At 43.9% G+C, this 115,343-nt stretch carries 87 protein-coding genes, 2 pseudogenes and 1 riboswitch (2 of these 90 cut by a window edge); of the genes and pseudogenes, 32 read left to right on the forward strand and 57 right to left on the reverse strand.

The window, feature by feature from the left end; genetic code table 11:
- Positions 1 to 809, reverse strand: partial view of a M3 family oligoendopeptidase gene (locus tag NSU15_RS25690; protein ID WP_339288032.1) — the 5' end (the start) only. 991 nt of this gene lie to the left of the window's left edge; only the first 809 of its 1,800 coding nucleotides appear in the window; its start codon is at positions 807 to 809; its stop codon lies off the left edge, out of view.
- A gap of 118 nt (positions 810 to 927) precedes the next feature.
- Here NSU15_RS25690 and NSU15_RS25695 point away from each other — a divergent pair, with 118 nt between their 5' ends.
- Both NSU15_RS25695 and NSU15_RS25700 read left to right on the forward strand, forming a co-directional pair.
- On the forward strand, positions 928 to 1,119 hold the full coding sequence (locus NSU15_RS25695; protein WP_042130920.1) for a YycC family protein: 192 nt from the start codon (positions 928 to 930) through the stop codon (positions 1,117 to 1,119).
- The gene (locus NSU15_RS25700) at positions 1,116 to 1,346 is read left to right on the forward strand and encodes a hypothetical protein (protein WP_042130921.1); all 231 of its coding nucleotides are present in this window, start codon (positions 1,116 to 1,118) and stop codon (positions 1,344 to 1,346) included. Before NSU15_RS25695 ends, NSU15_RS25700 begins: the two co-directional genes overlap by 4 nt.
- A gap of 91 nt (positions 1,347 to 1,437) precedes the next feature.
- On the opposite strand, the gene NSU15_RS25705 is transcribed toward NSU15_RS25700, so the two are convergent.
- Both NSU15_RS25705 and NSU15_RS25710 read right to left on the reverse strand, forming a co-directional pair.
- Positions 1,438 to 2,148, reverse strand: a complete 711-nt coding sequence (locus NSU15_RS25705; protein WP_339288034.1) for a DUF2225 domain-containing protein — start codon at positions 2,146 to 2,148, stop codon at positions 1,438 to 1,440.
- Between the two features lie 36 nt (positions 2,149 to 2,184).
- Positions 2,185 to 2,568 (reverse strand): globin, encoded by a 384-nt coding sequence (locus NSU15_RS25710; protein ID WP_042130923.1) that lies wholly within the window; start codon positions 2,566 to 2,568, stop codon positions 2,185 to 2,187.
- A 412-nt stretch (positions 2,569 to 2,980) separates the two neighbouring features.
- Here NSU15_RS25710 and ylbJ point away from each other — a divergent pair, with 412 nt between their 5' ends.
- From ylbJ to NSU15_RS25730, 4 genes are all read left to right on the forward strand, one after another.
- Complete coding sequence (gene ylbJ / locus NSU15_RS25715; protein ID WP_339288036.1) at positions 2,981 to 4,243, forward strand: sporulation integral membrane protein YlbJ; 1,263 nt, start codon at positions 2,981 to 2,983, stop codon at positions 4,241 to 4,243.
- Between the two features lie 76 nt (positions 4,244 to 4,319).
- The gene (locus NSU15_RS25720) at positions 4,320 to 5,123 is read left to right on the forward strand and encodes an NAD kinase (protein WP_042130925.1); all 804 of its coding nucleotides are present in this window, start codon (positions 4,320 to 4,322) and stop codon (positions 5,121 to 5,123) included.
- A 147-nt stretch (positions 5,124 to 5,270) separates the two neighbouring features.
- Entirely contained in the window at positions 5,271 to 6,455 is a 1,185-nt protein-coding gene (locus NSU15_RS25725) for a copper amine oxidase N-terminal domain-containing protein (RefSeq protein ID WP_076119519.1), read from the forward strand.
- Positions 6,456 to 6,475: 20 nt separating this feature from the next.
- The gene (locus NSU15_RS25730; RefSeq protein ID WP_076119520.1) at positions 6,476 to 7,915 is read left to right on the forward strand and encodes a S41 family peptidase; all 1,440 of its coding nucleotides are present in this window, start codon (positions 6,476 to 6,478) and stop codon (positions 7,913 to 7,915) included.
- Positions 7,916 to 7,987: 72 nt separating this feature from the next.
- On the opposite strand, the pseudogene NSU15_RS25735 reads toward NSU15_RS25730, so the two are convergent.
- The 3 genes and pseudogenes from NSU15_RS25735 to lipA all read right to left on the reverse strand — a co-directional run bounded on the left by NSU15_RS25735 (position 7,988) and on the right by lipA (position 11,280).
- A pseudogene (locus NSU15_RS25735) lies at positions 7,988 to 9,135 on the reverse strand (IS3 family transposase).
- Positions 9,136 to 9,424: 289 nt separating this feature from the next.
- A complete protein-coding gene (locus tag NSU15_RS25740) occupies positions 9,425 to 10,075 on the reverse strand; it encodes a YutD family protein (RefSeq protein ID WP_081390044.1) in 651 nt (216 codons plus the stop codon).
- Between the two features lie 299 nt (positions 10,076 to 10,374).
- Positions 10,375 to 11,280, reverse strand: coding sequence for a lipoyl synthase (gene lipA, locus NSU15_RS25745; protein ID WP_076121202.1), 906 nt, complete (start codon positions 11,278 to 11,280; stop codon positions 10,375 to 10,377).
- 66 nt (positions 11,281 to 11,346) lie between these two features.
- Between lipA and NSU15_RS25750 the strand changes: the two genes are divergently transcribed.
- Positions 11,347 to 12,639, forward strand: a complete 1,293-nt coding sequence (locus NSU15_RS25750; RefSeq protein WP_249923647.1) for a M23 family metallopeptidase — start codon at positions 11,347 to 11,349, stop codon at positions 12,637 to 12,639.
- Between the two features lie 180 nt (positions 12,640 to 12,819).
- Here the strand turns inward: NSU15_RS25750 and NSU15_RS25755 are convergent, their stop codons facing one another.
- Complete coding sequence (locus tag NSU15_RS25755) at positions 12,820 to 14,520, reverse strand: alpha-glycosidase (protein WP_339288037.1); 1,701 nt, start codon at positions 14,518 to 14,520, stop codon at positions 12,820 to 12,822.
- Between the two features lie 121 nt (positions 14,521 to 14,641).
- Between NSU15_RS25755 and NSU15_RS25760 the strand changes: the two genes are divergently transcribed.
- Entirely contained in the window at positions 14,642 to 15,673 is a 1,032-nt protein-coding gene (locus NSU15_RS25760; protein WP_042130929.1) for a LacI family DNA-binding transcriptional regulator, read from the forward strand.
- Between the two features lie 377 nt (positions 15,674 to 16,050).
- Here NSU15_RS25760 and NSU15_RS25765 read toward each other — a convergent pair whose 3' ends face one another.
- The 4 genes from NSU15_RS25765 to NSU15_RS25780 all read right to left on the reverse strand — a co-directional run bounded on the left by NSU15_RS25765 (position 16,051) and on the right by NSU15_RS25780 (position 21,259).
- Complete coding sequence (locus tag NSU15_RS25765) at positions 16,051 to 19,044, reverse strand: alpha-amylase family glycosyl hydrolase (protein WP_339288038.1); 2,994 nt, start codon at positions 19,042 to 19,044, stop codon at positions 16,051 to 16,053.
- Positions 19,045 to 19,307: 263 nt separating this feature from the next.
- Entirely contained in the window at positions 19,308 to 19,973 is a 666-nt protein-coding gene (locus tag NSU15_RS25770) for an alpha/beta fold hydrolase (RefSeq protein WP_042130931.1), read from the reverse strand.
- 150 nt (positions 19,974 to 20,123) lie between these two features.
- The gene (locus NSU15_RS25775; RefSeq protein WP_042130932.1) at positions 20,124 to 20,705 is read right to left on the reverse strand and encodes a hypothetical protein; all 582 of its coding nucleotides are present in this window, start codon (positions 20,703 to 20,705) and stop codon (positions 20,124 to 20,126) included.
- A gap of 17 nt (positions 20,706 to 20,722) precedes the next feature.
- Positions 20,723 to 21,259 carry a hypothetical protein gene (locus NSU15_RS25780; protein ID WP_339288039.1) on the reverse strand — a complete coding sequence of 179 codons (537 nt, stop codon included), beginning with the start codon at positions 21,257 to 21,259 and terminating at the stop codon, positions 20,723 to 20,725.
- Between the two features lie 289 nt (positions 21,260 to 21,548).
- Here NSU15_RS25780 and NSU15_RS25785 point away from each other — a divergent pair, with 289 nt between their 5' ends.
- The 5 genes from NSU15_RS25785 to NSU15_RS25805 all read left to right on the forward strand — a co-directional run bounded on the left by NSU15_RS25785 (position 21,549) and on the right by NSU15_RS25805 (position 29,252).
- A complete protein-coding gene (locus tag NSU15_RS25785) occupies positions 21,549 to 21,704 on the forward strand; it encodes a hypothetical protein (RefSeq protein ID WP_339288041.1) in 156 nt (51 codons plus the stop codon).
- Between the two features lie 155 nt (positions 21,705 to 21,859).
- Positions 21,860 to 23,677, forward strand: coding sequence for a DUF6385 domain-containing protein (locus NSU15_RS25790; protein WP_339288043.1), 1,818 nt, complete (start codon positions 21,860 to 21,862; stop codon positions 23,675 to 23,677).
- Between the two features lie 150 nt (positions 23,678 to 23,827).
- Entirely contained in the window at positions 23,828 to 25,870 is a 2,043-nt protein-coding gene (locus NSU15_RS25795; protein ID WP_339288045.1) for a glycosyltransferase, read from the forward strand.
- Positions 25,867 to 27,288, forward strand: a complete 1,422-nt coding sequence (locus NSU15_RS25800) for a glycosyltransferase (protein ID WP_042130936.1) — start codon at positions 25,867 to 25,869, stop codon at positions 27,286 to 27,288. Before NSU15_RS25795 ends, NSU15_RS25800 begins: the two co-directional genes overlap by 4 nt.
- A gap of 14 nt (positions 27,289 to 27,302) precedes the next feature.
- Positions 27,303 to 29,252, forward strand: coding sequence for a glycosyltransferase (locus NSU15_RS25805; protein ID WP_076121207.1), 1,950 nt, complete (start codon positions 27,303 to 27,305; stop codon positions 29,250 to 29,252).
- 20 nt (positions 29,253 to 29,272) lie between these two features.
- Here the strand turns inward: NSU15_RS25805 and NSU15_RS25810 are convergent, their stop codons facing one another.
- The 8 genes from NSU15_RS25810 to NSU15_RS25845 form a co-directional block, all read right to left on the reverse strand.
- Positions 29,273 to 30,007, reverse strand: coding sequence for a glycosyltransferase (locus NSU15_RS25810; protein ID WP_042130937.1), 735 nt, complete (start codon positions 30,005 to 30,007; stop codon positions 29,273 to 29,275).
- On the reverse strand, positions 30,004 to 31,206 hold the full coding sequence (locus tag NSU15_RS25815; protein WP_339288046.1) for a hypothetical protein: 1,203 nt from the start codon (positions 31,204 to 31,206) through the stop codon (positions 30,004 to 30,006). The genes NSU15_RS25810 and NSU15_RS25815 overlap by 4 nt, the downstream gene beginning before the upstream one ends.
- Entirely contained in the window at positions 31,203 to 32,657 is a 1,455-nt protein-coding gene (locus NSU15_RS25820; protein ID WP_076121210.1) for a hypothetical protein, read from the reverse strand. The genes NSU15_RS25815 and NSU15_RS25820 overlap by 4 nt, the downstream gene beginning before the upstream one ends.
- A 69-nt stretch (positions 32,658 to 32,726) precedes the next feature.
- Positions 32,727 to 33,587 carry a sporulation protein YunB gene (yunB, locus tag NSU15_RS25825; RefSeq protein WP_076121212.1) on the reverse strand — a complete coding sequence of 287 codons (861 nt, stop codon included), beginning with the start codon at positions 33,585 to 33,587 and terminating at the stop codon, positions 32,727 to 32,729.
- 375 nt (positions 33,588 to 33,962) lie between these two features.
- Positions 33,963 to 34,574: a VTT domain-containing protein gene (locus NSU15_RS25830; protein ID WP_076121214.1), complete on the reverse strand. Its 612-nt coding sequence runs from the start codon at positions 34,572 to 34,574 to the stop codon at positions 33,963 to 33,965.
- Positions 34,575 to 34,829: 255 nt separating this feature from the next.
- Positions 34,830 to 35,699 (reverse strand): glycine betaine ABC transporter substrate-binding protein, encoded by an 870-nt coding sequence (locus tag NSU15_RS25835; protein ID WP_042130942.1) that lies wholly within the window; start codon positions 35,697 to 35,699, stop codon positions 34,830 to 34,832.
- A 15-nt stretch (positions 35,700 to 35,714) separates the two neighbouring features.
- Complete coding sequence (locus NSU15_RS25840) at positions 35,715 to 36,548, reverse strand: proline/glycine betaine ABC transporter permease (RefSeq protein WP_042130943.1); 834 nt, start codon at positions 36,546 to 36,548, stop codon at positions 35,715 to 35,717.
- On the reverse strand, positions 36,548 to 37,744 hold the full coding sequence (locus tag NSU15_RS25845) for a glycine betaine/L-proline ABC transporter ATP-binding protein (RefSeq protein WP_042130944.1): 1,197 nt from the start codon (positions 37,742 to 37,744) through the stop codon (positions 36,548 to 36,550). Before NSU15_RS25845 ends, NSU15_RS25840 begins: the two co-directional genes overlap by 1 nt.
- A 259-nt stretch (positions 37,745 to 38,003) precedes the next feature.
- Here NSU15_RS25845 and NSU15_RS25850 point away from each other — a divergent pair, with 259 nt between their 5' ends.
- Complete coding sequence (locus tag NSU15_RS25850; protein WP_042130945.1) at positions 38,004 to 38,564, forward strand: transcriptional regulator; 561 nt, start codon at positions 38,004 to 38,006, stop codon at positions 38,562 to 38,564.
- Positions 38,565 to 38,624: 60 nt separating this feature from the next.
- Here the strand turns inward: NSU15_RS25850 and NSU15_RS25855 are convergent, their stop codons facing one another.
- Positions 38,625 to 43,520: a carbohydrate binding domain-containing protein gene (locus NSU15_RS25855; RefSeq protein ID WP_339288048.1), complete on the reverse strand. Its 4,896-nt coding sequence runs from the start codon at positions 43,518 to 43,520 to the stop codon at positions 38,625 to 38,627.
- 306 nt (positions 43,521 to 43,826) lie between these two features.
- Between NSU15_RS25855 and NSU15_RS25860 the strand changes: the two genes are divergently transcribed.
- Complete coding sequence (locus NSU15_RS25860; RefSeq protein WP_339288049.1) at positions 43,827 to 44,843, forward strand: LacI family DNA-binding transcriptional regulator; 1,017 nt, start codon at positions 43,827 to 43,829, stop codon at positions 44,841 to 44,843.
- A 114-nt stretch (positions 44,844 to 44,957) separates the two neighbouring features.
- On the opposite strand, the gene NSU15_RS25865 is transcribed toward NSU15_RS25860, so the two are convergent.
- The 4 genes from NSU15_RS25865 to NSU15_RS25880 all read right to left on the reverse strand — a co-directional run bounded on the left by NSU15_RS25865 (position 44,958) and on the right by NSU15_RS25880 (position 49,223).
- Positions 44,958 to 45,572, reverse strand: a complete 615-nt coding sequence (locus NSU15_RS25865; protein WP_339288051.1) for an S-layer homology domain-containing protein — start codon at positions 45,570 to 45,572, stop codon at positions 44,958 to 44,960.
- 182 nt (positions 45,573 to 45,754) lie between these two features.
- Positions 45,755 to 46,765 (reverse strand): ketoacyl-ACP synthase III, encoded by a 1,011-nt coding sequence (locus NSU15_RS25870; protein WP_339288053.1) that lies wholly within the window; start codon positions 46,763 to 46,765, stop codon positions 45,755 to 45,757.
- Between the two features lie 132 nt (positions 46,766 to 46,897).
- On the reverse strand, positions 46,898 to 47,566 hold the full coding sequence (locus NSU15_RS25875) for a hypothetical protein (protein ID WP_231573929.1): 669 nt from the start codon (positions 47,564 to 47,566) through the stop codon (positions 46,898 to 46,900).
- Positions 47,567 to 47,825: 259 nt separating this feature from the next.
- Positions 47,826 to 49,223 (reverse strand): MATE family efflux transporter, encoded by a 1,398-nt coding sequence (locus NSU15_RS25880; RefSeq protein ID WP_339288055.1) that lies wholly within the window; start codon positions 49,221 to 49,223, stop codon positions 47,826 to 47,828.
- Between the two features lie 160 nt (positions 49,224 to 49,383).
- Between NSU15_RS25880 and NSU15_RS25885 the strand changes: the two genes are divergently transcribed.
- Positions 49,384 to 50,265: an AraC family transcriptional regulator gene (locus NSU15_RS25885; protein WP_076121228.1), complete on the forward strand. Its 882-nt coding sequence runs from the start codon at positions 49,384 to 49,386 to the stop codon at positions 50,263 to 50,265.
- Positions 50,266 to 50,337: 72 nt separating this feature from the next.
- On the opposite strand, the gene NSU15_RS25890 is transcribed toward NSU15_RS25885, so the two are convergent.
- The 3 genes from NSU15_RS25890 to NSU15_RS25900 form a co-directional block, all read right to left on the reverse strand.
- Positions 50,338 to 51,939: an extracellular solute-binding protein gene (locus NSU15_RS25890; protein WP_339288057.1), complete on the reverse strand. Its 1,602-nt coding sequence runs from the start codon at positions 51,937 to 51,939 to the stop codon at positions 50,338 to 50,340.
- A gap of 75 nt (positions 51,940 to 52,014) precedes the next feature.
- Positions 52,015 to 52,908 carry a carbohydrate ABC transporter permease gene (locus NSU15_RS25895; protein WP_076121232.1) on the reverse strand — a complete coding sequence of 298 codons (894 nt, stop codon included), beginning with the start codon at positions 52,906 to 52,908 and terminating at the stop codon, positions 52,015 to 52,017.
- 11 nt (positions 52,909 to 52,919) lie between these two features.
- A complete protein-coding gene (locus NSU15_RS25900) occupies positions 52,920 to 53,795 on the reverse strand; it encodes an ABC transporter permease subunit (RefSeq protein WP_139328631.1) in 876 nt (291 codons plus the stop codon).
- Between the two features lie 504 nt (positions 53,796 to 54,299).
- Between NSU15_RS25900 and NSU15_RS25905 the strand changes: the two genes are divergently transcribed.
- Entirely contained in the window at positions 54,300 to 56,534 is a 2,235-nt protein-coding gene (locus NSU15_RS25905; protein ID WP_339288059.1) for an AraC family transcriptional regulator, read from the forward strand.
- 217 nt (positions 56,535 to 56,751) lie between these two features.
- On the forward strand, positions 56,752 to 58,635 hold the full coding sequence (locus NSU15_RS25910) for an exosporium glycoprotein BclB-related protein (protein WP_339288060.1): 1,884 nt from the start codon (positions 56,752 to 56,754) through the stop codon (positions 58,633 to 58,635).
- A gap of 240 nt (positions 58,636 to 58,875) precedes the next feature.
- On the opposite strand, the gene NSU15_RS25915 is transcribed toward NSU15_RS25910, so the two are convergent.
- The 26 genes from NSU15_RS25915 to ascB all read right to left on the reverse strand — a co-directional run bounded on the left by NSU15_RS25915 (position 58,876) and on the right by ascB (position 94,518).
- Positions 58,876 to 59,988, reverse strand: a complete 1,113-nt coding sequence (locus tag NSU15_RS25915; protein WP_339288062.1) for a cysteine desulfurase family protein — start codon at positions 59,986 to 59,988, stop codon at positions 58,876 to 58,878.
- Positions 59,989 to 60,038: 50 nt separating this feature from the next.
- Positions 60,039 to 61,076, reverse strand: a complete 1,038-nt coding sequence (gene mnmH / locus NSU15_RS25920) for a tRNA 2-selenouridine(34) synthase MnmH (RefSeq protein WP_339288063.1) — start codon at positions 61,074 to 61,076, stop codon at positions 60,039 to 60,041.
- A 56-nt stretch (positions 61,077 to 61,132) separates the two neighbouring features.
- Positions 61,133 to 62,191, reverse strand: a complete 1,059-nt coding sequence (selD, locus tag NSU15_RS25925) for a selenide, water dikinase SelD (RefSeq protein ID WP_339291466.1) — start codon at positions 62,189 to 62,191, stop codon at positions 61,133 to 61,135.
- 372 nt (positions 62,192 to 62,563) lie between these two features.
- Entirely contained in the window at positions 62,564 to 63,373 is an 810-nt protein-coding gene (locus NSU15_RS25930; RefSeq protein WP_042130958.1) for an alpha/beta hydrolase, read from the reverse strand.
- Between the two features lie 106 nt (positions 63,374 to 63,479).
- A riboswitch (cyclic di-AMP (ydaO/yuaA leader) is annotated at positions 63,480 to 63,666 on the reverse strand.
- 221 nt (positions 63,667 to 63,887) lie between these two features.
- On the reverse strand, positions 63,888 to 64,061 hold the full coding sequence (locus NSU15_RS25935) for a hypothetical protein (RefSeq protein WP_170880375.1): 174 nt from the start codon (positions 64,059 to 64,061) through the stop codon (positions 63,888 to 63,890).
- Positions 64,062 to 64,145: 84 nt separating this feature from the next.
- A complete protein-coding gene (locus NSU15_RS25940) occupies positions 64,146 to 64,940 on the reverse strand; it encodes a Nif3-like dinuclear metal center hexameric protein (protein ID WP_339288065.1) in 795 nt (264 codons plus the stop codon).
- A gap of 107 nt (positions 64,941 to 65,047) precedes the next feature.
- A complete protein-coding gene (locus NSU15_RS25945; protein WP_042130959.1) occupies positions 65,048 to 66,067 on the reverse strand; it encodes an endo-1,4-beta-xylanase in 1,020 nt (339 codons plus the stop codon).
- 42 nt (positions 66,068 to 66,109) lie between these two features.
- Positions 66,110 to 67,645, reverse strand: coding sequence for a glycoside hydrolase family 43 protein (locus NSU15_RS25950; RefSeq protein ID WP_339288067.1), 1,536 nt, complete (start codon positions 67,643 to 67,645; stop codon positions 66,110 to 66,112).
- A gap of 47 nt (positions 67,646 to 67,692) precedes the next feature.
- Positions 67,693 to 68,595, reverse strand: a complete 903-nt coding sequence (locus NSU15_RS25955) for a carbohydrate ABC transporter permease (protein WP_042132472.1) — start codon at positions 68,593 to 68,595, stop codon at positions 67,693 to 67,695.
- Between the two features lie 59 nt (positions 68,596 to 68,654).
- Complete coding sequence (locus NSU15_RS25960) at positions 68,655 to 69,626, reverse strand: ABC transporter permease subunit (RefSeq protein WP_042130961.1); 972 nt, start codon at positions 69,624 to 69,626, stop codon at positions 68,655 to 68,657.
- Positions 69,627 to 69,710: 84 nt separating this feature from the next.
- Positions 69,711 to 71,414: a sugar ABC transporter substrate-binding protein gene (locus tag NSU15_RS25965; RefSeq protein WP_042130962.1), complete on the reverse strand. Its 1,704-nt coding sequence runs from the start codon at positions 71,412 to 71,414 to the stop codon at positions 69,711 to 69,713.
- Positions 71,415 to 71,529: 115 nt separating this feature from the next.
- Positions 71,530 to 73,068 (reverse strand): response regulator, encoded by a 1,539-nt coding sequence (locus NSU15_RS25970; protein ID WP_042130963.1) that lies wholly within the window; start codon positions 73,066 to 73,068, stop codon positions 71,530 to 71,532.
- A 15-nt stretch (positions 73,069 to 73,083) separates the two neighbouring features.
- Positions 73,084 to 74,889 (reverse strand): sensor histidine kinase, encoded by a 1,806-nt coding sequence (locus tag NSU15_RS25975; RefSeq protein ID WP_042132473.1) that lies wholly within the window; start codon positions 74,887 to 74,889, stop codon positions 73,084 to 73,086.
- Positions 74,890 to 74,914: 25 nt separating this feature from the next.
- Positions 74,915 to 76,447 carry a response regulator transcription factor gene (locus NSU15_RS25980; protein ID WP_339288068.1) on the reverse strand — a complete coding sequence of 511 codons (1,533 nt, stop codon included), beginning with the start codon at positions 76,445 to 76,447 and terminating at the stop codon, positions 74,915 to 74,917.
- 207 nt (positions 76,448 to 76,654) lie between these two features.
- The gene (locus NSU15_RS25985; RefSeq protein ID WP_339288070.1) at positions 76,655 to 77,707 is read right to left on the reverse strand and encodes a trifunctional transcriptional activator/DNA repair protein Ada/methylated-DNA--[protein]-cysteine S-methyltransferase; all 1,053 of its coding nucleotides are present in this window, start codon (positions 77,705 to 77,707) and stop codon (positions 76,655 to 76,657) included.
- Positions 77,708 to 77,714: 7 nt separating this feature from the next.
- Entirely contained in the window at positions 77,715 to 78,503 is a 789-nt protein-coding gene (locus tag NSU15_RS25990) for an isocitrate lyase/phosphoenolpyruvate mutase family protein (protein WP_339288071.1), read from the reverse strand.
- Positions 78,504 to 78,702: 199 nt separating this feature from the next.
- On the reverse strand, positions 78,703 to 79,629 hold the full coding sequence (locus NSU15_RS25995) for a DMT family transporter (protein ID WP_042132474.1): 927 nt from the start codon (positions 79,627 to 79,629) through the stop codon (positions 78,703 to 78,705).
- A 223-nt stretch (positions 79,630 to 79,852) separates the two neighbouring features.
- Positions 79,853 to 80,017 (reverse strand): hypothetical protein, encoded by a 165-nt coding sequence (locus NSU15_RS26000; RefSeq protein WP_339288072.1) that lies wholly within the window; start codon positions 80,015 to 80,017, stop codon positions 79,853 to 79,855.
- Positions 80,018 to 80,303: 286 nt separating this feature from the next.
- Positions 80,304 to 82,121, reverse strand: a complete 1,818-nt coding sequence (locus NSU15_RS26005; protein WP_339288074.1) for an FAD-dependent oxidoreductase — start codon at positions 82,119 to 82,121, stop codon at positions 80,304 to 80,306.
- A 145-nt stretch (positions 82,122 to 82,266) separates the two neighbouring features.
- Positions 82,267 to 83,541 (reverse strand): MerR family transcriptional regulator, encoded by a 1,275-nt coding sequence (locus NSU15_RS26010; protein WP_042130969.1) that lies wholly within the window; start codon positions 83,539 to 83,541, stop codon positions 82,267 to 82,269.
- A gap of 198 nt (positions 83,542 to 83,739) precedes the next feature.
- Positions 83,740 to 86,427: a copper amine oxidase N-terminal domain-containing protein gene (locus tag NSU15_RS26015; protein ID WP_339288075.1), complete on the reverse strand. Its 2,688-nt coding sequence runs from the start codon at positions 86,425 to 86,427 to the stop codon at positions 83,740 to 83,742.
- Between the two features lie 211 nt (positions 86,428 to 86,638).
- Positions 86,639 to 88,696 (reverse strand): iron ABC transporter permease, encoded by a 2,058-nt coding sequence (locus NSU15_RS26020; RefSeq protein ID WP_339288076.1) that lies wholly within the window; start codon positions 88,694 to 88,696, stop codon positions 86,639 to 86,641.
- A gap of 8 nt (positions 88,697 to 88,704) precedes the next feature.
- Positions 88,705 to 89,727, reverse strand: a complete 1,023-nt coding sequence (locus NSU15_RS26025; protein WP_042130970.1) for an iron-siderophore ABC transporter substrate-binding protein — start codon at positions 89,725 to 89,727, stop codon at positions 88,705 to 88,707.
- Between the two features lie 206 nt (positions 89,728 to 89,933).
- A complete protein-coding gene (locus NSU15_RS26030) occupies positions 89,934 to 90,773 on the reverse strand; it encodes a PRD domain-containing protein (RefSeq protein WP_339288078.1) in 840 nt (279 codons plus the stop codon).
- Between the two features lie 279 nt (positions 90,774 to 91,052).
- The gene (locus tag NSU15_RS26035; RefSeq protein WP_042130972.1) at positions 91,053 to 92,897 is read right to left on the reverse strand and encodes a beta-glucoside-specific PTS transporter subunit IIABC; all 1,845 of its coding nucleotides are present in this window, start codon (positions 92,895 to 92,897) and stop codon (positions 91,053 to 91,055) included.
- A gap of 208 nt (positions 92,898 to 93,105) precedes the next feature.
- Positions 93,106 to 94,518 carry a 6-phospho-beta-glucosidase gene (ascB, locus tag NSU15_RS26040; RefSeq protein WP_042130973.1) on the reverse strand — a complete coding sequence of 471 codons (1,413 nt, stop codon included), beginning with the start codon at positions 94,516 to 94,518 and terminating at the stop codon, positions 93,106 to 93,108.
- A 113-nt stretch (positions 94,519 to 94,631) separates the two neighbouring features.
- Here ascB and NSU15_RS26045 point away from each other — a divergent pair, with 113 nt between their 5' ends.
- The 10 genes and pseudogenes from NSU15_RS26045 to NSU15_RS26090 all read left to right on the forward strand — a co-directional run bounded on the left by NSU15_RS26045 (position 94,632) and on the right by NSU15_RS26090 (position 104,903).
- The gene (locus NSU15_RS26045; protein ID WP_076120945.1) at positions 94,632 to 95,600 is read left to right on the forward strand and encodes a LacI family DNA-binding transcriptional regulator; all 969 of its coding nucleotides are present in this window, start codon (positions 94,632 to 94,634) and stop codon (positions 95,598 to 95,600) included.
- Between the two features lie 330 nt (positions 95,601 to 95,930).
- On the forward strand, positions 95,931 to 96,428 hold the full coding sequence (locus NSU15_RS26050; RefSeq protein ID WP_339288080.1) for a DedA family protein: 498 nt from the start codon (positions 95,931 to 95,933) through the stop codon (positions 96,426 to 96,428).
- Between the two features lie 36 nt (positions 96,429 to 96,464).
- Entirely contained in the window at positions 96,465 to 97,040 is a 576-nt protein-coding gene (locus tag NSU15_RS26055; RefSeq protein ID WP_339288082.1) for a methyltransferase domain-containing protein, read from the forward strand.
- A gap of 19 nt (positions 97,041 to 97,059) precedes the next feature.
- A pseudogene (locus NSU15_RS26060) lies at positions 97,060 to 97,739 on the forward strand (response regulator transcription factor).
- Positions 97,732 to 98,826 (forward strand): HAMP domain-containing sensor histidine kinase, encoded by a 1,095-nt coding sequence (locus NSU15_RS26065; protein ID WP_042130978.1) that lies wholly within the window; start codon positions 97,732 to 97,734, stop codon positions 98,824 to 98,826. Before NSU15_RS26060 ends, NSU15_RS26065 begins: the two are co-directional and overlap by 8 nt.
- A gap of 161 nt (positions 98,827 to 98,987) precedes the next feature.
- Complete coding sequence (locus tag NSU15_RS26070) at positions 98,988 to 99,659, forward strand: response regulator transcription factor (RefSeq protein WP_076120943.1); 672 nt, start codon at positions 98,988 to 98,990, stop codon at positions 99,657 to 99,659.
- Positions 99,656 to 100,735 (forward strand): HAMP domain-containing sensor histidine kinase, encoded by a 1,080-nt coding sequence (locus NSU15_RS26075; protein WP_339288083.1) that lies wholly within the window; start codon positions 99,656 to 99,658, stop codon positions 100,733 to 100,735. Before NSU15_RS26070 ends, NSU15_RS26075 begins: the two co-directional genes overlap by 4 nt.
- On the forward strand, positions 100,732 to 101,217 hold the full coding sequence (locus NSU15_RS26080) for a GNAT family N-acetyltransferase (protein ID WP_339288085.1): 486 nt from the start codon (positions 100,732 to 100,734) through the stop codon (positions 101,215 to 101,217). The genes NSU15_RS26075 and NSU15_RS26080 overlap by 4 nt, the downstream gene beginning before the upstream one ends.
- A 168-nt stretch (positions 101,218 to 101,385) precedes the next feature.
- The gene (locus NSU15_RS26085; protein WP_339288087.1) at positions 101,386 to 103,143 is read left to right on the forward strand and encodes an ABC transporter ATP-binding protein; all 1,758 of its coding nucleotides are present in this window, start codon (positions 101,386 to 101,388) and stop codon (positions 103,141 to 103,143) included.
- Positions 103,143 to 104,903 (forward strand): ABC transporter ATP-binding protein, encoded by a 1,761-nt coding sequence (locus NSU15_RS26090; RefSeq protein ID WP_339288089.1) that lies wholly within the window; start codon positions 103,143 to 103,145, stop codon positions 104,901 to 104,903. The genes NSU15_RS26085 and NSU15_RS26090 overlap by 1 nt, the downstream gene beginning before the upstream one ends.
- Before the next feature lie 646 nt (positions 104,904 to 105,549).
- On the opposite strand, the gene NSU15_RS26095 is transcribed toward NSU15_RS26090, so the two are convergent.
- Together NSU15_RS26095 and NSU15_RS26100 are read right to left on the reverse strand one after the other, a co-directional pair.
- Positions 105,550 to 106,368, reverse strand: coding sequence for an RNA methyltransferase (locus tag NSU15_RS26095; protein ID WP_339288091.1), 819 nt, complete (start codon positions 106,366 to 106,368; stop codon positions 105,550 to 105,552).
- Between the two features lie 402 nt (positions 106,369 to 106,770).
- Positions 106,771 to 107,454: a TrkA family potassium uptake protein gene (locus NSU15_RS26100; protein WP_331281342.1), complete on the reverse strand. Its 684-nt coding sequence runs from the start codon at positions 107,452 to 107,454 to the stop codon at positions 106,771 to 106,773.
- 163 nt (positions 107,455 to 107,617) lie between these two features.
- Here NSU15_RS26100 and NSU15_RS26105 point away from each other — a divergent pair, with 163 nt between their 5' ends.
- Positions 107,618 to 107,854, forward strand: coding sequence for a small acid-soluble spore protein SspI (locus NSU15_RS26105; RefSeq protein WP_042130985.1), 237 nt, complete (start codon positions 107,618 to 107,620; stop codon positions 107,852 to 107,854).
- Between the two features lie 98 nt (positions 107,855 to 107,952).
- Here the strand turns inward: NSU15_RS26105 and NSU15_RS26110 are convergent, their stop codons facing one another.
- A complete protein-coding gene (locus NSU15_RS26110) occupies positions 107,953 to 109,551 on the reverse strand; it encodes a peptide chain release factor 3 (RefSeq protein WP_076120940.1) in 1,599 nt (532 codons plus the stop codon).
- Positions 109,552 to 110,724: 1,173 nt separating this feature from the next.
- Complete coding sequence (zwf, locus tag NSU15_RS26115; protein WP_339288093.1) at positions 110,725 to 112,275, reverse strand: glucose-6-phosphate dehydrogenase; 1,551 nt, start codon at positions 112,273 to 112,275, stop codon at positions 110,725 to 110,727.
- A 299-nt stretch (positions 112,276 to 112,574) separates the two neighbouring features.
- Here zwf and NSU15_RS26120 point away from each other — a divergent pair, with 299 nt between their 5' ends.
- The 3 genes in view from NSU15_RS26120 to NSU15_RS26130 are tightly spaced (at most 31 nt apart) and all read left to right on the forward strand, a layout consistent with a single transcriptional unit that may run on beyond the window.
- Complete coding sequence (locus NSU15_RS26120; RefSeq protein ID WP_076120938.1) at positions 112,575 to 114,002, forward strand: spore germination protein; 1,428 nt, start codon at positions 112,575 to 112,577, stop codon at positions 114,000 to 114,002.
- Positions 114,003 to 114,033: 31 nt separating this feature from the next.
- The gene (locus NSU15_RS26125; protein ID WP_042130989.1) at positions 114,034 to 115,128 is read left to right on the forward strand and encodes a GerAB/ArcD/ProY family transporter; all 1,095 of its coding nucleotides are present in this window, start codon (positions 114,034 to 114,036) and stop codon (positions 115,126 to 115,128) included.
- On the forward strand, positions 115,125 to 115,343 hold the beginning of the coding sequence (locus NSU15_RS26130) for a Ger(x)C family spore germination protein (protein ID WP_081390016.1). Its footprint extends 909 nt past the window's final position; only the first 219 of its 1,128 coding nucleotides appear in the window; its start codon is at positions 115,125 to 115,127; its stop codon lies beyond the right edge, outside the window. Before NSU15_RS26125 ends, NSU15_RS26130 begins: the two co-directional genes overlap by 4 nt.

A 115,343-nucleotide genomic window follows, 5' to 3' on the forward strand; every position in this document is an offset into this window, starting at 1 on the left:
ATCGCATTCAAAGTATCTTGTGACATACGATTGATGCTCAGCGGATCTTTCAGAATATCTTCCCAACCTCTTCCTTTATAAAGCTTCAGACGGAAGCCTGCTAAGTGATTCAAGGTATCCGCACAGTTATCTGCTGCTTCGGTCCATGCTTCTTCCCATTTGCGGAACATGGATTGACGTACTTTCGGATCTGGATCATCCAGCTTATTAAAAGCTTGACCTGCGGAGAGTAGCTTGGTTCCTTCTTCATCCTCAAACGGGATTTTAATCGAGCTTACAATCGTATCATAGTGTCCGCTCCATCCATGATATCCGTCAACAGCTAGTTCCAGCGCTAAGCTTTCCAGCTCTGGGCTCATCTTTTCACGGGCCAAATCACGGCTCTCGCTCAGCACGAACGTTAAAGGAGCAATCTCCGGACGAGCCATCCATTCTGCCCATACCTTGTCCGTAGTCTGACGAAGCACATTACTGAATTGTGAACTGATGCCTTCGAATCCAGCACGCATGCTTGTCACTCGGGCCGCCAGTCTTACTGCGCCCTTGTCCATTTGATTCTGAGCGCCCAGACAGTCTGCGAAGGAAGATACCTCCACTAGTCTTCCTGAACAGCTCTGAAGCAGTTCTATAACCTCGTCCAGCGCCTTGGTAGACTCAACATCCGTTGGAGCTACAGCATTCTTCACCAGACCCTGTAAAGCTGCAATATCTTGCTCAAGATTCTTTAAAAAGCTTTCTAACTCAGAAGACGACGATCCTCCAGGAAATATGGAATCAAGTTCCCAAGTCAGTGATAATGGTTGTTTCATCTGTACTCACCATTCCTTTGCTCTCATTTGGTTTTCTTTGTAATTGACTTAACACCATGGTAAAGTGAATAACGATACCGGAACATTCATAGCCGATAAACTTTAGGAGGGCATCCATATGAAGCCACTACAAATTTCACCGGAAACAGCCATTACGTTATCCAAGCAACTAGGCGTTCCACTGGAACACTTGATGCATATGCCCCAACATATTTTGCTACAAAAAATAGCTGAGCTATCCAAAAAGCAGAATTCACCGCAAGCTGAGGATGGAAATGAAGAGTCTCCTTCCGGGAAGGATTCACAATGATTCCCTTTAGTCATACCTGGCCTTATGACATTATTCTAGGCGATATGTATGTGCAGTACTGCCCTTTTTGCAACTCGGAGAATGTCCTTCTTCCTATGAAGCCAAAAGAATTGCAAATCGTTCGTGACGGCAAGAAAAAACTGCTTGTCTTCCCGTGTTGCAGCGCCAGTCCCACAGTTGTAGATAACGACGGAGATTACCTCCTATTCGATCGGGCAGTTCGATAAATAAAAGGTCATCTGAATCCCAATATTAACATTTTTATAAAGCGCAGACGAGAGCATTACTCTCTTCTGCGCTTTTTGTTGTTCGTAAACTTTAAGAACCTGAAGGCAATCCATCGGCATCAACATCTACGGCTTCACCGCGCATTTGTTCTCTTAGCACAACCCACTGCTCTCTGGCAGCCCGAATCATCGCAGCATCCATAATCTTCTGATCATTAATCAGACGGGAGAACCACATTACAGCCACAGAAAACTCTCCGATGCGCCGGTTAAGCTCACCGATCAGATACATGAGCCGGGCATCATTACCGCCTATTCCATCTTTTTCGTACACCTTCACATATTCATCTAATGAATAACGCAAAAAGCGTTGTTCTTGCTCTGTATTCCCTTGATATCGATACAACCAAGCAATGTGATGAAGTAGACTTGCAATAATCCGATCCTTATCGTTAATGCTTTGAGCGCATAGAAGTGCAAGTTTATAGGTCTCAAGCGCAGCTTCCCAGCTTCGTTTATCCCCAAAGTCACGGCTCTTCCAGCGTTTTCCTACCTGTTCATTAAATGCCTTTCGCTGCAACTCCGTCAGCTTGTCCGCTGAATTTTCTGTAGAGGCAAACCCGCAACTCGGGCAGACGCGTACAACATAATAATCCGGATTCTCGTTTTTGTAATATGCACAAAAATCAGCATCGCGGCGAATAGCCTTTTTCAGACTAGGACGTACGCGAGAGGTTGAGAATTCATGTTCACAATTGCAACATTTGACCTTAATAGAATATAGGGGTATTAAGTCTGGCAAGTACTCTCATTCCTTTCAGGATCAACCTGTCCCTTATTATTCCTGGGGCATGTTAACAAAATGATGTGCGGGACCCGCAAGGCGACTAAGCACGAAGGAACGCAGCGGCTCTTCTACACCAGTCTCCACAAGCGCCTCTTTCATGCACTGCAGCCATTCTTCAGCACGTTCTGGAGTAATGGGAATATGCATATGCCTTGCTCTCATCATGGGATGTCCATGTAATTCTGAATACAGTGGGCCACCGCCAAAAAACTGTGTTAGGAATTGATACTGCTTCTCCAGAACAGGAGAAATGTCTTCGGGAAATAACGGACCCAGCTGCGGATGAAGCTGTACTTTGGCGTAGAACACTTCCACCAAACGATGTAATGCCTCAGCTCCCCCTAAGTTCTCATATATACTCTCATTTGGATTCATCGAGGTTACCAGCTTTCTTCCATATTAATGAAACGTTTCTTAATTTATTATACCAAAAAAAAGCACTGCCCGGATATCCGTCGAAAGTGCCCCTAAACGGCAGAAAAAAGACGCTAAACTTTAGTTTAGCGTCTGGAGATTATTGTCAGTAGGTCCGAAATTCCTCATCACCTGCAGGGACGAGAGAGACCCGGATCACATATACAAAAGCACAAACGAGAACTCCGGCTACAACGCTCATCGCCATCACTCCATCCCATTTATTCTTGTAACAGAGGGTGCATTCCTTATTTACATAATATCATAACTCAAGCGAAAAAGCACAGATTTATGTAACCGCTTCCTTTATTTTTTTTGTGCTGTTTGTCCTTCTTTTCGCATACATCTTACCATAGATCAGGAGGCGTTAATTATGACTTTAAAAAAGATTGGCGGCCCACTGCTGGGATTAACATTGGCGGGCTGTATGCTGCTAATGCTGTTTCATCCGGAGGCGTCCCTTGGCGCAGCCTTACGTGGCTTGGCCATTTGGTGGGATGTGTTATTCCCCTCCCTATTTCCATTCTTCGTCATTTCCGAAATCATGCTGGGCTTAGGGATTGTTCATCTCTTTGGCGCTTTGCTTGATCCGTTGATGCGTCCTCTTTTTGGTATACCAGGTAGCGGTGGGTTTGTCGCTGCAATGGGATATGTATCAGGATATCCTGTTGGCGCTAAATTAACCGCTAAGCTGCGGGAACAGAATCTGATTAGCAGAGTGGAAGGGGAAAGATTAGTCGCTTTCACAACCTCATCCGATCCAATCTTTCTGTTGGGTGCAGTGTCCGTCGGATTTTTTCGAGATGCATCATTAGGGCTCATCCTAGCTCTCGCCCACTACGGGAGCGGTTTGATTGTTGGCTTGCTAATGTCGTTCCATGGACGCAAAGAACAGAGATCCCCATCTCAAGACCCATCCACAACTAGTTCTGCCGCCCCCTCTGCTCCATCAAAAAAAGGTTTTGGAAGAATCCATGCAGCACTACTTGCCATGGAGGAAGCTCGGCGCAAAGATGGGCGAAGCTTCGGGGAGCTATTAAGAGGTGCCATCCAGTCCTCACTAAAGCTTATTATTGTCGTAGGTGGTTTGGTTGTATTCTTCAATGTACTAATGGAACTGCTTGCCCGCGCAGGAATTCTATCCTCACTCTTTAGCTTGACCGGACATCTTATTTCCCTTGTGGGTGGTCCCCCCGAACTGGCCCAGGCTCTGATCAGCGGATTCTTCGAAGTTACTATCGGTGCCCGTTCTGCGGGTGAAGCTGCTTCTTCCATCCCGCTTCAGTTCAAGGTTGCCGCAGCTGCTTTCATCCTCTCTTGGGGCGGTTTATCTGTACATGCCCAGGTAGCCAGTATCCTGAATGGCACCGGAATTCGGTATCTGCCATTTATGACTGCACGTCTAATTCACGCCTTCCTCGCATCAGGACTCGTATTGCTGCTCTGGAACCCTGTGATGGACACAGGGCTGTCTACTGCATGGGTATCATTGCCTGCCTCTATTGCCTTTACACCGTCTGCCACGGGGATCACTGCAAGCCTCGCTCTGCTGAGCCTTTTATTAAGTGCTGCGATTTTAGTCTCCCTGCTTCTCCCTGCTTTCACTGCAATGATTCATTGGATACGGCGAAGTTGATTAACATATTGTGTTCCGGGTCAAGATTGATTATGATCGGTGTATGACTGAAATATACAAAAGGAGCCTGTACATCTTGAGATATTATGTTCTGGACCGCGGTGATGAACTATCAATCAAACTTGCCGAGCAGTTTCACAAGCTGGCGGCGGAGCGGGACCTGCAACTGGATGCTGAGTCTCCCGAAATCGTCATCTCTATTGGCGGAGACGGCACAATGCTGCACGCTTTTCATACTTTTATCGATCAAGTTCCCAATTTAGCCTTCGTAGGTGTCCACACAGGGCACTTAGGCTTCTATGCGGACTGGCAAGCGGAAGAGCTGCCCACCTTAATCGACTATATGTGCGGAACCGAGGATTCTGAGCCACAGAAACCCCGAATCGTAAAATATCCGTTACTTGAGCTGGAAATTCACAAGAAATCCGGTTCTTCGTCCCACATAGCCCTAAATGAATTTACCCTTAAAGGGGTGGATGGAACTATAATGATTCAAGTTGACATCAATGATGTCACCTTCGAAATGTTCCGAGGTGATGGTCTATGTATTTCAACTCCCTCTGGTAGCACGGCCTATAACAAAAGCCTTGGGGGAGCCATGGTTCACCCATCTATAGAGGCGCTGCAGATTGCCGAAATCGCCTCCATTAACAACCGTGTATTCCGAACAATGGGATCGCCATTGCTTCTGCCGAAGCATCATCATTGCGATATTCTTTCATGTAAAGATCAGCGTTTACTACTGACGATAGATCATAACAATATCCCGGTAGACGACCTGATTTCAGTACGCTGCCAAGTATCGGACAAGAAAGTCAGTTTCGCTAGGTACCGTCCTTTCCCATTCTGGAACCGTGTCCGTGAAGCCTTTTTGGTTTAAGAATTTATCATTTTTTTGTGGCTGGAGATATCCATATCTCCGGCTCTTTTGTGTGACAAAACTAACACCATTTGATAGACAGAGAGAGAAGTCAAATGGTATAATGAGGCTATTTTACAAAGAGTTACATAAAAGGAGAGAGTACTGTTGAAAAGATTATTATCCCTCTTTAGCATAAGTCTACTGGCCCTTATATTAGCGGTCCCGGCTTTTGCAGCTTCAAAACCGATTGACGTGTATATTAACGGGAGTAAGGTTTCCTTCACCGCTGGATCTCCATACTTAGCGAACAATTCTGTACTCGTACCATTCCGGGTCGTCTTTGAGAAGCTTGGACTTCAAGTTCTCTGGGATGCCAAGACTGGAACCGTAACAGGTAAAAGTTCAAATCTTGCAATTACCCTCAAGATTGGCAGCAACCGCGCAACTGTTAACGGAACCGTTAAAAAATTAACGACCGCACCAGTCTCATCAGCTGGCACTACATACATCCCTTTGCGTTTTATTGCTGAGGCAACAGGAGGCACAGCCGTCTGGAATTCCACCAGTAGAAGTGTACAGATTACTACTCCTGTCTCCAAAGATAAGGACGAAGCAGCCATTAAAGCATTAATCCGTTTATCTAATCAGTATTTCAATGAAGAAAAAGCGACTAGCTACTACTCCCTTATGGATTCGGATTCCTCTTACGCAGAATCAGTGGCAGAGCTCAATGAATCTTTTAAAGCTTTTGACATAAAGAATACTATTGATAGTTTGGAAATCCTCGATATTAAAGCTGACGAAGCCACTGTGTATACGCTTGAAAGTTCTCGCAGAACAGGCGGGGCTTATACTCCAGATACAGAGGATGAATACGTATATACCCTGGTCCGCAAGAATGGAAGCTGGAAGATATCATCCGTGGAATCCCAAAGCTCGACCATTCTCCTTACTCGTGAACAAGCCCTAAAAACAGCAGCCAACATCCCTCAAAATGATGCCGATGCTATTAAAGGAACTATTACCAAGTATTATCAAGCAATGAACGAAGAGAATCCTACAGCAGTTCTTTCCACAATGACTTCCTATGGTGAAGAATATGATTCTTCTCTCAAGGCAGATTTGGATGATTTCTTCACTTCGTACGATATTACCTATACTCCAGGCGTTTCAAATGTCTATTTTTACAGTGCCAAAGAAGCAGCGATATATGTAGAAAGCAAAGACAAGGAAGCTAGTGAAGAGGAGACTTATGAGCAGGGCCTTATCTACATTCTATCCAAGTCGGATACCGGTGTATGGACAATCGATAACACATATAACGTCTACAATAAACTTGTGAAATCCTAATAAAAAGGGTGTTTGATTCCATGAAATCGAAAAAAGTAATAAGCGCACTGTTAACCAGCTGTCTGGCTTTATCTATTACATTTGCTCCTGTAGCCTCTGCTGCAGATGCCGTTCAGGCTTCTACAGACAACAGTGATCTTATTAATGAAGTAATGAAGCTATTAGAGAACTATAACCTTTCAGATGTAGATAAGAATACTTTGATTCGCGGAGCCATTGACGGCATGGTGAACACACTGGACGATCCATACAGCCAATATTTCAATTCGGAGGAAGCGGCGCAATTTGAACATGCGGTTGATCTCGAATACGTTGGCATCGGGGTTAAATTACAATATACGCCGACAGAACTCTACATTGAAGAAATTTCTCCAGGTTCGCCTGCAGAAAAGGCAGGCTTGAAACGTGGAGATACGATTCTCAAAATTAACGGAATCCCCGTTGACGAAACGGATGATACCGAACTCAGTGGAGCCGCAGGCACCAAGGTCACCCTATTCATTCTTAGAAATGGCGTCTCTAAAAATTATGTTGTCACCCGAAATGAATTAAATTCGACTTCCGTTTTTGGAACCCTCATTGGACCGAAGATTGCTTATATTTCGCTCAGTGGTTTCACCCAGAACTCTGATGAAGAATTCGCTGCTATGCTGAAGAAGATGCGTGCAGCAGGAATGAAATCCATGGTGTTAGATTTACGTGATAACTTGGGTGGCTATATGGATTCGGCATACAACATTGCCTCTAGCTTTATGGATAAAGGCATTATGATGTATACCTCTGACCAAAGTGGCGCGTTAACTCCTGTAACGATTACTAGTGGCAGCAAAATCGGTGTACCCGTCGTAATTCTGACCAACGAATATACTGCAAGTGCATCTGAAGCTCTTACGGGGGCACTGCGTGACAACAAGCTGGCAACTGTCGTAGGCACTCGTTCTTACGGCAAAGCGCGTATTCAAAGCCTAATTAAGGTGTCTAATGGCGACATGCTGAAATTAACCACGCAGAAATATCTGACCCCTAAGAAAGAAGACTTTAATCATATCGGTCTTACACCGGATATTGAGGTTAAAGGCAAAACGGCACAGCTGATTACCGCCCTGCAGATTGCTGGAATGAAGACTTTAGAAGTCACCGGAGATCATCACATCTTAAATATCAATGGCGTTCCTTTTGCTGGTAATGTCGGTCTTGTGAAGCAGGGCGATAAAACTTATGCTTCTTCGCTTGTGCTGGCTGCACTTATCGAGGGTGAGGTCACATGGGATGCCAAGAATAAAAAGGTCATCGTAAAGAGCGGAGCAGGCAATTCCACTGGCTTTACGATTTCCTCCAAAGAGGCGCTATCCCAGAATGGTGAGACCTACATTGAATTAAATGCCTTTAAGAAGAAGTTCCCCGCACTCGTGTGGAGTTACAATGCTACACAGAAGCAATTGAAATTATCTGTAAAATAATCCATAACGATATGAAAAGGCAGCAATTCTCTGGTCATAGCCCCGTCAAGTAGACAGTAAAAAAGAAGCCTTCTAAGCGGCGATCTGGTTCCGGTACTCTTCCGGAGACAGGTCGCCGAGTTTTTTTTGGAAACGTTCCTTGTTGTAATAAAGAATGTATTCCCTAACCAAATGTTCAGCATTTTCTAAATTCTTGGGCTTCTCCAAATACAATTTCTCGGTCTTCAGGTGAGAAAAAAATGACTCTATACAAGCATTGTCATAACAGTTCCCCCGGCGAGAGTGGCTACCGACCAAACCCTTGTCCTCTAAAACCTGGGCATACGTCCGAGTCGTGTACTGAAAGCCCTGGTCAGAGTGTAGGAGAGCCTTTGAGTCTTGGAGAGATTTCACAGTATCTATCACAAGCTTTAAGTCATTACGGACAGAGATTCTCCAAGCCACAACCTCGTTATTGTATAGATCCATCACTACAGATAAGTAGACAAATTCGTGGCCTGTACGGATATAGGTAATATCCGTGACTAACTTTTGCTGAAGAGCGTGGGCTGTGAATTCCTGGTTGAGTACGTTTGGAAATAAGACAGAAGGCTTACGTCCGGCAAACGGGCGTTTCTTGCGAATCACCGATTGGATGCCTAGCTCTCTCATCAACCTGCGAACTTTCTTATGGTTTACGGGGAATCCCTCTTTGCGAAGCGCTGTACGCATTCGCTTATAGCCATAGGCAGGACGTAGCCGATGAATGGCTAAGATATGTTCCTTAAGGTTCGCATCCTTCTCTTGGCGTTCTTCCCGCAGGTCAGAGGTCTTTTTCCATTTGTAGTATGCAGCCCGGGACAATTCAGCCAGTTTGCACAGCCAAACAATCGGGTATCGCTTGCTCATTTCTTGAATGGATTGGCACCGGATATTTGTATCCAACTTCCCTCCCCATGTAGATTGGGATTGAGCTTTTTTAAGTATTCGACCTGTGCCTTCAAATACGCAATTTCTTCGTCTTTACTGTCAAAATGTTTCCTTCCACCTTTACCGCGTCGGTCCTCAAAGGACTCCCCACTTTTAAACTTACGTATCCATCTCACCAACTGAGCATCGCTCTTGATGTCGAGTTTTTCTAGAATCTGTGAATAGCTCATATGTTCCTCTAAGTGAAGACGAACCGCCTCTTTCTTCAACTCTTCTGAATACTTCGTAAACGTCTGCCCTTTTTTAGCCATGAAAAATCCCCTCCGGTCGACTGTGTTAAACACATGATACCATGTGCTCTTTTTTCACTGTCAACCATGAGGGGATAATACCACTCCAGAGATGGAGGGTTGCTGCCTTTATTTTTTTACAATATCCATTTCAAAAATGCAAAAAACGCCTTCGGCGTCCCAAAGGACGGTAGTCGTTTATGTGAGAAATAAAAGGATAATGTATAGTGGAAACTTGTAGATTATCCCTATATTTAGAAAAAAGCTGTCTCACTCGTAGAAGTTCTCTACTTATGGTCAGCTTTCATCTTTAAGATTCTGGATTCTCTACGTTTTGTGCATTTTGGTTATTTTGAGGCTTCTGTGTGTTTTGTGTATTTTGGGGCTTTTGGGATTGACCTTGTGGTGGTCTGCTTTGAAATTCCTTTTTGGACTTTTTCCCCTGCGAATCCTTACCCCGGTGATTTCGGCTTTGATGTTCTCTTAAAGGTCTTTCCTTAGCAGAAGTCATCTCTTTAAATGCAGCAGATGAATTCGAAGCTGGCTTAGATGACGTTTCTTTAGAGGAGAACTCTTTATCTATAGCCGCTCCATCATGATCCTCAGCTTCTAACTCCGAATCTTCTTCCTCACTCGGTTCTGGTATTTCTTTGATTAGAATATCCTTGAACATGCCTTCTTGTGGTACCTCTTTTAATTTATGCAACACAAAATATGCGCAGCCAAAATTGCAATATTCATTAATATAATCGACCATGCCAGAAATCGCTGTATCCCGATTCACCTTAGGGTGGTTATCTCGGTAAAAGCCTTTCAAGCGTAGCTGACTGTAACCCCAGTCACCAATAATATAGTCGTATCTTTCCAGCACTTCGCTATATCTTCCGCGAAACGCCTCCGGATTCCAACCATCCTTATGATCTAACATAAGTTCGTAGCCTTTTCCGCCTATAACGATCAAACCTTTTGCCGCCTGCCTTTCTTTGGGGGTCTTTACGTTGATTATGCCGTCATTTCTGAGAAATATTGGGCTTTCGGCCGCTGTTGTCCCCAGATTTCTGGATTATAACCGCTCATCGCGGTGGAAATCCCGGGACAAAGGCGGGCGCTAATGCTCCTACAGCTCCAACATTTCTCTCCATGACTCAAATCAACGGTTTTTATGTGTAACCTAAGGGTTGAGTGTTTCAGATCGCTATCGCTCCTTCAACCCTCTCCTTAACAATACCTGTTTGAGACAATGTCACTATTTCCGAAAAATTAGCTAGAAGAAACCGCGCGCTCCTCACGAGCTTGAGCAGCAGATTTCACCTGCTCATGTGCACGATAAGAGCTGCGAACAAGCGGGGCTGATTCCACATGGCTGAAGCCACGCTTTAGTCCCTCTTCCTTGAGCAGTGCGAATTCCTCCGGTGGATAATATTTCTCCACATTCAAATGCTTTGGAGAAGGCTGTAAGTATTGTCCTAAAGTCAATATATCACAATTTACGGCTCGTAAATCATCCATTGCTTGTAAAATTTCATCCCACTCTTCACCGACTCCAAGCATAATGCTTGATTTGGTAGGAATGTCCGGCTTCATCTCCTTGGCTCTACGCAGTAGCTCCAACGAACGGCGATACTTCGCTTTAGCCCGCACACGGTCTGACATCCGTTCCACCGTCTCAATATTATGGTTAAGAATGTCTGGATTACTGTTCATGACAATCTCTAGACTATTTCGTTCTCCCAGGAAATCTGGAATCAATACTTCAACACTACATAACGGAAGGCGTTTACGAATTGCCGCTACCGTTTCAGCAAAAATCTGGGCGCCACCATCCGCAAGATCATCACGGGCTACACTGGTCACCACGCAATGGCGAAGGTTCATTCCCTCTGCAGCTTCTGCTACACGTTCAGGCTCCTGAAGGTCCAGCTCTGTCGGCAGCCCTGTATTCACAGCGCAGAAACGGCATGCGCGAGTACATATATCACCAAGAATCATAAAGGTAGCCGTTCGATTGGCCCAGCATTCATAAATGTTCGGACATCTAGCTTCTTCACATACGGTATGTAAAGTTTTAGAACGCATCATGCTCTTGATTTCCTGATAGTTATCACCGGTAGTTAGCTTGATTCTAATCCAATCCGGCTTAGGCTGCTTTGCTGTTTTGTTCGTCAAAATAATAAACCCCGCTTCCTCCTGAATGTGATGCTGCAGATGAAAGATGCTGCCTCATATTATACCATGTGCGCTTTACAATTGCCTGTTTTTGTGAAATATGCAGGGCATGCCAACTTCGATTCCGGTAGAGAATTTACTGGTACCTTTAGACAAGAACGGATAAAAAATAGCTTTTTGCTTCAATCTATAATAAAAGCTTTATCCGAAGTGCCTACATTCAATTCTACGCCCGGACAAAAGGAGGCTGTTATCTTGCTGGCCCTATTTAAGAATACTAATAACCGGAGAACGATGTTGTGTCTGTCCGCGGCCGCTATCCTTTGGGGTGGTTTAGGCCTTCCCGTTCCGGCAGCTGCAGTACAGGCTACAGTCCAACCGGTGGAAAGCAGCGGCGATCCCGTTAATGCTAGCAAGGAATCCATATGGACTGCACGTAGAGGGATTTATGATCAAATGAGTGCAGCCACTGGAATCCCTTGGTTTAGATTCGCCGCCATTGATCAATATGAACGCACCATCGCCAAAAAAGGGTCCTCGGACAAGCCCGTCACTAACCGTCTTACAGGAATCATGATTCCAGCACCCGTATGGTCCGGCCCACTCAACCCGGATCAAGAGGATACTTCCCCGGAATCCATCACCTTCTTTAACGGCTTTGGCCGTGATGGCTCAGGAGACGGAATCGCTGATCCTAAGAATGATGCTGATGTTCTATATAGTATGGCTAAACACTTACAGAAATATGGTGATTCAGCTAATGATTTCAGTATCGGTATTTGGGAGTATTATCACAATGGCCGTGCCTCTCAGCGCATAGCTCAGTTCGCCAAGCTCTATGAACATTTTGGGCGGCTTGACCTGTCAGGTAATGCTTTTCCGCTTCCCCTAAGTAATTCCTATTCTTACCGCAGCACTTGGGGAACTGGCAGAAGCTGGGGGGGAGCACGTATCCACGAAGGGACTGACCTCTTTGCACCACAAGGCATGCCGGTACGCAGCACCTGCTTTGGCTTAGTGGAAACTAAAGGCTGGAACCGCTATGGTGGCTGGCGAATTGGAATTCGCGATATCGAAAATCGTTACCATTATTACGCTCACTTATCCGGATACAACAAATCCATTTCACGTGGAGATATTGTCTCACCGGGGGAAATCATTGGCTGGGTAGGCAGCTCAGGCTACGGTAATCCAGGAACACAAGGGAAATTCCCGCCACATCTACATTTTGGTATCTACCGTGACCGTGGGATTACTGAATGGGCTTTTGACCCTTTTCCGTTGTTAAAACAATGGGAAAATCAGGAGTATAGAGACCTAAAGAACAAAAATAAAAAAAGTGCCACACACAAGGAATAACGCCTTCAGCATCCCTAAAGGACGGTTGGCGTTTATGCGAGAAATATAAGGATAATGTATAGCGTGAAGCTTATACTTTCTTATATTTTTATATAGAAACGGCTTCGACATCCTTTTGAGGTGACATCCGTTTCTTAATGAACAATAAGGCCCCTTCTTTTGAAGAGGCCTTATACTATTTTAATACAACATTAAACAGCCAAACGGTTCAATACTCACTGTAAGCTTGTTAGTATTTTTAAAAGTAGCTCCAGACAATAGATCTGTTAACACATTTTTATCCGAACGATATGCACTAAGCTCAAGCTCAAACGCATTCGGAGAATTATTGATAATTAACCCTATTTTCTCTTGACCCACACCCCGGATATAACCGAGGACATTACGGACTTCATCTGTGAACCAAGGACGGAACGTGCCTCTTCTTAGAATATCACAGCTTTTTCTTAAAAAAATCAGTTCTTGATACCACTTCAGCAGCGCTGTATCCTGAGTTTGCTCTTGCCATACCATAGCTTTTCTACAGTGAGGGTCCGTAGCTCCTTCCATTCCAACCTCATCCCCATAATAGATCATCGGAATACCGATATAGGTCATCTGAAAAAAAACTGCCAACCTCATTCGTTGAATTGCGGTACCCACCCGATCCCAGCCACGTCCTCCTTCCTTACATGCTGTAAGAAAGCGAAGCGTATCATGACTGCCAAGCAACTGAAACATAGCTGAATTCGCCTGGTCATTATACAACGCCTCCTGATGGAGTAATTGCTCCATAAAGCGATCTGGCCCCGTTGTCTGCTCTGCAAAAAATTCAAGCACGGCATCCCGAAGAACATAATTCATGCCACCATCAAATTGATCTCCTCTAAGCCAAGGCCCAGAAGCATGCATGATCTCTCCGATGAGTAGGATTTCAGGATATTCAGACTTGAGCTCTTGCCGGAAGCGAGACCAAAAAGCCGGGTTGACCTCGTTCGCTACATCTAAACGCCAGCCGTCGATCTCTGTTTCACGAATCCAATACTTAGCAACATTAATCATATAATCAGCCGTCTCGGGATGATCCATATTCAGCTTTGGCATATGCGCTTCAGCTTTGGCGAATGTCTCATAATTCGGTGCGGGCGTCTGTACAACTGGATAGGAACGAATAAAGAACCAGTCTTTATACAGGGACTGCTCGCCTTTTTCCATTACATCCTTAAAAGCAAAAAATTGATCTCCCGAGTGATTAAACACAGCATCTAGAATGACCTTAATTCCATGACGATGCGCCTCACTGACCAGCGCCTTTAATCCGTCTGTATCCCCAAATGCAGGGTCGATTTTATAGTAGTCAGAGGTGTTATATTTATGCTCTGAAGGAGACTCAAATACAGGCGTCATGTAAATAGTATTTACACCAAGTTGCTGCAGATAGGGTATTTTGTCCGAAATGCCCTTTAGAGTTCCACCATTATAGCTATTAGGATAAATTTGATAGGTCACCGCATCCTTACTCCATGAAGGTAACTTCAAAGCCTCAGAACGGTGAAGGTATGCATATTGAAAAGAGCCTGCACGCTCCCGATTCTCCGACGCCCCCCTCTCTCCATACCAAACATACTGCCCTGCTGCATTCGCTATATGAAATAGATATCTGCATCTTCTAGTGCTAGTGTGAATTATTGCTTCATGAATATCATAAATACCAGCCGACCCAATCCGCTCCATCTGCAAAGGAACTTCTTGTCCCGGAGAATCATAACGATCCGAGTGGATTACGGTACAGGATAATTGCTGTCCAGCTTGCGTAAATAATCTGAGCTTAAGGGTCCCTGTACCTACAGGGTAGGCAAATGGATCTTCACTTGTATGATATATAAACCATGATTGAGGCATAACTTATAAACTCCTTCTATACTTTTATCGTTCTATCTATCGGTTCATTCATCATTAGAGAGACTGCTAAATTTGTGTTATTATGGTTACAAATACCGTTTTCAAGTTATGAGGGACGACGATGAAAGTAACAATCTCTGATATTGCCAAAGCAGCCAATGTGGCCAAATCGACTGTATCTAAAGTACTAAATGATTCCCCGAAAATATCACAGGAAACGAAACACAAGGTACGAGAGATTATGAAGCAAATGAACTACACACCTAGCAGTATCGCTACTGGATTAGCCAGACAAAGCAGCTATAATATTGGCCTACTGGTCGATATGTCTAAAGAAAGTGAGTTTCTAAACCAATTTTTTTACAACATTATTGGTGGAATCGAGAGCGTAATTGCACCTTTAAAATACGAGCTGACCATTTCCAACGTGCAACATAGCAGTCCAGAAGGCCATTTTCTAAATAGGCTTGTGTTTAGTAAACGTGTCGACGGAATTATTGCCAACAATTCTGTACTGACAGAAGCACTATCTGAAGAACTGAATCGACTGGAGTTTCCTTACATCTCCATTGGAGAGATTATAGCCCCCGGAAGCTGGGTTGATTTTGATAATGAAGCAGGCGGCAGCATGCTGACGGAGCATCTCGTAGAACAGGGTTATTCAAAAATAGCCTTCATAGGCGGACAGCAGCAGGAAAAAATTTATACCCATCGCCTAGGTGGATACTTAAGAGCGTTACAGCAGACAGACCTTACCGTTCACCAGAAATGGATCATCAACTGCAAGGCTGATGAACATGACAGCTATCATGCTGCGCTTGAGCTTCTGCAGCGTGAGGAACGGCCAGACTCTGTAGTGTGTATGAACAGCTATGTAGCCTTTGGGGTGCTTCAAGCCGCAAAAGCACTCGGAATTGATGTTCCATCAGAACTCGGCATCGCCGCTTTCGATGAATATCCGCTCTCCCGTTATACAACACCTCCTTTAACTTCCCTTAATATTGATACGTTCAAGCTGGGTGTATCTTCAGGCCAGCTGCTGATGGAGCGCATTCGGAGCAATGATATGCCCCACAAGCATTCGCTACTAGAGCCAGAACTAATCCCTCGTGAATCAACGATGAGAATCAAATTCTCTGGAGGTACTTCGTAATTATTCTGCTTAGAGAGAATGAATCGATGGATTGAACTCGTTCGAGACCGAATCACCGGAACTTAATGCAATTCAATTGAATTTAATGGGACTTGAATACGGTTGATTGCATTTGATGCAATAGAATTCGTTGTAAAACGGATCAGATTCAATTCTATTGCACTATGTGCAGTCAACTCTCAGTAAATCATCTAAAAACAGCGATCCACCTGAATTCTATTGCACATAGTGCAGTAGATTCATTCTTCCAGTTCTAATAGAGAGATTCTATTGCACTATTTGCAATGAAAGAGCTTCATCTGCTTACTAAGGAGCGGCTCCCGTGAGGGGCCGCTCCTTAGCTTGTGAAAGGTATTATGATTCAGCTGACTAGCAACTTATAGATCTTTCCAACGCTGCACGGTTAGATTCACTGTTTGTGCGCCGCCTGCAGGAGTAAGCGCTCGATTGGAAATGTCCGAGCCGTTCGAGTTCACCTCCACATTAGTCCAAGCGCCCCGCGTAAACTTATATTGCACCGCTGTTCCTGCTGGCAAGCTCAGCGTGATGGAGTATACCCCATCACTACCTTTGGTCAGTTGATAAGCTGGATCCGCCGCATTCCAGCTGTTGAAGGTACCGGTGAGATACACAGGTCCGCTCGCCGGAGTAGACGCTGGAACATTTACACGGAACGTCACACTGTCTGCTTGAGGTTCCCCTGCGCTGATACTTCCGTTCACCAGACTCCAGGTTCCAGCAGCAAAATGATAATTACTGCTGCCATTGTTATCCCATGTACCACTGCCATTATTAAAGGCTGCGGTCAGTCCCGCTGCAGTGCCTAGCTGAATTGTGATCGACTTGTATCCTGGGAAAGAAGAAGCTTGAAGCTGTTCACCAGGTGCCGTCGTCCAGACTGTCGCTCCATCTAGCTTGTAATGAATGTACGAGCTGCTATATGCCGTATTCTTATAATAGATCGTTGCGGTGTTACCAGTCGGTGTTGCCGTTGGCGTTGGAGTGACTGTCGGTGTCGGCGTTGGTGTCACTGTTGGTGTTGGTGTTACCGTTGGTGTTGGTGTTGGTGTTACCGTTGGTGTCGGTGTTGGTGTTGGTGTTGGTGTCGGTGTTACCGTTGGTGTTGGCGTTGGTGTTGGTGTCGGCGTTACTGGTCCACCCGACGTGATACTTCCAGTCGGCGTATAAGTCCATGTTCCTGTACCGAATAGATAGTTGCTGCCCCCGTTACTGTCCCATGTGCCACTGCCGTTGTTAAAGCATGCTTCAAGCTGGCTGGCGGAGCCGATATTAATCGTTATTTTGTTGTATCCGGCTACATCAGATACAGGTATAGCCACACCCGGAGATGTCGTCCATGTACCTCCTACTGGGCGATAATGAATATAAGGCGAGGTATAACCTTGCTTATAGTAAATCGTGACACTGTTCCCTGCCGGTGTTGTAATAGACGCAATCGCACTAAGAAGAGATAGATTGCCTGCGGCATCAAATGCTTTTACCGTGTAGTTATAGGTAGTGCTAGCGGATAAACCATTATCCGTATAGGAAGTAGTTGCCGTTGTGCCTACCTTGACACCGTTACGATAAACTTCATATCCAGTTACGCCCACATTATCGGTAGAAGCTGTCCAGCTGATCAAAGCGCTAGATGCATTCTGAACCGTTGCGGTTACGTTGGTTGGAGTAGTTGGAGGAACTGTTTCTGATGGTTGTTGTTGTTTCGCATAGATTTTGGCTGAATTCGCACCTACAGTTACAGTAATTTGCTTTCCAGTTACTCCGCCTGATTGTACAGTCACTGTATCTGCAGTATTCAATTGGTTATATAAAACTGTACCTACGGTTAATGAGCTCTCAGCGCGCAATGGAATAGTTACTGTTTGCGAACCGTTTGATTGATTACTGAATACGGAGATTGCTTCTTGGCCTTGATTCGTTCCAGTGTCGATGCGGCGTGAGAAGGCATATAAGTTCTGTGCAGCCCACATTTCACGTTGTGTACCTGTACGTAGTGCTGGGTTATTTTTACGAATCTCATTAAGTTTGGCTACGTGCTTGTAGGTGCTGGCATTTTCATTAAAATAGTTCTCAATCACGTTTCCGCTTGCATCCCGTTTCACCATAGACCAGCGGTTCCAAGTATCAGCAATACCACCCGTCATAATCTGACTGTTGCCATTGCCTTTGTTCTGCTCTGTTCCTTGGAAGACAACCGGTGTTCCACGAACTGTAAAAATAAAGGTTAAAGCGTTCTGCAGCTTATCAACGCTTCCACCGGCTTCCGTTAGAAAGCGATTGCGGTCATGATTGTCGATAAAGGTTACCATGTGATTGGCATTCCCGTTGTAGTAGGAATCCTGTGCCAAGGTGCTTTTGATATTGGACTCAAAAGACTGTCCATAAGCAAAGCTGTTAAGCACGGAGAAGAACATTGGGAAATCGAGCATGCCCCATTCCTTGTTGTTTCCGACCCAACGTGAGACAAATTCGGCATTTCCGTCGAAATTCTCGCCAAAGGTATTAACGCCCAGATAATTTTGTAGTTCACCAATATCTGTTGGCTTCATCAGCTTGGCAGCATCCACACGCGCACCGTCAGCGCCCGTATAATCAAACCAGCCTTTGATTGAATCGAATATCGCCTGCTTAGCCGCAGGAACATCGAAATCAATGTCATCTAACCCGCCCAAATCATGATTCTCTAAGTAATCCTGTGCCCACTGATCATATCTCCCATCCGCTAGAGACCAGTTAATATCTCCATTATGGTGGTACCATGCTGGATTATTGAACGGAGCCACTGGCTGCAATGATGGAATATCATAATAGGCTTGGGTACCAAGCATATAATCGCCTACGTGGTTTGGCACAACGTCAATTACCACTTTGATGCCAAGCGCATGTGCAGAATCCACAAGCTCCTTCAGCTTCTCCTTAGTACCGAAGTACGGATTGGCAGCGTTAGGGTTCTTAACGTTGTATCCGTGATAGGCTGTATTTTTACCGGTACCGTTGTTTTCCCGATTAGTCATCTGTGGCTCAGCCACTGGGGAAATCCAGATCGCGGTATAACCCATATTTTTAATATATGATAGCTTGTCGATAATCCCCTGCCAGTCTCCGCCTTTCATATAACGGAAATCTTCCTCAGAGTTTTCTCCATAGCGAATTGCCGCACCAGTAGCATTGTTGGATGTGTCTCCATCATTAAATCGGTCAACCATAATCTGATAAATCGTGTCATTCTCATTAATTGTGCCGATGCTGGCCGCTTCAGCCTTTTGCGGTGTTAAGACAAACAAGTTAATCACGGTAGAAAGAAGAATAGATGTAATTAGAACGGGTACATACCATAACCTACGTTTCATTGCGTGCATCTCCCTTTCTTATTAAAGCGTATTCATAACACTCTAAAACCTACAACCTTGATTAAAACCAAGCCCGCCCAGTGATGTCTCTAATGTTTTTAACGTCTTTAACACAAAAAACAAATAATTTTAGGGAAACCGGTTTCCCAACTAAAAATTACCATGATTGTGAATACGTTGTCAAGCTATAAAAATTTAAACTTCACAAGAAAAAGAGCCTCCTTAATCGGGGCTCTTTAGGATTAATTATTCAACTTTTATGCTCAGCTTCCCACACTTTGTATAAAATGTAGTACTTCATTCATGATTCGGTCTTTATCTTCACAATGGCAAACCATATGACCACTGTTATCCACCATCAGTACCTGTTTTTGAGTGGTAGGAATTGTATGCTGCAAATAGTCTGCGCTTCTAGTCTTCACCAGATGATCTCGTTTTCCCTGTACAATTAGAGTTGGAGTCTCAATATGCGGATAGATTGAAAAACTCTCTCGGACCAGTCGTTGAAACTCTCTCGTCGCCTTTGGGGGCGTTGAAGTGAATTTATTAATATACGTTTTTAGCATGGAAAAGCTCGCAAGAGTCTTAAGGATCTCCACGGGATTGAGTGGAAATACGGGAGTGGACAATAAAGTAAGAGATTTGATCCAGGGTTTATACCGTACAGAAAGATGAGAAGCAATAAGCGCACCGGTTGAAAATCCGATCAGATGAACACCCTCATCCGTCTTTAGCAGCTCTGTCAATTCATCTTCAGCACTCTGCTGCCAATCATGTCGATCTGAATGCAGAAGATCATTCCTGCTCCCTCCATGCCCTTTCAGGGTAAATGTTCTGGAACGGTAATTATGCTGCTCCATAAACTGGGACAAGGGAGAGATTTCATGCTCACCTCCGGTAAAGCCATGAATAAATAAACAACTTTCCATAATTGTCCCTCTTTTCACATTCCAATCTGACTTACAGTTTTATTGTATAATGCCAATCCCCTTAATTTTCTATACATTCCATACATTTATGTAAAACCTTAACCTAGTGATGTCAAGGTTCAGCTCTGTCAAAGGCTCAAAGCAAGAACTCTATTGTTCCCACCAAAGAAGACCCAGCACTGAGGTAATCGTTAAACCTACAGCGGAGCTGGATGAGGTTACGTTAGCACAAATAGCAGTCCCCGGTGGAACAATGATGCTACCAGTAAAGTTCTGTGTAAACGCCCCCGGTGCCAATTGATAATTGAAAAGCGTCGTCCCCCCGCTAATAGCTGCCGTGGAAGACTGAACGGTCATGGCACTCGTGGCTACGCTGCCCAAATTATTATTCGTTGGCGTCAAGGTTGTAGGGGAAGTTACCGTTCCTCCTTTTACAATTGTAAAGCTTCCCGACATTGCCGATAGCAGAGAAGAACCGCCGATACTGCCGCTTATACGTGAGATATAAACAGTTTTCCCACTGCCGACAGCATTACTAATCCGAATAGAGGTGATTGCGGAAATAAGACTAAGCACGACCAAGCTTGAAGCGGAGGCGTTGGTAGAATACAAGACGGCAGCCTGCGAAGCGCTTATTTCAGGCGGTGCGCTAATGTCTGGAGATTGGAAGGTATTCACCATATCCACAAAAAGAGGTTGATCGTTGTCATTAAATACAAATTGATTCGGCATAATTATCCCCTCCTGTTCTAATATTCCCACCAGCTGATAGATGTCGTCGCTGCTGAAGACCCCGATGCAATCGTTATGGATGTAGTGATGGAATTTCCGGGAGGAACAACAATTTGTCCTGTAAAATCAACAATGACCGGACCGACCGCGAGCAATAGAGATACTAGCGTGGCCGGACTTCCAGTAGGCGCAGCAGCTGAGGTTCTAGCAGTCATAACACTAGTTAACGCACTGCCAAAATTATAATTAATCGGCGTGACGGTAGTTCCGGTGACCGTAGCGTTCCGAAGTAGTGATAAAGTAACAGCCGCCGTCGCTGAGCTAGCAGTAACACGTGATACATACAATGTGCGTCCGCTTCCTCCCGGATTACTAATCTGAATAACTAACGGCGCCGCCGTTGTTACTGTAGAAGTAAATGGGATTCCAAACAATAACCTTGCTTTAGCTGCTCCACCCTCAGGAGCTGAATCTATACCAGGTGCGACATACGTGTTGACTTGTTCTGTAAAAAGCGGCTGGCTGCTCTGATTGAATACTGAGTCGTTCGGCATGAGATATCCTCCCCGTACTTAAGCTTACTCTCATTTTATGCCGCTCTCTGTAACAGGTTGTGGGAATGTGCGTTTTTTTGCTTTTCCAGCCCAATCACCCCCTATTTCCCACCATATATTAATATCACACCATTCGAATGGCTAAGGATTGTCCCTATCGGTTTGCGGCTTATTGGGCTGCGTTTTTTAGGCTCAAGGCTCAAACGACGGTTTGGGCCTTTTTATGGATAGAGTTCCAGGATACCCGTTGGAGGTGAAATGAAGTCCATAACAGCCCGGAGCTTAAAAAGTGCAGCAAAATAAAATAGAAAAAGACGGAACTAAAACGATGATCTCTTATGCAGTTAAGAATCAGGGAGATCACCCTGCTAGTGTCCGTCTGAAGAACCGCCCGAATCGTTTTAATTGTTTTATAGATTTAGAAGAGACTATGGCTTCAAAATAATTGAGAGCGCTAGTGCTGAATCGATTCTTAAAGTAATAACTCGAATCTCCGCCTCCACGCTAAATTCAAAGGGTATTGGCAAGCAATATTGTGTATACGTCCAAGCCCAGTCTTTAGGTATAACTTAATCATTTACAAGGAAGGGACGAGGAACTTTGCCTAACTATAGCTCTTTTCAAGCGAATCCTGATAATCTACGAACGCTTATATTCGGACGGGATGCTTCGCTGATTGATCATCCGCTCACTACAGATCCAAGCGGAAATCTAACAACGATTATCCTAGATGGTACGATTTCCAGCGTGCTTGGCGCTACGATCACCGCGGGTACTTTGTCCTCCGCAGGTACAGTTACCAACATTCTTAACGGTACAATTACTAGCGTGCTCGGAGCCACAATTACTGCAGGTACTTTGTCCTCCGCAGGTACAGTTACTAACATTCTTAACGGGACCATTACTAGCGTGCTTGGTGCTACGATCACTGCGGGTACTTTGTCCTCCGCAGGTACAGTTACTAACATTCTTAACGGGACCATTACTAGCGTGCTTGGTGCTACGATCACTGCGGGTACTTTGTCCTCCGCAGGTACAGTTACTAACATCCTTGAGGGCACTATTACTAACGTGCTTGGGGCTACAATTACTGCGGGTACAATCACTAGTGTGCTTGGGGCGACCATAACAGCAGGTACTTTATCCTCCGCAGGTACAGTTACCAACATCTTAAACGGCACCATCACCAGCGTGCTCGGTGCTACGATCACTGCTGGTACTTTGTCTTCCGCAGGTACAATTACTAACATTCTCGAAGGTACCATCACCAGCGTGCTCGGTGCTACAATTACTGCGGGTACAATCACTAGTGTGCTTGGGGCGACCATAACAGCAGGTACTTTATCCTCCGCAGGTACAGTTACTAACATCTTAAACGGCACCATCACCAGCGTGCTCGGCGCTACGATCACTGCCGGTACTTTGTCCTCAGCAGGTACAATTACTAACATTCTCGAAGGCACCATCACCAGTGTGCTCGGTGCTACAATTACTGCGGGTACAATCACTAGTGTGCTTGGGGCGACCATAACAGCAGGTACTTTATCCTCCGCAGGTACAGTTACCAACATCTTAAACGGCACCATCACCAGCGTGCTCGGCGCTACGATCACTGCCGGTACTTTGTCCTCAGCAGGTACAATTACTAACATTCTCGAAGGCACCATCACCAGTGTGCTCGGTGCTACAATTACTGCGGGTACAATCACTAGTGTGCTTGGGGCGACCATAACAGCAGGTACTTTATCCTCCGCAGGTACAGTTACCAACATCTTAAACGGCACCATCACCAGCGTGCTCGGTGCTACAATTACTGCGGGTACTTTATCCTCCGCAGGTACAGTTACCAACATCCTTAACGGCACCATCACCAGCGTACTCGGCGCTACGATTACTGCGGGTACTTTATCCTCCGCAGGTACAGTTACCAACATCCTTAACGGGACTATTACTAGCGTGCTCGGCGCTACGATCACTGCGGGTACTTTGTCCTCCGCAGGTACAGTTACCAACATCCTCAACGGTACCATCACCAGCGTGCTTGGCGCTACGATTACTGCCGGTACACTAAGTAGTGTCACCTCTATTTCACAACGCAGCTTTATTGAACAGTCGACTACAGGCATTACGACTGCTAATACCTATACGCCTTTGCCAGCTGTTACTACGAGTGTGCTAGGAACGTATTCCTTCTTCATCAATAATACTGGGGCAAATCCAGTCAACACACGTGTAGAAATCAGTGCGGATGGAACAAATTATTTCGTCGATACAACGGGAGATAATCCTTTAGCAGCAGGTTCTGTCGATGTCATAGTACCAGCCAGATTCCTGAAATATACCCGCCTATCCTACCAATCAGCGAATTCAGGCTCTGCATCCACGATCAATGTAAGTTTCAATGCTCAGGGCACGTAATCCAGATGACCATCATATGTTGTAACAAGAAAAAGTACATGGATATCCATGTGCTTTTTCTTTGACTATAAGGACGCCGAAAATCGTTTATATTACAGCAGATCTACATATGTGGAACAAACACATAATGCCTTCCAAGGAGGAACAACCGTGAATAATATTACGCTTGGCGTCCACCTCATCGTAAAAGATGAAGCTGATCTCCTGCCCCACTGTCTCGCAAGCGTAGCTGGTGTTGACGAAATTGTGATGATCGATACGGGTTCTACCGACGAATCCATAGCTATAGCCGAAGCACACTGGGCTAGAGTCTTCCAACGCGATTGGACAGATGATTTTGCTGCAGCTCGTAATGAAGGGCTCGTTCATGCCTCAACGAATTGGATTCTAGTCCTAGATGCCGATGAGTGCCTGCGAAACCCACTTACAGAACTTCGCAGCCTCCTGCAGAACACACAAGCTCAGGCTTTTATAGTAAACATTGATAATTGGGTAGGCGTACTACCCGAAGATAAGGTAAAGCACAGTGCTGTTCGCTTATTCCGAAATGGACAGGGTTATCGTTATAGTGGAAGAATTCATGAGGGCATTGATACTTCAATCCTAAGCAAACATAACCTCTCAGCGATTGAACACAGTCAGCTTGAAATTATTCATTTTGGATATTTGCCTGAAATCATGGCACGAAAAGATAAAATCAACCGAAATAGGCACCTGCTGCAATTAGCTTTATCCGAATATCCAGCAGACCCGTTCCACTCCTACAATTTGTCAGTAAACTACTGCCAGGACGGTCAACTTCAGGAAGCGGAGACCTTGCTTCGTCAAACGCTCCAGCATGTAGCACTTGAAGCCTCCTATCGACCTACGATGATTAGAGGTCTCTGTAAAATTTATCATGCTCAAGGAAAAACAAATGCGATTGATCCCTTACTCTTGGTGGAACTGGAGCGTTATGACGACTACCCTGATCTGCATTTTTTATTAGGTCAATCTTTGGAGAGCCAGGGACTTTTGGAGCGTGCGCTATTAGCCTATCAACGTGCAGAGTCCATTCCTGAACATGAGGGACTTAGCGGAAAATATGTATGTGAGCAAGGAATGAGCACCTTTCGTCCGCTATACCATATGGGTTTAATTTCACAGCGGCTTGGACTTCAGGAAGATGCTGCGAGGTTTTTTCATCGTGCACTTCAACACCATGCTTTATATACGCCCGCCTTGCAGGGGATAGCTGCTGCTTTTCAACACCTAGCTGTACCCGATGAGGAAATAGCCACATTACTGATCCAACTCGTCCCGCCAACAACTCCAGCCAGTAGATCCGCGATCATCGACAGTTTATATCAGATAAATGCTTATGAGACTATTAGCACCTTATCCCGAGATGTTTTTCCATTGGAATTGGATACTGCAAAAGGGATCATCTCTTCACTCATCATCACCGGTAAACTGGAAGAAGCATGTACGGCTATAAGACAGATGATCTCACTTGCTTCCCAAGGTAACCATAGTTCAGAGTATCAAAAGCAGTGGTATACCCTTTGGGCCATTTGCCAATGGGAGCAATTTGGGGAATTCAAAAACGACCTGCTCATTCATACATCAGGTGAACTTCGTTCTGGACTGGAATACATTGCACGATGCCAACGACAACAAGAGGCATGTCCAATAGAAATAGAGGTAGATCACTTATATGCCTCACTCCTTTCAGACCTCATCGGGCAATCCGTAAAGCTGCATCAGCTCACACTTAGTCATACTTTAGTAGACCTGTTCCCTGCTTATCGATCTGAATTTGCCACAGCATTATATAAAGAAGGGAATTGGCAGGCCGCAGGAGAGGAATTTATTGTACTTGTTCGTGATAAGACCGCCGATGCAAGCGTGCTTTTTTATATTGGTGAGATGATCTTTGACAAAGGGCATTATTCCAAAGCCAGTGAATGGTTTCAGCAAGCACTGGAACAAGAGCCTGAGCATGAATCCGCAAGGATCGGCTTATCCCTCTGTTACCTTCAGCAAGCGAAGCTGAGTATGGAGGATGCTCTACAAAGCTTAAACGATCCCCCTGTTCATGGCCCGTTGCAGGAAGATATCAGAGCTATTCGTAAATCCATTTCCTTGCTGAATCGTACACCTTGGCACACAAAGTGGAGCTTCCGTCAGTGCGAAGGGAGGTCATCCTTATGAACCGTTCAAGAAAAAAGCCGTTAATTTCCTTATGTATGATCGTTAAGAACGAAGGAGACCACTTGAGTCAATGTTTAAAAAGCGTACGCGGAGTCGTTGATGAGATCATTGTAGTCGATACCGGGTCCACCGACTCTACCGTTCAAATTGCTCTTAGCTTCGGTGCTAACGTCATACACCACCCTTGGAGCGGCGACTTTGCCGCTGCCCGCAACGCAGGTCTTCAGCAGGCCCATGGACAATGGATTCTCGTTCTAGACGGAGATGAGGAACTGAGTGAGGAGAGCAAAGGAGAACTGCTGCTTTGCGCTGAGCATATGGAGTACGAAGCGTTTTTTCTACGCATTCATAATCATAAAGGGCTAACCGCCGCTTCACAGACGATCACCGTCAACCCGATTATTCGGATGTTCCGTAATCGCCCTAAGTACCGTTTTAGCGGGATCATCCACGAACAGATTGCTGAGGCCATCATAACAGCTACCCCCCAGGCACCGATGCATTTGACCACCATAATCATCCATCATTATGGTTACGCAGAAGGGGTAGTGGTCAAAAAGGATAAAATCAAACGAAATGTCGAGCTGCTACAAGAACAGCTAAGGCTAAATCCTAAGGATCCTTTTCACCATTTTAATATGGCCGTGGAGTATATGCGTCTTGGAGAGTATCAACCTGCTCTAAAACATATCCAACAAGCACTAGAAGAGGCACCGCCTGATACAAGTTACATCCACCTGCTGCACAAATATGAAATTCGCTCGCTTGCAGAATTAAAAGATTACCCTGGGGCACTTGCAGCCTGTGATCGTGGAATTAACGCACATCCAGATTATCCAGACTTAGCTCATATCAAAGGGGCTCTACTCTTACAATTAGGTGCCTTTGCAGAAGCCAAAGTAGCGTTGCTACAAGCGCTGGTCATCGGAGCTGCTCCTCCCGGCTACCATACTGAGGCTGGATTCGGTTCATATTTAACCTATTATATGCTGGGTCAATTATGTGAAGAGATGGGTGATGAGACCGAAGCCATTGCTTGTTACACCAAAACCGCACAGCTTCATCCCGAACCGACTCCCGTCATTGCACGGCTGCTGAGAGCCATGAAGTGTGCAGGTCGCGACAGTGAGATCTATGGTTGGTTCCACGCTCATCTAACAGATTACACACTGACTAAGAACAGGATTCTCCTAGAATTGTTACAGAGTGAGGGATGTAACGAAGCAGCCGCACAGCTGATAAATACCATGGAGCAACCAATAGCTAAAGAAGCGGCCTTTACTCAAGCTTCTCAACAGGGACGTTCACAGATTTTGTCAGCGGATCGTCTGCTTGCTTCACTGTCCTCTTCAGCTATCTACTCTCCAGCGGTCAAAAGAGTACGCCTCGCTCTTCCGTTTCCCAAAGTTTCAGAATAGGAGGGATGTTTCCCATGACCACCCCCGATATTACACTTTGTATGATCGTTAAGAATGAGGCGAACTATCTGGAGAAATGCCTGTCCTCTGTGCAAGGGATCGTGTCCGAAATTATCATCGTGGATACCGGGTCTGAGGATAATAGCAAAGACATCGCGCTTAAGTTTGGTGCAAAGCTTATCGATATGCCTTGGGAGAATGATTTTTCGAAAGCACGAAATCTAAGTCTGAAGCATGCAACTTCCCCCTGGATTCTGGTACTTGATGCAGATGAGGCTGTAGGTCATTGGAACAAGGAGCAGCTCCAGCACCTGCTGGGCGCAGCGCATATTCACGGTTATTGGCTGCCCATTATCCACTATATCGGTGATGCCCCTGAAGCGGATTTTGTTACCGATCATGTCTGTCGCTTGTTCAGAAACGATAAAAGAATCATCTTTCGTGGAATCATTCATGAGGAAACAGCTAGCAGCATTTGGGAGCTTTCTGAGGGGGAGATAGCTTTTGCTGAATTGCATATTTATCACTATGGTTATTTAGAGGATGAATTACAGCGCAAAAAAAAATACCAGCGTAATTTAGCTCTCATCAACAGTGGTCTGCAGCTTCAACCGAACCATCTAATTCTTCGTTATGCACTAGGGGCAGAGTATTATCAACAGGAACAATATCATGCAGCGGCAGATGTACTTCTCCCATTGCTTGCTGATGTTCCGACCCAATCCGGGTATGCCTCCGATATTTATCTAAAGACTGCCTATGCGTTACAACGATGTAACAGGCAGCAGGAATCTGAAGAGATCTTTCATGCGGGGAGCTTATTGTTTCCCGACTTCACTGATTTATTAGAAGGCTATGCCGCTTTGTTACTCGAACAAAATCAGCTCGGTAAAGCTAGACACTTCCTGCAGCAAGCCCTGAAGAGCGGAGATACAGCATATCGATATCCTTCTTCTTCGGGAAGCGGAACATATCGAACAGAACTACTGGCAGGCAGAGTGTGCGAGAAGTTATTTCTATATTTAAACGCGCGGAAACACTACGAGGCCGCTATACAATTCAAACCAAATTATACGGATGCGTGGAAACAGCTTGTCCCGCTAAGTCTGCTCTCTGGAGAGCGGTTAAGTTTGATCGCATTGACCCGCTGTCATATTCATGCCCTATCACCGATTACCTTAGGTTACCTTGTGCCTGCAGCGCTCAATGCTCGTGACTTTGAATGGTTGAACACGCTCTCTATTGCTTCACAGCTACCGCTTGCCGTTCAAACCATTGTGCAAACTTACCTTGTATGTACACAACAGCAAGACGGCTATCACACACTCCCACCGCTGGAACAGCTGCTTCACGATCCATCTGTCCTATCCGAACGTTCATCTATACTCGGTTATCTCTGGGCCTTGTCTTGCCGTGCTGGAGATACTGAATCAGCCATGCAGTGGCTTGTCTCCATATTGCCATACAGACCGGAGATGTTATCGATTCATCATATTTTAACAGGTCTTTCTGGCATTAAGCCCTCTCTTCCTGAACTGAGCTATGCTATACAATTGCTGCTTCAGGTCGGCGCTTGGGATAGTGTATTAACGCTTTATCGACAATCAGGCAGTTTTTCCTTTCAATGGTGCAAGCTGCCGCAGCCCCTATATTATGGATTGCTTGAAGCTCCTATCCCCGTAAAGAAACAGTGGTGCTCCATCTACGTTAGTCAAAACCCTCAATATAATACCTCGACGGACTGCGCCGAATGGCTATTATACATGGCAATAGCTTGCTCCTGTGGGGAAACGCCAAAGATCGCCCTATTAGATGAAATGGCTTTGCGCAAGATCGGGGGAACTACCGCTGCAGTGGGTCTCTCCTACTACAAGCTCATACTCGCGGCAAAAGCTTATCCCCATGGAATAACTACAGGTCAAATCCCATGGGGGCTCCTTGTCAGATCTGCCAGTCAGATTTAATCAACTGGCAGATTCGGATTTCAGAGCTCTTCCTTCCATTCAACCAAATGGGGCTGCTCATCTAGAATGGACTGGTATTGCTCCAGACTCCCCCAACGCCCTTCTGGATCAAGCTCCAGATAACGCGAATATTTACGATGAAGCTCTTCCGGCGAAACAGCCCACCCATAATGCTTCACACGTAATTCGGCAAGAAAGCCCGGCAATACAGAGTAGGAAAGCGGGAGCCTAGGCACATGATGATCCATTTTAGGGAAAAAGTAATGAAAATTCGGCAAATATCGGACAAGTGTACGAGTATGCTTCGTATGGATATTCCAATGTTCATCTTCACGATAATGGGTGGTGCCCCCCCAGAAATCAAATAGCCGGAAAGATACCCAGTCATACACATCCTGATCAATCAGCCGTCTCATCTCCCGTTTGGCTGCCTCTTCATAGAATTCATCAGCGTCCACAGACAGGAGCCAATCCGGATTCGTAGATACTGCCAAATTCCATAACGTCTGCCTTAACTGCCACTCACGATTAAATAAGGAGGTCTCCAGTGTCACAAGCTTCGTAACCTTGGCAAAAGAACGACAAAGCTGTGCTGTATTATCTGTACTTCCATCATCTACAATCACAATATCATCCACGAACTCGCTTAGTTCTTCAAGCACCTGCTCCAGATATCTGCCTGCTTCATTTCGAACCTGCATCATAGCCGTCAAGCGGTTACCTGCTGTTTTGCGGAGAGGCCATCTATGACTCATCCCTCCACTCTCCTTTTCAATCGTCTTATAGCCTCTTCTAGATCCGCCATCTCTGATAACAGCGGCCATGCCTGATTGTCTTTCCCTGCCGCATTCAAGAAGCTGCGTATAGCCTCATGTCTTCTGCCATGTAGCAAGTGTATTGTGCCATCTATAACCCCATCAACACTTCCCTCTAATTCTTGCTGAAGCTCTAGTGCTTTTTCCCATTGGAAGGTCCGAATATAATTTCGAATCAATAACAGCTTTGCCTCTGAGGTAGGAAGCGAGCTTAAAATCCGTATTGCCGCAGCCTCATCCTCATTCAAGCGGAAGAGCTCTGCTCGAACAAGTTCGTACTGCCCAGAGTGAAGCCAGCCCAGCAGCCTTTCCGCCTCCAGCTTCTCCTCAGCAGTAAACGCAGTAATCGTGTACTGTTGAACGGCTGTTTCCAAATCCCCCGTCTTACCCTCTATAGCCGAAAAAAAACGGAAATGCGAATGAAGACAATCTAAATATTCATATAACACCATGAGCTCAAAGGACTGCGCCAGATAACGGTTAGCTGCGGCATCCCCCAACAAGTAGAGATAGGAAGCTGCCAAGTAATGTACAACAGGTTGACTGGGTAACTTAGCACACATGGAAATGTAATAGTCCGCCCGCAACTCAAGCTGCATAGTAATCCAATCAGCAGATGACATAGATGAATCCTGCCACAAGTTCACTATGGCCTTCCTCCACAGCACCTCATAATCCGTGAGAAAATACAGCCGATCTCCCTGAAAGGTAACTCCGTAGGATTCCTGTTGATCCCCGCCGAGATAGATTACACCTTCCCTGCGTAGGCTCTGCTCTAGATATATTCGCTCGGATCGGGTGGCTGCAAGGTCGGCCTTTGCGCCTAGCAAACCGCTGTATTTTTCCCATAACCACTTATTTTCTTCTTCCGGACAACGTTCTAGCAGGGCCACTACATAGGCTGCCTGCAAGGAGAGAACCTCTGAAAGCCAATAAGGAGAAGAGACAAGAATCGTGTAATGCTTCATGTTCAGAGAATAAATATTTACAGCTGCAACTGCCTGGATCTGGCTATTAGTCTGCTGCTCAAGAGTCATCCGTCCAACAAAGCAGACCTCTTCCCGGTCGGGAAGAAGCTCTAGCAATCTTTTATATTCGTAATCCTCCCAAGAACCTCCGCTTAGAATTAGATATTTCATGGGTGTGCCTCCTTGGAATCGGACAAATCCCCAATATAGCCTGTTACCAGAGAGGCATTAGGGTGAAGCAGCAATTGACGGGAAGTAAACTTCCTATTGCTAATCATCCCTGGCACAATCCCTCCTTTGTAAGCAACACGTTCAAGTGGTAGAGTGAGCGCCGAATCTCCCCCTGCAAGCAAATGAACCCCAGCTTCCTCCATTTCAGTCGATAAACTTACGATCAGATCAGCGGAGCCTTGGGTTATGGCCTTCACCACCCGCTCAATATAACGTTTCTCATAATGGATAGAAGTGGACAAATACAGAATGATCTCACTCTCATATAATGCAGCTGCGTTCTTTAATGCCCGTAGCCATGCGTCCTCACCGCGAACTGTAATCACTACATCATGTTCACTAGCCGGAAACTCAGGAGCAGCGTCCACCAAAGTGTCTCTGATCCAAATCCAGCGAATATGCTTGTAGCTCTGCTGCTCCCGTGCAGCTATCCATTGCTCCTTCAGCTCATCACAATCCCAAGCTTCATCACCATACACTATGGCCGTTACCAAAGGAGAAGCTAAGGGTAGCCTGCCCAATGGTATAACCGGCTGAGGAATTTTTAAGGATTCAGCAGGCGGTACTAAATGTCCTTCGTTCTCTCCCCCGCTTTCAAGTGCCCATTTCTTGTAGTATGTCTGCCAGCCATCCGTCTGTTTAGATTCGTCCTTATTTCTCAGGTATCTATCCAGTGACTGAATAGCATGAACATACACAGCTTCACTCAGAGCCAGTTTCGCTCCAATCTGCCGCGCTCTAAGACACCAGTCAGCTATCATGAGATGCCGCGCTTGAAGCGAAGTGTCAAAGCCGCCAATTCGCTGAATCAATTCCTTAGTGAATAGAAGACAAGATCCGGTTAGCACTTCCATCTCGCGCCATTCTCCTTGATACCGCCCAAGACTGTAGCTTACATGCTCGGCAAATTCATGATGAGTACCAAAGTGAAGCCGTTTCTTCCCTTCCCCCCTCTCGGTAGAAGAACGCGGAGCAATGACTCTAACAGAAGCATCATCAAAGTGAGTCCACAGTAACTCACTTAACCAGCCCGGAGATACCATTATCGAATCTTCAACCAGAACAGCAAAATCGGTCTCGATATGGGCCAGAGCTAGGTTAGGCATATACTCCTCCTTCTCATAGGGTAGGAAGATCACTGGCTCCTCCGGTGAGAACTGTCCTGCTAATACCTCCATGGGGAAATCGGGGGTCATTGAAACAGCAATAATACGCACATCGGCTCCTGAATGAAGCAGCAGCAAGGGCAAACAGACCGTGGCACATTCCATACGGCTAAGCTCAACTACAATAGAAATCCCGTCATGACTAGGCAAGGGGAGAAGTCCGGCACGTTCTAGGAAACCATATCTCCCCGCCAAGCGTTCCACATTCAGCGATTCATGTGACATCAGGACTCACACTCCATTTATTTAAAGCTACTCTACCTATAGTCTATGAGCCGTGAAGCACGATATCCCTTAATTTCCTGCGTTTACACCTTTGTCGCCTTCTTCTGTATGAGTTCCACCCGTATTCGAGGAATTGGATGAAGCTGGCGATGGATTGCTATTCTCTTTACTATTCCCAGTGGCATCCGTGCTCTGATCTGATACTCCATTTTTATCTCCGCTTACAGAGGGTGCGGGAATAGCAATTCCCGGGGCACTGCTGCCATTAGCTCCGACTGGCTGACCCTGATTATCGTAGTAATACATTGGCACGTCTCCGACGACCATCAGATAAGACACAGGAATTTCCGTATCCACCACTTGGGGTTCCATATCAAAAGGAATAACCACCGCGACCTCCGTAACAATATGGATATAGACCTCGACTAAAATCATATTGATTCCGGCATTTTGCTGGCGAGTGCTGAGTTCAACCTTCACAGCACCTTGCGGTTCAATCTTGATCGGGATATCAGGTCCATAAGAGGCGATGAGAGGACTACCTAGTGCCTGACCGAGCGGAATATATTCTGTCTGATTATGCAAATCCTGCAACGTGGTCTGGATTACCTCTGCCGCTTGCGAAGTAATACGCATATGCTCCGCATAGTTCAGCATAAAGCCTGATATTTTCCCGTTCTTATCGGTCTTCCAATCAATCAGTTCCTCCGCATTTCCTCCATTCGCTACTTGTGAAGTAATCGCCTTATTTATCGACTCTGTTGCGATTTGCTTCACACGAATTTGCGCTAAATGCAAGATAGGTGGCTTCATGTGCAGTTCCACGTATCGCAGTGCTTGTAGCACAAGCACAATCAATACCAAGGATGCAATCAACCAAAATTTGCGCCGGCTTCTTGGCTTACGCGTGTTTCCACCAGAAACGGTCATCTTTCTCTCTGACCTACTGGACGATCTCATATGACTTCTACTTCGTTTAGCTTCAAAGCGTGAACTCTGTGGTCTTGCCGCTGCCCTACTAGGTTTTGACTTGAACGCGGAGCTTCTTCCAGAGAACCTCGGCGCCCCGCCCCCATTTATTTTTGGCAGCCGAAGCTGACCTAGATCAGGTAATCTTAGCCCTCGGTTCCCCCATTTTCTTAATCTCCCCATTGCGATAGTCCCTCCCACCTTACGTAGAGGTCAAGCCACCTCCACTTAGTTTAAGGTATTCGGAAAGAAGACAAAAAAGAAGAACGTTCCCTCCGGCGGACAATGCCAAAGAAACGTTCTTCATTCATTTGAAGATAAATTGAACATATAAAATTAGTGCATTCTACTCCGCTTATCTTCCTGCAGATGATCCCAGTGCCGCCGTACAAAGATACCGATTAGAACAGCGATAAACACGGCATACCAAGTAAGATAACCGTTCCATTCTTCCCTAGGGACAATTAAGCTTGATCCAATCGTACCGAATAGCCAAATGTAAGACAGATTTCCAAGCACTGTTCCCCAAATAAAAGATGATGCTTTAATCGGTGAAACAGCCGACATAAAATTGATCACATTGTTCGGAATAATGGGAATCGTACGTAGAAGCACCAAAGTCCAGATTCCATAACGATCCAAGTACCGTTGCCATTTGTCATAACGTTTCAGCTTAGATCTCCATTTTCGATCAAACCAATTGTACAGGTAACGCCGAATAAGGAAGTACATCAGTATACCACCTAAGTTACAAGCCAGCCAACTGATTAACATGCCTCCAACAACGTTAAAGACAGACACATGGAGGACAATCAAAATCACAAATGGAAAGAATCCTAATATACTCTGCAAAAGCGCCAACGGAATCGTCACAAATAAAATAGAGGGTCCACTAAGGCCAAGTGTTTGCAACAGCCAATCTATCCAGGTATTTATGGTCTCTGTCATGAAGCAGTCTCCTCTCTTGACTCCTTGCAGCAGCTGCCTCCTGATTTACTTCGCTAAAGCATAAGTGTAAGCATTAAAATATAAGAAAAATATATATGTTACTTTCCTTATATTCTCAAGAAAAACACCCCTTCCGGGGTGTTTTATTGAATGAGTTTGCTTATGAAGTGCATTTGTAAAGAACAGTGGTTAGCGTACAAGTTACACTTTTGTAATCCATTGATTCTTCACATCATACCACAGAATTCTATCTACTTACAATTCCACACCTTGAATCCATGCATTCACTTTATCTGGGTTGTTCTCCACCCAAGTCTTAGCAGCTTCCTCTGGTGACTTTCCGCCTTGAACCTCAACCATTACCTTTGCCATATCTTCAGCAGTCCACTCGAATTGATCCAAGAACTTATAGACATTCGGCATGTCATCTTTCAGACCTTGGCGAACCATCGTATGAATTTGCTCATCCGCACCATATACGCCTTTTGGATCTTCCAGATATTTCAGATCCATATTGGCAAACATCCAGTGTGGTGTCCAACCCGTTACAACAATAGGCTCGTTATTGTCATAGGCTTTTTGTAGCTCCTGAGCCATCGCTGCAGATGAACTTTCTAGCAGCGTGTAATCACTAAGACCATATTCCGCAATGGCCTTTTCAGTTGTCGTCATAATACCCGCACCCGGCTCAATCCCAATAATTCGATTGTTCAGTTTACCTGCCAGCTCACTGTTCTTCAAGTCTTCAATAGAATTGATATCCATGTACGCCGGAACAGCCAAACCCACTTTAGTGCCGTTCAAATTAGCACCTAAATCTTCGATTTTCGAACCATACTTCTCTAAATATGCTGCATGTGTGCTTGGTAGCCAAGCAGCAACCATCGCATCCGCACTACCGTCAGCAACCCCTGCCCACATTGGGCCAGCATCCACCTGCAGCATTTCAACAGTAGCTCCAAGCTTAGTTTCAAGTACTTCCTTCACTACATAAGTACTTGCGATTTCTGAATCCCATGCCACATAAGCCAGTTTTACCTTTTCTTTACTAGTGGATGAACATCCAGCAATAACAGTGATCATCATGACCACTAACAGGAATATACCTATATTTTTTTTCTTCATATTTATTCAAAACCCCTATCTCTGTTTTGGTTTTAGTGCGTTTTGCGTTAAGCGGTCGAGTAGAATAGCTATAATAACGATAGCAATCCCCGCCTCGAACCCATCTCCTGTCTTAGCCTGCGATACCGCACGGTATACATAAGCACCTACACCTTGCGCACCAATCATAGATGAGATGACAACCATCGAGAGTGACAACATAATCGTCTGATTGACACCTGCCATAATCGTTGGCAGCGCGATCGGCAGCTGCAATTTAACCAGTTTCTGAGTAGGTGTTGAACCGAAAGCATCAGCTGCTTCTACTAGCTCCTCTGAAACCTGACGAATACCGAGATTGGTCAAACGAATTGTCGGTGGGATCGCAAAGATGATCGATGCAATTACACCTGGAACTACGCCAAGCGAGAAAAACGATACCGCTGGTAATAAATACACAAACGCCGGCATCGTCTGCATAAAGTCCAAAATTGGCGTAACTGTGTTTCTAACTGCATTCCGCTGCGCACATAAAATACCAATCGGTACGCCGATCAACACAGCCAATATCGAGGCGGTTAGAACAAGGGCTAAAGACTGCATCGAAGGTCCCCATAATCCGAGATTATCGATTAAGAGCAGTCCAATTACCGCAAATAAAGCCATGCGCCATTTCCCAATCCAATAAGACAACGCTGCAATAAGTACGATAAGCACTAATGCAGGCAGGAACGTGAGCGCACCTTCAATCGCAGAAACCATCCCGCCGATAATCGTAGCGATAAAATCGAACAAGGGACCGCAATACGTCGTTAGCCAGTTTTCCAACCACTCGAGTGCCTTTCCTAAAGGCAGTTTTGGAATGTCCATTATGATCCTTCTCCTTCCGGTACCGCGTTACCCGCGAGTGCGGAAAGAACGGCTCCCTTAATCACAATGCCTTTTAATCTATCCGCTTCATCTACGACGGCTACAGGCAAATGTGTCTCAGATATTAGCTCAAAGAAATCATTAAGCAGCGTTTCTGGATGTACACGAGGAATCTCCCGCCGCGTAACCTCTAAGATGGACTTATTATCTTTTAGTGCCTGTGCCGCATCCTCAGCTGTAATAACTCCCAGGAGCTTATTTTCTTTGTCTACCACATACAGGCTGAATATGCCGCTGTCTCGCATCAATTGAAGTGCTACACGAGGTCCGCGCTCAGGTCTAACCGTTTCCGGTTGCCGCATCACATGCGCTGCAGTCAACACCTTGGACAAGTCCACATCCTCCACGAAACGCTCTACATATTTATTGGCAGGTTGGATGAGAATCTCTTCCGGTGTACCAATCTGAACGATAACTCCGTCCTTCATCAGTGCAATCCGATCACCAATCCGCAAAGCTTCGTCTAGATCATGAGTGATGAACACAATCGTCTTCTTCACTCTGGACTGCAATTCCAGCAGCTCCTGCTGCATGTCTTTTCGAATAAGCGGATCCAGTGCACTAAATGCTTCATCCATGAGCAGGATATCAGGGTCATTAGCCAGTCCTCTAGCTAGTCCCACACGCTGCTGCATTCCTCCGCTAAGTTGATCCGGGCGATGATTCTCCCAGCCCTTCAGACCAACTAAATGCAATGCCTCCATGGCCCGTTCAGTTCTCTTCTTTTTATCTACGCCCTGAACCTCAAGTCCGTATTCCGCATTCTCCAGTACCGTCCGATGTGGAAACAATGCGAACTTCTGAAACACCATGCCGATGTTCTTGCGCCGAAATTGACGCAGCTCCTCCGGGTTCATTTTAACGACGTCTTTTCCTTTAAAAAGAACTTGTCCCCCTGTAGGCTCAATCAAACGGTTCAACAAACGAACCAACGTTGACTTACCGCTGCCGGACAACCCCATAATTACGAATATTTCTCCTTCTTCAATGCTGAATTCGGCTTTGTTGACTCCGACCGTCAACTTCAATTCCTGAGCGATCTTTTCCTTCGACCACCCTTGCTCTAATAATGGAATCGCCCGTCCCGCATCATGACCGAATACTTTGGTTAGCTTTTTCACCTCTATAATAGCCATGCTGTCCTCCTTCTCCCGAAGATATATCCGGGTTTAGTTCACTTATAGTAGTGTACCGGACTATTGAAAATTCATGCAAACACCATATTCGGATAAAATTTAGTGTACAGTTTTAACTTTACGTACTTTACGTATAGCATACTCTGTTTTACACCAAATTCCTTTCTTCATGATTTCTTTACTTATGGAGGGGGATTTGATTACAATACATTGTATAAGGTTGCAGCAGTCTATCGACCTATTCCTCAGGAGGGACATCATGAACGATTTAGAAGGGTTAACACCCGAACAAATAGAGAAGATTAGTAAGACACGTGAACGTGTGATAGACTCTATCGGTAAAAATATGGACCTATACGGCATAACTTTATCTATTGGGCATTTATACGGTTATATGTATTTTAATCAAGGTCCAGTGACACTAGATGAACTAAGCAAAACAATGGGAATGAGTAAGACGTCCATGAGTACGGGAGTCCGTACCCTCCTAGATCTGAAAATGATCGACAAAGTTTGGGGGAGAGGGACTCGCAAAGACCTGTTTACCACTGTGCCTGACTGGCATCAGAACTTCAGTGATTACTTCTCTATTAAATGGAGAAAAGCCGTTGAAGGAAATATGATCTCACTAGCGAAATCACTTGCAGAAATTAGCGATATGAAAAAAGAATATAGTGACGATAGTAAACTTATGCAGCTCTTAAATACAGATGAAGAGAAGATTACCGAATCCATTAATTACTACCGCTGGTTGCTAAAATTAATTGAATCCTTTGAGAATGGTAAGATCTTCGAATTTATCCCTAAAGAAGAATCTTAATTCCATGCAAAAAAACGACAGTGCTCCTGTAAAAAGGAAAACACTGCCGTTTTTTTTCGTTTAACCTTCGATTAAGCTTACATCATCCAAATAAATCGTGCTGCCCGCACTAATTTCACTATTCGTCTCCGTACTGTTCCCGTCAATAAGCCCAAGTAAAAATACCAGATGAGCCCCTGCGTCTGTCGCACCGTTCATGGTAAATGTATAGCTGAATTCTTTCATGTTCTGGGTCAGAGCTACAAGCTCCGCTTCCATATATTTGGTATAGTCCCCGCCTTTATGCTCCACAGCTACCTGAATATTGCGGTTTACACTAGAACGGGCCTTAAACTTCAAGGTGTACGTCTTTCCCTGAACAAGCTTCAGATTTTCGTAATCCACTTGTGCGCTATAGGCAGCTTGCCCTGTACCTGTCAGGTCTATCGCAAATTCCCCATCTTTTACAGTAGCAGTACCAGTTCCATCAAAATACTGGCTCCACCCTTTGGAATCCACATCAAAGTTTCCATTATCCAGCTTGCCGCTTGGCGGCGTCACCGGCGGACCACCTTGTACCTCCCGTACCACTATATCGTCAAAAGAAATCGTGTGGGGCGTACTGTTAGCCGAAGGATCAGCGCCCAGCGTTTTACCGATCAGATAATTCAGCTGCAACGGATTGCTGTTCGATACCGTGAATTGTGCTGTATAAGTGGCCCAATCGGCAGTAATATCAAACTTAGCCTGAGCGGAAGCTGCAGAAGTTTTGGAGTATTCTAGGATGATCTGCCGCGGAACCGTTGATTTCGCCTTAAAGCTCACCTCATACGTTTTTCCGCCTTCCAGCGGGATACCCTCTTGGTAAAATTGTGTATGCCACGCCTCCCATCCTGCCGACGTAATCGAGATTTCTGCCACGCCATCCTTCACATCAAACGCAGAAACACCGCCTTCTCCAGACCATGTAGACCAACCCGTTTTCCCACTGCCGAACGAGCCATTTATGACTAGATTGTTATCGTTAGCAAGTATTGTCTGAAGCACCAATCCATTTGCGTAATGGTCAGCTTCTACAGTGATTGCATAGCTGCCCTCGTCTGGAAATACTGCTGCAACGACGGTGATTTTCCCAGGCTCAATGGTGTATTGTTCAGGTTCAAGAGTTACACCATTAACCTTCACTGCAACAATTTTCTTTCTCCAATCCTCATGGTCTATGAAGGTTAGCTCAATCGGCTGCGACACTCTATTATTCGTACTGTCGCTACTTAATTCCTGAGGTTTGGCAGGTGCATTTTTAATTTCAAATTTAACATTATCGATGATAATATCATGGCTTTGGGCAATACTAACACCCTCCACTTTACCAAGCAGAAATTTTAGAGACAGGGTGTCCTTGCTGCCTTGACGGAATTCGAATCTGTAATGATTCGTTGCTGGTGTAAGATCTACAATTTTTGAAAACGAAGCCTGATAAGACGCATTCTCAACATTCACTTGGATTTTCCGGGCTACAGTTGAGCTGGCGTCAAACTCTAGCACATAATCTATTCCACTGGCAGCTTTCAAATTATTTTGAAATAACATCACGGAGTATGGCTGACTACCCGTATTCGTAATGCTAAATTTCGCTGTACCCTCTGCCGCGGTAGCATTGCTCTGTCCACCCTGTTCTGTCAATAGCCGGTCCCAGGCATTAAATCCGGCGCTGAATTCCCCATTCACCAGCGGGTAGTAGACAAGCGATGGATCATAATAAAAGCTCGTGCGCAGCAATTTGAAGTTATCCAAGATGACTGTATCCGTAGCACCATTCAGAAGTAATACGAATTGTCCCTCATGATCTGTTGTACCTGCAAGGTTAGTGAAGACAGCTTTAATTTCTTGTTCACCTTGAGCTAAGTTAACCGATTGCTGCGCATGTACGCTGCCGTCTTTTCCAAGTAGCTGAACTGTGGCTGTACGTTCGGAGGATACGCCAGCATTAAAAGTAATTTCATAATCTTGACCTTGTATGAGCTGGATTCCCTTCTGAAGCAATCGAACTTCACCACTTTCACTACCGCCAATCTGCAGTTTCAGCTTGCCTTTGTCATTTACATTAGCATTAGCCGTTGCACCATTGACTGTTTCTACGTGCCAATAGCTCATCCGATTTACCTCTCCAAGATCAAAAGTACCATTGTACAGATGATTACCGCTACCGAGCGGTGTCTTCACACCATCATGATCAAATGGAATACTATCTACTTCTTCCAGACGAACATTCCCTAACCAAACAGGTGAAGCGTTAGTACCCATGTTGAACTCTATTCGTGCTGCAATATCAGAGTTTTCCTTCATCTGAAACATTGTTTCGTAATGAGTCATTTCGGAAGTCAGCTCTGCCTTAAGCGCTGGAGAATAAGCGGCAAAGCCACGTGATTCTCCCCCCGTTAATTTAACGCTAATATTACGTGATACGTCAGTTTTCGCATCAAAGCTGAGCTTATAGAATCTGCCTTTAGCAACGGATACGATTGCTTGAGGTTGTACGGAGTAGGCATTTCCTCCAGCATTATTGATATTTACCTTTACGAAGTTTTGTCCCCCTATCGGTACCGTGGAGACTGTAGCATCAGCACCAGGTTCTTTAAACAAAACCCAGTGTGAAGTATTCGGTATGCCCATCCCATCATCTCCTGGAACCTGCTCCGTGAAGTTGTTGTTATAGACAAGATTGCCGTCAGGAAGTGCTAGCTTTGAGCCTTCCAAGTAAGGTTCCTTGTCCAGTGTTATTGGCACCGGCTCACGATACTCACGGCCTGTCAGTTCATAGACTCTGACATAATCAACCTGCATTGATTTTGGAAACACGGTTTCTGGTGTTGGATCACCATCAAAGTTGCCGCCAACAGCCAGATTTAACAGCAGGTGGAACTCCTGATTGAACGGTGCTGGATAAGCATTATTCGCAGGCTGGCCATTGCTGATGCTGTACCAGTCATTTTTAGTCAAGAACAGCTCACCATCTACATACCAGCGAATTTCTCCCGGTTCCCACTCAATGGAGTACGTATGGAATTGTTCTATCGTGGAGCCTTCCGGGAATACATACTCTTTACCAGAGTACACATTGTTAGGCCATTCGCCGCCGTAATGAATAGTGCCCGCTACCGTATTAGGACGGCTGCCCCAACCCTCCATAATATCAAGCTCTCCAGAGGAAGCCCAAGTCCCGTATTCGTAGTTCTCCGGCAGCATCCAAATCGCCGGCCAGTATCCTTTTCCGGTAGGTGCTTTTGCCCGAATCTCAAATTTACCATATTTCTTGCTGAACAAACCTTTCGTTTTAAGTCGCGAAGAAGTGTACTCCTTGCCACTTACTGCTTCTTTACGCGCGGTAATCACTAGATTACCATCCTGTACCTTTGCGTTCTTCTCATCACTTGTATACCATTGCTTCTCGTTGTTGCCCCAACCTGGATTGTTAAATTGTGAGCCGTCTCCAAGGTCATAGGTCCATTTCGTAGGATCAATGGTCCCATCATTGAATTCATCTCCCCAAACCAGCGTCCATGGATCGTTAGTTGGTGTTGGACCTCCATTACCAGAACTGCTTGAGGCTGAAGTTGCTACTGGCAGCGTCGTTTTACCAGTGTTTCCTTTTTTCACTGGCGAACCGCCAATCGTTACTCCATCGGCCTTGTTATCTATTGAGGTTACGCTTCCGCTGCCTTGAATCGCAGTGCCTCCAGCACTCGCAGTCAGGATTAACGCGGCCACCTGTGCATTGTTCTCCAGAGTCAATTGCGTTGAACTGCCCACCGTAAGACTGGCAACAGTTCCTGAGATTCTTAGCAAAGAACCGCTGACTGCTGAGTCTCCCGAGCTAACCGTGGCAAATCCCCCGCGAAGTACGATATTGTGAGGGACAGCGTTTATTACAATATCTCCAAAGCCTGCCCCCGTAAGATCGCTGCTCTCTTCCAAGATAGCTCCGGATTGCAGCTGCACAGTACCCACAGTTGTTGACCCGCTGGCATAAATTCGCAACTTGCCATTAGGCTTGGCTACTTGGAGCGGTCCAAGAGAAGCATTGTTTAAGCCAATACTCTGCTCGCCGCCACCTCGTACAAACGTAGCTCCTGTTACCTTTACACCTTCAAGCTTCGCATTCCCTTCGGCAATCCCCTCGGTTAAATACAGATTGCCTTGAATAACAGTATCTTTAAGAATCACATCGGCATGATTAATGACTACATTGCCCTTTACTGTTCCAAGCGAAGTCTCTCCAGATTTTAAGATGAGTCCCGAAACCATTCGATCAGCAAGCTGAGCAAGCTCTGCACGTGTAATTCCGCCCTCAGGCTTAAACAAACCTCCAGGATAACCTTTAATAAAGCCAGCACTAGATAGCGCTGCTATAGCTTTTGCAGTTTCATCACTCACTCCGTTCAGATCAGTGAATACCGCTGTACTGCTTTTGTCCGTATTGAAACGAAATACTTTCTCTAAGGATAGCGCCGCTTCAGCGCGCGAAAGCGCACGTGAAGGATAGATCTTGTTATTCTGATCACTGCTTAAATATCCAGCAGCAATCCCTTTGGCAATATCACTTTTATACCAGTCTGTAGCCGAGACATCCACTGGGAGCTTATCCGTTTGCTCTTGATAATTAAATATACGATTCATAATAACCGCGAATTCTGCCTTCGTGACTTCCTTGCCCGGTCGAAACGACCCATCATCATATCCACTTATAATCCCATTTTCGCTCCATCGCTGTAATGGACCTGCAGCCCAATGACTTGGAGATACATCCGTAAACGCTTTCAACACATCGATTGCTGTACTTCCCACTTTCGTTACCGCTGAATCAGGTGAGTTTACCTTTAATGCCTCTGCCGCTGAAGCAGTCATGCTCCCAACCGGTGATAGCAGCCCGGTGACAAGGAGCATAGCAGCTACTGCTGCTGTGAAATTCCTCTTCATCCTAAACATCACTCCTCGAATTTCGTAATATTCGTAATTCAAGCGAAGAATCGAAATCGGTTTCGACAATGCTATTGTTGCTTAGATTTCCATATTTGTAAAGATATAATTTTGAATTTTTTTACATTATTCTTTCGGAATATATCTTAGTGTTAAAATATCCGTTTGACTTGTTTCGGCAATAAGAATAGACTTAAAATAACTGTTTTACACTTCACTCCATTCAAAAAAACTCATAAATAACCGCTCTACTACAGTCTTTCCCCCATATTTCAACTATTAAGCGGAGGGTGGCTTATATTACATATGAATATCAAAATGATTGCCGAAATGGCGGGCGTTTCTGTCTCGACCGTTTCGAAAATTATGAATAATTACAGCGATGTTTCGGAAAAGACCAAACAACGAGTCCTAGAGATCATCGAGCAAACAGGATATTCACCATCCAACTCCGCCAAAACACTTGCAACCAAGAAATCGAATCTGATCGGTGTGATTTTCGCTGGTGAGCTTAATGTAGAATTTACGCATCCTTTTTTCGTTGAGGTATTAAATTCCTTCAAGAAACAAATGGGTGTACTAGGATACGATCTCATCTTCTTTTCGAACGAAAAATTTATTAGCAGCGGAGATTACTTCGCGCGTGCTGTTCATTTTAATGTGGATGGCTGTGTCATTATATCCGGACAGAAGATGGAGCCGACGATCCACGATCTGGATATGAGCAGTATTCCTTGTATCGGGGTAGATCTCGAACTAAAAGGGAAGAAATCAGGCTTTGTTATGTCAGATAACTTCCAAATATCCTCTAAGGTCGTGGAGCATTTTTACCTTCTGGGTTATAGGGAGCTTGGTTTTATAGGAAGTGCTGCGGATTCAGAAATTTCCAATCTACGGGAAGCAGGATATACCAAAGCTATCGAAAGTTTCGGTCTCCCCTTGAACCGGCGTTGGTTTGTACATGGCGAAGATTTCTTTGAGCCTAGCGGTTATGATGCTATGCAACAATTAATACAAAGTGGCAGTTTACCAAAGGCCATTTTTGCTGCCTCTGATTTGCTGGCTTTAGGAGCCATCCGTGCATTAAAAGAACATGACCTCCGTGTCCCAGAGGACATTGCCATCATCGGCTGTGATGACATCGAAGCCTGCAAATATACTACACCAAGACTGTCTACCATCCGTCAGAACAAACAACGACTTGGTATCCTCGCTGCCCATATGCTCTATGACTTGATTAACAATCAGTCAGGTGGTGGTTCATTTGTTGTGGAGCCAGTACTTGTTGTGCGCGAGTCCTGCGGAAGCCAATTGAAATCTTAGGATATAACACGAATAAATCCCCTCAAAGTTTACAGTACCTTTGACCTCGATAAGAAGTCTAAGGCATTGTCTAACTTGAGGGGATTTTTCATGCGGAAAGCTTTAAATCCTGTTCTAGAATTTCGCTAGTAGATTTGAAATACTCTGAGCTGCCTCGGCACGGGTTGTCATCGCCTGTGGAAGGAAGTTACCATCCTGATGACCCGACAGAAGCTTAGCTTCTAGCGCATCTTGTACATAGGTTACTGCCCAAGAACTAACTTTAGAGCTGTCATTAGTCGCATGGAATGTGCTTGCTTCCGGCTTAACGCCCGTACGATATGCATAGGCTCTTACCAGCATAGTCGCCATTTCCTCGCGGGTAATCTGTTGATTCGGGTCAAAACGATCCTCGGATACGCCTTGAATAATACCTGCTTCAAAGGTTGCATTGACCGCCTCTTCATACCACGATCCAGCGACTACATCTTTGAATGAAGTCGGACGACTCGCAGTTAAGAAAAGCGCTCTGCTGAGGAGAGCTGCATATTCTGCTCTTGTGATGGAACCCGATGGGTTAAACATAGCTTCAGATTGTCCCTTCACGATTTGTTTAGTAGATAATTCTTGAATAGTCTTGTATGCCCAGTGACTCTCAGGTACATCACGATAGCTGCTTTGGAACGAAAGAACAACATATTGGCTAAAATGATTCAAATCTACGGTAAGACTGGTTTTGGACGGATTCATCGCCCCCCCCTAGATAAGTAAAGCTACCATTTTCCTCAATACGATAAAACCGGCTAACGCTGGACTGGTTCCATTAAGAATCGGTAGTGTTATCTTCACGGGTACAGTTTACTCCCGGAAAAGCACCGGGAAACGGTCGTAGCGTTAACAAATCTCATCTTATTTATATTTACTTAAACAACTTACAATAAAGTCGGCTCCCCTACCCGTTCATCCAGGTTTAGTTCTACCAGTTGGCCGGCCTGTGTCAGCCCCGCACCAAAGCCATACATTAAAATCTTTTGCCCGTTCTTTACTTTACCTTCACGTATACCCAAATCAAGAGCTAAGGGAATCGTTGCGGCAGAAGTATTGCCAAAATTCACAAGACTGTGCAGCACCTGCTCCATCGGATAGTTCAATCGTTCGCAAATCGGCTCAATCATTCGCATATTGGCGCTGTGCGGAATAAACCAATCAACTTGCTCCAGAGCCACTTCTGCTTTTTCAAGCAACTGCTGTACACCGAGAGGAACGGTTCTGACCGCCCAGCGAAATACCTCGCGCCCGTTCTGTACCAGCATCTGTGTATCTACCAGTTCAATATGGTTCACCGTATGGGCTAGACCCGTGCGATACACATGATGTGCACCACCGCCATCACTGGCTAGCTGAAAGCCCAAAAAGCCCGTTGATTGCTTATCACTCTCCACAAGTACTGCACCAGCCCCATCTCCAAAAAGGATACATGTACTGCGATCAGTATAATCTGTAATCTTGGAGATTGTATCCGCACCAATCACTAGAACCTTACGGTGCATCCCAGAAGCAACATAGCTATGAGCCGTATGAAGTGCATATACAAAACCCGCACACGCTGCGCTCAAATCCATTGCTCCAGCAGTCTGCGGAATATTTAAGCGGTCTTGAATCAAAGAAGCTACTGAGGGAAAGGAAAAATCAGGTGTACTAGTAGCTACAAGGACCATATCCACATCCTCAACGTTTTTTCCATAACGTTTCATTAAATCCTGTACTGCAGCTACACATAAATCGCTTGTGTATTCATCCTGCCGACTAATTCTGCGTTCACGGATTCCAGTCCGTCCCACAATCCACTCATTATTAGTATCCACCATCTGCTCAATATCAGCATTCGTCAGTCTTTTTGCCGGGACATAAGTTCCGATAGCTGTAATTTTTGCACCTGTCATTCCAATCACCTCTTCATTTAGTATCTGATATTAGTACTTGGTACTAATTATAACTCTACACCTGCTCTAAAGTAAAGAAAGCCGGTAAAGCAGCATGGCTTCCCGGCACTTTCAATACATATCTCGAACCACTTAAGCACGATTTACTTTACGGTGTTTTCTTTTTCTGACGAAAAATAGAATCGCAGCAATGATCACCACCACTAGGATGATTAACATGATCACTATATTCCATACATTTGGCACATAAAGCTGCATTTTGATCGGCTCCGTATCCCCCAGCGTAACATTCCAGGTAAGTGTTCTGCCTTCATCAACAGTTGCATTATTATCACCAACTAGATCTATTGGCAACGTTAATTTAAAATCAAATGCCAAGTTCTTCAGCACCGCCCGAATAATCGGCTTCGATAAACTCAATGTCCCCATATTATCCATGATGGTATCCATATAGCTATTAAATTGAGGCTGTGCCTCAACATCATACGTGGTATATAACAAATTCTTTTTAGTAACGAGCTGTAGATCCACAATATCCAGCCCCATAGAGGTTGAACCTATGTCCTCAAATGAAGGGTAATTTTTCTGAATTTCATAGACTGTAGACTTACCTTCTTGTCGTTTTTCTAACTGAATCCCTTCCTCCTTCAATTTATCTGTCAGACTCTTCTCCATTTTATCGCTGATCAACGCTTCTGTACGGGAATCCAATTTCACGTTCATTGCTAAATCTACGCTTTGATTCTTATTCACCGTAACGTGAACGGTACCATTAGAGCATCCCGATATTAGTATCATCATTAAGAGCAGTGCTAGGATCGTCAAGCCTCTCCATTTTAACGGCATTTTCCTCAAACCCTTCAGTAGTATGTATTTATAAAACAGCTACCCATGCTCTAAAGGCTAACTCATTTATCCGTTCGAATCAAACTTAATATGAATGAACATCTATTTATTCGCGAAAAAAAGAGGTGATCTCAAAGTAATAAGCTCTACTCATGGAATCACCTCTTTCTCCAAAAAAGCACGGACAAATCGCTGCCTGTATTCTATTTACTCCTTAAATGCTAAGAAAGGCTCTTCTTTTACTTCCGCTGTGAATAGAGGCATTCTCTTCGCTTTTTAAAATATCCGCCTGACGGAGAACCTTTCTCCCTTTCCAGCGCATAAGAACAAGCATCCCCCGTACAAATTCATCAGCAATCATACAGCAGTAGATCCCTGTGAGCCCCCAGCCTAAGCTAATGCCAAACCAGTAGGAACACCCCACTCCAATAATGGACATAGAAACGATAGAAGTATACATCGTATATCGGGTATCACCGATGGCGTTCAATGCATTACCCATGGCCATATTCAACATTTTGCAAGGCTGCAGTAAGAGATTTAGAGCCAGCAGGGAAATCCCAATAGCAATAATCCGCGGGTCGGAAGTGAAATAACCTAGCAGATTCCTTCCGAAAAGAAATAGCAATAACATGTTCGCTGTTACAATGGCTAACCCGATATACAGTGTGCGATACGCACTACGGTAAGCCTCTTTCAATTTGCCTGCCCCGAACAAATGCGCGATCTGTATCTGTCCGGCTAGCGCGATTGCATATCCTAACGTGAAGCAAAAGGACTCTAAGGTGTTAAGATAAGTCCGTGCTGCTAACGCTTCAGCTCCAAGTGCGGCTAGAAAGGAATATACAATTAGCTGAGAGAACACCCAACAGGAAGAATTAATTCCAAGTGGCCAAGCAATCTTTATAATTTCCTTGAATAGCTTGCCGTTGAATATACGGAAATCTCTAAGTCTTATCTTAATCTGGAAGGAACCTCTAAACATGGTATACAGCATGATCACTCCGACCAGTCTACTGATAATACTTGAGATCGCAATTCCCGCAAGCCCTAGCTGTGGCAGACCGAACATCCCGAATATAAAGATATAGTTCAGAATAATATGGATGACATTTATGATGATCCCTGTGTACATTGGCCCTCTAGTATTTCCTGTATTTCGAATCGCTGTACCAAGGGATGCAATCATCCCCACCAAAAACAGTCCGCCGCCAACATACGCGATATAGACATTAGACAGTGATAATAGCTCAGGCGATATATTTAGAATCCCTGCTATTGGACCCGCATAGAAGAACAAGATGATGCTCACGACAATACCAAGGATGAGACTAACCGATACGCCCATAATTGCGATTGTACGCGCTTCGCTGAAACGTTTTGAACCCATTCTTTGCGCGATCAGGATACCCGCCCCGCCCGCAAAGGTGGTAAAAAGTGTGGTCAACGCACCGAACAATTGATTGGAAATGCCGACTACGGCGACTGCATCATCAGAAATACGGCTGACCATTAGCGTATCCACCGTACCTAGCAGGGTCTGAAGAAACACCTCTATAAATATAGGCCAAGCCAATACCCATAGTCCAAAGCCCTGTCTTTCTTTTTTCACTAAACAAACCTCCCCTTAAACCAAACATGCATACTGGACCTGAGAAACAGCATATTTTTTCTTTAGGTCAGACTAAATTATAGATGATATACTTTTGGTGATGGTACAGATTTCAAACCAATAATTACATTATTCCAACCTCATAAAAGGAGATCTCTCCATGAACATTTTTAATTTTACCGTCCCGCCAATGCTCTACTATATCGTAAGTGGATTGCACACCTTCTCACCAGGGCATTACCACATGAGCCGCCACAATATCAATGTATTTGACTTGCTTGTAGTCAAACAGGGCTGCCTATATATGAATGAAGGAGGCCTCACCTTTCAGGTACGCGCAGGTCAGGCACTGCTTCTTCGTCCAGATAGCCATCATTTCAGTACGGACAGCTGTAAGGAGTACACCTCTTATTATTGGCTTCATTTTCAGACCGTCGGCGATTGGAATATTTCCGAGGCTACAGCTGCAACTCAAGACACAGAACACACCAGAGTGGAGCATCCTCTTCATTCTGACGAATTTAATATACGCACTTTCACCTTACAGCTGCCTCAATATACCACGCTGCTGCAACCATCCAAGATGGAAGAGCTGCTCTCGCAGCTGAATCAATTAGCGCCTAATTCCCATTTGAGCGATACTCCATTTCAGCAGCAGTTGCTGTTCCAAGAGGTTCTCCAGCAATTATCCGCCTCTCTGAGCCATGAGCGCCCCTCTCCCTCCAAACTGTGTGCAGAGCAAGCTGCCTCCTATCTGCGAAGTCATTTCCGTGAACACATCACTGCACAGCAGTTAGGAGAAAGCTTAAACTTTCATCCGGTATATATCGCTCGCTGCATGAAAAAGGAGTATGGCTGTGCACCGATGGATTATCTGCTGCACTACCGGATTCAGCAGAGTAAGCTACTGCTGATGCAGACCAGTTATACGATTGCCCGGATCGCTGAGGAAGTCGGCTTCAATCAAGCCCCTTATTTCAGCTCCAGCTTCGTCCGCATTGAGGGAACCACTCCGCGGGAGTTCCGCCAGCGCTTCTCGTAGTCTCCTAGAACACAAAAAAAAGGATGTTCCCCTCGCCTCCATGGCTTAAGGAACATCCTTTACTCTTCTGTTTTACAAACCCTTCTCCTGTGCGTAAGCACCCCATTGCTTGATATATTCTGCCTGGATCTTCTCAAGACCAGCCTGCTTAGCCTTCTCCATGAAGGTAGCTAGACCCGCATCAACATCCTCTACCAATCCGGCTTGCAGCGGATACAAGTATTGCTTTTCTACCTGCTCCAATGCCGCTTTTTCAGCCTGATAAGAGGTGTAATCTTCTGCAAAGCCTGTGAAGATATCCGGTTTCTGAATCTTGTCGAGATCAGCAAAGATTTCCTTCACACCATCATAGGATTTGTCGAATATCATAAATTCCGGGTTCCGCCATGCCCAGCCATTCATCCCTTCACGAGTGAAACCGTTCGTAGAGGCGTCTCCAATAAGCTCATAATAACCGTTTGCATCAACCTTATAGTTTTTCCCCTCAACACCGTATTGTGTCAGCTGATTGTAACGTTTATCCAAAACCATCTTCTCATAGAAGGCTAATGCGCGTTCCGGGTTCTTGCTGCCCTTCGGAATCGCGAACCCATTATGAATAGGATGCACTGGTGTTGCGTAACCAATAGTTTTACCGTAAGGGTAGTAACCCAGCTCCCAATCTGGATGGGCCGCTTTAACTTTCATCAGCGTATCGTTGAAGCGGGTCGGGTTATCTCCGAAAATACTTGCTGCTTTTCCAGCAATAATCGGAGCCTGAATAGTATCCTTCACGTTCAATACATTTTTGGAAATTAATCCTTTTTCCTGCCAGCGTCTCATGGTCAGCAGTTCTTCTTTATGTTCCTCCGAGCCCCAGTAAAGATAAGCCTTCGCAGGATCGCTGTACTTGATTCCAATACCGTAAGGCAGCGGGCTTCCAACCATCGCGTTAAGTGTGGTGTAGACATCATGCAGATTCCCCCTCACATCACTGTTGAAGGATGCCGGCGACATCTTCGGTTCATTCTTCTTAATACCTTCCATATATGCTTCGTAACTGGCCAAGTCTGTCGGCTGAGGCAGGTTGTATTTCTTGCGCAAATCCTCACGCCATACGAAACCATTCGTTACATACTCCTTATAAGTTGCAGGTACAGTGTAGATCTTCCCATCAATCTTAACGGCTTCCCACATGTCCTGCGGTACAAATTGCTGGAGGGCTGGAGCAGCCTTCGGCAGCAGATCATCTATAGCCAAAAAGGCCCCTTTTTTAGCGTAAGCTTGATACTGTGTCCAGTCTGCAGTGAATATCAAATCAATCGATTGACCAGAAGATAGCAGCAATTTGTACTTCTGATCCCAGTCTGTCCAAGTTGTGTAATTGAATTTAACGGTCGCATTCAGATCTTCTTCAGCCATCTTGTTAATTTGTGACTCAATACTTGAAAGATCCTTCGGAGCATCACCCAGCATATAAAATTGCAGTTCAACCTTCTTAGATGTATCCAGCCCCGTTTTCTCCTCTGTCCCGGCGTTGGTACTCTGAGCTGTATTTCCCCCGTTGTTGCTCTCTTTTACTGCTGCATTTTCCTTGTTCGCGGAATTAGAGTTTCCCCCACAGCCCGCCAGTAGAGCTAAGCTCAGTACTGACGTCAGCAGAATAGAGCTGCTTTTGCCCCGTAGTTTGTTCATCTGAATCCTCCCTTTTCACTATGATTCTATGTTAGCCGACTATCCCCTAATCCTCATAGGGACCAAGTTGCGGTTCTAACCTTTTACAGCTCCGATGGTCAACCCCTTGACGAAGTAACGCTGAACGAATGGATACAGAAATAGAATCGGCCCAGTCACAACAATCGCCATAGCCATTTTGGTAGATTCCGCAGGGACTTCCGTAGCCAGTGACACCCCGGTTCCAGCACCCATCTGCGCAATAAACTGTGCCGAATTGATAACATTGTACAGATAGAACTGTAGCTGATATTTATGGGTATCGTTGATAAACAGGGAAGAGGTGAACCAGTCATTCCAATAATACAAAGCAAGGAACAAGCCGACTGTAGCAATCCCCGGCATGGATAGCTTCAGCACGATCTGCCAGTAAATCCGGAAATCACCGGCCCCGTCCATTTTCCCGGAATCAAACAACTCCTCGGGGACTGCTGATTTCACGAAGTTTTTCATTAAAATAATTAAGAACGGTGTCATCAGGCCTGGTAGCACCAATACAGCATAGGAATCCAATAGACCGAGGTATTTAGTAATCATGATGTACCACGGAACAAGTCCTCCACCAAACAAGGTTGTAAAATAAATATAAAAGGAGAATGTATTACGGTATTTAAAATCCTTGCGAGCCAGCACGTAACCCGACATCGTCATGAAGAAGAGTCCTAATGCCGTTCCCACTACAGTGGTGACAATGGTGACCGTGTAAGCACGCAGCACTTCATCCGGGAATATGAAGACCGTCTTGTAGCCTTCAAGAGAGAATTGCCCCGGAATCAGATGATAGCCGTCCCGGATAATGGATTCATTGCTGGTTAATGATGCAGATATAATCAGCAGAAAAGGCAGCAGGCACGCAACCGACAGCCCAAGGATGACCACATAGGCGATGGCATGAAGCATCCGAGTATATTTGTCCTTTTGAATTTGCATTTCTTGTCCTCCTAGAACAGGGCGTAGTCATCGTTTATTTTGCGGATAATATAGTTAACCGTCATGATGAGGACAAAGCCGAACAAGGATTGATAGACTCCGGCAGCTGTCGCCATGCCCACATCGAAGGTTACTTTAAGCGAACGGTATACGTAAGTATCAAGAATATCTGTCGTATTGTAGAGCAGCCCGTTATTACCTATTAATTGATAGAACAGATCAAACTGCCCCTTCATGATACTTCCGAGCGCAAAGAGCAGCAGCACCACAAAGGTTGATTTCAGCATCGGCACTGTAATATACCAAATCCGCTGAAAAATATTAGCGCCGTCAATCTTAGCCGCTTCATAATATTCATCACTGATGCCCGTAATCGCTGCTAGATAGATGACCATGCTATAGCCGAGATTCTTCCATAGATAGAAGATAATAATTAGAAAGATCCAAGCCCAGGGTTTACTGTAGACATCCACCGGATCGAGTCCAAACTGCGTAAGCATTGTATTCAAGAAACCGCTGTCATAATTGAACAGGTTGTAGACAATAACACTTAGAATGACGAAGGATACAAAGTATGGCAGAAACATTATCGATTGACTAATCTTTTTAAACCATTTCCCATTCAGTTCACTTAAGAGGATCGCACAAGCAATCGCCAACACATTACCAAGTACAATAAAAGCAATGTTATAACCTATCGTGTTCATTGTCAGCTTCACCAGCGTACCGGATCGCCAGAGAAACTCGAAATTCTGCAACCCGACAAACTTGGAATTGAACATACTGCTGTTGAAGTCAAATTGAGTGAACGCATAATAAATACCTACCATTGGAAAATAGGAGTTCACCAAGAAAAAGATCAAGGTGGGCAGCAGCATCAGAAACATTACCCGATTGTGCAGCAATTCATAAATAAATCCCTTCTTCTTCCTTGTCGTTCGTAAGCGTGCTCTTCCATCGGCCTGGATGCCAAGTTCGACGGTTGAGATTCCTTTGGATGAGGTTTGGCTCAAGGTCTCTCACTCCCTTTAATGTAGAAGCTTCATAATTCCACTATAGGGCGATTCTTGCGAACACAGAAGTGAAGCTTCATAGCTTTCCTGCACAAACTGGAGAAGCTACAATTGAACAATTGGAATGTTTATGGAGAAGCGATGAATCGAGGGATTGCCAGTGTACATAGGGGGACACAGCAGAATATCCCGAAAAAAATGATGATATGTGCACAAATACTTATTTTATTCACACCAATTATAGTGGTAATTTACAGGATTTTAAGGTTACTCCACTGTTCTGTTCACTCTAGGGGAATTATAATAAGAGGACTTCCTATCTAAAGTTCATCCAGAGCCTTGTCTAATAAACCGCAGGAATTTCAGGGGAGGGTGACTATGAAGAATAATGATATACGGAGAAAAAGACTGCTGTATGGCAAGCTGCTAACAACGATAACACTGTGTATTTCGTTAACGCTTCTGGTCTCTACATTTGTATACTATACATACTACATCGGGGTCGAGAAAACACAGACCTTCCGCTCGGATCTAAGAGATCTGACTCAGACCGGCAAGAAGGTAGTCAACATGGCTGAAGTGGCGCAAACGCTTTCATTTCAGCTATATCGAACTAGCACGATTTCCCACCTGTTGTTCTATAACAAACCCTCCATTTATGAGGTTACGGCTGCGATGTCAGATCTCGGTAACTATCTGAATTCTATGCCGTACATTGAATCCATCTATGTATATAACCCGAATAACGACACGGTATATATCTCCGCTGCGCAAGGGCAGAACGGTGTATACACCACACGAGAATTAGAGGACACTGAAATCATACAGATGTTAAATCATTATCAGGATTACAAAACATTCACTCCCATCCCGCGTACCTACTCCATCGGTGAACCCAAATCAGAAGCTATCTCCGTCTATACTTATCTCTGCTATGATGCAATCAATTGGGACCGCACCATCAACTCTGCTGTTATTGTTAATATATCAGCAGCTTGGATAAATAAGGAGCTAGCTAACAGTAATACAACCAGTAGTGGCAATACCTACCTCCTAGATGACCAAGATCGTTTTCTTTCGGGAAACAAGCTAACATTGGAAAAACTCTCGGCAGATGAGCGCATCTGGATAGAGCATCAAGTGAAAGACCGCTCTGCAGGCTATTTCACCGCTCCATATAAAAATCAGAAATCACTAGTATCCTATACTTCACCTGATTCTCTTGGCTGGCAGTATGTTCGCATTACTCCTTATGATGTAATCACAGAACAAACCAACCAAATCCGTAATACAACATTATTAATTTCTTTGATTATTCTAATATTCGGACTTATCATCTCTAGAACACTTTCCAAACGCCTCTACCTTCCTATTGATTCCATCGTAAGCCGAATGAATAGTCTGGAAGCTGACAAGCGCAACAGCATGTTTACGATTAGACAGAATTCTTTACGTAATCTTGTTCTCGGTATTAAATCCCCTCATAACAGTCGACCAAGTGATATGGAGCAGCTAAGTATTGCTTTCAGCTTAAACGGGAGTTACCGGCTGGTACTACTCCGTATTGACGAATATACCACCTTGCGACAAGAGAGGGGTTCTTATCTACTTCCGTACAAATTCGCCATCATGAATATTGCCTCGGAAATATGCGGTCAGACTTACCAAGTAGAGAGCGTCGATATGAACGACGATAGTGTAGTTATGCTACTAAGCAGTATGACGTCCGCTGAACCTCTGGATACAGAGTTGATCGAAGTACTGCTGCGACAAATCCGTGTGGCTTGCTGCGATTATCTGAGAATCGGACTGTCGCTCGTGTACAGTCCCGTTAGTGATAATCCGGAGCTACTAAACCGAATCTACAGTCAAGCTAAAGAAGCTTCCAAACATAGACTGTTTTATGGGCATGGATGCCTGATCAACGCCGAGAAGATCAACGAATTGCAGTATAACCTATACTCTTATCCGGCAGATAGCGAGAAGAAGCTAGTCGATGCGCTTACCAGTGGTAGGACGGATGAGGCACGCAGCCATTTCTCCGGCATCTTGTGCGAAATGGAGCAATATCCCTATCATGTCCTAGAACTGACACTCTCTAGGGTGACTCTAACTATTAAGAGAATCTTTGATAATATCAAAAAGCTCAGCGCTACTACAGTGGATGACATGCTCAAGATGCCTTCACTTGAAAATTACGAAACGATGGAGGAGCTTGAAGAAGCTTTTTATAACCTCTTCGATAATATTCAGGAATTACAAGCCGATAAGCGTAGCTCTAAGCAAAGTGATCTGATCCGGCAGATTAATCAAAAAATCAATCAATCTTACATGGATCCCGGCCTGAGCTTGAACCAGATTGCTGATGAGCTTAACCTGTCACCTATATATGTCAGCCGCCTTTATAAGCAACAAACAATGACAGCCATTGTGGATGTCATCATGGATGTACGGATGCAGGAAGTCTGCCGCCTTCTGACAGACAGCGATCTATCCGTTTCGGATATTGCTGAAATGACTGGCTTCACCAGCAGTTCTTATCTTCATCGAATGTTCAAGCGCAATTTCAGCATCACGCCAATAGAATACCGTCGCTCTAATACCCGTTTATAGAACTAAATGCTGATTTACAACACTACTTTAGATATAACTCTTATGAAGGGTGATACTACTTCTACTTAACTACTCTATCAATAAGGCAGGCCACCGGTAATACTGACTTTCAACGCGACGATTGTAACAACTTCCGCTTCTCAGAATATGCTGATTGGGCAGGTTCCCAATTTTTAAAGGAATGAAGAGGAGAAGCTCAAGGAGGAGATACAGAAATATGTCGGATCATAGTCATAGACCATTCAAAGGTGACGCTATCCTTAACAAACAAGGAAGAATAAGCAGTCCTGTGAGAAAAAGGGAGTGTACTGCTCTATTAAAAATAGTCACTGAGCTCGCTACAGTGGTACCGCCCGCACTTACGAATCCCACAATACTTCATATTACTAATCTTCAAAGAGTGTTAAGAGAACTCATGGAATTCTTGCATGAAGCTAAGATATGCAGCCCTTTTAGAACGGAGCTTCTTTCTGTAGTAGAAATAACCATTGTATCTACAGAGGTCAGTCCCTTCTCCGTCGTAAGCGTGGGTACCAATCTTCAACAACTATTAGCTGAGTTATTGTCTTTTGTTCTTGCCACAAAGATTGACCCTCATTGCAAAGATCAGTTGGTTATTCAGCTCAGGCATATTCAGGCTTCTATTTCACAAGCACTTGGCCTCCCCGTTAAAGGTACCACTGGGCCACAGGGTCCGCAGGGTCCGCAGGGGCCTCAAGGACCTCAGGGACCTCAAGGACCTAAGGGATCCACTGGTGCAGGGCTGCAAGGTATTGTAGTCTTTAATCCCGCGCAAAGCCCGTTATATCCAGCGGGTCAAGTTGTAACCTTTAATGGCAGCACCTATATAGCTACTGTTGCTGGACCCAAAGGAATCCCCGGTAGTTCATCAGATTATTTACTGATTGCTGGTGGAGCGACAGGCGCTACTGGAGCGCAAGGACCTCAAGGGCCTCAGGGACCTCAAGGACCTCAAGGAGCGCAAGGAGCGCAGGGACCTCAAGGGCCTCAAGGGGAATATGGTGTTGGTGGGACAGGCGCGACTGGTGCGACTGGTGCGCAAGGTATACAGGGACCTCCAGGTCCTGGAGCAGGGGCAACTGGGCCGACAGGCGCTACGGGTACCGCCGGACTTGCTGGACCGACAGGCGCTACGGGTACTGCCGGGCTTGCTGGGCCGACAGGTGCTACGGGTACCGCCGGGCTTGCTGGGCCGACAGGTGCTACGGGTACCGCCGGGCTTGCTGGGCCGACAGGCGCTACGGGTACCGCCGGACTTGCTGGGCCGACAGGTGCTACAGGTACTGCCGGACTTGCTGGGCCGACAGGCGCTACGGGTACCGCCGGGCTTGCTGGGCCGACAGGCGCTACGGGTACCGCCGGGCTTGCTGGGCCGACAGGCGCTACGGGTACCGCCGGACTTGCTGGGCCGACAGGCGCTACGGGTACTGCCGGACTTGCTGGGCCGACAGGCGCTACGGGTACTGCCGGACTTGCTGGGCCGACAGGTGCTACAGGTACCGCCGGGCTTGCTGGAGCTACGGGTGTTACCGGGGTTACAGGCGTTACTGGTGCAACCGGTGGGGGTGCAATCATTCCGCTGGCATCCGGTGGGCCTATTATTATGACCACGATTTTAGGCGGTTTAGTTGGAACAACAAGCCTTATAGGCTTCGGGAGTTCAGCCACAGGTATTTCTCTTGTTGGTGGAAATATTGATCTGACAGGTACAGTTCTTGGACCTCTTATCAACTTTGCAATGTCAGTTCCTCGTTCGGGAGTCATAACATCTGTTGCCGCTTACTTTAGTAATACCGTAGCTTTATCACTTATTGGTAGTACGGTAACTGTGACAGCACAATTATTCCAGTCTACCTTACCAAATAACACATTTACTCCTATTCCAGGGGCTATAGTACCACTGCCATCTATCACAGGCACAGTTAATCTAGGAACTTTTGTCAGTGGAGCAACATTCGGTGTTGATTTCCCTGTAACAGCGCAAACTCGCCTTCTTATGGTCTTTTCAGCCACCGCTTCAGGACTCAGCCTTGTAAATACAGTCACTGGTTATGCAAGTGCAGGCTTCACTATTGTATAATCACTAATACTAATACAAACAAAAGCATCTGCCCTCCCTGCTAAAGGAGTGACAGATGCTTTTGTTTGTAATATGCGATTGCAATTTCTTAATCTTTCGGACCGGAGAGACGCTATTGAGCAAAACAGGAGGTCAACTTCGTCTTTTTTGTGCAAATAAGAACTCCTGAGTCCTATAACAAGTCTATTCCCCGGGAATCATACTAGGCCGCCATCAGCTACTCCATCTCTGACAATCTACTCACAGCAAATACTCTTTCAACTTACCGATAACCTCATCGATCTCTGCCATAGTTGTATACCGTCCCACACTAAAACGAACTGCTCCCTGCCCAATACTTGCTGAGACATTCATTGCCTTTAGAACAGGCGAGATCAATGTTTCTCCAGAATGACAAGCTGAGCCTGTTGAGGCAGCCACATCTTCTAGCGAAGCAATCACTTCATGACCCACCGCTCCAAGAAAACTAACGTTAAGCGTGTTAGGCAATCGCTTATCCCTATGACCGTTCAGGTGAATCTTATCGCCAAAAGTCTCCTGTAATCTGTCGTAGAAATAATCTGCAACTTCTTTTACACGCGCTCTGGAGGTGGAGTCTGAAGCAAGCTCACAGGCTTTTCCTAATCCAATAATATATGGTGTGTTCTCGGTACCTGCTCGTCTACCACTTTCATGCCCCGCTCCGTGAATTAAAGGTTCGATGTGAATGCCCTCTCGGATGTACAATGCTCCAATCCCTTTTGGCGCATACAATTTATGACCTGCCAGCGTTAGAAAATCCACCCCTAGCTCAGCCACATCGAGCGCTACTTTTCCAGCGGACTGCGAAGCATCGGTATGTACAAGAACACCCCGTTCGTGGCAGACCTCGGCTATTTCTTTGATCGGCTGGATGGTGCCCGTTTCATTGTTAGCGTGCATAATGGAGACTAGTATGGTTTGGTCGGTAAGCTGCTTTTTCACATCGTCTACTTGTACCATTCCATACGAGTCAACAGGTACATAAGTAATCGTATAGCCCAACTGCTCCAGATACTGACACGGTTTAATGACAGCAGGATGCTCCACAGCAGACACAATCATATGATTGCCTTTATGTCGATACGTTTGAGCGACGCCCTTGATGACGGTATTATTCGATTCGCTGCCCCCGCTTGTAAAAAGCACCTCACCCGGCACGCAATTCAGGAAATTAGCCACCTGCGTTCTTGCTTGCTCGATTCCAAGTTTAGCTTCTTGCCCCAAAGAATGACTGCTTGAAGGATTGCCAAAATGACCATAAAGATACGGAATCATAGCCTCTGCGACTTCCTTATCTACAGGTGTTGTAGCATTATAGTCTAAATAGATCATTTGTTACGCTGTGCCTCCTCTAGCCCCTCATACCTTACGATTACTAAATTTTATACTTCCTGATTTTTTAAAAAAGAGCGCACCGCTGTCTCAGCTTCATCCAAATTATTCACCTTAAACGTAACTCTCTCAACGCCTTCATACTGAGTGGACGTATAATCGTATCTAGGATCATAATAGTATTCTAGCAAAAGCGCGACAGCCTCTCCGAACAAATCAGCTTGTAAGCATCGCTCGATTTCTGCCGCAACGGGAATATGAATTCGGGATTTAATACTCCGAAAAGCTGAAATACACTGCTCCTTGTATGCTTCTGGTCGGTAGTCCTCAAGGATTTGCTGCACCCTAGCTTGCAATGGCATCTCAATCCAAATCTGATTTCCGATCTCTTTCTGCTCCGCCATAAATGGGGGCATGACGATTTTCCCGATTTTTTTACTCTCCGCTTCAAACAGTACATAAGAAGAATCCCCAAGCTTAATTAATTCTTCCAAAAGAAGACTATCGAACGTTTTCTGATTATTTGCACGAAGTCCGATCTCTCCAAAGATAGAACCCCGGTGACCCGCCATCCCTTCCAAATCCAGAACAGGATAACCTTGTGCTTTCAGGCGGTGCAGTAGGTTTGTTTTGCCTGTACCCGTATTTCCGTGAATTACATAAGGCTTTGCCTTGAATTCATAAGTCTCCAGTTCGTCGAGTACCCATTTACGGTAAGCTTTATAGCCGCCAATCAGCCGGTAAGCATGAATATCCATTAAAGAAAGTACGGTGGCCGTAGTACGGCTGCGCATACCTCCTCTCCAGCAGAATACAGCTTTGTCCCCTTGAATCGCAGCGAATTCTTTGACAAAGGTAGGCAGCTTCGCAGCAGCAATCTCCAAACCGCGTTCTTTCGCCGCCTGCACACTAGTCTGTTTATACAAAGTGCCTACTTCAGCCCGTTCCTCATCATCAAAAAAAGGAATGTTCAGACTATCCGATAATGTCGAATCTTTATATTCAGAAGGAGATCGAACGTCGATCACAGTGATCTGCTTCTTATTTTTTAGCATTCTTAGTTCTTCCAGTGTAATATCCTGAAACAATGCACTCTCTCCTCTGGTGGCTAACTTCTTAGGTTGCCTCTAAGCTGACTTCATCATTATTGCGCAGCTATTACCGTAATTTGACCCGGATGTTCTTCTGTTACTTCTCCGATCAATGCCGCTTCTACACCTGCAGCTACCAGCTCTTGTAGCAAGACTTCACTTTGTTCAGGAGCAACAGAAATCAACAGTCCGCCAGAAGTCACAGCATCACACAGAATATAACGGCTTAATTGGTCCATCTCTTCCGGATAAAGAATGCTGCCCTCCAAATGGGCAAAGTTATTCTTAGTTCCGCCTGGAACAAATCCCTGCTCCGCCAGCTCTCTTACTCTTGGCAGCATCGGTACATCGCCTTGACGAATAATCAGTCCGTGGTTACTTCCTTTAGCCATTTCCGAGGCATGTCCCAACAGCCCAAATCCAGTAACATCCGTACAAGCGTGCACATCATACGGCTCCATGATTTCAGCCGCTTTTTTATTCAATGTAGACATCACTGTGGTGAGGCGTGTGGTTTCTTCTGGTGATAGTTGATCCTTTTTAATAGAAGTTGTTAAGATGCCCACACCGATAGGTTTTGTTAGTATCAGCTTATCCCCCACCTGCGCGCCTGCATTCGTTCTTACTTTGTCCGGGTGCACCAGCCCCGTAACAGCCAATCCGAATTTAGGCTCTTTATCGTCGATAGAATGTCCACCTACAAGCGTCGCTCCTGCTTCCTGCACCTTGTCCGCTGCACCGCGCAAAATGTCACCGAGAATGCTTTTATCCAGAACAGAGATAGGAAATGCAACAATATTAAGCACTGTAAGCGGCTTACCACCCATAGCATAAATGTCACTTAACGCATTGGCTGCTGCAATTTGCCCAAAGGAATAAGGGTCGTCCACGATCGGTGTGAAAAAATCAACAGTTTGCACTAACGCGAGTTCATCGCTTAAACGATACACGCCTGCATCATCACTAGTATCCAAACCTACAAGTAGATCCGGGTTAGGAACGGTTGGTGGCAGACTGCGAATAACCTGCATGAGATCGGCGGGACCGATTTTGCAGCCGCAGCCTCCTTTTGAAGATAATGAAGTCAATTTTATAGTTTCGGCTTGAGACATCATGACTCAGCTCCTTTAGATAGTTAATATCGAATACCTTTAATCTTACATCAGTAGACAGCAATGTACAAAATGCAAAGCTACCGATTGGATTTCATTATTCTGTTCTTTGAGAAGGTGCTACGGGTGGTATTCTTTCGATTAATAGTATGCTAAAGGCTGGCTCATTCGTAGATTTCGCTACTTTGAGCCAGCCTTTAGTTCGATACTCTGTACTTTAGGGAGGTTTTCCCTATAATACTATACAAAAGAACGTCCCACAGCCAGTTCATACTCCCAGCTATGGAACGCCCTCATTTCTTGCTTAAACGTTAGCCGATCATTAAAACTCTGAAGAGGTTTTTGCAATCTAAGGTGCTTTCTCTACTAGGATTAACTGATCTGCTGAGCATCCTGATGTTTCTCCAAAAAACGCTGAAGAATAGCATTAAATTTCTCCGGCTGACACAGATTACTAGGATCTAATGCGTTAGGAATGATCGCTAACTGAGCATGCGGCAGCTGAGACACCATATCCTTCATACAGTTGACACCAAATTCACTAAAGTCACCGACTATACATAACGCGGGACGTTTAAAAGACTTTAAGCATCTAGTGTAATCTACATGACTCGTAGCCAGCCTTTGACGATACAATTCCCGTGGACGTTTGTCGAGAAGTCCTCTTCTAATCTCGTTATAGGCCAGGTTCCAGCGTTCGCGATACATCATACGAATCGAAGGCAGTACAAGCTCGCTAGGAGCGTAATACATTAACCAACTACAATATGCAGCCATAAGCTGAATTTTACCTACTATTGTTGATGCATGACTTCTACAAAAGCTATCCGCGACAACAATCGCCTTTACCCGTTCCGGGTATTGTTTCGCAATATGTTGAACGACGAGCCCCCCATAGGCGCTCCCGACAAAAACCGCCTCACGAATGCCCAAATCATTCAATAGCATAATTATATCTAGGCATTGCGTTTCAATAATCTCGTTTGGAGCCTGCAGCAATTCACCTGATTTGCCATTCCCCCGTAAATCGCACAGAATCACTTTATATTTATCAGAAAAATACTCTAATTGTGGTTTAAACATGCTATGTGTTAATCCATGTCCATGGATAAACACAACCGGAGTCCCTGTTCCAATGATTTCGTAATAGAGCGAAGTTCCATTCAGTTTAGCAATAGGCAAAATTAACACCTCTTTCACAGGTAAGTTCTATATCTATATGTGCTTATAAACGCAGCAAAAAACCACAGAGGGATTCTCTGTGGCTATTCATCATCAAATACGCCATTCATCCTCTCTCCATACGCTTACGAGGTTAGCTGTCGGATTCGGGCAGTGAGAGTTGCCCTACCTGTATGGATGCACTATTAAGCATCTGTAACAGGATTCACCCCATAACTAGTACCGACTGTCATATCGATTTCCAGTTGTTGGTTCCCCCGCTTTCCTTAACGGAAATTAAGCGGACTTCTTATGTAATTGTCAGTTATGTGATGAATCATACTCCGTGTAAGGTTTCTTGTAAAGTTGAGCCCTGGGCAAAATAATGATGAAAGCCATGCTTTTCATTTCATATTGAGCATACTCTTCGTTTTCTCTTTCTATTGCTCTTGTTTACTCGGTTTATTAAGAAAAAGTCGAGCGGTCATCAGAGATCAATCCCTGAACCACTCGGCTTCTTTATACAATCATTCGGCTACAACAGATCGGCGTTTTTCAATGCATGCTCCCAGCTCGGAAAAAAGAACAGCGCACTTCTCATAAGATCAGGATCGCTTTGCTTCACTTGTTTTTTGCTGATCGAGCTTCCGTCAGTTTGAAGCTTTTTGATACGACTTAACACTTCATCAGCCTCCAAAGGAATTTCCATTGAAACACTCCTTTCTCAGTGACCTGGTTTCCAATCATTTTCTCCATAATATGCAAATTTATTCTTCATTTCGATTTATAAGGATTAAAGCAGCTGATAGATCGGTTGTTCTGCAATAAAATAAGTAGGAATCATTGGATATTTTTCTGCCAAAACTTCAGCTAAATATTTCATTCCCGGGGCTTCACTCTCCGCATGACCTAACATAATCAGCGCATTCGATCTACCTTGATGTACTGCATCCCTCACATATTCCGGAGTTTCCCATTCTGGCCCTTCGCCAGCAATCAGTAAATCAAGATTGTGCTGATTAAAAAGAGGGATAGCCATTGTCCCGCCTCCTCTGTAACCCACTGATATCCCCACATGTCTGCATACCTGGGATAGGTCACCGGCAACACGTACATAGGGGATTCCTAGTTTTCTTTTTATGTACTGAGCCGCTTCACTTACTGTCATCGCAGGAATCGTTAGGATTGTAGTAGCGGGTTGCTGCTCATCCACATAAGCTGACCACTCAAGCTCTCGCAGCAAGCCCACCATGATCCCATCCGGTTTATAACGATGCCAATAATCATGATAACGAAAAATAGCCATTTCAGAACGTTTGATCAAACTCAGTTTCGTGCGATAAACAGCGTCATCCTCTAACCACTCACTCGTCTCATGGTGACTGTAATACACACCTTCATGTGTGATCAGCAAATTGGCGTTCAGAGCCATTGCTCGTTCCACAACATATTGCGTAGCGCAAAATGCTGTAACTATCCCTGTAACCACCGTTTTTGGATTTCCTGGCCTAAGTGTATCTACAGTCCCATCTATCTGTTCCTCAGTTCCCCTTAAATCTTCCAGTATTGTTCTTATCGTAATATTCACCGTAACCCTCCCTTTGAGTTTCATTCTTCTGATCTACAAGCAAATAAAAAACCCGCCCTTATTCAATATAAGGACGGGTTATTTACTACTTGAGCAGCTTACCCGCTCTATAATTTTGGGGCAGAGCCGATAATACGGTGAAAGGCTGGCTTCGGATGATGCTCTTCATCGAATAAGAAGGGCCAGTTCTTCCGGCCACGAACAGGGAAATCATCTAGCCAGGTATAGTCATCCGCTGCTCCCCAGAACGTGACTGAACTAATCACGTCGCGGTATTCTCTCAGCAGTGCGAACATCGCTTCATATCGATCTGCTTGAAGTTCGAGCAGATCAGCAGGTACTGTCTTTAAGTCCATTCGTTTGTCTTCAAAACGGAACATGGATACATCCAGCTCAGTCAATTGAAGCTGCAGTCCTAACGAGGCATATTTCTCAATCGCAGCACGAATATCATCAAGATTCGGATCGTATAGATTCCAGTGTGCCTGCAATCCGACGCCATGGATCGGCACCTCTTGATCCAATAGCGACTTCACCAGTTCATAGATTTTGTCACGCTTTAAGGGATGGGATTCATTATAGTCATTGTAGAATAATAATGCCTTAGGATCAGCTTCATGGGCGAATTCAAACGCTTTAGCTATAAAATCCGGGCCAACAATGTCGAGCCACTTCGAATGGCGAAGAAGCTCTTCTCCTTCATCGGCAATAACTTCATTCACAACATCCCAAGCATAAATATCTTCCTTATAACGTCCTACAACGGTTTGAATATGTGATTTGACTCGTGCAAGCAAAATCTCTCTGCTTACAGGTCCTCCGTTCTTATCCTCAAACAACCAATCCGTAGTCTGATTGTGCCAGACCAAGGTATGTCCGCGCATCGCCATCTTATGTTTTCGGGCGAAGGCAACTAGCTGGTCTGCTGCCCTAAAGTTATAAATATCCTCAAGTGGATGTAGACTTTCAAATTTCATCTCATTCTCAGCAGTTATACTGTTGAAATGATAAGCAAGCAAGTGCTCCTGTGATTGTATCGTAAATGGGTTGACCGCTGCGCCAATTTTGAAATCCTCCGAGAACACTGTCTTTAGTGCAGGCTCTGAGTAATCGCTAGCTTGTCTCATCAATTTCCCTCCCTACAAAAGCGTACATATTTAGCATTCTACTCATGATGATCGATAGTCGAACCAATCAAAGTAAGCAGGAACCCCCGCCACTTTGCCATGTCCTGTCGCATATAAGCCAACAAGAACACCGGTAAATCCGTTTCCTTTGACAGCTTGAGGGGATAATGGATAGGCTAGAGCCCTAGATAGCTCGATCCATTCCTGACCATCCAAAGAATAAAGTAAAGTGTATTCCGTTAGCTCCGCCCGAATTTTCAGATATAAACACCCAGCAATGGTTGGAATCTCTGCAGCCACATGTGTTGTTCCATCAACAGTTAAATAAGCTGTAATCACTCTATGTCCATTTCTTTGCGATAGTGCAATTTCATAATGTGCATTCTCGTCCAATCTAGCACAGAGTCCAGCCTCTTCACCGTCCACGGTAGGGTTAAAATCCAGTAATGTACTCCATTCAGCTGAAGTATGCTGCTGTCTTCTGCCTATAAAGGCTACCTGACCCACTTCATTAAGGTCTTTCGATTGCCCTCGAAGAGCTAGAAAACCCGGACGTTGGCTTAGTGACCAGCTTCCCTCTGCCGGATTCCGCAGAAAGGATAATCCCAATGGCAATACAGGGTCATCAAAATCATATCTTCCGCTAGTCTCAGGTTTTGGCGAATGACCCGGTACACGCGGAACCTTCATCTCCAGCCCGACAGTGTCTTCATTATTATCGATCATAGGCCAGCCGTCTTCATCCCAGCTTACAGGAGCAAGGAAAGTCTCTCTCCCTAGGACAGTATATTTTGAATCTACTAGTCTGACACCTAGGAATACAGCCCACCAATCCCCATTACGATCCTCAATCAAATCGGCATGACCCAAATACTGAATGGGACTATCAGTCCCGCGATGGGTCAATATCGGTTGCTCTAATCTTTCAAAAGGACCGTAAGGGGAGGAAGAACGACCGATAATTTCTCGGTGTTCCTTTGCCGTGCCGCCTGAAGCAGACATGATATAATACATTCCGTTAATTTTGTACAAATGTGGTCCTTCCGTCCAAGGTCCACCATCCCCAGTCCAGATGACAACTGGTTCTGTTAAAGCTGCGCCCGTAGCAATATCAATCTCATATTGAATGGCGTGGGAGTCATAATCTTCCCCCTGCTGGGTGGTTACATATACCTTTCCATCCTCATCAAACATTAGAGAAGGGTCAATTCCTCCATAAGGAATACTAATCGGGTCTGACCACGGACCCGCTGGGTCCGTAGCCGTAACATAGAAATTCCCCTTCCCGTGTATTTCGGTCGTTATCATGTAAAACGTTCCTTCATGATACCGGATCGTTGGTGCAAATATACCTCCAGAGCTTTTGCTCTTACGTGTATCTAGCTGACTTTCACGATTGAGCACATGACCAATTTGTGTCCAATGAATTAAGTCCTGGCTGTGAAAGATAGGTACCCCAGGAAAATATTCGAAGGAGCTACAAACCAAATAGAAGTCGTCTCCAGCCCGTGTAATACTCGGATCTGGATAAAAGCCTGGAAGTATTGGATTTGTGTATGTGATTAGGGATTGGTTCATAGTTTAACAAACAACCTTCCTATTCCTTAATAGTGATTGTAAGCTGCTTATTCCTTCACGCTTCCCACGTTCATTCCAACTACAAAATGCTTCTGCATGAATGGATACACTAGCAAAATTGGAACGGAGGCAACGATAGTAACTGCTGCACGAATGGACTTTGGAGTAACCATTGATCCTGCTGACTCCGCAGTCACCCCTTGACCGTTAGCTACACTTGCGTTACTGTTCGCATTCATACTAGATTGTATTAGTTTCATTAATTCATACTGCAATGTGCTGAGGTGCTGGCGGGAAGAGGTGTAGATAAAAGCATCAAACCATGCGTTCCATGCACCTACTGCAACAAAGAGGGCGATGGTAGCAAGAACAGGTTTACATAAAGGGAAGACTACTTTCATAAAGATTTTGAACTCCCCGGCACCGTCAATTCTCGCGGATTCCATAAGGCTTTCATGCAAGCTACCAATATAAGTACGAATAACGATCATATTAAATGCACTTAGCATGGACGGTATTATATATACCCAAAACGAGTTGAGCAGATGAAGCTCCTTAATAAGGAAATAGTTTGGTATCAGACCCGCATTAAAATACATGGTAAGGACGAAAATAATGGTAATCGGTTTGCGGAAAACATATTCTTTCCGGCTTAAAGCATAAGCAAGCATTGTGGTTAGGAATAGATTCAGGACCGTAGATAACACTGTTCGTGCTACCGAAATCCAAAAAGCAGGAATAATGGTACCTGAGGCAAAAACAGCTTTATAGTTTTGTATGGTCCACTCTCTAGGCAACAGATAAATGCCGCCACGGATCGTATCGTTCCCCGCATTCAATGAAACTGCTATAGTATTTAAAAAAGGATATAAGGTAACTATAACTATACACACCATAAATACAGTATTAAAGGTACCGAACAATACTGGTTCAAGACCTATATTTCTCATGCGTCTTCCGACATTACTTTTTGGAGATTTCTGAGGTATTAATTGAGTTTTCTCCATGATTATAACAGCCTCTCTTCCCCTAGCCGCGTCGAGGTCCAGTTAGCTAATAGCAGCAACGTTACACTTACGACTGTTTTAAATATACCACCTGCAGTGGCTAAGGAATAATTCCCTTGCCCAATTCCGTATTTCAATACAAATATATCTATCGTATCCGACCAGTCTGCAGTAAGACCGTTCCCTAACAAGAACGGAACCTCAAATCCGACATCCAGTACATGTCCTATGGACATGATCATCAGGATTACAATGGTTGGTTTAATTCCAGGTAATGTTACATTGAACATTTTTCTGTACCGGTTTGCCCCATCGATCTCAGCAGCCTCATATAAAGCTGGATCTATAGAAGCAATAGCAGCCAAGTAGATGATTGTACCCCATCCCACCTCTTTCCAGACGGTTGAAGCACCCACAATACCCCAGAAATATTTTCCTTCACTGAGCCAAAGGATTGGTGAGTCAATAAGATTTAATTTCATGAGTAAGATGTTGATAATCCCGTCGTTACCAACCGAAAGGGAGACACCTACAATCCCTGTTACAATGATCCAAGAGAGAAAGTGCGGCAAGTAGGATATAGTCTGCACGGTTCTTTTCCAAAATACATTTTTGATTTCATTAAGAAGTAAGGCTAATCCTATCGCAGTAATAAATCCTAGAATGAAATTAATTAAACCCATTGCCAATGTATTTCTAAATACCCTTAGAAAGGTATCGTCCGTAAATATTGCCTTGAAGTGCTTCAAGCCAACCCACGTTTGTTCGCCAAATGCCTTAGCTGGTTTATAATCCTGAAAAGCCATGGTCCATCCCCAAACAGGTACGTACGCAAATAGTACAATATAAAGTAGCAATGGAACGGACATCCAAATTAGTTGATTCTGATTCTTAATCAAAGACCAAGTAATAGGTTGCTTCTTTTTTCTTTTAGGATGCCGCTTTACTGTTTTTCCCGTTAAGGTCTCATCCATATAGTCTTCTCCCCACATCATCCATATATTTCAGAAAGTGGTTGGCTAATAAGCCACCACTTTCTGATTTTAAGCAAACTTAAATTATTTTACACTCCAAGTATCAAATCTCCATTTAAGCTGTTCGTTGATTCTATCTTCGTAGGCTTTGATATCCGCTTTATGAAGTTCTCCAACAAATTCAGTCCAAACTTTATCGAAATCGGAAGGGCTAGCCAAGATTGCTTTTGGCAGGTACTTGGTTTTAACTTCTCCCATCTTCGTATCAGCAATTTTTGCTGGAGAATTTTCAACTAGATCTATCGACCAAGCTGGGTAAGCCACTGGGTTCGGTCCAGGCTTACTGAAGAAATCTACATAACTGTCGAATCCATATGCGTCAAGGACTTCCTTGTCATACGCTTCCAACCCTGCTTTATATTCTTCCGGTTGGGCTGCCGCATCCGTTGAGTTACCGTCTGCAAAGTATCCTTGCATTTTAGGAGCAGTAGCATACCAAGCTTCTGCTTTGTTACTTAGCTTCCATGTTGCATCAACTGCGTTGTCCCGTTGTTCTTGGGTTCTTATAAAGCGACCGTCTTCCACTTGATAATCTTCGCCTTCAATCCCCCAAGTGAGGGTTTTTTGCCAATCTTCTTGAATTAATGTGTCCATAAGTTTAAGGATTCTCACTGGATCCTTAGCATTGACAGTGATCCCGAATCCATTATTCAAGTTAAGAGCAGGGCGATCCAGATAATAATCTTTGGTGTTAGTATCATATACAAGAGGCAAACCTACATAAGTGCTCATATCTTTCCCTTGTGTTTTGAGTGAATCTTCTGCTTTCTGGAAGTTCCAGTGCTGATCAAACATTCCCAGTACGGCTCCGCTAGACAATTTAGCTAAATATTGGTCATAATCCATTACAAATGCTTCTTTGTCAATAATACCCAACGCATTCATATCATTAAGCTTTTTATAGTACTGCTTAGCATAGTCTTTATCCGCAAAGATTTCTGCTACGTTATCCTTAACTACTACTCCGCCATCATTAGGATGCCCGATCAGATGCTGAGGAGCGTTGAACAATCCCCAGTTTCTCCAGTCTTTGTTATGAATCTCAAACCCAATTGTTGGTTGACCATCAATGGTTGGATTTTTCTCTTTATATTTCACGATAAGATCGAAATACTCGTCCAAAGTTTTAACGGTTGGATAACCGGCATCTTTAAGTACGGCTTTCTGAATCCAGAAAGCTGGGCCCGAGTAATAAGTTGTATTCATCTCACCGTTATACGCACCATAGTTTGGAAGTGTATAAATGTGTCCATCATTTGGATCCTTCATCATGTTCCAGTAAGCTGCGTAATGCGCTTTCAAATTCGGAGCGTGTTCTTCAATCAAGTCCTCAAGAGGAATAAATGCGCCTGCTGCCGTCAGTTGGGTATTGGAACTCATCAGATCCGGATAATCCGAACCGGCAATCATAACACCAAGCTTCTGTTTAAGATCTCCTGCCAAGAATTCGAAACTGAATGATGCACCTGTTTTTTCTTTGATCATCTTGTAAATTTTGTTATCTGGTGTTGGTTGTTGACCAGCTTCTCCAAGAAAGATACTAACTTCAAAAGGCTCTACCTTCTTGTCATCGGTTCCAGCTGCAGTTGCAGCTGTTGTTTCTGCCGGTTTGTTTTCCCCCTTAGCAGTATTACCGCTGTTATTTCCACCGCACCCTGCTAGAGCAAAACTTAGGGATAACACAGCAATAAGACTAAGTTTGAACTTTGATATTGACTTGCCCCCCATAAAGCACCTCCATATTTTGTTGGTGAAACCATATTGTAAGCCCTTACAAGTTAAATTATAGAGGTGATGATGCCATTGATAATACGCCAGAACTAAAGGTATACCCCCAAAAAGTTTAGGTATTCGCATGTTTAAATTCATTAGGGCTCATCTTCATCTTTTTTTCAAATTGTTTGAGAAACTGACTGTAATTGGAATATCCTACTTTCTCGGCGATCTCACTGTTTTTGAGCTTATTGTGTTGAAGTAAACGTGCAGATTCCTTAATTCGGAGGTCATGCAACTGCTCATTAAAATGAATGCCATTCTTCTTGATCAATAATTGTCCCAGATACACTGGATGCAGGAAGAATACCTCCGACAGCTTTTTAATTGTAAGATTTTCGTGATAATGCGCTTCAATATAGTTGTTGATTTCCTGTACAATCCCCTGTGATTTTTGGCTTTGTTCTTTTAGAAGAATATCAATACTCGCCTCACCACATGATAAAAGATTACGCATTAAATCGTTCAACTTCATCATCGAGTCCCGCATTTCGGGGATTGTTATTTGGGTTAACAGGGAGGATACTTGAACTTCACTAGCTTTCGAAGTAAACTCAACGATCTTATACATAATATGAATAACGATCTTCTTCACAACCTCAGGAGCAATGCGCATCTCACGAAAACTGCGAGAGGCTAAGCCCACAGCTTGTTTAAAGCCTTTTATGTCCAGTGTGTTAATGGGTCTCATTAAGTCATCCATCAGTTGAATTTGATCATAGTGATAGCTGAACTGACTATCTTTGGTTCCTTGATAGGTCAAGAATCCTGAATGATCCGAATTATAAAAATAATACATTAGCGCTTCTTTCGCCGTTCGGTAGCTATTCGCTATTTGAAGCAAAGAGCCCACGCTATCCCCTACTGCAATATACATGGCTTGCTTAGGGTGTTCATTCAGCAAGGGAGCTACTGCATGATATATTGCAGCACCCTCATCAGACTCCGAAGGATAGCCGTATACGATTCCAAAGCAATAAGCCTCCAGATCGATCAGAAACATCGATTCCGTATTCGTTAGGAGAGCTACTGCTTTCTCTCTGATTTCCGTATACATCGTTGGGTCTGTCTGTAGTAAACAAATATTCCAAAGGCTTTTGTCTTCCGATAGACGTGTAAGTACTGTAAAGTCTGACTTATCTTCTGCCTTCTCATTCAATATGCTCTTAAGAAGAGAGACAACCTCCTCTGAGTTTGCCATTTGATTTAAGCTTCGCTTCTGAGTTTCCTGTTCTAATTCCCGATATATCTCCTTCAATTCTTCTGACGCCTCTTCTTCGAATAGCGGCTTCATCAGATAATGGTTAATGCCATAACGTATAGCTGTCTTAGCATATTCAAACTCACTATAACCGCTTAGTATGGCAAACTTAATCGGTTTAGTCTCCTCTTGCTGCCAGGCGGAAACCATTTCCAGACCATTCATTAGCGGCATATTTACATCGGTAATGACAAGATCCGGCAGTAGCTGCTTTATTAACTGTAAGCCCTCTTTGCCATTACTGGAGGTTCCACATACTTCAAAGCCAAGCGCCTGCCAGTCTATCCATAGCTGCATCCCTTCAAGAGCACTAGGCTCATCATCGATCAACAATACTTTGTATTTCATAGGCTCCCTCACCTTCTAGCTATTTTTTCGTTCCAGGAGCTTTAGCGGAATGCCAAACGCGACAACAGTTCCTTCATTTGGGACACTGCTAATTTCAAAGCGAACCTGATCTTCATAATATAGCTCCAGTCTGCGATACACGTTGCGGATTCCGATATTCGTTCCTGAGGACGCTTCTTCATTTTGAACATTAAATAAAATCTCTTTAAGCTGGCTTGGTTCGATCCCTTTACCGTTATCTGAAATCGTAACTTGCAAACGACTATCCTCGATTTCCGTCTTTACTTTAATGATACCGAGTCCTTCTATGGCCTGCAGGCCATGCTTACAGGAATTTTCTACTAAAGGCTGCATGCTTAGCTTTGGAATTTTATATTGCAGCGACTGCTCATCGATCTCAAATTGATAATCAAATTTATCTCTGAACCGGAATTTTTCTATTTTCAGATACATCTCAATGAACGTCATTTCTTCTTCCAATGTAACGAGATCTTCTTTCCAGCTAAGTAGTCTTCTGAGCAACTTGGATAAACTCTTAATGATGTCTGTAACGTCCGAATAATTATTTTTGGTACAGACCACTAAAATGGCATTTAAAGTATTGAAGAGAAAATGGGGATTCATCTGACTTTGCAAAAAATTCAGTTCAGCCCTTACTCTTTCCATCTCCAGGTTATTCTTTTGAATCTCTAGTTTGTATACGTCGTTAATTAGAGAATTAATTTTAGTGGTCATTCTATTAAAGTTGTGAATCAAGTCACCAATCTCATCTTGTCCTTCATCGATTTGAATAAGATCGAATTTCTCATTCGTTACTTTCTGCATATGCCTAGACAACCGTTTCACCCGATAATTGTAGGATCTTAACATCACATATAAAAAGGCGGTTGTGAGCAAGGTGACAATGGACGCCAAAATACCCGCATAAATTCGAATCTCCAGAATCGCCTGAGCAATACGCTCCCCCTGCGTAACCCCTATAATTCGCCAGCTTTTTATATAACTAGCTCCGCCAACGGGTACAATATGTATGTCTTCCTTGCGCTCATCATCCTGAAGCTCGAATACAGGATAAGGATCCTTCGCACCTCTCTGATAACCGCTCTGAGCAGACATAATGATTTCATCCTGCCCGTTAACCAGGTAAAGACTCAAATAATCCTTTTCTCTAATTATAATGTCATATATTTTACTGAGATCCAGGTCAATTCTAAGCAGCTTCTCATAGGTATTTAGTGAGCTGTATACATCCATTCGTTCAATTACACTTAAATAGGGGGCATTAGAAGCCACATTAGGCGCTGCGCTCATTTGATAAGCAGCAAGAAACATATGTTTATTCGCAGTACTGAACTGCTTATACCACTCACTTTCCCTTACCTTGTCCGTGATGACCTGATAGTTACTACCAGAAAAAATGGAGTCATTATTCGTAAATACAGTAATTCGTTCAAGCTGATTGTTAACTGGCATATAACTGTTCATCCGATCTCGAAGCTGTTCGTCGAAGGTGTCATAAAATTCGATCAAGCTCCCATACCTCCGCTCTAGCAATTCATACAGATTCTTATCGGAGGACAGCGTATAGCTAACTGCTACTCCACCCTCAATGAAATCCTGAATATCCTTTCTGGCCCTCTCTAAAGAGATTTCTAAGTTTTGCTGTTCTCTGGATTTGATCAAATCGGAAATCCGATCCAAAAAAACAAGGTTGATAATAATGATAGGGAGAAGCACACCTATAATATAAATGAGGGAAAATTTATAGTTCAGTGGAATGTCATTGACTACTTTTCTAAATCTGAATTTTTTTCTCTCCATACGAAACACCTTGCTTCCCTTAGAGCTATTGGTTTTTATTTTCATTTTTATAGACGGATGGGACTACCCCTACAATCAGCTTGAACTTGTCTATAAAATAGTCTGTATTTGAAAATCCCACCTGCACCGCAATATCCGATATTTTCAGCTGCGTTCGCTTAAGCAGACTTTTGGCTTCCTCAATCCTTTTGGCATTTAAATATTCACTAAAGCCCTGACCCGTTTGTTTCCTGAAAAGCTGTCCCAAATAGGTAGAATTGATATGAAATTGCCGTGCTAAATCCTGAAGCTTCAATTTATTCCGAAATTCACGATCCACATACTGAATCACCTTGTAAATCGTATTTTGTTCATTCTGCTGCTCTAATTCAGATAAATAGACCGTCGCCAGCATAGAAAGACTTTGAACATAGCGGCTTAATGCAAAATAATCATTTAACTCCCCTAAATTTCCATATTCTTGCTGAATCTTTATCATCATCGTATCTGGAGTACCATTCATTTGGGCTATAAGTGTACAAATTGTAAGCTCCAAATGAGCCACTTGGGCTTGCACGATTTCAATCGTCAATAGATTCTCTACGAAAACAGCAAACGTTTCTTTTACACATGGCTGTATCTGTTCTATATCGTTTGCCAGGACCTTATCCAGCAGCAGTTTGAAGTGATCCTCATGGTGTTCATTCTTCTTTAGAGCCCTAAGCTCACAATAATAAAAAACCCCCTTCTTCTGCTGATGTGTCTTGCGTTTCCATACATCAAGCGCCTGCATATAAATTTCTCGAATCGAACACACGCCTACCCCCCTAGTGCTAATCGCCAGGAGTACCGGCTCATGTGATTGTTCAGCAAAATCCGAACGAATCTGGTTGACGATAGCATCCAGACTCTCATTCCCAATAGAAGCAGACTCAAGAATAATCCCTGTTCTTCCCGATCGATCTTGAAAGAAATGTATACTTTCCTGAGGAAAGTAGTCGACAGTTCGTGGAAGAAATGGATTCAAAGATGTGGCTGGTTCGATAAGAATACACATTAATTCTGCATTCGCTTGAAGCTTCAACGTGCTCTGGGTTAGAAGCTCTAAATTTTCGTTGCACTCACCTTGAATTAGACGGTTGATAATATTGTTTACGATAAAAAATTGCTTCTTATCAAGCTCTTCATTGGAAGCGATTTCATTTCGAATCATAGGCGTAATCCTGCTTAATAATGACTCTATTTCTTCATCATCAATAGGCTTTAATAAATAGTCGTTCACTCGTTGTTGCAATGCCGTGTGTGCATATTTAAAATCATTATATCCGGTCAATACCACAAATTTTGGAGGCTTAGGCATCAATTCATTCAGCTTTGTGATAAGCTCGAGACCATTAATAACCGGCATATTAATGTCCGTTAAGACCAATTCCGGTTTATATTCTTGAATAAGTCTCATCGCTTCTGAACCATTACGGGCTTCCCCGCACACTTCAAAGCCGTATTTTTCCCAATCAATCATCGTTCTCAGCCCTTCAAGTACCCAGGGCTCATCATCCACGATCATAACCTTCAGCATGATGTTCGCTCCAATCTCCTTAAGATAAGGCTGCGCTTTCTTATGAAAATATATATTATGCTATCACAATTGGATATTGTTGTGATAGCATAAAATTTCCTTCTTTTGCTTGAACTAGTGCTTTTCTCACTTAAAAAAACAATAAAAAACGATGTATCCAGACTTTCAGACACATCGTATTCAATACATTTTCAGTTGATTTACGCCCTACATACTAATGGTTTTCTCATGATTGATTAACCATTCTTTTCTTGCAATACCGCCGCCATAGCCTCCTAATTCACCGTTACTATTGATCACTCGATGACATGGAACCAAGATCGATAATTGATTCGCTCCATTAGCCCTTGCTACAGCGCGGCAAGCCGAAGGGTGATTTATATTCTCTGCAAGCTCCTTGTACGAAACCGTTTGACCTATAGGAATTCTTCGTAGTTGATTCCATACATTTTGCTGAAAATCAGATCCAAGATAACGAATCGGCGTTCTGAATTCTATAAGTTTTCCTTCGAAATAAAGATTTAATTCCTCTTCAATTTGCTCTAGCACAGCAACCTTTTCAGGCAAAATCGTTGCATTTAAGCGTGTGCGTAATTTCTTGATTTCATTCTCAAGTCCCTTTCGGTCTACAAACTCCAGCAGTAAAAGGTACTCTTCTTCTGCGATCGCAAGCATAGACCCTAATATCGTTTCTATCCAGGTACAGTGCAGCACTTTAATCTGCTTGGAGTGATTCGGGACGGTGCCCATCGTTCGTGAAAAGGCATCCCTAAATCCATTACTCGAATCGTACCCGCTATCCAGTTGTGCGTTAATGATAGAATCCCCATTCCTGATATGTTTGAATGCCAGTCCTAAACGTCTAGAACGTGCATATTCAATAAAGGTCATTCCGAATTGCTTCTTAAATTGTCTGCGTGCAGTATTTGCACTAATTGACAGCTCATCAAAATCTTTATCTGTCCATTTCCTTTCCGGGTTACGCTCTATAGCTTCAACAAGAAGCTTTACTTCTGAGGACATTTTCGTGGGATTGGACAAAGGCTGGCATCTTTTACACGGTCTATATGAAGCTAACAAGGCTTCTTTGGCTGTTGCGAAAAACTCACAATTTTCTTTATAAGGCTTTTTAGCCGGACAAGTTGGCCTGCACATGATGCCTGTTGTTTTTACGCCGACAAAAAATACACCTTCATAATTGGAGTTTTTTTCGACTAACATCTCATAATATTTATCGATTTGCTGTTTATTCGTGATCATAGTGTCGTTAGCTCATTTCTAAATAATGTGCGGGTGGCTGCAGAATGGACCGGGCATCGTCTTGAAGATGATGCAGTGCTTGAAAGTAACTATATGGACCATAGCTAATTCTTTTTACGCCAAGCTCCTGCAATTCAGCATTAGAAATCATACCATCCATCACCATAACATTTACAGGCAGTGGCGACTTTTGCACAAATTGTTCTATCAAACTTTGCTCAGTCAACCCCGGAATAAAAATCGCGTCTGCCCCAGCCTCAGCATAAGCATAGGTACGTTCTATAGCTTCATTTACTAGACCCAGCGAATGCTTCGTTTTTTTGAAAAAGAGATCGGTTCTGGCGTTAATAAATACGTTCTTCTGAAGCTTGGCTGCTACTTGCTGTATCGTTTGAATTCGCTGACTCTGCTCCTTGATTGCCCATAATTCATCGTCCGGATGATTCACCTTTTGATCCTCGAAATTGATCCCGCAGATGCCTAATTGGAATAATTGTTCCATGTTATTGGCTAAGGACTCTTCATCTACAGCATACCCACCCTCAATATCTACCGTCAATGGTACAGATACATGTTCTGCTATTCTAGAAACAGACCACAGTAGCTGCTCAAATGAGAGCTGTTCGCCATCCGAATACCCCCATGCATCCGCCATTGCGAAGCTGCTTGTGGCTATAGCCTTTGAACCTGCTTTTGCTATCGCTTTGGCCGAAGCTACATCCCAACAGTTATATAGCATTAGCGGTTTCTGTTGATTGTGCAGAGATTTAAAATAGTCATAGTCAATTCTGTTCATCAGTGGTCATCTCCATTAAATAGAATAGCACCACTATATAATAGGCATTGATCCGTCATACCAGAAAAATTAACACCAATCTTTTTTTGTACAAGCATAAACGCTTTCGGTGATATACACACTTATATTTTAAAAAAAAGCACCGAGGAATGATCTCATCCTGTAAGGACATGATTCATATCTCGATGCCAGTTTGCACTTAAAGCTCTATTTTACGTAGTGGTTGTTTAGGGGATGGTTTGGGTGACTTTTTCCCTGTTCGCATCGGGATGATTTGTGGTGCCGCAATTCCAATTAGAACGACGAAAATTCCAACCCAGCGAAGCAAAGATACATCTTCTTGCAAAACTAATACGGAGGCGACTACAGCTGCCGGCAACTCCGCCGCACCAAGAATCGTTCCCAGGCCTGAACCCAGTTTCGGAACACCAATAGAAAAGAAGAGTACAGGAATAACTATACCAAGCAGCCCTAAAGGAAGACCATACTTCCAAAGACCATCTGTAAGTGCTCCGTCATAAATAAAGGAAGGCGAAAAAACAACCATAATAATAATCATTGCACTTGTAGTCATATACAAGCTTTTATTCACTGCAGGTACCTGCGTAGCCACTCTACCACTAACAAAAATATAGAAAGCAAAAGACACCGCAGACATCAGACCGAAAACAATACCACTCGTAGTCATTTCGCCTACACTAGGTTCTAGAATCCCCCCAGCTAGTATGGTTCCTATCAGAAGGATAACCATCGAAATTATTTTCTCTCGACTAGGCCATTTTCTATCTACAATCGCCTCCAGAATCACACCAATCCAAGTAAATTGGAATAAGAGCACGATCGCAATCGAAGCAGGTAATTGTTCAACGGCAAACCCATAGAAAATACCCGTCATACTAATGGTAATCCCCGCGCCTAATAACGAAGCACCTACCTTTAACCCGAGTTTTTTTCGGGAAAATAACACAACTAACAAGAGCAGCATGCACCATCCAAAAAAGTATTGCGACCCAACCAGTTGCTGCATTCTAAAGCCATCATTCATTCCAAGCTTAACGATCGTGGAGAGCGATCCATAACTACATGCACCTACAAATACTAGTAAAGCATATTTGAGTAACTTCATATTCATCGTAATCTTCTTTCCTTTCTGTTGAACCTTCCTATTGGACCGTCCAAATCACATAATAAAGCCCCTTGTCATCGAAATGACAAGGGGCGACTGAAACCAAAGAATACATCTTTGACAAAATTCCGCCACTCCATCCACTGGATAGAGTTTGGTTTATTTACTTATAACAACACGAATTATAATATGATAAATCACACAGGGTGTCAACTTGAAATGTTTACAAAGCATTCATTTCAAAAGGGTTGGCTGAAAAATGAACTTCTTCGTTTATAACAATGAGATGAGAGATTGAACCATATTTATCATCCTCAGGATAGGTAACTGCAATAATTGGTCTACTGCCTGCAAACAAATGAACAGCTTCCCAAGATGACCATACCATACACAAAAAAAAGTGAACACACTTATCTTGTTTCTGCAATTTTTACGTTTGCACCTATATTCCCGTCTAATGAGAGAGCCTCTTCAACTTCTGTTTTATTTTATCAAATGGAACGATCCCATGCCATGTACGTGTGATCATTTAAATTCTCCTCATAGGCTCATTCTACGTTATCTTCTGACAACTCATCTTATCAAAGCTTCAATTGATCATAAAGTTTTACAACGTAAATAGCCTGTGATCCTCTTGCTCCTTGCAGAGCAGTGGATCACAGGCTTTGTTATTTTCATTTTCCATCGACAACTGCTTTGGCAGCATGTTCTCCGCTCAGTCGACCGCTAGTTAGGGCATATTGCACAGCACTACCGGTCATGTACACTTGATTGTACAAATAACGATTGGCTGCTTCTCCGCCTGCGTAAAGATTGTTAATGATAGATCCATCTTCTTTTACAACCCTATAGTTCTCGTCAATTTTCAAGCCGCCAAAAGTCCCCATCGTTCTAGGGTAATTCTTAATCGCATAGAAAGGTCCTTTGTTCACTGCAACAAGCGTTGCCGATTCTTTTCCAAAAGCATCTTTGCCTGAAGTGACGCCTGCATTGAAAGTATCCATCGTTGTTACTAGTGCATCTCCAGGTAGCTGCATGGCAGAAGATAATTCTGCAATAGTATTTCCAGTAGCAATCTCATCACTTGGAAGCTTAGCTTCCAGTGTTTTAATCACTTCCGCATTAGCAACACTAGAATCGAGAACCACCCACACTTGTTCATTCTTAGCAGCCTTATTTGTTACAAGGGCGTAATGGCTATTTTCATTCATGTAACGCTCGCCCTTTTCATTCACATATACCTTCGTTGTATCCCACTCTAGGGCACTCAAGCCAGGAATACGAGCAGTCATCCCTAAACCGATGATCCATGGGTCTTCATAAAGAGCAGCTCCTAATTTCTCTGCCATAAGAATTCCATCCCCTGTACTACCTGCACCTGCTGCACTGATATCCATGTTCTTAACAAATTCTGGCAAGAACTCCTTCATTAATTCCTCACTCTTAGCAAAACCACCCGAAGCAATGATCACCTTTTTAGCATGAACGATCAGCTTGCCTTCAGCATTCTCAGCCGTAACTCCGATCACATCGCCTTTATCATTCGTGATTAGCTCGGTAGCTTTGGTCTCCGTAAGGATGTCGATTCCTTTATCCCTAAGTGTCTTTTCCATATTTGCGATTAAGCTTGCTCCACCTGCTTCAGGAAAATGCAGGCGAGCTACAGGATCAACGCCATAACCTTGTACACTTGCATATTTATGATTCATGGTATCTACTAACCATTCTGTCGTATCTACAGCAGCATCCATAAAAGTACGCACCCGATCGTAATCTGGATACTTACTCTCCGGATTACTTGTGCTTTGACGTTCCTTCCACAGCTCTAACCATGACTCTGGTGAGTCTTCAATGCCTTGCTCTTTTTGAAAACGAGTGCCCGTTGCCCCGATTGCTCCACCAGACAAAGCTGTTGAACCACCTAGCGTTGCTAATTTTTCTAATACGATAACTTTGGCACCATTCTCAAAAGCGGATCCAGCCGCAGCAAGCCCTGTACCGCCTCCACCAATAATGACAACATCAGTGGTTAACTCCGTTGCCTTTTGCTCCTTAGCATCCGTTACAGCTACCACCTTAAGCGCCTCTACATCTCCACCCGCTTGTTTGACGCAATCCTCCACTGCAGTAAGAATTGCCTTCGAGGAGTTCGTTGCACCAGATACAGCATCAACAGCCAATGTCTGTCTCTCAACAATTTGCTGCGGAATACGTTCGAACGGCGTATCACTAAGACCTTTGGTTTCACTTTGCTCCTTCACTACAACTGAGACGATCGATTGCTCGTCGAACACTACTTCAACCGTCACATCGCCATTGTTACCAGCGGCTGTCGCCGTATATGTCCCTGCTTTATACATAGCAGAAGCTGAGGCAGTATCTGACTTGGCACTAGTGGCAGTCTCTGAAGCAGATGGTGAACACGCCGCTAAACTTAACAGCAATACAAGACCTAATAACAACAAACTTACCCTTTTCAAATTCCTTTTCATTCTTGTTCCCCCTTGATCTATAAGCACGTAATGATTACTACCCTGAGTGTAAATTCTGGGGTCATCACCACGTCAAGGGAACTTTGTGAAAAAAAGCACATTAAAAAGCGCGAAAAAAAGAAAAGTGTGGGGTTAACCCAATATTTTAGGAAATCAAATTTTGTCTTCTTTTCCGCTCAAATTCGTTCGCAGGTGAAATGTTATCGATCTGACTTTTTTTCCTGCCCGCATACAGCATCAGATATTGTTCTTTATCATTCATATCAATATAGGGGTTGTTCTCAAGAACCGGACCGATTTCTGCAACCTCTAGCTGTGAAAAATACAAAGCATCCAATCTTTCCAATATTCTATTTTTATTAAAGTAATCTCTTAATTCAAGCGGAATGTTTATGAAGTCCTTGCTTTTCGTTCCGATATGAGGATAGGCACCCGTGAGAAGACCCTCTTCTTTTAAAAACGGCGATACAATATCTAATAGGGATTTATTCGTTGATTTAGCGTATATTCTGCTCATCCAATGATCGATGATGATATCCATAGAGGATTCTGCAATCGGTAATTGATCCATGGCACAGCAGAAAAAGATGAAGTTACTATGCTCATGCTGTTGCACTAAATTATCCTTCACACTCGTTATTCTGTCCTTGTCATGACAAATAAGCACATAAGTGCAGCCTTTAGGCAGGTAATCAATATACTGCATTAGAAATCTACCCACACAATTATCTAACTCCATGATATATTTAGGGCTATTTCCGTGGTTTAAAATATAGTCGATGATCGTATGAGTTCCGTTATACATAAAATTCACAAACTTCGGCGAAGTCACCTCGAGGAATTTTTTCTTCGAAGGGATCTCAATCTTTTTCCTTACCGCCTTCTTATCGATGTAGATTCCATCTTCTATCACAGCAATGTAACCGCATTCACAATGAACAGTAGCTTCGATCAGCATACTTTTTTCTACAATCCCGTCACTGATCTCCAAAGCTTGCTTGCAACAAGGGCAATATAATAATCCTGTAGAGGACAGAGGAAATCCCAGTCTTTTCTTTTCACTGATTCCATACCTTTTCAACTCATTGATTCGATCTTTCAGGAGGAAGTCAATCTCCTTACATCTTTGCTGTTCTTTCAGATTCTGCTCTTTTTTTCGCTCCAGTAAGGATAAATAGAAATCTCTGAACTCATCTGTCTTTTCACCGCCAATGCGATTGAAGCATAAAATCTCCTGAATTTCAGTCAGCGAAAAATCCAACTGCTTCAGCATCGTAATTTTTTCGATATCACAGCTATCTTCTTCACTAAATTTATACTGCCAGCCCTGTTTTTCAGCAACTAGAAGGCCCATATCTATATAATGGCGAATGGTATCTTGCGTCACGTTATTCTTTTTGGAGAATTCACCAATTTTCATTTTTCTTTGCTCCTTTTTAGTCATATGAGGTACAAGATTTCAGGATCGTAACATAATTAATTGTGAAAAATAGCACAAACTTCTCGGTCACTACTATATCATGAAACTCAAGGAAATTATGTACATAAAACAAAAGCCTGACCATTAGTGGCCAGGCTAAAAGAGCTAAAAGTCTCATTCCAATTCCATATCGTACGTTTAATCTCTTCCGTCACGCCCTGAGCTTAATTCAAACTCCTCCGTTGAATTTGAAAGACCGCCATTCTGCATACCGCTATTATTGGCTACAGCAAGAACATACACCTTATACTTAATACCTTTAACAATTGAATTGCCGTTAACATCCCTTATCGCAGTGAATGTTGAAGGATTCGTCCCGTTAGGGGTTACCGACGAATAATAAGAGGAATTCACCGCAAGTGCATCCGCCGTACCAAACCCTTGTTTAGACGGAACCACCAATACTCGGTATTCTGAGATGTTGGATTCATTGGCTGATTTGTCGAAACTGATCAGGATTCTACCATTGTCTTCTCTATACGTTACATTTGTTACAGAGATCACCGGACTTTTATTCGCAGATAACGTAATGGCTGATGATTCCCCGGAAATTGCATTTGGACCCGCATAATTTCCGTTGCCGGCAGATAATACATACACTTTATAACTAATTCCAGCCTTTATTAAATTACCACGTACGTCTCTGGCGGAAGAATCTAATACTTGACTGGTACTGCTGCCCGATGTGCTTACCGAGGTGTAATTAGCACTGGATACATTATTTGCATCAGACAGGCTAAAGCTGCTGTAATCAGACGTAGGTACCACCATAATCCGGTATTGGTTGATGTAAGTTTCATCTGTGGCGTGGTTAAACGATACCTGCAAATCCCGGCCGTCGCCGTAGTCATTAACATCGCTAACATTCAAGTTTGTAACAGCCTTTAGGCTGGAATTATTAAACAATGTAACTATCGGTGAAGCGGAAGAGAGCTCATTAGAATCCGAATAACCTCCGCTTCCAACAGATAACACATACACTCTATAGCTACTCCCACTCTTAATCAGATCACCGAGAACATCTCTAGTTGACGAATACAAGACCTGATTTGTAGAAGACCCACTTGTACTAACAGTTGTATAGTTGCCACTTACTACATTATTAGCTGCGTATAAATCAAAACTGCCATAATATGACGTTGGAACTACCATAATTCGGTACTGACTGATATAGGTTTCGTCCGTTGCATGAGTAAATGACACTCTCAAATCTCGGCCATCTCCATAATCATAAACATCGCTGACACTCAAGTTAAAGACTGTGCTCACACTGGAATCATAAATTAATGTAATTACTGATGAAGCATTCGAAAGAACATTCCCTCCTGAATTACTTCCGCTTCCAATAGATAAGATATATACTTTGTAGCTGACTCCATTCTTTATCAAAGCTCCACGTACATCTCTGGCTGACGAGCTCAATGTTAGGCTGGTTGAAGTACCATTTGTACTAGCCGCTGTATAGTTGGCATTTGTTACATTATTGGCTTCGGCTAAACTAAAGCTGCTGTAATATGACGTTGGAACCACCATGATCCGGTACTGGCTAATATAGGTTTCGTCCGTCGCATGAGTAAATGACACCCTTAAATCTCGGCCATCATTATAGTTGCTAACGTCGCTGACAGTTAAGTTAGAGACACCTATGTTGGTCAGTGTTATTGCAGAGGAAACAGAAGACAATACATTATTAGCTGCATTGCTGTTATCCATCGCCATAACAAACACTCTATAGCTTACGCCTGTTTTAAGAAGTGCTCCGTCTGTATCTCTGGATGCTGAAGATAAAATTTGAGTGATATTATTCCCTGTCTTACTGACTAGCGTGCTGTTCGCACTAGATACATTATTGGCTGTGGTTAAATTAAAATTCGAATAATTATTACCTTTAACAACGAATATCCGATAAGAACTTATCTTCGACTCATCTGACAGCTTATTGAAGCTGACCGATAAATCTCTTCCATCCCCATAATCACTTATATCATTTACTTGTACATTATTTATTGCTGTTACAGTCTTATTCACTAGTGTTATAGAGGAGGACCCAATAGAAAGTGCACTGGTATTACTTCCTTTGCCAACCGTCAAGACATACGCCACATACGCTTGATTATTCTTAATTGAATCACCATCAACAGTCCTCGAAATGGATGTTAATTTAATCGAAGGATTTGTGCCTGTCGGTAATACCGTAGAATAATTGTAAGAGGCTACCGCTTGTGCGGATGACAGGTTGAGAATATTCCCTGACTTCACAATCAGAACACGGTAATGATCTACTAGAGATTCATTAACTGCTCGTGTGAAGCTAACCTGAAGATCCCGACCGTCACCATAATCACTCACATCCTGCGCTACTATGTTAGATACTGGTCCAGCGTTTCCAACATTCGAGGCAGAAGTCGTTATAGTTACAACTTGCGTCTTAGGGTTCCATCCCACTTCATGGCCCAGCGCTTCACTGACGAACCTTGTTGGGACCATCGTTCTCCCCTTCAGATTTAAACCAGGCACGTCTAGCGTTACAGCCTTATTGTTAATGGTGGCTGTCTTTGAGCCAATCTTTAACATAATCGTTGTATTATCTTTAGTCGCAGTTACAGTTTGTGCCTTTTGATCCCACTTGATGGAGGCATTAAAGGCCTCAAAAATAGCCCGCAGCGGTACCATCGTCCGCCCGTTCACCATTACCGGTGCTTGATCTGTAGACAATCGAACACCGTCAATAATAATACTGATCGGAGTAGCAGCCTTCACTGAAGATTGAAACATCATCGGAAAGGCTACTAAAACCACTAAAATTGAAATCCATAACTTTTTCACAAATCCACCCTCCTGGAATGACGAATACATTTTTTACCTACTTATTTGACGCCTCTAAGTATATAAAAGTTTCATGATTTATAGGTTACAAAAAAATAATCTTCCCCATCAGTCCATGATGGAAGACGGGTTATGCACTCAGAGAAAAAGAGAGCGCGGTATTACCACGCTCTCTCCTTCCAGTACTCAAATTATTCAGCTTCGCGAAGATTTACACTTTTCTAACCTGTGATCTATACATTAGAAATAGGAAATACGGAGCTCCGATCAACATAATAATAAGGCCTGATGGGATTTCTTTCGGTGCCATTATGGTTCTTCCCAGCGTATCCGCAATCACGAGCATCAATCCGCCAAGTAATCCTGACAGAACAATAGATCGTCTAGTGTGATGCCCAATCATCATCCGTACCGCATGCGGCGCCATAAGTCCGAGGAACCCAATGGTTCCTACACTTGCAACGGCTCCCGCTGCAAGCATCACACCGATAATCATAGCCCAAAGTCGAGTTCCGCGAACGGACAGACCCAAACCTGTTGAACTCTCATCGCCAAATGCTAATAAATCGAATCTACGTCCTAAATAATAAGCCAATGGAACAAGTACAATCAAAAAGATAAACAAGCTATTAAATTGATTCCAGCTTCGTCCGTAAGTCGAACCCGTTAACCAAATTAAGGAGCTGCTGCTCCATAAACTCCCCTTGACGATCATAACCTGTATTCCCGCAGAGGCAATGGCTGATACAGCGATTCCAAGCAGAATAAGGACAGATGGATTCAAGGCTCTACGCCATGCCAAAACAAACACAAAGGCTGCAGCTAGAGCACCACCCGCAATTGCTGCAATGGGGACCGCTATTACCGTCAGTGCCGGAAAAGCGATCATCACAGTTAGCGCCCCCAATCCAGCACCCGAGGTCACACCAATAATGGAGGCATCAGCCAGCGGATTTCGGACAGCGCTTTGAATCAAGACACCGCTAACGGCAAGAGCTATACCGCCGCCAGCGGCAACGAGTGTACGCGGAAGTCGTAAATTCAACAGGACGGAATACGATCCATCTCCGCTGTGGACAAGACTGCTCAACAGATCCCTGATTGGTATTCTCGTTCCCCCAAGTGACAAACTCACAAGGATAACAACAATGAGCAGGACGGTCATACATATGACCGTCGGAACAAAGCGCATCCGAAGCGCTGTTCCGCCTATATTCATAGATGACTGACCAGAGCCTGAACCTGAGATATTTTTCATCTTGGTGAGGACTAGCCAAATGAGCCAAGGCGCTCCAATGATCGCCATAACTGCCCCAACTGGCATCTCCCCTACACTGCTACGAACCACGCGCGCAAGCGTATCCGCTGCCGTAATGAGCAGGGCTCCCCACAACGCACTTGCAGGAATGAGCAGGTGGTGCTTTCGAATACCACTAAGCCGAACCAGATGAGGAGCCACTAGACCAACAAATCCGATCGGACCGACCACGCTGACCACGACCGCAGCCAATAATACAGATAAACCTAGACCTAAACCCCGTGCCAATCCAACACGTTGCCCAAGCGAGCGGGCAGTGGATTCATCAAGCTCCAGCGCATCAAATTGTCTACCTGCGAGCATAGCTGCTATAAGCAATGGAATTACAAACGGCCAGGCATACTTAACACCGTCCCAATCTAGCTGTATCAATGAGCCTGAGCCCCATAAGAATAGGTTTTGTGTTTCGTTCTTGTTAAAAATATGTAGGGCCGATGTAAAAGCTCCGAGAACCATAGACACAATCATACCTGATAATGCCAATCGGACAGGCGTAGCCCCTTTACCACCGCTCAACAAATAAGCGGCTAATGCGGCAAGCAGTCCCCCTGCTACTGCAAGCAAGAATGGGAACTGATGCTGCAAAGCTGGAAAAGTAACCATTCCAAGGACAACCATAAAATAAGCTCCGGCATTAATCCCTAATGTATCTGAGGAAGCCAGCGGATTCTTCGTTATCGTTTGCAGTAATGCTCCAGCCGCAGCCAGGGCGGCCCCAGCCAGTAGGCCTATCACCGTACGCGGCATCCGGATATCCCAGAGCAGATTATGTTCCATCACATCCTGGCGATTCAGCAATCCCTCCAACACCGTAGCTGCAGGGATTTTGGCTTCACCGAAGCCTAGGCTTAGAATGGACAGAACAAAGAGGGCGGCAAGGCCGCCCCCAAATATTACAATGATACGCCAGATCATTCCACTCGAGGCTTCTTTTCTGCTCTTCCCGTTCATAAAAGCACTCATTTCGTTAATGTATTTATAACTTCATCCACGATAACTTTGGAGGAGATCGGACCGCCGAAAACCCAAGTAGTACTGCTCAAACCGAAAGTACGATTCTCTTTCACAAAGTTAAGGCCGTTCCACACGGAATTATCCTTCAGCTCTTTCGTGAAAATATTATCATCCTTCTGGACGATATACATCAGGTTAGTATCCTGAACAGCCGGCAATGCTTCAACCGTTGATGTAGTGAAGCCGTAAGCTTCGAATTTTTCGGGTTTCCAGTCGTTCTTCAAACCAATCCGCTCCAATGTTTGTACAGCAAGTGAGTTATCTGTAAAAAGACGCAATGTTGCTGCATTCTGGTAGCTGTAAGCTTGCGTCAGCACGTAATTCAAGCCTTCTTTACCTGCTTCAGCCAGCTTTGCCTTCGCTTCCGCATAATGTGCATCCAGGTCAGCAAGAACCTTGTCGCCTTCCGCGGTTTTACCTACAGCCGCTGCAATCGTTTTGAAAGTATCTTCCATCAACGTATACTGATTGCCTTGTCCTTCTTCCGGATACAGACCGAAAATCAGTGTTGGAGCGATGCCTTTTAATTGATCATAAATTCCTTCGTGTCCACCCGTATTCGCAATAATCAAATCTGGTTTTAATGAAGCAATGGTCTCTAGATCCGGCTCGTCGCGTGAACCAACATCCGTTACGCTTGCATCGAGTGGTACTTCAGAAGTTACATATAACTTGTAGTTTTCGTTATCGGCGTTCCCCACCGGCTGCATTCCGAGCGCAATAATATCTTCTGTAAATGTCCATTCCAGAACTACAACCTTTTGCGCAGGTTTATCCAACTTAACCTCGCCTTTAGAATCTTTTAATACGATCGGACCGCTTGTAGATTCACTACTTGCATTTTCAGAAGCTGGTTTGTCATTTGCTCCCGCGTTCGATGTTGAATTATTCTTTTGGCTAGTACCACAGCCAGATACTACCAATATGATAGCGATAACCATAAATAAACTAATTAACCTTTTGTGCATTCTCTTTATCCCCCTGTATGTACCGCTCGAAGTTTTATTCTATGATAATTGTTATCATCCTATTGATAATGATTATCATAGAGAACATAATAGATATCTTATACGTGATTCCGCTGAAAGTCAAAGTTAAAATTTTATATAGAAGGACCTTCCCATACAAAAAATCCTAATAAATCAAGGGTTTCCTTGATCATTAGGACGTCCTATTACTCCATTTTTTGGTTGGTAATTCTTTCGATGTGTATGGTGAGATACAACATTTCATCATTTGTTAATTCACGATTGTATGTTTTATCAATATAGATTTTTATTTTCTCAACACTGGCAAAAGCTTCTTTGTATTGCTCCTTCACTAAATTAAATAAGCCATTCTCATTATCCGGCGGCGGTGTACCGTTGATGAGACGTTGTGCAAAAAATTTCAAGTGAGTGATAAACCGGTAATAAGAGAGTGACTCCTCATCGTATTCTAGTCTGAAATGATGCTTCACAATATTTAATATATCATTCATTATCTTCGTAATATTCACCATATTGGGCATCTCTTCATTTAATTCAGCATTCACCAGATGGAGAGCAATATGTCCTGCCTCATCCTCGGGAAGCATAATGCCGAACTTTGAGTGAATAATTTGAAGTGCAGCTTTCCCAACCTCGTATTCTTCCTTATAGAACTTTTTAATTTCCCAAAGCATAGCGTTTTTAATCTTCATTCCTTTTGAGAATCGCTCCAATGCAAAGCTGATATGATCGGTCAGACTAACATAGATGCTATCGTCCAACATTTTACCGAGTTGCAGTTTGGCAAAGTTGATAATCTCTTCTGAAAGCTCCATATGCTCTATTGGAATCTCGGAAAGAAGCGTTTTTAGCTTATCTGATAGTTTTTGATTGTTTAACGTAAATATTTTTTCAATTTTGTCTTCTTCTAAGATGTCTCCTCGTTTTTTCTTAAAAGCAAGGCCTCTCCCCATGATTACCAATTCAATATTTTGATCATCTATGACGGTAACTACATTATTGTTTAATATTTTTTCAATCTGCATGCTACAACTCCTTGTACCAAAAATTAAAAAAGGCAAAACCAAAAGTAACCATTAAACAAATGGCTTAACTTCGGGTTTTGCCTGCACGACCAGTAACAATCCACAATTATTAATTTATAAAAATCATACCATGGACTTATTTAATCGACAAGCATCTAGCAATCCTTTCCATTATGCGCAACTAGCTATATTTTTATTATGTTTTTCATAAAAAAATCGACCTCTCAGCATCCATACTAAGAGATCGATTTCGTTTTAATTCTTATGGCCTGCCACTAATCAAACTACTACCGTCAACAAATCTTCGCCCGGTGTGATCGCTGCTTTTTTAGTGCCAATAACGTCACTATAGTTAGCTGTATTGGTAATAATGATCGGTGTTGTACTTTGATAGCCTTCATTTTTAATTTGCTCGAGATCGAATTCAATCAGTAGGTCACCCTGTTTAACAGTTGCTCCTTCTTCCACCTTCACATCAAAGTATTTACCCTTTAACTTCACAGTTTCTATACCGATATGAATCAGAACTTCAACGCCATCATCCGATACGACTGCAATACAATGACCTGTTCTAAAAATGGTGGATACAACCCCGCTTACTGGGGAGTACAGCTTACCTTCTGAAGGTTCAATTGCCATCCCCTTGCCCATTGCTTCAGAAGCAAATGCAGCATCATCTACGGAGGATAATGGGATTACGTTACCGGCAAGAGGGCTTGCAACCGTTGTACTTTTCACAGCGTGAGGCAGAATAACCTCATTGTTCTCAGAACTCGTAGTTTCTTCCTCAGCGATCACTTTCTTTTTGTCTTCAAAACCAAAGAACATCGTAATCACCGTAGCCAATATAATCGTCCCAAGAGCTATGATCGCTTGAATAGCCAAAGGTGAGAATGCAGGAAGACTTAATACGCTAACAAATGCGAATACTTCCATTTTTACACCAGCAAGACCCGACATCGCTCCACCTAGACCACCGGCAATAGATACATAAATAAAAGTCCGTTTGTAACGTGTCAGCAATCCGTAAATAATAGGTTCAGTTACGCCTGAGAGCGCGCCAGGTAAAAAGGTACTTCCGGCCAATGTTTTCAACTTTTTGTCTTTTGTTTTCAAGAAAATACCTAAGGCAACACCAAGTTGAGCGAAAATAGCCATACCTGCCATTGCATAGATCGGATCTCCACCCTTAGCAATGTTTTCAAGAATAATCGGAACGAGTCCCCAGTGCAAACCGAGCACGGTCAGGTACGTCCAGGAAATCCCCACAATTGCACCCGTAATAATACCACTCTTACTGCTGAGGAACACAATAGCGTCTCCGATTAAGTTCCCTACATTCACTCCAAACGGTCCGAAAACCAAAATGGTTAAAGGAACAATTAACATCAAACATAACATAGGTACCAAGAACAATTGTAAATCCTTGTGTATAAACTTTCTTAGCTGCTTATCTAATAAAGCATATATACAGATAGCGATGAAAATCGGAAAAACGCTCGATGAATAATCCGACATTACTAAAGGAATACCTAGAAAATGTGGAGATTCAATACTGGCTAATCCCGTAATATTTGGTTCGAGTAAAGCCGCACCGATAGCGCCCCCTACGTAAGCATTTACACCAAGTCTAATCGATAACGTAATGCCTAGGAAAATTGGCAGAAAGTAAAACACGGCATTACTAGCGCCGGCTAGTACTTTGTAAGTCTCTCCATCCGCTGCTAAAACATTTAACGAAGTCAGTACAGTTAATAGCGCTTTCAACATACCCGCACCCGCTAAGGCACCAATTAAAGGCGAGAAGCTTCTAGAAATCACATCAAAAATCAGGGTTCCTATAGGTTTCTTAACCGTATTATCGCCAGAATTACTACTAGGGGATATGGATTTGCTTATCTCTTTATAAACATCAGCAACATGGGTACCCACAATAACTTGGAATTGTCCCCCTTTGCTAACTGCACCAATAATCCCTTCCATTTTATCCAGCTTTTCTTTATCAACTTTCTGTTCATTATTAAGCGTGAATCTTAGTCGAGTAGCACAGTGAATTACGTTGTTAATATTTTTCTCTCCACCGACAGATTGAATGATGTCTTTACCCAGCTGTTCATAACTCATTATCCTACACCCCTTTGGTAACCGATATATTAATCAATCGAGAAGGAATGAACGCAAAAAAACCTAAATCACATTTATGCACGAGAGAGAAATCTCCCGTAAACATAAATGAAACTTAGGTTTTGCCTGCTATGCAGTAGCAATCCTGATATCCGATTAATTGTTATTTACAAATTAACATGTTCAATTCATGATGTCAACCGACATCCTAGAACAGGTTCTGTCCATTTGATTCAATCACTTCTTTGTACCAGTGGAAGGACTTCTTCCGGTATCGTTCAAGAGTACCTGAACCATCATCATGACGGTCCACATAAATGAAGCCATAACGTTTCTTTAGTTCGGCGCTCGTTGCGCTAACCAAGTCGATGCAGCCCCAGCTTGTATAGCCCATGACTTCCACTCCGTCGGCAATAGCCTCCGCGACCTGAACCAGATGATCTCGTAAATAATTGATCCGATAGTCGTCGTTTATTACCTTTTCGCCGTTCCCATCTACTACCAGCTGATCGACAGCGCCAAGACCATTTTCCACGATAAACAGCGGTTTCTGATATCGGTCGTAGAACATATTCATAACATAACGCAAGCCTTGTGGGTCGATCTGCCAGCCCCATTCGCTCGCTTCCAGATACGGATTAGGCACCCCACCCAGCAGGTTCCCTTCTCCTCTGATCTGTTTCTCTGGATCAGCCGTTTCACAAGTGCTCATATAGTAACTGAACGATATGAAATCCACAGTATGCTTCAGAATCTCTTCGTCCCCTGGCTCAAAATGAATGTGAATCCCATTTTCTTTGAAGAACCGCTTCATATAGCCAGGGTAATACCCTCTAGCATGAACATCCGCAAAGAACATATTTTTGTGATCACTTTGCATTACCTTGATCAAATCGTCCGGATGCGGAGTGAGAGGATAAATCGGCATGCTAAGCACCATACACCCTATTTGGAAGTCTGGATTAATCTCATGTCCGATCTTCACGGCCAGAGCACTTGCTACGAACTCATGATGAATAGCTTGATACAGATCCTGCTTACTCAATTTCTCTAACGGCGTATTGATCCCGCCACTCATAAATGGAAACTCAAGAATGGAGTTAATCTCGTTAAAGGTCAGCCAATATTTAACCTTGTTCTTGTAACGATTATATATCGTTCTTACATAGCGCTCGTAAAAATCCACCATCTTACGGTTAACCCATCCATCATATTCTCTTGCCAGATGTAGCGGAGTTTCATAATGGGAGATAGTCACCAGTGGCTCGATGCCGTATTTATGACACTCATCGAATAGGTCGTCGTAAAACTGCAGACCATTTTCATTGGGCTCCAGCTCGTCCCCTTTCGGAAAAATCCGGGACCAGGCAATAGACGTCCGGAACACTTTAAAGCCCATTTCCGCGAACAGCTTAATATCTTCTTTATATCGGTGATAGAAATCGATTCCCACCAGCTTCATATTATCGTCAGTAGGAACCTCTGTAGGCGCAGACTTAATCCCCTTCGGCATAACATCTTGGGTGGACCATCCTTTACCATCCTCCTGATACGCCCCTTCAAGCTGATTGGCTGCTACAGCACCGCCCCATAAGAATCCTTTTGGAAATTGCAATTCCATATTTTTTCCCGCCTTTGCTATTGTGATAGTATAGGATTACTGCTCTAATTCGAATCCTAAACCTTGGAACGCGTTACATGTCAAGTATTATTCATGTGAAGGAGAACAAACCGATGTCCACTCTTGACGAAATTGCTAAGCTATCGGGCTTTTCCAAAGCCACGGTGTCCCGCGTCCTGAACCAATCGCCTCATGTTAGCAAGGAGACTCGTGAGAAAATTCTCGCCATTATGAAGGAAACGGATTATGTTCCTAACCGAAATGCCATTTCTTTATCCAAAGGTCAGACGCAGCAAATCGGCATGATCACCATGGACTTAAACGAGCTTATTCTGAGCTTTATGAACAGCTTCGTCGAAATCTCCGGTCGTTACGGATACCAGACGATTATTTATACTACCGGTGGGGATAAGCAAAAGGAGCTTCAGGCTTTTGAGGATCTCAAAATGAAACGAGTCGACGCCCTGCTCATCCTGACCTCCGTTAACGAACAGAATGTCATCTCTTCCTACTGCAAATACGGACCCATCGTATCCTGGCAGCGCATGGACCATCCTGATATACCGTCCGTTGCCATGAACCAATATGATGGATACGCACTCGCTTTGGAGCATTTGATAGCGCGGGGTTATAAGCGTATCGCTAATGCCTTCGGCCGTCCCAGCAGCATTAATACCCAAAGCAGACGCCTGGCCTATGAGCACATCATGACCAAATATAATCTTCCCGTTGTCGAGAATTGGTATTACTCTACGATTTACAGCATCCACGACGGAGAGCAGTTACTGCGCACCCTTATGGATGAAACAGACCGGCCGGACGCGATTTTGTGCTCCAATGATTTGGTCGCGGCGGGCATTCTCAGCGAAGCACGCAGGCAGAAATTGGACGTGCCCAGGGATCTCGCCATCGTTGGTTTTGATCATTCAGAGCTGTCGCGAACCCTTGGAATCACCACCATTCTGAATCCGATTGCGGGACAGGCAGAGAACGCTTTTCTTCTGCTGGCTCCAGTGCTACTTGGGCGGGAGATGGAACTGCAGCCACTGTCGTTTCAACTAATTCAACGGGAGACAACCTAGTTTGCCCATTGTTATAGTATTACCCGGGTGTATGAAAATAAAAAAGTCCTGATTGATCAAAAGTTTCTTGATCATCAGGACTTTTTTGTATAAATACTAATATTTTGAATATCTACTCTCACCATCCATCTACTGAGAATTATTCACCTTGATAATCCAGACGAGACATTTTTATGATCTAGGAACACTTCGCTTTGCTTATCCCGGATAAACATCATCTTCATAGGATTCCCATACACCTCTTCAGGATTTCTTTAGAATTCTCACCACTAAATCCTCAGAATTTTTCGTTAAGATTTCTGTATTGAACTGAGCGAAAGAGGTGTCATATTGGCCAGTAATACGATCTTAGAGCTAATCAATCAGTATGGATATCTGATTTTTTATCTTGCTTTCACTCTAGGACCTTTTGGAATTCCAATCCCTAATGAAATTACAATCCTCACCGGAGCAACCCTGAGCCATATGGAGGTAATTAATTCATGGATGACTTACTTCTGCATTTTGTCAGGGCTATTAACAGCCTTTACACTTGCTTATTTTGCAGGTAAATTCTCCGGTCAAAAACTGAAGAACAGATTCCAGCAGAATAGACATTTTCAAAAAGCAGAGCAGATCTTGAAAAAATACGGAAATATGGCTATGTACATTGGCATGTTTATCCCAGTTGTACGATATATCATCCCTCTATTAATCGGACTAAGCGGTACAAGTTATAGACGATTTGCTCTTATTTCTTATACCAGTGCTTTAGGTTGGACCTTAATGTTTTTCTCGGCAGGTACGTACTTCGGGGATCACATTCTATCAAATTTATTCAATCCCTAATTTCAATTAAATCTTAAATTAATGGAGGGAAACTAAGTGAGCTTCAATGAAAACATTTTATTTTTACGAAGTTTTATTAAACATCCAAAACGGGTTGGTAGTGTTATACCAAGTTCACGGTTTCTCGCAGATTCCATGGTTAAACAAGCGAAATGGCCCGAGGTTAAGGCCGTTGCTGAACTTGGATCAGGGACAGGTGCAATCACTCGTGCAATTAGTACTAAGATAAATAAAACAACAAAAGTATTATTGTTTGAAATGGATGAGACCATGAGAAATAATCTAAAAACAGAATACCCTGACTTCTCCTGTTATTCAGATGCTTCTCATTTAGTAGAAAGAATGAAGGATTTAGATATTCATCAGCTAGACTGTATTTTTAGTGGGTTGCCCTTTTTTAATTTTGAGCGTGAACTGAGAGATACCTTAGTGGAACAGATTTATCAAGCGCTCAAGCCAGGAGGATTATTTGTCGCATTTCAATATTCACTTCAGATGAAGAAGCAATTATCCGAATATTTTAGTATTGAAAAAATAGAATTCGTGCCTTTTAATCTTCCCCCTGCTATAGTCTATGTCTGTCGCAAAAAGGGAACTATTATAAATAAATGAAGAAGGGGCGTTGTAGTTAATGAATACAATCCTTATTGCGGATGATGATTCTGAAATTCGAGATGTGATTCATGTTTATTTACGGAATGAAGGTTACCATGTGCTTGAAGCAGCAGATGGTCAGGAGGCGCTGATAGCAATACAAACAACACCCATTCAATTGGTTATCCTGGATGTTATGATGCCGCGAATGGATGGTATTATAGCCTGTCTGAAATAAGAGAAATATCGAATATTCCTATTATTATGTTGTCAGCCAAGCAGGAAGACATTGATAAAATCACAGGTTTAACTACTGGGGCAGATGATTACATGATCAAACCGTTTAATCCGCTGGAACTACTGGCTCGTGTAAAAGCCCAATTACGGCGCCAGTCCTTAATTGGGAAGGAAGAATTCAATTCACTACTTATAATCAAAGACCTGATAATAGATAAAAATAAACATTCTGTGAAGATTAAGGGAGCCGATGTTTCATTGACTCCACTTGAATTTGCGATTTTGACTTTGCTTGCAAGTCGGCCTGGGCAAGTTTTTAGTTCGGAGCAAATTTACGAGAATGTATGGAAAGAACCTTATGGATATTCTGACAATACCGTAATGGTCCATATTCGTAACTTAAGAGAAAAATTAGAAGAGAACCCAAGAGTACCTTTGTATATTAAGACTGTTTGGGGAGTTGGCTATAAAATTGACTAGAATTAAGCGAAAACCAGAAAAAAACAAACGAATTCAGACCAATATTTTAATCAGGATGGTGTTGAGTTTAATCATTACCATAGCAATTAATACCTCACTTAGCCTCCTATTCTTTCACTTTGCCAATGTAACAAAATGGGAATGGTTGTTCAATTTTCTGGCCTATCTTCTTACACCAATGTTTTTAGTTATTTTTGTGATTACATTTTTTTCATTGACCCGACGAATCGTCAAAGATTTAATTGCACTGGAGCATGGACTTCAAATTATTTCCGAAGGTAATTTAAGTTACCGGGTAGCTGTTGAACGACAAGATGAACTGGGATCGGTGGCGTTAAACATCAATCGGATGGCAGAGCAACTAGAAAAACAGATTATCAAGGAACGTGAAATTGAAAAATCGAAGATGGAGATGATCACGGGGATTTCACATGACTTACGTACACCTCTTACAAGCATTATTGGATACATTGAGCTCTTACGAACAGGTTCGTTTCAAGATAAAGAAGAATACACACGTTTCATTCAAAACACCTACAACAAAGCGGTTCATTTGAAGAAGTTACTTGATGATTTATTCGAATATACCAGGCTTACTTCAGTTGAATCCAGGATAAAACTAGAAAAAATCGATTTATCTCAGCTTTTAAATCAGTTGTTATTTGAATTCGAACCGATTGCTCAAGAAAATAGTGTACATCTCGTGAAAGGATTCTCCGATTTACCAGTATTCACTTTAATTGACAGCGAAAAAGTTGCCAGAGCTATCGATAATCTACTCATGAATGCATTAAAATATTCCTACAAGCCTGGAAGCATTTACATACGGATGACAACAAATTGTGAACACATTTCCATAGAAATTGAAAATAAAGGGACTCCTCTTACACGAGATCAAGAGAAGAGACTATTTGACCGATTTTATAAGGTTGACCATTCAAGAAATAGCGAAGGAATTCAAACAGGAGCTGGACTTGGCCTTTCCATTGCTAGAAATATTGCTGAGCTGCACGAGGGAACCTTAACACTTAAACATACTAATGATGTCTTCACATTTCAACTGAGATTGCCCCTTAAAGAAGATTAATACCACTAAGCATAAAAGTGCCCGATCGGATACTTACGCCGAGGGAGTTTAGGAAGAACGCAATGGAATCTAAAGAGCCACTAAGGATTTTGTCTTTATCACTTTTATCAATTAGAATTATGGGGAAAAGGGTTAAATCCGAAACCTATTGGAGTGAAACCATGATTAATATCCTCGTTGTGGAAGACGATAAGCATGTCAGAAAACTAATGAACGCTGTCCTAAAACGGGAAGGTTATAAAGTGTTAACAGCTGAGAATGGCATCCAGGCACTGGAAGTTCTTGAAGTCCAGCATATCGATCTAATTATCCTCGATATCATGATGCCGGGGATGGATGGTTACGAATTTGCCGAAGAGCTAAGGAATGCGAACAACACAATCCCGATCCTCATGGCCACGGCCAAACAGCTTCCAGAAGATAAGAAAAAAGGATTCCGCCTCGGAACGGACGATTACATGACCAAACCTGTGGATACAGAAGAAATGCTCTTGAGAATTCAAGCCCTTTTGCGCCGTTCACAGATTGTAAGCGCCCGTAAGCTTGTTGTCGGTAAAGTCATTCTTGATTTCGATGCGTTAACAGTAACTCGAGACAATGAAAAACAGACGCTTCCCCAAAAGGAATTCCATCTCCTCTATAAGCTTTTATCCTATCCGGAGCGCATTTTTACTCGCATCCAGCTGATGGACGAAATCTGGGGGATGGACAGCGAAACCACGGACACTACTGTTAATGTGCACATCAATCGCTTGCGAAAACGGTTTGAAAACTATCCGGAGTTCGAACTTGTGTCCGTCCGGGGTCTCGGATACAAGGCGGTGAGAACATGATCAAAAAGCTAAGTAGCAAAATCAGTCTGCCGATCTACTTCTCGATTGGTGTATTCATCATTTTCCTCATTACAATGCTGATCACCGGAATCCTGACCTATCTGTCCCTAGTCTTCGGTCTGCTAGATGAGCGGATTCTCCAGGACAAAAAAATTCTCACCTTGATTATATTGATTGCCTGCACCATTATCGGCACCGTCATATCGATCATTACCAGTCGTAGAATGCTGAAATCAATCCATACCTTTATTGATGCCATTGACAAGTTAGCCGGAGGGGACTTCTCCATGCGGCTACAGCTCAAACACCCTCCGGAATTCAAGATTCTCTCCGAGAATATTAACCGGATGGCTGAGGAGCTGGGTGGCATTGAAATTCTGCGTACAGACTTTGTAAACAATTTCTCCCATGAATTCCGTACTCCGATTGTATCGATTAAAGGGTTCGCTGAAATCCTGAAGGATGATGAGCTGAGCAAGGACGAACGGAATGAATATCTGGATATTGTTATCGAAGAATCTACCCGCCTGGCCGCTCTGGCCTCAAATGTCCTGAACCTCTCCAAAGTGGAAGCACAAGCGATATTAAGCGATCGACAACCCTTCAATGTTGGAGAACAAATTCGCCAATGTGTCCTGCTACAGCATACTAAACTTACGAAAAAGCATATTTCCTTCAAAGCCAACGTGCAGGATTATGAGGTACCCGGGAATAAAGAGATGTTGAGCCAGGTCTGGCTAAATTTATTAGACAATGCGATCAAGTTCACGCCCGAGCACGGTGAAATCGAAGTTACCATGATGCGGTTGAAGGATCAGGTCGAAATTACGTTCCGTGATAATGGAGTAGGCATTAGTCCAAATGCACTCCCCAAGGTCTTCGACAAGTTCTATCAACAGGATACCTCTCACTCTACTGCCGGTAATGGCTTGGGGCTTACGATTGTCCAAAAAATCATTGAGCTGCACGATGGAACTATCACCTGCGACAGTGTTCCAATGCAAGGAACCACTTTCACTGTACTGCTCCCCGATTTTAAAAAGGTAAGAAAAGAAATGGGGGCTACCAATAAATGAGTGTGAAATTCAAAAAACTGAGCAGCTTTAATCGGGGAATTCTCTTTGAATTATTGACAGATGCGTATTTATTTGATCGAAGATATGAACAAAGCTCTATTTCTGATTGGCAGGATTGTGACAACTTTTTCTTTGACCATTTACAAATTGCTGATAAATATGCTTTTATCACAACCGTAAATGATGAACCCATCGGATTTGTGGTGTGGGACCCTAGAAACATGCCTGAGTATGCAGAAATCGGGCATAATTGCATTGCTTCGAAACATAAAGGCAATGGTTATGGTAAAATCCAGCTTCAAGAGGCGGTTAATAGAATCAGCCAGAATGATGTAAAAAAAATTATTGTGACCACGAACAACGATCTAAACCCTGCTCAACGGATGTATGAAAGTGTTGGATTCACAATGTATCAAAAAAGGAGAAATGAGAACGGCGCAGATTTTATTGAAGAATTCATAGATTATGTGTATTTTTTATAAAATGTTAAGGTGTTCACGTATATCCTGCTCTAACATAAGAGGCTATCCCAAGCAGTCATTCTATGGCTTAAGGGATGGTCTCTTCTTTCATTTCATAGCAAAAGTTAATTTTCAGTTTATCATTCTCCGTTACGATCATAGCAACGATAATGCAAAGGAGTCATTCTTATGTTGAAATTACTCAAGAATCTGGAACCCAAAGAATGGTTCTTATTCGGTATCAGCCTTATGTTCATTATCGCTCAAGTTTGGCTGGATTTAGAACTGCCTGACTACATGAGTGATATTACCCGGCTGATCCAGACACCAGGAAGCGAAATGAATGAGATCCTTGTGGCAGGAGGCTGGATGCTGCTCTGTGCTCTTGGCAGTCTGGCGACCTCGGTGGTTGTAGCAGGCATTGCTGCGAGAATAGCGGCCGACTTGTCTGCAAGATTGCGTTCCAATTTGTTCGATAAGGTGCAGTCCTTCTCCATGGAGGAAATCAGCAACTTCTCAACAGCAAGTCTAATTACCCGTTCCACGAATGACATCACGCAAGTACAAATGCTGATTGTGATCGGCTTACAACTGCTTGTGAAAGCTCCAATCCTTGCAGTGTGGGCGTTACTCAAGATTTCCGGCAAAAGCTGGCAGTGGACCCTTTCTACAGGTGTCGCGGTCGCACTGCTCGTAATTATTGTCGCGATCTGTATCGTGCTTGTCCTGCCTAAATTTAAAAAGCTGCAGCTGCTTACAGATAATCTGAATCGTGTATCCAGAGAGAATCTTAACGGTCTTCGTGTCATCCGGGCTTACAATGCCGAGCAATATCAGGAAAAGAAGTTCGCTGTAGCCAACAACGAGCTTACCAGTACCAATCTATTTGCCAACAATGTTATGACCATGTTGATGCCAAGTATTACTTTGATTATGAGTGGGTTAAGCCTCTCCATCTATTGGATCGGTGCCGTACTCATTCAAGCAGCCGAGGGGACAGCCAAGATGGGCTTGTTCTCAGATATGATCGTATTCTCTTCCTACGCTATGCAAGTAGTTATGGCCTTTATGATGCTGATTATGATCTTTATCTTACTGCCCCGCGCTCAAGTATCGGCTAAGCGTATCAATGAAGTGCTAGAAACAGTACCTAGCTTGAAGAATGGATCAGTAACTCAATTCCCTGTGAAGCGAGAAGATGAAATTGAATTCAGGGGGGTTAGCTTCAAATATCCAGATGCAGAGGAATATGTGTTGGAGAACATCAGCTTCACGGCGAAACAGGGAGAAACGATTGCTTTTATCGGATCAACAGGCTGCGGAAAAAGTACACTTGTTAATCTCATTCCCCGTTTCTATGATGCTACAGAAGGTGAAGTGCTGGTAAATGGCATCAATGTTAAAGAATACGACCAGCAAGCGCTACGGAATAAAATGGGCTACGTCTCCCAGAAGGCTGTTTTGTTTGGAGGAACAGTGTCCTCCAATATTGCATTTGGTGAGAACGGCTCCGGTCAGGTCCTCAGTTCAGATATTGTAGATGCGGTGTACACTTCCCAATCCTCTGAATTTGTAGAAAAGCTAGAGGGGAACTATGATGCCCATATCGCCCAAGGCGGATCAAATCTCTCTGGCGGGCAGAAACAACGGCTGTCAATTGCCAGGGCGATTGCACGACATCCAGAAATATTAATCTTTGACGATTCTTTCTCGGCGCTTGACTATAAGACTGACCGCAAATTACGCAGTGAGCTAAAAAAAGACGCGCATGACTCAACAATGCTGATCGTAGCTCAGCGTATCGGTACAATCAAAGACGCCGATAAAATCATTGTTCTGGAAGCCGGACAAATCGCCGGTATCGGAACTCATGACCAATTAATGCAAACCTGCAGCGTATATCAGGAAATTGCCTACTCACAGCTGACCAAGGAGGAGCTTGCCTAATGAAGATTAAGAATAAGAGTCAGAATACATGGAGCAAGCTGCTCCGTTACTGCCGCAAGTATGTTCCAGTGATCGTAATTGCGCTAATCTGCGCGGCGGCTGGAACGGTACTCACGTTATTCGGTCCGGATAAGCTCTCCGAGATCACCGACAAGATTACAGCCGGCCTCGTCAGCGGCATCGATATGGACGGCATTACTGCCATTGGCATTACCCTCGTCGTGATCTACGGCGTCGGCGCGTTATTATCACTCTCGCAAGGCTTGATCATGTCGAATATTACCCAAAAAGTCTCCAAGAAATTAAGAACCGACCTGGCTCATAAAATGAACAAACTCCCGATCTCCTACTACAACAAGTCGGCAACCGGGGATATTCTCTCCCGGGTTACCAACGATGTGGATACCATCGGTCAGGCTCTCAATCAGAGCATCGGTACTGTAGTGACCGCTGTCGCAATGTTCATCGGTTCCATTATCATGATGCTCCGGACCAATGTGATCATGACCATCACCGCTGTCGTTGCAACTATCATCGGCTTCGGTCTTATGGCGATCATCATGAAGAAATCGCAAAAGTATTTTGCCAGTCAGCAGGAATATTTGGGCAAAATCAATGGTCATGTTGAAGAAGTGTACACAGGGCATAACGTGGTAAAAGCATATAACGGGGAAGCGCAGATGCGCACTACCTTCCAGGAATTGAATCAAGGGCTGAAGAACAGCGCCTTCAAAGCGCAATTCCTCTCTGGACTGATGCCACCGCTTATGGGCTTCATTGGTAATCTAGGCTTTGTCGCCGTCTGTGTCGTGGGTGCTGTATTAGCCATGAATGGTACGATTTCATTCGGGGTCATTGTCGCCTTCATCATGTATGTACGGTACTTCACCCAGCCGTTGTCTCAGATCGCCCAAGCCGCACAGAATTTGCAATCGGCATCCGCCGCTGGAGGGCGTGTATTTGAATTCCTAGAGGCTGAAGAAATGGAAGACGAGAGCTTGAAAGAACGCACGCTGGCAACTGCTGAAGGCAAAGTACGTTTTGATCAAGTACAATTTGCATATGAGACTTCAGAGAAGCTGATTATCAAAAACTTCTCGGCAGACGTAAAGCCCGGGCAAAAAGTTGCCATAGTAGGACCTACCGGTGCAGGGAAGACCACTCTCGTTAATCTGCTCATCCGCTTCAACGAATTAACAGGCGGAGAAATTTACATTGATGATACGCCGATCAGCAGCCTTACGAGAGAGAACATTCATGATCTATTCTGTATGGTCCTGCAGGATACCTGGCTGTTTGAGGGTACCATCAAAGAGAACCTGATTTACAATCAGCAGAATATAACAGACGAGAAGCTTGAAGAAGCCTGCAAGGCTGTTGGCCTGCACCGCTTCATTCAAACCTTAAGTGATGGTTACAATACTATCCTTAATGATAAGGTCAATTTATCCGCCGGCCAAAAGCAGCAGCTGACCATCGCTCGCGCGATGCTAAAGGATGCGCCGATGCTCATTCTTGATGAAGCTACAAGCTCGGTGGATACCCGTACAGAGCTGCTGATTCAGCAGGCGATGGATAAGCTTATGGAAGGCAGAACCTCTTTCGTTATCGCACACCGACTCTCAACGATCAAGAATGCCGATGTGATTCTGGTCCTGAAGGACGGCGATATCTTGGAAAGCGGCAGCCACGCGGAATTACTTGCACAGAACGGATTCTATGCAGAGCTATATAACAGCCAATTTGAACAGGCTTCTTAAAAACGACAAAAAAACTGCAACTCAATCATGAGCTTGCAGTTTTTTTATCGTCCGTCCCTTTTTTAGAAGCAGCTTAAACCTCTTATGCACCGAAAATAAAGTCGTCTCACCACCCCTCCCCCACTCATCCCCCCAAACCCTTGCCCCGCCTGGCTTTCCCCGTCTTCTCTCTTTTTCCAAAAAACACCAAAGCAAATAAAGTCGTTTCACGTATTGGAAACCACCTGGTAAAAACGATTGAGAAAGGCCTGGGAAATGAAAATAAAGTCGTGATGGTTTTTGGAAAAGATCTGAGAAATAAATGAGGAAAAATCGAGAAAAGGATTTAGAAAATTGAGGAAGGATTAAAAAGAAAAATGGGAAGAGCGTGGGGATAGGGGCCGCCTTCTGGCTTTTCCCTGGTGCTCTTCCCTTGAATTTCCCTTGATGTGGCGGGGGTTCGGGCGGTTTTGGCCGCAGTTGTCGCCCTTGTCGCAGTTCGCCGCCCTTTGTCGCACTTGTCGCCGTTTGCCGCACTTGTCGCAGTTGTCTCAGTTCGCCGCAGTTTGCCGCAGTTTGCCGCCCTTCACCGCATTTGACCGGGGTTGGTTTGGGAAATGAGTGGGAAATGGGTGGGTGGGACGACTTTATTTGCTGCGGGATGAGTTTATTTGCTTTGGGACGGGTTTATTTGCGGTGGATACTCTCGCTGCCGCATCCCCTCAAACAGCAATATCGTCGCTGCCATCGCCGCATTTAGCGATTCAGCGCGGCCTGCCATCGGGATGATGATACTCTTATCCACGAGTCGAGCAGTTTCGGGCGAAATGCCTTTGCCCTCGCTGCCAATCAGCAGCCACTGACTGCCGTGAAAATCATGCTGATAGCAAGATTCTTCTCCTTGCAGCGAAGTACTTACCAGCAATGCCCCGCGTTCCCGGGCCTGTGGCAAAATCTCACTTAGATCTCCCTCCACCACCGGGAGATGGAACATTGAGCCCATCGTGGAACGGATGGTCTTCGGATTGTACAGGTCGGCACAGCCTTGACCGAGGATCACTCCGTCTGCTCCCGCAGCATCCGCACTGCGGATGATGGTGCCGACATTGCCGGGGTCCTGTACACCGTCCAGGACAACCACCAGGCTTTCCTTCTTCGCTAGGATAGCCTCTACCGCCTGCTGTTCCTTCCGCACGATGGCGAACACCGGCTGCGGTGTATTAGTGCTGCTGCATTTCGAGATAATGGCCGCTGACACGCCAATCACTTCCATGCCCTGAACGGACTGAAGAAGCCCCTTGAGTTCAGCAGGCATTCCTTTGTCGAGGTCATAGGCCAAACATTCCACATCTGCTTCAGCCAGCAGCGCTTCCTGTACCAGATGAACGCCTTCTACGATATATTTACGAGCCTTGTCACGGTGCTTTTTCTCCTGCAGCCCGGCCCACTCTTTAACCCGCGTATTTTGCGGAGACATGATTTCCATAAAGTCTTCCTTTCTTATGCCTTGCCATTTATTCTTGTTCTTATATCTTTGTTCTTTATCTTTATCTTTATCTTTGTTTTTTATCTTTATCTTTGTTTTTTATCTTTATCTTTATCTTTGTTTTTTATCTTTATCTTTATCTTTATTTTTTATCTTTATCTTTGTTCTTCTTCTCTTCTACTCCCCTATAAACCTGATGATTACGTTATGAAGAGGAAATTTGGAACTGTAGGAGCTTAAGCGTTCGCCCGAAAGCTTTACGAAGTAAAGCTCACTTCGAAAGCATAAGCAGTCTCGGGATTTTATCCGCAGCAAGCGGTTCAAATCAAAAAAATCTGGAGACAACAGCGACCGGAAGTCCAACTTTCCTCGGAATAACGCTTATCATCAGAATCGCCCCACCTACTGATACGCGATCTCAAGCTTCGTCAGATTATCCTTATGCCCAACGATTACAAGAATATCCCCGTCGATCAAGCGATCCTCTGCGCGAGGGGAGATGTTCATCTCTTCACCTTGGCGAATAGCCATTACGTTACAGCCATATTTTGCGCGGATATCGAGCTCTTGTAGATTTTTTCCGATCATCGATCCGGATACCTTCATGTCCAAAATACTATAATCAGGCGACAGCTCGATATAATCCAATATATTAGGCGAAGCCAAATGATGCGCAACCCGCATTCCCATATCCCGTTCAGGATAAATCACCTTGTCCGCACCAATTTTACCTAATACTTTGCCGTGCAGTTCACTTTTGGCTTTTGCAATAATTGCTGGCACTCCAAGATCCTTCAGGATTAAAGTTGTCAGAATGCTAGCTTGGATGTCCTCACCAATGGCTACAACGACTACATCAAAATTGCGAATACCAAGTGCGCGTAACGCTTCCTCATCCGTAGAATCTGCAGATACGGCGTGTGTTACTATATTTGAAATCTCCTGTGTTCGCTGCTCGTCCGCATCAATCGCAAGTACATCATACCCCATACCGCTGAGCGCTCTAGCAACACTGGATCCGAAACGCCCCATGCCAATAATAGCATATTGTTTTTTGGCCATGTCTATATGTACCTCCCGTAGCATTCTATATCTCAAATAGTATAGCATAAGCCAAGAAGAAACGTCATTGTGGTCCTTTATGGATGACAACCGTTTCTCGTAGCAAAAACTTGAATTTCCAGCACCCATACAGGGTACATTAAAACGAAGTGAATATCACTACATTCCAAAAAGGAGGTACTTTTTCATGCCAGTTACCATTGACTTACGTCAGGCGATTATTCATAAAGTGCATGGTCAATCTGAAGAGGATTTGCGGCATATGATTGAAGGCTCGGTAGACGGACCGGAAGCAGCACTCCCGGGACTTGGCGCCGTGTTTGAAATGATATGGAAAGACCTGGACACCGCTAAACAAGATAATTTGGTCTCTATGCTGCATGATCACTTGGAGACAATTACCCCTGGCAATATCACTTCATAACTAGACGTAATTAGCCAAAAACCTCCGTCTTACCATAGTGAAACTCACCTATGGAGGCGGAGGTTTTTATTAACCATCAGGAAGTTATAGCTTCCTTACTATAGCAATGTTTTTGGAGCCATCTCCAGGAACGTAGCTGTCGGGTTCTTATCCATCGCTGTCCGCATAGCATATTCATTCTCGAACAACACGACAAAATTACCCTTCTTATCTGTAACGAGCGTAGAGTTAATACGGAACTTACTCGCATCCGGTTTAGCATCATCTACGATCCAACGCGCGAACTGGTATGGCATACGCTGTAACTGAACATCTACACCATATTCACCTTTCATGCGGTACTCGAACACCTCAAACTGCAGCTGTCCAACTACGCCGAGCAGAATATCGTCAAAGTTAACCGTACGGAATACTTGAATCATACCCTCTTCAGTCAGCTGATCGACACCCTTTTGGAATTGCTTCGATTTCAAAGCATTTTTAATACTCACTTTAGCAAAAATCTCTGGTGAGAATGTTGGCAGCTCATCGAATTCCAAATCTCCGGCCTGACTCAGTGTATCTCCAATTCTAAAAATACCTGGATCAAACAGCCCGATAATATCTCCCGGATAAGCTTCCTCTACGATATCACGGTCTTGCGCCAAGAATTGTTGCGGCTGGGCCAGCTTAATGTCCTTACCCGCACGCACATGCTTTACGCTCATCCCACGTTCGAACTTCCCGGATACAATACGCAGGAAAGCAATCCGGTCACGGTGAGCCGGGTTCATATTGGCTTGGATTTTGAACACATAACCAGTGAATTTCTCATTCATTGGTTCTACCAAACCTGTAGTACTACGGCGTGGTTCAGGCTTCGGTGCCAGATCCAAGAAATTATCGAGGAAAGTCTGTACGCCGAAATTGTTGATCGCACTACCAAAGAACACAGGTGTGAGTTCACCACTTAATACTTTTTCATAGTCAAAAGCGTCACCTGCTACATCCAGCAGCTCCAGATCCTGACACAATTGATCATGCAGATATTCTCCAGCCATTTCACGAATGATTGGATCACGATATCCATCAACCTTCTGAACCTTGATTACGGAGTGATCGTCACCTTGGAATAACTCTACCTGATTCTTCATCCGGTCATATACGCCACATAGCTCACGTCCACTGCCGATCGGCCAGTTCATTGGCACAGAGCGAATACCCAGTACCTGCTCCAGCTCTTCCATCAGATCAAACGGACTGCGTCCTTCACGGTCTAGCTTATTAATAAAGGTAAAGATCGGAATCCCACGTTTCGCACAGACCTGAAACAGTTTAGTCGTTTGGGTTTCCACACCTTTTGCCACGTCGATAAGCATGACTGCACTATCCGCTGCAGTTAGTGTACGGTAGGTGTCCTCACTAAAGTCTTGGTGACCCGGAGTATCCAAAATATTCACACGGTGATTCAAGTAATCAAACTGCATGACAGAGGAAGTAACAGAAATCCCCCGTTGCTTTTCAATTTCCATCCAGTCACTCGTGGCGTGCTTGTTCGCTTTACGGGCCTTAACGGTTCCCGCCAGACGGATAGCGCCACCGAATAACAGTAGTTTTTCCGTTAAAGTTGTTTTACCCGCATCCGGGTGGGAAATGATCGCAAAGGTTCTGCGTCTGTCCACTTCCTTTTGCAGCTTCTGATCTATTGCTTTGTTCATTACACATATCCCTTCATATATAAAATTCCTACTTCTGCTTCAATTACACTGGGGTTATCTTCAAATCGGTGCTCTGCTCATTGTTCATACCCCTTCATTTCTGAATGAATAGCTATCTTAGGTCTAGCTCCAGTCCGCTTCAAGTGAAAGCATCCTCTAAAGTATATCAAAATCCGACAGACATTATCTACTAAAAAGCTATTACAGCAAAATATCTCCCAAATCAGGTCTGTATCCTGTTCACCAGTTCCCATAGCTCAATAAGAAAAACGCCTGACGGCGCCCTTAGAGGTAGCGTTACAAGCTGAGTACATCCGTTCCATACTCGTATCCATATGCACCTTCGTAGTTAGATTCCGCTTAGGGACCTTACGGCACTTGTTCCCTAATAACAAGTCCATTCCTGGGTGATTCAGGGCGGATAACAGCGCTAGTTCGTTTATGCTACCCGAGGCACATTGTATTCGGTTTTTCGCATACAATTGGCTCGTTTACGCTACCCGAGGCACATTGTATTCGGTTTTTCGCATACATTTGGCTCGTTTACGTTACTGGCGGCGCAATGTATTCGATTTTTTGCATACATTTGGCTAGTTTACGCTACTGGAGGCACATTGTATTCGGTTTTTCGCATACAATCGGCTCATTTACGTTACCGGCAGCACATTATATTCGGTTTTTCGCATACATTTGTCCGTAAGCTCGACTAAAACATGCATTTCGGAGGAATAGGTCCGCTCGTTCCGTCCCAAAGAGGTGTGTATTAATTGGAAACAGGGCTCCCCATGGCCACCCGTTGAATACAGACCCCTTCCTTGAATTCGTTTCACATTTCTCCGCAGTCTCTTATAGTAAATAGTTGTATTTCCTACACTTATTTGAAGCATTAGTATTTCCAATCGCCTTTAGTTGTATTTGATGCAATTAAAAAATCAATGTGCTAGCTTTTCGGACCTTATACGGAGAAAATAGTTGCAGAGAATACACCTAAAACACTAATTTCCACACAAAATGTGATTTTAATTGTACAAAGTGCAGTTATTTGAAAAATGCTCCTGTCTCCCGAGCGGCATTTGGAGCCAGAGTGGCCTTGGGAAGCTGAGTGTTCTCTAATCTCAGCATTACAAAAAAATCTCCCTGCATCCTCTGCAGGGAGATAGCATTAACCAAAGTTTAGTTATTCTTCAACCATACTACATTATCTTCTTCCTGACCGTTTACCGGCCACCAATGGAAGCCATCCTGAGCAAGCAGTTGATCCGCTTCAACCGGACCCCAAGTGCCAGCAGGATAAGACGATAGATCACTCGACTCTTCCTTCCAAGCCTTCGCAATACGATCCACGAACGACCATGCCGATGATACCTCATCCCAACGCGTGAAATAAGTGGAATCTCCACGTGCCGCGTCATGAAGCAAACGCTCGTAAGCTTCCGGAGAATTAATTCCAACTAAGCAGCTCTGACAGAAGTCCATAGCTAGTGGTTGAATTTCAGACTCGGAACCCGGCTTCTTGGCATTAATCTTTACATAAATGCCTTCCATAGGGTTCACACGGATAACAAGCAGGTTAGGCTCCAGCGTATGCTTTTGACCCAAATAAACATTGGTTGGCATGCCCCTGAACTCAACTACCACTTCCGTTGTCTTCACCGGTAGACGTTTACCTGTACGAATATAGAAAGGAACTCCAGCCCAGCGGAAGTTATCTACAAACACACGGGCAGCAAAATACGTCTCGGTACTCGATTCAGGATCAACCTTATCTTCCTGACGATAAGCAGGATGGGTCTTGCCACCATGCAAGCCTTGAATATACTGTGCTCTCACGACGTTCTCACGAACCTCGTCAGATGTACCATAAGGACGAAGGGAACGAAGTACCTTCACCTTCTCGTCACGAATATCCTCTGCAAGCAGACGGCTTGGTGGTTCCATTGCGATCATAGTCAGCAGTTGCAATATATGATTCTGGCCCATATCCCGTAACGCTCCAGCATGGTCATAATAACCACCACGCTCTTCAACACCTACGGTTTCGCCAAGTGTAATTTGAATATTGGCAATATGCTTATTATTCCAAAGCGGTTCGAAAAAAGCATTGGCAAAACGAATGACTTCAATATTCTGAACCATTTCTTTACCAAGATAATGATCGATCCGGTAGATTTCCTCTTCCTTGAATACCTCACGAATCTGCTCGTTCAGCTGCTCAGCTGACTCCAGATTATATCCAAAAGGCTTCTCGATGACGAGGCGATTCCAACCTGTGCTATCCAGCATGCCGCCAGCCTTAAGGTTGTACGAGACACTGCCGAACAATTCAGGTGCCAGCGCAAGATAGAACATCCGATTGCCCGGAATTCTAAACTTCTCTTCAAGCGCTTCTGTTTGAGCTCTTAATTCACGGAAGCCATCAATATCGTTGATGTCCAGAGATTTGTATTCAAAATGCTGTACAAACTCATTCCATTCGCTCTCTTCTCCCGCTTTATAACGGCAGAATTCAAGGATGGATTCCTTCACATCACTTCTAAATTCTTCCTGAGTACGCGGGCGCCGCGCCACGCCAATTACCGCAAAATCATGTGCCAGCTTACCTTCACGGTACAAGCTGTAAATCGCCGGGAAAAGCTTACGCCGGGCTAAATCTCCGGTTGCCCCAAAGATAAAAAAGACAGCACCGGGTGTGTGCAGTGCATCAAGGGTTTGATTTTCAGCCATGGCTCCTCATCTTTCTGTATGTAATATAGTTTATTGACATTCTCAGCGTCGAGAAAACGACGTTATGTCATTTTAGCATATTCCTAAAAAGGATGCTATCAGATTCCTGACAAATACTCTCGGGATTTCGCAAATTTCAATTAAAATTTCTTATTACTAATTATACTTCACCTTATAAAACTATCTATATTGACGAAGTGTTTGTCACTTTATCCATTAATAGTTACTTTCATTCAGGAATATTCTGCAAATCATTCGGGAACGTTAAAGGAAAATAACTCGAAAGTCGAGCACCCTTAATGACTGACCAAACACAGATCTCATTCACTACTGTAGATCAAAACGCCGATTTCATCGAAGCAGCTTTGTTCTATTCAAATGATCTTAAAAAAAGAAGAATATCCTTTAACGAAACTGAAGGAATTCTCTTTTATCTAGAGTCCATGGCAGACACGGAACTGGTTGAGCAGAATGTGATTGCTCCTTTTTACAATAGCAAAAATAAAGAGCTTTCCAAACTATTTACAACGCTCAGCTTCGATGTGGAAACAGAACTAAATAAAGGTATTCAGGGACTTATTAACGGAGGCTGCCTCTACTTTGTTGAAGGAATATCTGAATTTTATATCCTCTCTACTCCTGCCAAACACGAACGAACCATAGCCGAACCTCTTAATGAAGCAGTTATTCGGGGGCCGCATAACGGTTTTATTGAAGATATGACGGTTAACTTATACCTGATACGTAAACAAATCACCACTCCAAACCTTACTGTTCGCTACTTTACCCTTGGGAAAATCGCTCCCAAAAAGGTAGCTTTAATCTATATGGAGAACCTTGCCAAACCTGAATTAGTAAAAAAAGTAGAATCTAGAATACAAAAAATCATTCTTGATTCGGTACTCTCCACCGGCTTTATTCAGGAATTAACGGAGGATAATTCGTACTCTATATTTCCACAACATATCAATACAGAGCGCCCAGACCATACCTCCTTCTACTTGCTGAAAGGATACGTCACAATCCTGCTGGATGGAGATCCCACAGCTCTGATTGTACCTGCCAGCTTCTTCACCTTCTATCAGACGCCGGATGACTATAGCAATCGATGGCTGATTGCTTCCTTTGTCCGTTTTATCCGTCTGATTGGTTTTGTAACAGCATTCCAACTGCCCGCGCTCTATATTGCCACCGTTTCTTTTCACTCCAGCGTCCTTCCCTTGCAATTGTTCTTCACAATTCAAGGTTCACTGACCCGGATCCCATTCCCTCCATTGGTAGAAGCGATGCTGCTTGAACTCATATTCGAACTGCTGCGGGAGGCAGGGCTCCGTCTGCCCAGCCGTGTAGGTCAAACCATTGGGATTGTAGGTGGTTTGGTCATCGGGGATGCCATTGTTAAAGCTGGATTGGTCTCTTACTCAATGATCATCGTTGTCGCATTGACTGCCATATCATCCTTTCTCATCCCTTCCAACGAGATGAGCTCCGCGATCCGATTTATGCGGTTTCCACTTATGGTTGCTGCCTCTTTATTCGGATATATTGGCATATCATTTGGGTTGACACTTATTTTTATACATTTGTGTAAGCTTGAATCTTTTGGACAACCTTACCTTACGCCTCTAAGCCCGGTAAATATTCAAAGCTTGAAAGACACCTTTTTGCGCCTTCCGATATGGTCCATCCGCAAGAATACAAGCAAATCAGAGGCAGAAGAAGAATAATCATTTACTCTGAACGACAGGAGTTATAAGAATGACTCAAAAAGAAAAAATGATAACGAGGGGGCAGCTTTTCTGCTTTATGATTCAAGCCCAAATCGGGGTTGGCATTCTGTCTCTTCCCTTCAAGCTTAACGAAGCGGCCAAGGGTGGAGGAGCGCTCTCTGTTTTGATTGCGGGCATCATTACCCAACTTGTTATCATTCTTCTATGGGTTCTGCTGAAAAATTTCCCCGGACTCAACTTATTTTCTATATGTTTAAAGCTCGGAGGTCCAATTATAGGTAGAATACTTATAATCGCTTACATCAGTTACTTTGTTCTGCTTGGCTCCAATATTATGTTCAGTGCGGTGGAGGTGCTGCAGAGGTGGATTCTGCAATCCACACCAAGATGGGCTATATTAACCCTTTTCTCGATCATGACTCTCTATTTGGCAAGAGAAAAGCTTACAGTGTTGGCCAGATTCTATACATTGGCAACATTTCTTTTTGTTCCGCTTATACTATTTGTCAGCTATGGTTTAACTCAAGCTCATTTTGAATTTATGCTCCCCCTTCTGGAGAATGGGTTCTGGAATGTCGTGAAGGGAGCACAGGAATCAACTAAATCTATGTATGGTTTCGAAATGATGATGATCGTCTATCCGCTTTCCGAAGGTACAAATAAACAAAAATTAATGACCATTAGTCTAGCCAGTTGGTTCGTAACCCTGCTCTATGTCTTCGTGGTATCCACCTGTCTGATGGTATTTAACTCTGAGCAAATCAAAATCATGCCCGAACCCGTCATTTACTTAGTAAAATCTCTTAACTTTTATATCGTGGATCGTGCAGATATCCTGTTTCTGCCGATTTGGGCCATCACGCTTGTTTGTTCTATTGTTAGCTACTGCTATGCAGCATCCATTGGACTCAGTGTTTTATTTAGTCGAAAAAGCCATAAACATTTTGCTCCGTTTGTAAAAATCATTTCTTTTATGATCGCACTTGCACCTGTAACTCCTGCAGGTGTACATCTTTTTGATACGGCCGCTAACTATGCGGCCTATGTGTTTATTGCCGGATTATCGATGTTATTGCTGATGATTTCCCTATTTATGAAGAGAAAGCCAGGTGGTCTTGCATGAAGTTTGACATGAAATTCAAGTCGCATTTACTTTTAATTGCCCTTGTTTTCATCTGTCTTACTGGATGTTGGGACCGGGAATATTTGAAAGACCTGCATCTGGCTTATTGTGCTGCAATTGATTATACAGAGAACGGAGAGATCAAAGAAACCATCGAATTAATCATTCCCCCCGATATTGAGCAGAAAGCTACCAAGAATGAAATCCATTCGAGT

Origin of the sequence: Paenibacillus sp. FSL E2-0201 (assembly GCF_037963325.1) — a bacterium.
GTDB lineage: Bacteria > Bacillota > Bacilli > Paenibacillales > Paenibacillaceae > Paenibacillus_AQ.

What these genes read in the sequence shown, in the direction of transcription:
- NSU15_RS25695 (WP_042130920.1), top strand. Translation starts at nt 928, where the DNA reads ATGAAGCCACTACAAATTTCACCGGAAACAGCCATTACGTTATCCAAG.
- NSU15_RS25700 (WP_042130921.1), top strand. Translation starts at nt 1,116, where the DNA reads ATGATTCCCTTTAGTCATACCTGGCCTTATGACATTATTCTAGGCGAT.
- NSU15_RS25710 (WP_042130923.1), bottom strand. Translation starts at nt 2,568, where the DNA reads ATGAATCCAAATGAGAGTATATATGAGAACTTAGGGGGAGCTGAGGCA.
- ylbJ (WP_339288036.1), top strand. Translation starts at nt 2,981, where the DNA reads ATGACTTTAAAAAAGATTGGCGGCCCACTGCTGGGATTAACATTGGCG.
- NSU15_RS25730 (WP_076119520.1), top strand. Translation starts at nt 6,476, where the DNA reads ATGAAATCGAAAAAAGTAATAAGCGCACTGTTAACCAGCTGTCTGGCT.
- NSU15_RS25750 (WP_249923647.1), top strand. Translation starts at nt 11,347, where the DNA reads ATGTGCGCTTTACAATTGCCTGTTTTTGTGAAATATGCAGGGCATGCC.
- NSU15_RS25755 (WP_339288037.1), bottom strand. Translation starts at nt 14,520, where the DNA reads ATGCCTCAATCATGGTTTATATATCATACAAGTGAAGATCCATTTGCC.
- NSU15_RS25760 (WP_042130929.1), top strand. Translation starts at nt 14,642, where the DNA reads ATGAAAGTAACAATCTCTGATATTGCCAAAGCAGCCAATGTGGCCAAA.
- NSU15_RS25765 (WP_339288038.1), bottom strand. Translation starts at nt 19,044, where the DNA reads ATGAAACGTAGGTTATGGTATGTACCCGTTCTAATTACATCTATTCTT.
- NSU15_RS25770 (WP_042130931.1), bottom strand. Translation starts at nt 19,973, where the DNA reads ATGGAAAGTTGTTTATTTATTCATGGCTTTACCGGAGGTGAGCATGAA.
- NSU15_RS25775 (WP_042130932.1), bottom strand. Translation starts at nt 20,705, where the DNA reads ATGCCGAATCAATTTGTATTTAATGACAACGATCAACCTCTTTTTGTG.
- NSU15_RS25780 (WP_339288039.1), bottom strand. Translation starts at nt 21,259, where the DNA reads ATGCCGAACGACTCAGTATTCAATCAGAGCAGCCAGCCGCTTTTTACA.
- NSU15_RS25800 (WP_042130936.1), top strand. Translation starts at nt 25,867, where the DNA reads ATGAACCGTTCAAGAAAAAAGCCGTTAATTTCCTTATGTATGATCGTT.
- NSU15_RS25805 (WP_076121207.1), top strand. Translation starts at nt 27,303, where the DNA reads ATGACCACCCCCGATATTACACTTTGTATGATCGTTAAGAATGAGGCG.
- NSU15_RS25810 (WP_042130937.1), bottom strand. Translation starts at nt 30,007, where the DNA reads ATGAGTCATAGATGGCCTCTCCGCAAAACAGCAGGTAACCGCTTGACG.
- NSU15_RS25815 (WP_339288046.1), bottom strand. Translation starts at nt 31,206, where the DNA reads ATGAAATATCTAATTCTAAGCGGAGGTTCTTGGGAGGATTACGAATAT.
- NSU15_RS25820 (WP_076121210.1), bottom strand. Translation starts at nt 32,657, where the DNA reads ATGTCACATGAATCGCTGAATGTGGAACGCTTGGCGGGGAGATATGGT.
- yunB (WP_076121212.1), bottom strand. Translation starts at nt 33,587, where the DNA reads ATGACCGTTTCTGGTGGAAACACGCGTAAGCCAAGAAGCCGGCGCAAA.
- NSU15_RS25830 (WP_076121214.1), bottom strand. Translation starts at nt 34,574, where the DNA reads ATGACAGAGACCATAAATACCTGGATAGATTGGCTGTTGCAAACACTT.
- NSU15_RS25835 (WP_042130942.1), bottom strand. Translation starts at nt 35,699, where the DNA reads ATGAAGAAAAAAAATATAGGTATATTCCTGTTAGTGGTCATGATGATC.
- NSU15_RS25840 (WP_042130943.1), bottom strand. Translation starts at nt 36,548, where the DNA reads ATGGACATTCCAAAACTGCCTTTAGGAAAGGCACTCGAGTGGTTGGAA.
- NSU15_RS25845 (WP_042130944.1), bottom strand. Translation starts at nt 37,744, where the DNA reads ATGGCTATTATAGAGGTGAAAAAGCTAACCAAAGTATTCGGTCATGAT.
- NSU15_RS25850 (WP_042130945.1), top strand. Translation starts at nt 38,004, where the DNA reads ATGAACGATTTAGAAGGGTTAACACCCGAACAAATAGAGAAGATTAGT.
- NSU15_RS25855 (WP_339288048.1), bottom strand. Translation starts at nt 43,520, where the DNA reads ATGAAGAGGAATTTCACAGCAGCAGTAGCTGCTATGCTCCTTGTCACC.
- NSU15_RS25860 (WP_339288049.1), top strand. Translation starts at nt 43,827, where the DNA reads ATGAATATCAAAATGATTGCCGAAATGGCGGGCGTTTCTGTCTCGACC.
- NSU15_RS25865 (WP_339288051.1), bottom strand. Translation starts at nt 45,572, where the DNA reads ATGAATCCGTCCAAAACCAGTCTTACCGTAGATTTGAATCATTTTAGC.
- NSU15_RS25870 (WP_339288053.1), bottom strand. Translation starts at nt 46,765, where the DNA reads ATGACAGGTGCAAAAATTACAGCTATCGGAACTTATGTCCCGGCAAAA.
- NSU15_RS25875 (WP_231573929.1), bottom strand. Translation starts at nt 47,566, where the DNA reads ATGATGATACTAATATCGGGATGCTCTAATGGTACCGTTCACGTTACG.
- NSU15_RS25885 (WP_076121228.1), top strand. Translation starts at nt 49,384, where the DNA reads ATGAACATTTTTAATTTTACCGTCCCGCCAATGCTCTACTATATCGTA.
- NSU15_RS25890 (WP_339288057.1), bottom strand. Translation starts at nt 51,939, where the DNA reads ATGAACAAACTACGGGGCAAAAGCAGCTCTATTCTGCTGACGTCAGTA.
- NSU15_RS25895 (WP_076121232.1), bottom strand. Translation starts at nt 52,908, where the DNA reads ATGCAAATTCAAAAGGACAAATATACTCGGATGCTTCATGCCATCGCC.
- NSU15_RS25900 (WP_139328631.1), bottom strand. Translation starts at nt 53,795, where the DNA reads ATGTTTCTGATGCTGCTGCCCACCTTGATCTTTTTCTTGGTGAACTCC.
- NSU15_RS25905 (WP_339288059.1), top strand. Translation starts at nt 54,300, where the DNA reads ATGAAGAATAATGATATACGGAGAAAAAGACTGCTGTATGGCAAGCTG.
- NSU15_RS25910 (WP_339288060.1), top strand. Translation starts at nt 56,752, where the DNA reads ATGTCGGATCATAGTCATAGACCATTCAAAGGTGACGCTATCCTTAAC.
- NSU15_RS25915 (WP_339288062.1), bottom strand. Translation starts at nt 59,988, where the DNA reads ATGATCTATTTAGACTATAATGCTACAACACCTGTAGATAAGGAAGTC.
- selD (WP_339291466.1), bottom strand. Translation starts at nt 62,191, where the DNA reads ATGTCTCAAGCCGAAACTATAAAATTGACTTCATTATCTTCAAAAGGA.
- NSU15_RS25935 (WP_170880375.1), bottom strand. Translation starts at nt 64,061, where the DNA reads ATGGAAATTCCTTTGGAGGCTGATGAAGTGTTAAGTCGTATCAAAAAG.
- NSU15_RS25945 (WP_042130959.1), bottom strand. Translation starts at nt 66,067, where the DNA reads ATGAGACAAGCTAGCGATTACTCAGAGCCTGCACTAAAGACAGTGTTC.
- NSU15_RS25950 (WP_339288067.1), bottom strand. Translation starts at nt 67,645, where the DNA reads ATGAACCAATCCCTAATCACATACACAAATCCAATACTTCCAGGCTTT.
- NSU15_RS25955 (WP_042132472.1), bottom strand. Translation starts at nt 68,595, where the DNA reads ATGAGAAATATAGGTCTTGAACCAGTATTGTTCGGTACCTTTAATACT.
- NSU15_RS25960 (WP_042130961.1), bottom strand. Translation starts at nt 69,626, where the DNA reads ATGGATGAGACCTTAACGGGAAAAACAGTAAAGCGGCATCCTAAAAGA.
- NSU15_RS25965 (WP_042130962.1), bottom strand. Translation starts at nt 71,414, where the DNA reads ATGGGGGGCAAGTCAATATCAAAGTTCAAACTTAGTCTTATTGCTGTG.
- NSU15_RS25970 (WP_042130963.1), bottom strand. Translation starts at nt 73,068, where the DNA reads ATGAAATACAAAGTATTGTTGATCGATGATGAGCCTAGTGCTCTTGAA.
- NSU15_RS25975 (WP_042132473.1), bottom strand. Translation starts at nt 74,889, where the DNA reads ATGGAGAGAAAAAAATTCAGATTTAGAAAAGTAGTCAATGACATTCCA.
- NSU15_RS25980 (WP_339288068.1), bottom strand. Translation starts at nt 76,447, where the DNA reads ATGCTGAAGGTTATGATCGTGGATGATGAGCCCTGGGTACTTGAAGGG.
- NSU15_RS25985 (WP_339288070.1), bottom strand. Translation starts at nt 77,707, where the DNA reads ATGATCACGAATAAACAGCAAATCGATAAATATTATGAGATGTTAGTC.
- NSU15_RS25990 (WP_339288071.1), bottom strand. Translation starts at nt 78,503, where the DNA reads ATGAACAGAATTGACTATGACTATTTTAAATCTCTGCACAATCAACAG.
- NSU15_RS25995 (WP_042132474.1), bottom strand. Translation starts at nt 79,629, where the DNA reads ATGAAGTTACTCAAATATGCTTTACTAGTATTTGTAGGTGCATGTAGT.
- NSU15_RS26000 (WP_339288072.1), bottom strand. Translation starts at nt 80,017, where the DNA reads ATGGTATGGTCATCTTGGGAAGCTGTTCATTTGTTTGCAGGCAGTAGA.
- NSU15_RS26005 (WP_339288074.1), bottom strand. Translation starts at nt 82,121, where the DNA reads ATGAAAAGGAATTTGAAAAGGGTAAGTTTGTTGTTATTAGGTCTTGTA.
- NSU15_RS26010 (WP_042130969.1), bottom strand. Translation starts at nt 83,541, where the DNA reads ATGAAAATTGGTGAATTCTCCAAAAAGAATAACGTGACGCAAGATACC.
- NSU15_RS26020 (WP_339288076.1), bottom strand. Translation starts at nt 88,696, where the DNA reads ATGAACGGGAAGAGCAGAAAAGAAGCCTCGAGTGGAATGATCTGGCGT.
- NSU15_RS26025 (WP_042130970.1), bottom strand. Translation starts at nt 89,727, where the DNA reads ATGCACAAAAGGTTAATTAGTTTATTTATGGTTATCGCTATCATATTG.
- NSU15_RS26030 (WP_339288078.1), bottom strand. Translation starts at nt 90,773, where the DNA reads ATGCAGATTGAAAAAATATTAAACAATAATGTAGTTACCGTCATAGAT.
- NSU15_RS26035 (WP_042130972.1), bottom strand. Translation starts at nt 92,897, where the DNA reads ATGAGTTATGAACAGCTGGGTAAAGACATCATTCAATCTGTCGGTGGA.
- ascB (WP_042130973.1), bottom strand. Translation starts at nt 94,518, where the DNA reads ATGGAATTGCAATTTCCAAAAGGATTCTTATGGGGCGGTGCTGTAGCA.
- NSU15_RS26045 (WP_076120945.1), top strand. Translation starts at nt 94,632, where the DNA reads ATGTCCACTCTTGACGAAATTGCTAAGCTATCGGGCTTTTCCAAAGCC.
- NSU15_RS26070 (WP_076120943.1), top strand. Translation starts at nt 98,988, where the DNA reads ATGATTAATATCCTCGTTGTGGAAGACGATAAGCATGTCAGAAAACTA.
- NSU15_RS26075 (WP_339288083.1), top strand. Translation starts at nt 99,656, where the DNA reads ATGATCAAAAAGCTAAGTAGCAAAATCAGTCTGCCGATCTACTTCTCG.
- NSU15_RS26080 (WP_339288085.1), top strand. Translation starts at nt 100,732, where the DNA reads ATGAGTGTGAAATTCAAAAAACTGAGCAGCTTTAATCGGGGAATTCTC.
- NSU15_RS26085 (WP_339288087.1), top strand. Translation starts at nt 101,386, where the DNA reads ATGTTGAAATTACTCAAGAATCTGGAACCCAAAGAATGGTTCTTATTC.
- NSU15_RS26090 (WP_339288089.1), top strand. Translation starts at nt 103,143, where the DNA reads ATGAAGATTAAGAATAAGAGTCAGAATACATGGAGCAAGCTGCTCCGT.
- NSU15_RS26095 (WP_339288091.1), bottom strand. Translation starts at nt 106,368, where the DNA reads ATGGAAATCATGTCTCCGCAAAATACGCGGGTTAAAGAGTGGGCCGGG.
- NSU15_RS26100 (WP_331281342.1), bottom strand. Translation starts at nt 107,454, where the DNA reads ATGCTACGGGAGGTACATATAGACATGGCCAAAAAACAATATGCTATT.
- NSU15_RS26105 (WP_042130985.1), top strand. Translation starts at nt 107,618, where the DNA reads ATGCCAGTTACCATTGACTTACGTCAGGCGATTATTCATAAAGTGCAT.
- NSU15_RS26110 (WP_076120940.1), bottom strand. Translation starts at nt 109,551, where the DNA reads ATGAACAAAGCAATAGATCAGAAGCTGCAAAAGGAAGTGGACAGACGC.
- zwf (WP_339288093.1), bottom strand. Translation starts at nt 112,275, where the DNA reads ATGGCTGAAAATCAAACCCTTGATGCACTGCACACACCCGGTGCTGTC.
- NSU15_RS26120 (WP_076120938.1), top strand. Translation starts at nt 112,575, where the DNA reads ATGACTGACCAAACACAGATCTCATTCACTACTGTAGATCAAAACGCC.
- NSU15_RS26125 (WP_042130989.1), top strand. Translation starts at nt 114,034, where the DNA reads ATGACTCAAAAAGAAAAAATGATAACGAGGGGGCAGCTTTTCTGCTTT.